This window comes from Citricoccus sp. NR2, assembly GCF_027594385.1.
Taxonomy (GTDB): domain Bacteria; phylum Actinomycetota; class Actinomycetes; order Actinomycetales; family Micrococcaceae; genus CmP2.
In genome coordinates this window covers 856,306-971,648 of the sequence record NZ_CP115154.1, presented here as the reverse complement: position 1 = coordinate 971,648, position 115,343 = coordinate 856,306, and the positions used below count along the sequence as shown (strand labels likewise).

At 64.2% G+C, this 115,343-nt stretch carries 106 protein-coding genes, 3 tRNA genes, 6 pseudogenes, 3 riboswitches and 1 other annotated feature (2 of these 119 only partly in view); of the genes and pseudogenes, 52 read left to right on the top strand and 63 right to left on the bottom strand.

Annotated elements, in window-relative coordinates; genetic code table 11:
• The 3 genes from O1A05_RS04495 to O1A05_RS04485 form a co-directional block, all read left to right on the top strand.
• A protein-coding gene (locus O1A05_RS04495) for a hypothetical protein (RefSeq protein WP_270106866.1) crosses the window boundary here: on the top strand, positions 1-245 show its final stretch. Its footprint begins 310 nt before the window's first position; only the last 245 of its 555 coding nucleotides appear in the window; its start codon lies off the left edge, out of view; its stop codon occupies positions 243-245.
• Complete coding sequence (locus tag O1A05_RS04490; RefSeq protein ID WP_270106865.1) at positions 235-714, top strand: hypothetical protein; 480 nt, start codon at positions 235-237, stop codon at positions 712-714. The genes O1A05_RS04495 and O1A05_RS04490 overlap by 11 nt, the downstream gene beginning before the upstream one ends.
• A gap of 238 nt (positions 715-952) precedes the next feature.
• On the top strand, positions 953-1,549 hold the full coding sequence (locus tag O1A05_RS04485) for a GTP pyrophosphokinase (protein WP_270107502.1): 597 nt from the start codon (positions 953-955) through the stop codon (positions 1,547-1,549).
• A gap of 242 nt (positions 1,550-1,791) precedes the next feature.
• Here O1A05_RS04485 and O1A05_RS04480 read toward each other — a convergent pair whose 3' ends face one another.
• The 3 genes from O1A05_RS04480 to speB are packed head-to-tail and all read right to left on the bottom strand — an operon-like array spanning position 1,792 to position 5,878.
• Positions 1,792-3,186, bottom strand: a complete 1,395-nt coding sequence (locus tag O1A05_RS04480) for a YjiH family protein (RefSeq protein ID WP_270106864.1) — start codon at positions 3,184-3,186, stop codon at positions 1,792-1,794.
• Positions 3,183-4,919 carry a flavin monoamine oxidase family protein gene (locus O1A05_RS04475; RefSeq protein ID WP_270106863.1) on the bottom strand — a complete coding sequence of 579 codons (1,737 nt, stop codon included), beginning with the start codon at positions 4,917-4,919 and terminating at the stop codon, positions 3,183-3,185. Before O1A05_RS04475 ends, O1A05_RS04480 begins: the two co-directional genes overlap by 4 nt.
• Positions 4,916-5,878 carry an agmatinase gene (gene speB / locus O1A05_RS04470; RefSeq protein WP_270106862.1) on the bottom strand — a complete coding sequence of 321 codons (963 nt, stop codon included), beginning with the start codon at positions 5,876-5,878 and terminating at the stop codon, positions 4,916-4,918. Before speB ends, O1A05_RS04475 begins: the two co-directional genes overlap by 4 nt.
• Positions 5,879-6,142: 264 nt before the next feature.
• Here speB and O1A05_RS04465 point away from each other — a divergent pair, with 264 nt between their 5' ends.
• Positions 6,143-6,940, top strand: coding sequence for a nitrilase-related carbon-nitrogen hydrolase (locus tag O1A05_RS04465; RefSeq protein WP_270106861.1), 798 nt, complete (start codon positions 6,143-6,145; stop codon positions 6,938-6,940).
• Positions 6,937-7,836 carry an Lrp/AsnC family transcriptional regulator gene (locus tag O1A05_RS04460; RefSeq protein WP_270106860.1) on the top strand — a complete coding sequence of 300 codons (900 nt, stop codon included), beginning with the start codon at positions 6,937-6,939 and terminating at the stop codon, positions 7,834-7,836. The genes O1A05_RS04465 and O1A05_RS04460 overlap by 4 nt, the downstream gene beginning before the upstream one ends.
• 31 nt (positions 7,837-7,867) lie before the next feature.
• On the opposite strand, the gene O1A05_RS04455 is transcribed toward O1A05_RS04460, so the two are convergent.
• Genes O1A05_RS04455 through O1A05_RS04430 form a run of 6 tightly spaced genes read right to left on the bottom strand, consistent with a single transcriptional unit; the run spans position 7,868 to position 14,350 of the window.
• Positions 7,868-8,677: a pyrimidine reductase family protein gene (locus O1A05_RS04455; RefSeq protein ID WP_270106859.1), complete on the bottom strand. Its 810-nt coding sequence runs from the start codon at positions 8,675-8,677 to the stop codon at positions 7,868-7,870.
• A 27-nt stretch (positions 8,678-8,704) separates the two neighbouring features.
• Positions 8,705-9,610, bottom strand: coding sequence for a dihydropteroate synthase (folP, locus tag O1A05_RS04450; protein WP_270106858.1), 906 nt, complete (start codon positions 9,608-9,610; stop codon positions 8,705-8,707).
• Positions 9,607-10,668: a pyridoxal-phosphate dependent enzyme gene (locus O1A05_RS04445; protein WP_270106857.1), complete on the bottom strand. Its 1,062-nt coding sequence runs from the start codon at positions 10,666-10,668 to the stop codon at positions 9,607-9,609. The genes folP and O1A05_RS04445 overlap by 4 nt, the downstream gene beginning before the upstream one ends.
• Before the next feature lie 44 nt (positions 10,669-10,712).
• Entirely contained in the window at positions 10,713-11,477 is a 765-nt protein-coding gene (locus tag O1A05_RS04440; RefSeq protein ID WP_270106856.1) for an SDR family NAD(P)-dependent oxidoreductase, read from the bottom strand.
• A gap of 43 nt (positions 11,478-11,520) precedes the next feature.
• Positions 11,521-13,164: an amidohydrolase gene (locus O1A05_RS04435; protein WP_270106855.1), complete on the bottom strand. Its 1,644-nt coding sequence runs from the start codon at positions 13,162-13,164 to the stop codon at positions 11,521-11,523.
• Entirely contained in the window at positions 13,154-14,350 is a 1,197-nt protein-coding gene (locus O1A05_RS04430; RefSeq protein WP_270106854.1) for an aromatic amino acid transaminase, read from the bottom strand. Before O1A05_RS04430 ends, O1A05_RS04435 begins: the two co-directional genes overlap by 11 nt.
• A 214-nt stretch (positions 14,351-14,564) precedes the next feature.
• Between O1A05_RS04430 and O1A05_RS04425 the strand changes: the two genes are divergently transcribed.
• Complete coding sequence (locus tag O1A05_RS04425; RefSeq protein WP_270106853.1) at positions 14,565-15,866, top strand: aminotransferase family protein; 1,302 nt, start codon at positions 14,565-14,567, stop codon at positions 15,864-15,866.
• Here O1A05_RS04425 and O1A05_RS04420 read toward each other — a convergent pair.
• Entirely contained in the window at positions 15,844-16,584 is a 741-nt protein-coding gene (locus O1A05_RS04420; RefSeq protein WP_270106852.1) for a M50 family metallopeptidase, read from the bottom strand. The two genes, O1A05_RS04425 and O1A05_RS04420, sit on opposite strands and share 23 nt — an antisense overlap.
• Before the next feature lie 91 nt (positions 16,585-16,675).
• On the opposite strand from O1A05_RS04420, the gene O1A05_RS04415 reads away from it, so the two are divergent.
• From O1A05_RS04415 to O1A05_RS04385, 7 genes are all read left to right on the top strand, one after another.
• Positions 16,676-17,032 carry a PadR family transcriptional regulator gene (locus tag O1A05_RS04415; RefSeq protein ID WP_270106851.1) on the top strand — a complete coding sequence of 119 codons (357 nt, stop codon included), beginning with the start codon at positions 16,676-16,678 and terminating at the stop codon, positions 17,030-17,032.
• Entirely contained in the window at positions 17,029-18,003 is a 975-nt protein-coding gene (locus O1A05_RS04410; RefSeq protein ID WP_270106850.1) for a permease prefix domain 1-containing protein, read from the top strand. The genes O1A05_RS04415 and O1A05_RS04410 overlap by 4 nt, the downstream gene beginning before the upstream one ends.
• A 111-nt stretch (positions 18,004-18,114) precedes the next feature.
• Entirely contained in the window at positions 18,115-19,569 is a 1,455-nt protein-coding gene (locus O1A05_RS04405) for a type I restriction-modification system subunit M (protein WP_270106849.1), read from the top strand.
• Positions 19,566-20,708 (top strand): restriction endonuclease subunit S, encoded by a 1,143-nt coding sequence (locus O1A05_RS04400; protein ID WP_270106848.1) that lies wholly within the window; start codon positions 19,566-19,568, stop codon positions 20,706-20,708. The genes O1A05_RS04405 and O1A05_RS04400 overlap by 4 nt, the downstream gene beginning before the upstream one ends.
• Before the next feature lie 61 nt (positions 20,709-20,769).
• A complete protein-coding gene (locus O1A05_RS04395; protein WP_270106847.1) occupies positions 20,770-21,213 on the top strand; it encodes a helix-turn-helix domain-containing protein in 444 nt (147 codons plus the stop codon).
• Positions 21,210-21,563: a HepT-like ribonuclease domain-containing protein gene (locus tag O1A05_RS04390; RefSeq protein WP_270106846.1), complete on the top strand. Its 354-nt coding sequence runs from the start codon at positions 21,210-21,212 to the stop codon at positions 21,561-21,563. Before O1A05_RS04395 ends, O1A05_RS04390 begins: the two co-directional genes overlap by 4 nt.
• Complete coding sequence (locus tag O1A05_RS04385) at positions 21,560-24,910, top strand: DEAD/DEAH box helicase family protein (protein WP_270107501.1); 3,351 nt, start codon at positions 21,560-21,562, stop codon at positions 24,908-24,910. Before O1A05_RS04390 ends, O1A05_RS04385 begins: the two co-directional genes overlap by 4 nt.
• Positions 24,911-24,934: 24 nt before the next feature.
• Here O1A05_RS04385 and dnaB read toward each other — a convergent pair whose 3' ends face one another.
• The 7 genes from dnaB to O1A05_RS04350 form a co-directional block, all read right to left on the bottom strand.
• On the bottom strand, positions 24,935-26,311 hold the full coding sequence (gene dnaB, locus O1A05_RS04380; RefSeq protein WP_270106845.1) for a replicative DNA helicase: 1,377 nt from the start codon (positions 26,309-26,311) through the stop codon (positions 24,935-24,937).
• 522 nt (positions 26,312-26,833) lie between these two features.
• Positions 26,834-27,589, bottom strand: coding sequence for a YggS family pyridoxal phosphate-dependent enzyme (locus O1A05_RS04375; RefSeq protein WP_270106844.1), 756 nt, complete (start codon positions 27,587-27,589; stop codon positions 26,834-26,836).
• A 118-nt stretch (positions 27,590-27,707) separates the two neighbouring features.
• On the bottom strand, positions 27,708-28,169 hold the full coding sequence (rplI, locus tag O1A05_RS04370; RefSeq protein WP_270106843.1) for a 50S ribosomal protein L9: 462 nt from the start codon (positions 28,167-28,169) through the stop codon (positions 27,708-27,710).
• Between the two features lie 30 nt (positions 28,170-28,199).
• Positions 28,200-28,439, bottom strand: coding sequence for a 30S ribosomal protein S18 (gene rpsR, locus O1A05_RS04365; RefSeq protein WP_270106842.1), 240 nt, complete (start codon positions 28,437-28,439; stop codon positions 28,200-28,202).
• Positions 28,440-28,528: 89 nt separating this feature from the next.
• On the bottom strand, positions 28,529-29,122 hold the full coding sequence (locus O1A05_RS04360; RefSeq protein WP_270106841.1) for a single-stranded DNA-binding protein: 594 nt from the start codon (positions 29,120-29,122) through the stop codon (positions 28,529-28,531).
• Between the two features lie 75 nt (positions 29,123-29,197).
• Positions 29,198-29,503, bottom strand: coding sequence for a 30S ribosomal protein S6 (rpsF, locus tag O1A05_RS04355; protein WP_270106840.1), 306 nt, complete (start codon positions 29,501-29,503; stop codon positions 29,198-29,200).
• Between the two features lie 170 nt (positions 29,504-29,673).
• Entirely contained in the window at positions 29,674-30,996 is a 1,323-nt protein-coding gene (locus O1A05_RS04350) for a M18 family aminopeptidase (protein ID WP_270106839.1), read from the bottom strand.
• A gap of 163 nt (positions 30,997-31,159) precedes the next feature.
• On the opposite strand from O1A05_RS04350, the gene O1A05_RS04345 reads away from it, so the two are divergent.
• Positions 31,160-31,594: a response regulator gene (locus tag O1A05_RS04345; RefSeq protein ID WP_270106838.1), complete on the top strand. Its 435-nt coding sequence runs from the start codon at positions 31,160-31,162 to the stop codon at positions 31,592-31,594.
• Here O1A05_RS04345 and O1A05_RS04340 read toward each other — a convergent pair.
• Positions 31,591-33,126, bottom strand: a complete 1,536-nt coding sequence (locus tag O1A05_RS04340; RefSeq protein WP_270106837.1) for a glycosyltransferase family 87 protein — start codon at positions 33,124-33,126, stop codon at positions 31,591-31,593. The genes O1A05_RS04345 and O1A05_RS04340 overlap by 4 nt on opposite strands.
• 160 nt (positions 33,127-33,286) lie before the next feature.
• On the opposite strand from O1A05_RS04340, the gene O1A05_RS04335 reads away from it, so the two are divergent.
• The gene (locus tag O1A05_RS04335; RefSeq protein WP_270106836.1) at positions 33,287-34,372 is read left to right on the top strand and encodes an inositol-3-phosphate synthase; all 1,086 of its coding nucleotides are present in this window, start codon (positions 33,287-33,289) and stop codon (positions 34,370-34,372) included.
• Here O1A05_RS04335 and thiD read toward each other — a convergent pair.
• The 8 genes from thiD to O1A05_RS04295 all read right to left on the bottom strand — a co-directional run bounded on the left by thiD (position 34,347) and on the right by O1A05_RS04295 (position 42,014).
• Complete coding sequence (gene thiD, locus O1A05_RS04330; RefSeq protein ID WP_270106835.1) at positions 34,347-35,234, bottom strand: bifunctional hydroxymethylpyrimidine kinase/phosphomethylpyrimidine kinase; 888 nt, start codon at positions 35,232-35,234, stop codon at positions 34,347-34,349. The two genes, O1A05_RS04335 and thiD, sit on opposite strands and share 26 nt — an antisense overlap.
• Positions 35,213-35,947, bottom strand: a complete 735-nt coding sequence (thiE, locus tag O1A05_RS04325; protein WP_270106834.1) for a thiamine phosphate synthase — start codon at positions 35,945-35,947, stop codon at positions 35,213-35,215. Before thiE ends, thiD begins: the two co-directional genes overlap by 22 nt.
• Positions 35,944-36,753: a hydroxyethylthiazole kinase gene (gene thiM / locus O1A05_RS04320; RefSeq protein WP_270106833.1), complete on the bottom strand. Its 810-nt coding sequence runs from the start codon at positions 36,751-36,753 to the stop codon at positions 35,944-35,946. Before thiM ends, thiE begins: the two co-directional genes overlap by 4 nt.
• Positions 36,753-37,583 carry a 3-oxoacyl-ACP reductase gene (locus O1A05_RS04315; protein ID WP_442867663.1) on the bottom strand — a complete coding sequence of 277 codons (831 nt, stop codon included), beginning with the start codon at positions 37,581-37,583 and terminating at the stop codon, positions 36,753-36,755. Before O1A05_RS04315 ends, thiM begins: the two co-directional genes overlap by 1 nt.
• Positions 37,584-37,634: 51 nt before the next feature.
• Positions 37,635-37,743, bottom strand: a riboswitch (TPP riboswitch).
• An 86-nt stretch (positions 37,744-37,829) separates the two neighbouring features.
• Positions 37,830-39,527 (bottom strand): formate--tetrahydrofolate ligase, encoded by a 1,698-nt coding sequence (locus O1A05_RS04310; protein WP_270106832.1) that lies wholly within the window; start codon positions 39,525-39,527, stop codon positions 37,830-37,832.
• Positions 39,528-39,569: 42 nt separating this feature from the next.
• Entirely contained in the window at positions 39,570-40,097 is a 528-nt protein-coding gene (locus O1A05_RS04305; protein ID WP_270106831.1) for a DedA family protein, read from the bottom strand.
• A gap of 68 nt (positions 40,098-40,165) precedes the next feature.
• Positions 40,166-41,464, bottom strand: a complete 1,299-nt coding sequence (locus O1A05_RS04300; protein ID WP_270106830.1) for an NtaA/DmoA family FMN-dependent monooxygenase — start codon at positions 41,462-41,464, stop codon at positions 40,166-40,168.
• A riboswitch (TPP riboswitch) is annotated at positions 41,457-41,564 on the bottom strand. (Overlaps the previous gene by 8 nt.)
• Before the next feature lie 39 nt (positions 41,565-41,603).
• Positions 41,604-42,014 carry a winged helix-turn-helix transcriptional regulator gene (locus O1A05_RS04295; protein ID WP_270106829.1) on the bottom strand — a complete coding sequence of 137 codons (411 nt, stop codon included), beginning with the start codon at positions 42,012-42,014 and terminating at the stop codon, positions 41,604-41,606.
• Between the two features lie 113 nt (positions 42,015-42,127).
• On the opposite strand from O1A05_RS04295, the gene O1A05_RS04290 reads away from it, so the two are divergent.
• On the top strand, positions 42,128-42,976 hold the full coding sequence (locus O1A05_RS04290) for an SDR family oxidoreductase (protein ID WP_270106828.1): 849 nt from the start codon (positions 42,128-42,130) through the stop codon (positions 42,974-42,976).
• Positions 42,977-43,448: 472 nt separating this feature from the next.
• On the opposite strand, the gene O1A05_RS04285 is transcribed toward O1A05_RS04290, so the two are convergent.
• Positions 43,449-44,948, bottom strand: a complete 1,500-nt coding sequence (locus O1A05_RS04285) for a CCA tRNA nucleotidyltransferase (protein WP_270106827.1) — start codon at positions 44,946-44,948, stop codon at positions 43,449-43,451.
• A 250-nt stretch (positions 44,949-45,198) separates the two neighbouring features.
• On the opposite strand from O1A05_RS04285, the pseudogene O1A05_RS04280 reads away from it, so the two are divergent.
• From O1A05_RS04280 to trxA, 5 genes and pseudogenes are all read left to right on the top strand, one after another.
• Positions 45,199-45,633, top strand: a pseudogene (locus O1A05_RS04280) (NUDIX domain-containing protein); the annotation flags it as partial.
• Between the two features lie 422 nt (positions 45,634-46,055).
• Complete coding sequence (murJ, locus tag O1A05_RS04275) at positions 46,056-47,852, top strand: murein biosynthesis integral membrane protein MurJ (protein WP_270106826.1); 1,797 nt, start codon at positions 46,056-46,058, stop codon at positions 47,850-47,852.
• Positions 47,853-47,983: 131 nt separating this feature from the next.
• Positions 47,984-49,558: a hypothetical protein gene (locus tag O1A05_RS04270; RefSeq protein WP_270106825.1), complete on the top strand. Its 1,575-nt coding sequence runs from the start codon at positions 47,984-47,986 to the stop codon at positions 49,556-49,558.
• Between the two features lie 119 nt (positions 49,559-49,677).
• Positions 49,678-50,640 carry a thioredoxin-disulfide reductase gene (gene trxB, locus O1A05_RS04265; RefSeq protein ID WP_270106824.1) on the top strand — a complete coding sequence of 321 codons (963 nt, stop codon included), beginning with the start codon at positions 49,678-49,680 and terminating at the stop codon, positions 50,638-50,640.
• A 37-nt stretch (positions 50,641-50,677) separates the two neighbouring features.
• Entirely contained in the window at positions 50,678-51,001 is a 324-nt protein-coding gene (trxA, locus tag O1A05_RS04260) for a thioredoxin (RefSeq protein WP_270106823.1), read from the top strand.
• Positions 51,002-51,082: 81 nt separating this feature from the next.
• On the opposite strand, the gene O1A05_RS04255 is transcribed toward trxA, so the two are convergent.
• The 8 genes from O1A05_RS04255 to rpmH form a co-directional block, all read right to left on the bottom strand.
• On the bottom strand, positions 51,083-51,979 hold the full coding sequence (locus O1A05_RS04255; protein ID WP_333482013.1) for a ParB/RepB/Spo0J family partition protein: 897 nt from the start codon (positions 51,977-51,979) through the stop codon (positions 51,083-51,085).
• 1,597 nt (positions 51,980-53,576) lie between these two features.
• Positions 53,577-54,539: a ParA family protein gene (locus tag O1A05_RS04250; RefSeq protein WP_270106822.1), complete on the bottom strand. Its 963-nt coding sequence runs from the start codon at positions 54,537-54,539 to the stop codon at positions 53,577-53,579.
• A gap of 31 nt (positions 54,540-54,570) precedes the next feature.
• Complete coding sequence (gene rsmG / locus O1A05_RS04245; RefSeq protein WP_270106821.1) at positions 54,571-55,239, bottom strand: 16S rRNA (guanine(527)-N(7))-methyltransferase RsmG; 669 nt, start codon at positions 55,237-55,239, stop codon at positions 54,571-54,573.
• A 3-nt stretch (positions 55,240-55,242) separates the two neighbouring features.
• Entirely contained in the window at positions 55,243-55,761 is a 519-nt protein-coding gene (locus O1A05_RS04240) for a Jag family protein (protein ID WP_270106820.1), read from the bottom strand.
• A complete protein-coding gene (gene yidC / locus O1A05_RS04235) occupies positions 55,758-56,738 on the bottom strand; it encodes a membrane protein insertase YidC (RefSeq protein ID WP_270106819.1) in 981 nt (326 codons plus the stop codon). The genes O1A05_RS04240 and yidC overlap by 4 nt, the downstream gene beginning before the upstream one ends.
• Before the next feature lie 18 nt (positions 56,739-56,756).
• A complete protein-coding gene (gene yidD / locus O1A05_RS04230; RefSeq protein WP_333482006.1) occupies positions 56,757-57,119 on the bottom strand; it encodes a membrane protein insertion efficiency factor YidD in 363 nt (120 codons plus the stop codon).
• Positions 57,112-57,510, bottom strand: a complete 399-nt coding sequence (rnpA, locus tag O1A05_RS04225) for a ribonuclease P protein component (RefSeq protein WP_270106818.1) — start codon at positions 57,508-57,510, stop codon at positions 57,112-57,114. Before rnpA ends, yidD begins: the two co-directional genes overlap by 8 nt.
• 41 nt (positions 57,511-57,551) lie before the next feature.
• Positions 57,552-57,689: a 50S ribosomal protein L34 gene (gene rpmH / locus O1A05_RS04220; protein WP_270106817.1), complete on the bottom strand. Its 138-nt coding sequence runs from the start codon at positions 57,687-57,689 to the stop codon at positions 57,552-57,554.
• A 434-nt stretch (positions 57,690-58,123) separates the two neighbouring features.
• On the opposite strand from rpmH, the gene dnaA reads away from it, so the two are divergent.
• The 10 genes from dnaA to O1A05_RS04170 all read left to right on the top strand — a co-directional run bounded on the left by dnaA (position 58,124) and on the right by O1A05_RS04170 (position 69,259).
• Complete coding sequence (gene dnaA, locus O1A05_RS04215; protein WP_270106816.1) at positions 58,124-59,629, top strand: chromosomal replication initiator protein DnaA; 1,506 nt, start codon at positions 58,124-58,126, stop codon at positions 59,627-59,629.
• 632 nt (positions 59,630-60,261) lie between these two features.
• Entirely contained in the window at positions 60,262-61,392 is a 1,131-nt protein-coding gene (gene dnaN, locus O1A05_RS04210; RefSeq protein WP_270106815.1) for a DNA polymerase III subunit beta, read from the top strand.
• 27 nt (positions 61,393-61,419) lie between these two features.
• Positions 61,420-62,583, top strand: coding sequence for a DNA replication/repair protein RecF (gene recF, locus O1A05_RS04205; protein ID WP_270106814.1), 1,164 nt, complete (start codon positions 61,420-61,422; stop codon positions 62,581-62,583).
• Positions 62,576-63,160, top strand: coding sequence for a DUF721 domain-containing protein (locus tag O1A05_RS04200; RefSeq protein ID WP_270106813.1), 585 nt, complete (start codon positions 62,576-62,578; stop codon positions 63,158-63,160). The genes recF and O1A05_RS04200 overlap by 8 nt, the downstream gene beginning before the upstream one ends.
• Before the next feature lie 289 nt (positions 63,161-63,449).
• Positions 63,450-65,504, top strand: coding sequence for a DNA topoisomerase (ATP-hydrolyzing) subunit B (gyrB, locus tag O1A05_RS04195; protein WP_270107497.1), 2,055 nt, complete (start codon positions 63,450-63,452; stop codon positions 65,502-65,504).
• Between the two features lie 134 nt (positions 65,505-65,638).
• Entirely contained in the window at positions 65,639-68,272 is a 2,634-nt protein-coding gene (gene gyrA, locus O1A05_RS04190) for a DNA gyrase subunit A (RefSeq protein WP_442867679.1), read from the top strand.
• On the top strand, positions 68,269-68,841 hold the full coding sequence (locus O1A05_RS04185) for a DUF3566 domain-containing protein (RefSeq protein ID WP_270106811.1): 573 nt from the start codon (positions 68,269-68,271) through the stop codon (positions 68,839-68,841). Before gyrA ends, O1A05_RS04185 begins: the two co-directional genes overlap by 4 nt.
• 75 nt (positions 68,842-68,916) lie before the next feature.
• Positions 68,917-68,990 (top strand) — tRNA-Ile (locus O1A05_RS04180).
• 29 nt (positions 68,991-69,019) lie between these two features.
• Entirely contained in the window at positions 69,020-69,175 is a 156-nt protein-coding gene (locus O1A05_RS04175) for a hypothetical protein (RefSeq protein WP_270106810.1), read from the top strand.
• An 8-nt stretch (positions 69,176-69,183) separates the two neighbouring features.
• Positions 69,184-69,259: transfer RNA gene (locus tag O1A05_RS04170), tRNA-Ala, on the top strand.
• 57 nt (positions 69,260-69,316) lie between these two features.
• Here the strand turns inward: O1A05_RS04170 and O1A05_RS04165 are convergent.
• The 7 genes and pseudogenes from O1A05_RS04165 to O1A05_RS15705 form a co-directional block, all read right to left on the bottom strand.
• Positions 69,317-70,498 (bottom strand): IS481 family transposase, encoded by a 1,182-nt coding sequence (locus O1A05_RS04165; RefSeq protein WP_270106111.1) that lies wholly within the window; start codon positions 70,496-70,498, stop codon positions 69,317-69,319.
• Positions 70,499-70,866: 368 nt separating this feature from the next.
• Positions 70,867-71,076, bottom strand: coding sequence for a hypothetical protein (locus tag O1A05_RS04160; protein ID WP_270106809.1), 210 nt, complete (start codon positions 71,074-71,076; stop codon positions 70,867-70,869).
• Between the two features lie 55 nt (positions 71,077-71,131).
• Positions 71,132-71,608 (bottom strand): annotated as a pseudogene (locus tag O1A05_RS04155) (integrase core domain-containing protein); the annotation flags it as partial.
• Between the two features lie 42 nt (positions 71,609-71,650).
• The gene (locus O1A05_RS04150; protein WP_442867678.1) at positions 71,651-73,087 is read right to left on the bottom strand and encodes an IS30 family transposase; all 1,437 of its coding nucleotides are present in this window, start codon (positions 73,085-73,087) and stop codon (positions 71,651-71,653) included.
• A 36-nt stretch (positions 73,088-73,123) separates the two neighbouring features.
• Positions 73,124-73,210: pseudogene (locus O1A05_RS15710) on the bottom strand (hypothetical protein); the annotation flags it as partial.
• Positions 73,211-73,260: 50 nt separating this feature from the next.
• Positions 73,261-73,796 (bottom strand): annotated as a pseudogene (locus O1A05_RS04140) (IS3 family transposase); the annotation flags it as partial.
• Positions 73,627-73,728: a sequence feature (AL1L pseudoknot), on the bottom strand. (Overlaps the previous pseudogene by 102 nt.)
• 30 nt (positions 73,797-73,826) lie before the next feature.
• A pseudogene (locus O1A05_RS15705) lies at positions 73,827-73,964 on the bottom strand (hypothetical protein); the annotation flags it as partial.
• 108 nt (positions 73,965-74,072) lie between these two features.
• Between O1A05_RS15705 and O1A05_RS04130 the strand changes: the two are divergent.
• On the top strand, positions 74,073-75,215 hold the full coding sequence (locus tag O1A05_RS04130; RefSeq protein ID WP_270106806.1) for a calcium/sodium antiporter: 1,143 nt from the start codon (positions 74,073-74,075) through the stop codon (positions 75,213-75,215).
• A gap of 111 nt (positions 75,216-75,326) precedes the next feature.
• On the opposite strand, the gene O1A05_RS04125 is transcribed toward O1A05_RS04130, so the two are convergent.
• Positions 75,327-76,242, bottom strand: a protein-coding gene (locus O1A05_RS04125; protein ID WP_270106805.1) for an IS5 family transposase whose coding sequence is annotated in 2 segments (ribosomal slippage) — positions 75,327-75,857 and positions 75,859-76,242 — 915 coding nt in all. Because the reading frame shifts where the segments join, the coding sequence is not laid out codon by codon here.
• A 213-nt stretch (positions 76,243-76,455) separates the two neighbouring features.
• Between O1A05_RS04125 and O1A05_RS04120 the strand changes: the two genes are divergently transcribed.
• From O1A05_RS04120 to O1A05_RS04110, 3 genes are all read left to right on the top strand, one after another.
• Positions 76,456-76,932, top strand: coding sequence for a DUF6153 family protein (locus O1A05_RS04120; RefSeq protein WP_270106804.1), 477 nt, complete (start codon positions 76,456-76,458; stop codon positions 76,930-76,932).
• Positions 76,933-77,045: 113 nt separating this feature from the next.
• On the top strand, positions 77,046-77,633 hold the full coding sequence (locus tag O1A05_RS04115; RefSeq protein ID WP_270106803.1) for a DUF305 domain-containing protein: 588 nt from the start codon (positions 77,046-77,048) through the stop codon (positions 77,631-77,633).
• A gap of 77 nt (positions 77,634-77,710) precedes the next feature.
• Positions 77,711-78,331, top strand: coding sequence for a CueP family metal-binding protein (locus tag O1A05_RS04110; RefSeq protein ID WP_270106802.1), 621 nt, complete (start codon positions 77,711-77,713; stop codon positions 78,329-78,331).
• A gap of 461 nt (positions 78,332-78,792) precedes the next feature.
• Here the strand turns inward: O1A05_RS04110 and O1A05_RS04105 are convergent, their stop codons facing one another.
• Positions 78,793-79,488 carry a response regulator transcription factor gene (locus tag O1A05_RS04105; RefSeq protein WP_270106801.1) on the bottom strand — a complete coding sequence of 232 codons (696 nt, stop codon included), beginning with the start codon at positions 79,486-79,488 and terminating at the stop codon, positions 78,793-78,795.
• Positions 79,479-80,738: a sensor histidine kinase gene (locus O1A05_RS04100; RefSeq protein WP_270106800.1), complete on the bottom strand. Its 1,260-nt coding sequence runs from the start codon at positions 80,736-80,738 to the stop codon at positions 79,479-79,481. Before O1A05_RS04100 ends, O1A05_RS04105 begins: the two co-directional genes overlap by 10 nt.
• Positions 80,739-80,855: 117 nt before the next feature.
• Here O1A05_RS04100 and O1A05_RS04095 point away from each other — a divergent pair, with 117 nt between their 5' ends.
• The 5 genes from O1A05_RS04095 (at position 80,856) to ligM (ending at position 86,901) form a co-directional block, all read left to right on the top strand.
• A complete protein-coding gene (locus O1A05_RS04095; RefSeq protein WP_270106799.1) occupies positions 80,856-81,848 on the top strand; it encodes a CPBP family intramembrane glutamic endopeptidase in 993 nt (330 codons plus the stop codon).
• A gap of 128 nt (positions 81,849-81,976) precedes the next feature.
• Positions 81,977-83,353, top strand: coding sequence for an MFS transporter (locus O1A05_RS04090; protein ID WP_270106798.1), 1,377 nt, complete (start codon positions 81,977-81,979; stop codon positions 83,351-83,353).
• Between the two features lie 66 nt (positions 83,354-83,419).
• Positions 83,420-84,682, top strand: a complete 1,263-nt coding sequence (locus O1A05_RS04085) for a GAF domain-containing sensor histidine kinase (RefSeq protein ID WP_270106797.1) — start codon at positions 83,420-83,422, stop codon at positions 84,680-84,682.
• Positions 84,679-85,359, top strand: coding sequence for a response regulator (locus O1A05_RS04080; protein ID WP_270106796.1), 681 nt, complete (start codon positions 84,679-84,681; stop codon positions 85,357-85,359). Before O1A05_RS04085 ends, O1A05_RS04080 begins: the two co-directional genes overlap by 4 nt.
• Positions 85,360-85,503: 144 nt before the next feature.
• The gene (gene ligM / locus O1A05_RS04075) at positions 85,504-86,901 is read left to right on the top strand and encodes a vanillate/3-O-methylgallate O-demethylase (protein WP_270106795.1); all 1,398 of its coding nucleotides are present in this window, start codon (positions 85,504-85,506) and stop codon (positions 86,899-86,901) included.
• A gap of 66 nt (positions 86,902-86,967) precedes the next feature.
• Here the strand turns inward: ligM and O1A05_RS04070 are convergent, their stop codons facing one another.
• From O1A05_RS04070 to O1A05_RS04050, 5 genes are all read right to left on the bottom strand, one after another.
• Positions 86,968-87,453, bottom strand: a complete 486-nt coding sequence (locus O1A05_RS04070; protein ID WP_270106794.1) for a Fic family protein — start codon at positions 87,451-87,453, stop codon at positions 86,968-86,970.
• Positions 87,454-87,466: 13 nt separating this feature from the next.
• Positions 87,467-87,721, bottom strand: a complete 255-nt coding sequence (locus O1A05_RS04065; RefSeq protein ID WP_270106793.1) for a hypothetical protein — start codon at positions 87,719-87,721, stop codon at positions 87,467-87,469.
• 48 nt (positions 87,722-87,769) lie between these two features.
• Positions 87,770-88,483, bottom strand: a complete 714-nt coding sequence (locus tag O1A05_RS04060; protein WP_270106792.1) for an SDR family NAD(P)-dependent oxidoreductase — start codon at positions 88,481-88,483, stop codon at positions 87,770-87,772.
• Positions 88,484-88,556: 73 nt separating this feature from the next.
• Positions 88,557-90,041 (bottom strand): NtaA/DmoA family FMN-dependent monooxygenase, encoded by a 1,485-nt coding sequence (locus O1A05_RS04055; RefSeq protein ID WP_270106791.1) that lies wholly within the window; start codon positions 90,039-90,041, stop codon positions 88,557-88,559.
• Positions 90,042-90,053: 12 nt separating this feature from the next.
• A riboswitch (SAM riboswitch) is annotated at positions 90,054-90,163 on the bottom strand.
• 147 nt (positions 90,164-90,310) lie between these two features.
• Positions 90,311-91,033: a hypothetical protein gene (locus O1A05_RS04050; RefSeq protein WP_270106790.1), complete on the bottom strand. Its 723-nt coding sequence runs from the start codon at positions 91,031-91,033 to the stop codon at positions 90,311-90,313.
• Positions 91,034-91,204: 171 nt separating this feature from the next.
• Here O1A05_RS04050 and O1A05_RS04045 point away from each other — a divergent pair, with 171 nt between their 5' ends.
• Together O1A05_RS04045 and O1A05_RS04040 are read left to right on the top strand one after the other, a co-directional pair.
• On the top strand, positions 91,205-91,753 hold the full coding sequence (locus O1A05_RS04045) for a peptidylprolyl isomerase (RefSeq protein ID WP_270106789.1): 549 nt from the start codon (positions 91,205-91,207) through the stop codon (positions 91,751-91,753).
• A 158-nt stretch (positions 91,754-91,911) separates the two neighbouring features.
• A complete protein-coding gene (locus O1A05_RS04040) occupies positions 91,912-92,820 on the top strand; it encodes a rhomboid family intramembrane serine protease (RefSeq protein WP_270106788.1) in 909 nt (302 codons plus the stop codon).
• 287 nt (positions 92,821-93,107) lie between these two features.
• Here O1A05_RS04040 and O1A05_RS04035 read toward each other — a convergent pair whose 3' ends face one another.
• Positions 93,108-93,389, bottom strand: coding sequence for a cell division protein CrgA (locus tag O1A05_RS04035; RefSeq protein ID WP_270106787.1), 282 nt, complete (start codon positions 93,387-93,389; stop codon positions 93,108-93,110).
• A 125-nt stretch (positions 93,390-93,514) separates the two neighbouring features.
• On the opposite strand from O1A05_RS04035, the gene O1A05_RS04030 reads away from it, so the two are divergent.
• From O1A05_RS04030 to O1A05_RS04020, 3 genes are all read left to right on the top strand, one after another.
• Positions 93,515-94,243, top strand: coding sequence for a class E sortase (locus O1A05_RS04030; RefSeq protein WP_270106786.1), 729 nt, complete (start codon positions 93,515-93,517; stop codon positions 94,241-94,243).
• Positions 94,240-94,404 carry a hypothetical protein gene (locus O1A05_RS04025; RefSeq protein WP_270106785.1) on the top strand — a complete coding sequence of 55 codons (165 nt, stop codon included), beginning with the start codon at positions 94,240-94,242 and terminating at the stop codon, positions 94,402-94,404. The genes O1A05_RS04030 and O1A05_RS04025 overlap by 4 nt, the downstream gene beginning before the upstream one ends.
• A gap of 64 nt (positions 94,405-94,468) precedes the next feature.
• Positions 94,469-95,176: an anthranilate synthase component II gene (locus O1A05_RS04020; protein ID WP_270106784.1), complete on the top strand. Its 708-nt coding sequence runs from the start codon at positions 94,469-94,471 to the stop codon at positions 95,174-95,176.
• Positions 95,177-95,199: 23 nt separating this feature from the next.
• Here O1A05_RS04020 and pknB read toward each other — a convergent pair whose 3' ends face one another.
• From pknB to O1A05_RS03985, 7 genes are read right to left on the bottom strand one after another with little or no spacing between them, the layout of a single operon-like run.
• Positions 95,200-97,203: a Stk1 family PASTA domain-containing Ser/Thr kinase gene (gene pknB, locus O1A05_RS04015; protein WP_270106783.1), complete on the bottom strand. Its 2,004-nt coding sequence runs from the start codon at positions 97,201-97,203 to the stop codon at positions 95,200-95,202.
• Positions 97,204-97,212: 9 nt separating this feature from the next.
• On the bottom strand, positions 97,213-98,940 hold the full coding sequence (locus O1A05_RS04010) for a protein kinase domain-containing protein (RefSeq protein WP_270106782.1): 1,728 nt from the start codon (positions 98,938-98,940) through the stop codon (positions 97,213-97,215).
• Positions 98,937-100,400 carry a penicillin-binding transpeptidase domain-containing protein gene (locus tag O1A05_RS04005; RefSeq protein ID WP_270106781.1) on the bottom strand — a complete coding sequence of 488 codons (1,464 nt, stop codon included), beginning with the start codon at positions 100,398-100,400 and terminating at the stop codon, positions 98,937-98,939. The genes O1A05_RS04010 and O1A05_RS04005 overlap by 4 nt, the downstream gene beginning before the upstream one ends.
• Positions 100,397-101,797, bottom strand: coding sequence for an FtsW/RodA/SpoVE family cell cycle protein (locus tag O1A05_RS04000; RefSeq protein WP_270106780.1), 1,401 nt, complete (start codon positions 101,795-101,797; stop codon positions 100,397-100,399). Before O1A05_RS04000 ends, O1A05_RS04005 begins: the two co-directional genes overlap by 4 nt.
• A complete protein-coding gene (locus tag O1A05_RS03995; protein WP_270106779.1) occupies positions 101,797-103,413 on the bottom strand; it encodes a protein phosphatase 2C domain-containing protein in 1,617 nt (538 codons plus the stop codon). The genes O1A05_RS04000 and O1A05_RS03995 overlap by 1 nt, the downstream gene beginning before the upstream one ends.
• A gap of 4 nt (positions 103,414-103,417) precedes the next feature.
• Entirely contained in the window at positions 103,418-103,942 is a 525-nt protein-coding gene (locus O1A05_RS03990) for an FHA domain-containing protein FhaB/FipA (protein WP_270106778.1), read from the bottom strand.
• The gene (locus tag O1A05_RS03985) at positions 103,939-104,706 is read right to left on the bottom strand and encodes an FhaA domain-containing protein (protein WP_270106777.1); all 768 of its coding nucleotides are present in this window, start codon (positions 104,704-104,706) and stop codon (positions 103,939-103,941) included. Before O1A05_RS03985 ends, O1A05_RS03990 begins: the two co-directional genes overlap by 4 nt.
• Before the next feature lie 279 nt (positions 104,707-104,985).
• Between O1A05_RS03985 and O1A05_RS03980 the strand changes: the two genes are divergently transcribed.
• Positions 104,986-105,069, top strand: a tRNA-Leu gene (locus O1A05_RS03980).
• Positions 105,070-105,148: 79 nt separating this feature from the next.
• On the opposite strand, the gene O1A05_RS03975 is transcribed toward O1A05_RS03980, so the two are convergent.
• From O1A05_RS03975 to O1A05_RS03965, 3 genes are read right to left on the bottom strand one after another with little or no spacing between them, the layout of a single operon-like run.
• The gene (locus O1A05_RS03975; RefSeq protein WP_270106776.1) at positions 105,149-105,592 is read right to left on the bottom strand and encodes a tyrosine-type recombinase/integrase; all 444 of its coding nucleotides are present in this window, start codon (positions 105,590-105,592) and stop codon (positions 105,149-105,151) included.
• On the bottom strand, positions 105,589-106,275 hold the full coding sequence (locus O1A05_RS03970) for a hypothetical protein (protein WP_270106775.1): 687 nt from the start codon (positions 106,273-106,275) through the stop codon (positions 105,589-105,591). The genes O1A05_RS03975 and O1A05_RS03970 overlap by 4 nt, the downstream gene beginning before the upstream one ends.
• A gap of 31 nt (positions 106,276-106,306) precedes the next feature.
• Positions 106,307-106,867 carry a helix-turn-helix domain-containing protein gene (locus O1A05_RS03965; protein ID WP_069600596.1) on the bottom strand — a complete coding sequence of 187 codons (561 nt, stop codon included), beginning with the start codon at positions 106,865-106,867 and terminating at the stop codon, positions 106,307-106,309.
• 110 nt (positions 106,868-106,977) lie between these two features.
• Here O1A05_RS03965 and O1A05_RS03960 point away from each other — a divergent pair, with 110 nt between their 5' ends.
• The 3 genes and pseudogenes from O1A05_RS03960 to O1A05_RS15700 form a co-directional block, all read left to right on the top strand.
• Entirely contained in the window at positions 106,978-107,202 is a 225-nt protein-coding gene (locus tag O1A05_RS03960; protein WP_270106774.1) for a hypothetical protein, read from the top strand.
• Between the two features lie 109 nt (positions 107,203-107,311).
• On the top strand, positions 107,312-107,518 hold the full coding sequence (locus O1A05_RS03955; RefSeq protein ID WP_096145902.1) for a hypothetical protein: 207 nt from the start codon (positions 107,312-107,314) through the stop codon (positions 107,516-107,518).
• Between the two features lie 16 nt (positions 107,519-107,534).
• A pseudogene (locus tag O1A05_RS15700) lies at positions 107,535-107,921 on the top strand (Fic/DOC family protein); the annotation flags it as partial.
• A 146-nt stretch (positions 107,922-108,067) separates the two neighbouring features.
• Here O1A05_RS15700 and O1A05_RS03945 read toward each other — a convergent pair.
• Both O1A05_RS03945 and mobF read right to left on the bottom strand, forming a co-directional pair.
• Positions 108,068-109,264: a hypothetical protein gene (locus O1A05_RS03945; RefSeq protein WP_270106772.1), complete on the bottom strand. Its 1,197-nt coding sequence runs from the start codon at positions 109,262-109,264 to the stop codon at positions 108,068-108,070.
• On the bottom strand, positions 109,201-111,639 hold the full coding sequence (gene mobF / locus O1A05_RS03940) for a MobF family relaxase (RefSeq protein ID WP_270106771.1): 2,439 nt from the start codon (positions 111,637-111,639) through the stop codon (positions 109,201-109,203). The genes O1A05_RS03945 and mobF overlap by 64 nt, the downstream gene beginning before the upstream one ends.
• 229 nt (positions 111,640-111,868) lie before the next feature.
• Between mobF and O1A05_RS03935 the strand changes: the two genes are divergently transcribed.
• The 3 genes from O1A05_RS03935 to O1A05_RS03925 form a co-directional block, all read left to right on the top strand.
• A complete protein-coding gene (locus O1A05_RS03935) occupies positions 111,869-112,801 on the top strand; it encodes a chromate transporter (RefSeq protein WP_270106770.1) in 933 nt (310 codons plus the stop codon).
• A 72-nt stretch (positions 112,802-112,873) separates the two neighbouring features.
• Positions 112,874-114,832, top strand: coding sequence for a heavy metal translocating P-type ATPase (locus O1A05_RS03930; protein WP_270106769.1), 1,959 nt, complete (start codon positions 112,874-112,876; stop codon positions 114,830-114,832).
• A gap of 5 nt (positions 114,833-114,837) precedes the next feature.
• Positions 114,838-115,343 carry the 5' portion of a VIT1/CCC1 transporter family protein gene (locus O1A05_RS03925; protein WP_270106768.1) on the top strand. The gene runs 223 nt beyond the window's last position, so only the first 506 of its 729 coding nucleotides appear in the window; its start codon is at positions 114,838-114,840; its stop codon lies off the right edge, out of view.

Here is a 115,343-nt window from a genome sequence, read left to right as displayed (position 1 = left end):
GCCGCGTGGTGGACAGCTATACCGGTGTGCTCGCGCGCCGCTCACGCATTCACGTGGACGAGAACCCCGAGGGCGGACGCACCCGGATGAGCATCCGCGTCAGCCTCGTCGTCGACCCCCGCATCTGGCGCAGCGGCTACGACGAGCAGCTGCGCTCCGCTCTCATCCACACCTTCGCCTCCGAGCTGGGCGTGGAGCTGACTTCCGTCGACCTCGTGCTGGAGGACCTGCACTATGATGCCTGATTCCACTCCCGAACCGCTGGATTCCGGTACCGGTTCCGGTTCTCGACCCACCGACACCGAGCACGCCCTGCGGGAGCTGCTGGCCCACACCATCGATGGCGTCGCCGGGGTGTTGCGCCGCGAACCCACGGTCACTGATGTGCTCTCCGCCCTCACCGACGGGTTGAGCCGGGCCGCGAGCCGGTTGCGCCCGCGCCGTCGGGCACCGCTCACCGACACCGAGGCTTACGGCTGGACCCAGCGCGACGCCGACCCCAGCCGCACCGACGGTGTGCGGGTCACCCTCGACGACGGACGCGTGTCGGTGCAGGTGGAGGTCTCCGCCCAGCGGGACCACCAGACACTGACGGTCGCCGCCGATGTGCATGACGCTGTCGTCACCCGCCTGCAGGAGCGCCAGCACAGGGTCGGCAGCGTCAAGGTCACCATCGTGGAGGTCCGCGACGCACAGGTCCGCCCCCGGACTTAGCGGACACATCCCAGGAACCGTGGAGCCGAGCCTCCTAGACTTCCTGAAGAACGACCGACACCGAATCGGAGCAGCAGTGAGCCTAACCCCCTTCCCCTCTTCTGACGCCGCATCGCGCCCCTTCCAGCGGCTGACCCGATCTGCAACGTCGAAGGAGACCTTCATCGTGCAGTCCGGGGCGGGGTCGATCACCTTCACCGGTCAAGAACTGGAGACACTGCGCCACTCGCTGCAAGGCATGCTGCTGGAGTACAAGTTCGCCACCCGGGAGGTCGAGACGAAGCTGGCCGTGCTGCGCGACGAGTTCAAGCAGCTGCACGACTACAACCCGATCGAGCACATCTCCACCCGCGTGAAGACCATTGATTCGCTGCTGAACAAAGCCGAGCGCAAGGGAGTCGGCCTGGATCTGCCGCGGATTCGCCGGGAAATCACCGACATTGCCGGGGCGCGGGTGACCTGCAGCTTCGTCACCGACGTCTACCGTATTTTCGACCTACTCGCCGCCCAGGACGACATCACCCTGCTCGAGGTGAAGGACTACATCACCCACCCCAAGCCCAATGGGTACAAGTCGCTGCACGCCATCATCACCCTGCCGATCTATTTGTCGTCCGGCCGGCGCGACGTGACCCTCGAGATCCAACTGCGCACCATCGCCATGGACTTCTGGGCGTCCCTGGAGCACAAGATCCACTACAAGTACGACGGCGACGTCCCCTCCGGCATGCTCGCCGAGCTGAAGGACGCCGCCGACACCGCCGCCGAACTGGACCAGCGCATGGAGCGCCTGCACCGCGAGCTGCACGGCGGCCCCGGCACCATCACCGCCTGAGCCCCGCCCGAGCACGCTGAAACATACCGTGCAGAATTCCACCACGTGCGAGGGTAGACGCGGTCCAACCATGCCGGTTTCCCCTGAATCCCCCACTCAGCCCCAGGACGAGTCTGTCGGCGACGTCGTCGTAGCCAACGGGTGGCCCACTACGACGACGCCGGACAGGCGCGCTGGGCGAACAACGCCGGGGTGAAGGTGTTGCGCGGGCACGGCCGGTTGATCGGCGAGCGCCAGAGTGATCAGTAGAACAGGTGGGCCATCACCACGATGACCGGGAGGGTGATCACGGTGCGCAGCAAGAAGATCGCCACCAGGTGGTGGAAGCGCACCGGAATCCGCGAAGCCAGCAACATGCCGCCCACCTCCGACATGAAGATCAGCTGGGTGATCGACAGGGCACCGACGATGAACCGGGTCATCTCGGCGTCAATGGAGGCAGCGAACGCCGCGGGCAGCAACATGTCGGCGAACCCAATAAGCATGGTGGCCGAGGCAGCTTCCGCCTCGGGCACCTGCATCAGCTCCAGCACCGGGATGAACGGGGCGCCCAGCCAGGTGAACAGCGGGGTGTGCTCGGCCAGCATCACGGACACCGTGCCGATCGCCAAGATACTGGGCACCACCACGACCCACATCTCCAACACATTGGAGAACCCGTGGCGGATCACCGTACCCAGGCGCACCTCCGCTCCCCGGTCCAGGCCGTTGCTCCACGCCCGACGCAGCATCCCGCGCCGCGGCGGAGCCTCGTCCTCCGGCTGCGGCGTCACGCCCTCGGCGTACTCGTCGGGTATTCGGGAGAGCGGCGGAATCCGCACCATCACGACCCCGGCAATCAACCCGGCCACCACGATGGTGAGGTAGAACGGCAGGAACATGTGCTGCAACCCCAGGTATCCCAGGATCACCACCGTGAAGGTGACGGAGACGATGTTGAACGTCGTGCCCAGCACCGCGGCCTCGCGCTTGGTGTAGTACCCCTGCACATACTGCTGATTCGCCATCAGCACGCCAATCGAGCCGTCGCCGAGCCAGGAGCTCAGTCCCACCACGGAGGACCGTCCGGGCAGGCGGAACAGCGGGCGCATCAACCGAGTCATCAGCGCGCCCACGAAGTCCAGCAGCCCGAAGCTCAGCAGCAGCGGCAGTAATAGCCCGGCCAGGAAGAAGACCGTGGCCAGGACGGTGGCAAGATCCAGGATCACCGCACCGGTGTTTTCGCCCCACACCTGCTCCGGACCCACCTGCAGAATGATCAGCAGCGCGAACACCAGCCCGGCCACGCGCACCGCCAGCCACATCCAGCCGACGTCGAAGAGGGTACGGCCCAGATGGTTGTCCAAGAATCCCGGACGCACGGTCCACCACAGCAGCGTGCCCACCACGGACACCGCCACCAGGGTGACAATGATCCACGGGACGACGACGCCGAGCCCGGTGGTCAGGGTGTCCGAGAGGAACGCGATGGGGATGGTCACGGAGCCGGCACCGTCGGGCACCGGGACCATGAAGATCAGCACCCCGATCAGCGACGGGAGCAGGAACCACCAGGCGCTGGACGCCCGAGACCGGCTCGGCGGTGTGGCCACCTCGGGGTACGTGTGTGCCGACGTCGACGATGTGCTCTCCTTCATCGGATGCCCCCTGTCACGGTACCGGATCCGTGGCTGGTCCCGTCCAGTCGCACCGGTGCTAGCTCATCCCACTGGTCCCCGGGGCCCGGGTTCTCGGGGGCGCTGCTGCCGCCCAGGTGCCGGACCACGCCCCACACTGCGTTCAATGCGGTGGTCACCGCGCCCTCAGCCCAGCCGGCGGTGAAGGAAATATCGTCGCCGGCCAGGAAGATTCCGCGCTGGTGCGTCTCCAGTTCGTCCTGCATGAAGTGGCCGAACAGCCGCTGTTGGTACCGGTAGTGACCGGGCAGATTGTTCTTGAAGGCACCCATGAAGTTCGGGTCGGCCTCCCAGGACACCGTGATCGGTTCGCCCACGATATGCGAGCCGATGTCCAGCCCCGGGTAGATCTTGTGCAGCGAGTGCAGCATCAACCGGGTGCGCTCGGTGGCGTCCAGGGCCAGCCACTTGAGGGCGTCGTCGTTCCAGGTGTAGGACAACAGCATCGCCGCTGGCTGGTCCGGCCCTTCGTCCAACAGATAGGTGGCACGCGGAAGCCGGTCGGTCAGCGTCATCGACATCACCGGGCGTCCCGTCTCCGGATCGAGATCCCGCCAGAAGGACCGGTCCACCATCACGAAGGTCTTGGAGGAGAGCATGTAGTGACTCTTCTCGATCGCCGTCCACATTCCCGCCGGGAACAAGGATTCATCCGTGTCGATCCGGCTCGAGAGCAGCCACGACTGGCAGGTCACGACGGCGGAGGCGAACTCGCGGGTGCGCCCCCATTTTTCGGTGATCCGGATCCCGCCACCAGGCAGCTTTGAGTTCTCCCCGCGGTGGATCCCGGTGACCGCGCCCCGCGGGGTGCCGCCGTGCAGGGAGGCCAGCGAGGTGCCGGCCGGCCAGTGCACCATCTGCGTGGGCACGTGCTCCCACAGTTCCAACGGGAGCCGCTGCGCCCCGCCCACGATGCCGCGGTGCTGGTCGTCGGCGTCGGTGAACACCACGCGCAACACCTCCAGAATCGAGTTGGTGAAGTCGGTGTCCCAGCCGCCCGACCCGAATCCGACCTGGCCGAAAGTCTCCAGGTGCTCGAAGCTGAGCTCACCGAACGCGCGCGACGACGCCAGGAACCCGTAGAACGATTCGTCGTCGAATTTCACCACGAGCTCGTTCCACAGCCGTTTCAGCGTGGCGGTGTCGCGGGCACGAATCGCGGTCTGCACGGCTTCGAGTTCGGCGTCTTCCACCAGGGCCCGCTTCCAGGCCTCGGCCACCTCGCGGTAAAAGTCCGGCAGATCTTCGGCACTTTCGGCGTAGACGGTCTCGTTCTTCAGCTCCACCACCGTGGAGGGGGTGACGTCGGCCAGCGGGTTCGGGAACTCGCGGGTTTCCAACCCCAGCTGGTCCACATAGTGATAGAAAGCCCGGCCTGAGGTGGGGAAACGCATCCCGCCTAGGTCGACGACGACGTCGGAGTTGCCCTCGAACGACTGTGACTTGAGGCGTCCTCCGATCGCCCCGGCCTCGTAGACCACCGGCTTGAGCCCCATTTTCATCAGTTCGTAAGCGGTGACCACCCCGGCCAGTCCGGCGCCCACCACGGCCACCTCGGTGCCGTAGGCCGATGCGGGCACGGAGCCCAGACCTGCGGGGTGGGAGAGGTAATGGTCGTAGCTGAACGGGAAGTCCGGGCCGAGCATGGTCAGCGGTCCGGTCTCGGGTGTCGGCCCGGTCTGTGGTGCGCTCATCGCTGTCCTCCGCTCATGGCTGAAACGAGTTCGTACACCAGGTGGCTGGCGGCGATCCCGGTGAGCTGGGCGTGATCATACGCCGGGGCCACCTCGACGACGTCAGCGCCCACAATGTTCAGGTCGGATAGCTCCCGAATCACCCGCAGCATTTCCCGGCTAGTCATCCCACCGGCCTCGGGGGTTCCGGTGCCCGGGGCGTGGGCCGGGTCCATCACGTCGACATCGATGGAGATGTACACGGGGGCATCCCCCAGGCGGTTCCGCAGCCGGTCAATAGCAGCGGCGATACCGTGCTCCTCGATGTCCACGCTGCCGGTGATCTGGAAGCCGAGTGCGGCATCGTCGTCGAGGTCCTGCTTGCCGTACAGGGGGCCGCGCGTGCCCAGGTGGGCGCTGGCGGTCAGGTCGATAAACCCCTCCTCGGAAGCGCGGCGGAACGGGGTGCCGTGGGTGACCGGGGCGCCGAAGTAGGTGTCCCAGGTGTCCAGGTGCGCATCGGCGTGCAGCACCGCCACCGGGCCGTGCTTCTCGGCCATGACCTTCAGCAACGGGTAAGCGATCGTGTGGTCGCCGCCAATGCATACCAGGCGGTCAGCGCGTTCCAGCAGCGCGCGGGCACCGTCGGCCACCTGGGCCACCGCCTCGTCCAGGTTGAACGGGTTGGCCACGATGTCTCCGGCGTCGGCGACTTGAGCGACGGCGAACGGGGAGATGTCCTGTGCCGGATTGTAGGGGCGCAGCAGCCGGGAGGATTCGCGCACGTGGTTGGGGCCGAAGCGCGCGCCGGGGCGGTAGCTCACCCCGGAATCGAAGGGCACCCCGGCCACCGCAATGTCGGCGTGGCCGACCTCGTCCAAGGTGGGCAGCAGGGCGAAGGTGGCGGGCCCGGCATAGCGCGGGGTCTGCGCTGAATCCCGGGGGCCGATCGGGGCAGTGGTATCCGAGTGCGGTGTCATGCAACTCTCCTCAGAAGGTGATCTACAGCACGGTCTTGTGGGTAACCTACGCGCAGAATCCGTAGGCGGCAATCACCGGAACCGCCCCGGAAACCCTCCGAAACCGCGTTTGTGTCGCCACCATCTCACCATCGCACGGCAGGACCGCCAACGATTCTCCATTGTGCCGCGATACTGCTCACTGCGCACATCATCTGCGCCGAATTCGCCGCGGAGTGTGTCCCAGCCCTCACTACGGTAGCGGTCTGCGGGCATACTGGGACCATGAAAATCGCCGTGTTCCAGGAAACCGCCGAACCATTGCGGATCGAGCACAATCTGGGTCTGATCAACGACGCCGCCGCTGCCGCTGCCCAGCAGGGGGCCACGCTGATGCTGACCCCGGAGCTTTTCCCGGTCGGCTACGCGCCCGCGCGCGTGCGCGCCGAGGTGAGTGACGACGACGTCGCCGCCGCGCACCGCGCCCTGGAGGAGATCGCCCGTCGTCACGCCATCGCCCTGGTGTACAGCCTGCCCGACGACGGCGCCCCCGAGCACCGCGGCATCACGGCCACGCTGGTGGACGCGACGGGTCAGCGCCTGGCCCACTATCAGAAGGTGCACCTGTTCGGACCCGAGGAGCGTGCCGCCTTCACCGCCGGCGATACCCCGCCACCGGTGGTGCACTACGGCGGCCGCGCTCTGAGCCTGGCGGTCTGCTACGACATCGAGTTCCCAGAAATCGCCCGGGCCGCGGCCACCGCGGGTGCGGAACTGTTGCTGGTGCCCACCGCCCTGGCCGGGGATGCCCCCGAGATTCCGCGGCTGCTCGTGCCGGCCCGCGCCCTGGAGAACCGGATGACGGTGGCCTACGCCAATCACACCGGGGTGGAGGACGGGCTCGATTTCGACGGGCGCAGCGTGGTGGCCGGTCCCGATGGCGCGGTGCTGGGCTCGCTCGACGGCGCCCCCGGGCTGCTCGTCGTCGACGTGGGCCCCCGCCCCACCCCCGGACCGGAGGGACCCTGGTATCTGGAGGACCTACGGCCCGAAGTACACCGGACCTGGCTGGATGCCAGATGACGCGCGACGTCGACGAAGCCCTCATCCAGGCGCTGCGCGAGGACGGCCGCGCCACCTACCGCGAGCTCGCCGCCCGGCTCGGGGTGCAGCGCTCCCTGGTCTCCACCCGGGTGCGCGCCCTGCTGGATTCGGGCCAGATCCGCATCGTCGCCGCGGCCGACCCGGCGTTTCTCGGCGACCGCGCCCTCGCCCACGTCTCCATCACCGGTCACGGGGACCTGTCCGCGCTCATCGAGGGGCTGTGCGCCCGCCCGGAGATCCCTCTGGTGTCGACGACGTCGGGTCCGGTGGATGTGGTGGCCGAGGTGCACGCCGCCGATGAGGCCGCCCTGCGGGAAACGCTGCGTTGGATTCGCGGGTTACCCGGCGCGGAAACCGTGCGGGTGAACCTCTACACCGACGTCGTGCGCGGTACTTTCGCCTCGCATTTCACCGGAACCGGCACCGTGGACGTCATTGACACCGCCCTCATCGAGCAGCTGCGTCACGATGGTCGCACCAGCTACCGCGACCTCGCCAAGCAGGTCCGGCTCTCCCAGACGGCGGTGCGGGCCCGGGTGCACCGGATGCTCGACGCCCGGATCCTGAAGATCAGTGCGGTGGTGCGCCAGGATGCCGCTTCCGACCGGGTGAAGGTCGGCGTCGGGCTGAACCTGGGCGGGGACGAGCGGTCCGTGTTGGCCGCGCTGGCCGAGAGCCCGGAGGTCGAGTTCACCGCACTCACCCTCGGCGGGTTCGACCTGATTGCCACGGTGGCCGGGGCCTCCCCGCGCGAACTCTTCGCCCGCTTGGACCGGCTCAAAGCGCTCGACGCCGTGCACCGGCTCACCAGCTGGCTGCACCTGCGCACCGTGAAGGAAGACTACTCCCGCGCCGTCTCCGCCGCGCGCGCGTAGCCGTCAGTCTTTCGCGCCCGCGCGCGTGAACCTATGCCCGCCGCGTCCGGTATCGCAGCAGCAGCTCGTTCCCGCAGCGCAGCACCCCGTTCAGTTTCATCTCGGTGGGCACGGCGGACGTCCCGCGGGTAATCCGCCCCGCCAGCCCGGACTCGACGGTGGGGGCGGCGGTCAGGCACAGTTCGTCCACCGCCCCGGCCGCCAGCAGCGCGGCAAACAGGGTAGGGCCGCCCTCGCAGTGCACCCGGTGCAGCCTGCGAGCGCGCAGATCCGCCCGCAGTAACCCCACCTCAAGCCCCGTTTCACCCACGACGACGACGTCAGCCACCTCGCTCAGCGCGGCCCGCCGCTCGGCGTGCAATCCGCCCCCGTCGGCCCCGGCTCCGCTGGTTCCACCGCGATGCGTGTACACCACCGGTCGCACCGGCGCCTCGGTGAAGATCGGCGAGTCCGGGTCCAGATCGAGCCGCCCGGACACCAGGGCGAACACCGGCTGCTCAGGCATCCCGCGGTCCCGGCGCCACGCGACGGCGTCGTCGTCGAGCACCATGGCCCCGTAGCCCTCTTTCCGCGCGGTGCCGGCCCCGAGCATCACCACATCGGCCTGGCGGCGCAGCAACTCGAACACCGCCTCGTCCCCGGCGGTGCCCAGCGGACCGGACACCCCGCCCCGGGTCACCGCGCCGTCGAGACTCGTCACGAAATTCACCCGCAACCAGTCGTGCGCCTCCCCCTGACGCTCAGGAAACGCGTAGTGCTCCAACAGCTGCGCCGGGCTCAGGTCCTCGGCCGGGTCCGGCCACAGCCGGTCGATCCGCACGTTCTCGTCCTTCGTCCCCATCAGTCCCGCCTCTTCCAGTCAGTACCCTCACACATTGTGGGTGGGGTGCGTGTTGTGTTCCAGGCGCACCGGGGTCCTCCACCCCAGAATCGCCTCGGTCATCCGGGCGGCATCCACCGCGGCGACGACGTCGTGCATCCGCACAATCCGAGCCCCGGCCAGCACGCACGCCACCATCGCTGCCACAGACCCGGCCCCGCGCTCCTGTTTCGGCCGGTCCAGCACCTCGCCGATGAAGTCTTTGTTCGACACCGCCGCCAACACCGGCGCCCCCAGCCCGACCATCTCGTCCAGCCTGCGGGTCAGCTCCAGGGAGTGCAGCGTGTTCTTGTCCAGGTCATGCCCCGGATCGAGGATGATCCGCTCGGCCGGCACCCCGGCGTCGATGGCGCGCCGCATCCGCACCTCCAGAAAGTCCCGCACCTCGGTCACGACGTCGTCGAACCGCGCCGCCGGTTTCTCCTCCCGCGGCGGCCCCACACTGTGGGTGATCACCACGTGCGCGCCCGATGCCGCCACCACCTGGGCCATCTCCGGGTCGCCCAGTCCGGAGGTGTCATTCACGACGGCGGCCCCGGCCTGCACCGCCGCCCGAGCCACCTCGGCGCGGTAGGTATCCACGGAGATCACGACGTCGGACTCGGCCGCGACCGCTTCGACCACCGGGACCACTCGGTCGATCTCCTCGTGCACCGATACTGCTGGCCCGCGCCCGAACGGCACGCCGCCGATGTCGATCCAGTCCGCCCCCTGCTCGGCGGCCCGCAGCCCTGCCGTCACCGCCCGATCCAGTTCGTACGTGACTCCGGCGTCGTAGAACGAATCGGGGGTGCGGTTGATCACCGCCATCACCGCTATCTGGCGGGAGAAGTCGAAGGTGCGCCGCCCGATTCTGCGCACCTGTTGCTCAGGCCCTGGAGTCGTCCGGCTCATGGGCGCACCAGCTCGGCGAACCGGTCCAGGTCGATGTTGCCGCCAGAGAGCACGACGCCGATGCGCAGCGGACCCTCTCCGGCAGACCCAGCAGCGCCCGCAGACCCAGCAGCCAACCACGCCTGGGCTCCAGCCAGGCCCAGGCATCCGGTCGGCTCGACCACCGTTTTCAGGTAGGTGGCCATGAACCGCATCTGACCCACCAGTTCGGCATCCGAAACGGTGAGGATCCCGGCAGCGTGGGCTTGCACCACCGGGAACGTCACGGCCCCCACCTGGGCGGTCTGCGCGCCGTCGGCGATGGTCTGCGGCACCGGAATCGTCACCCGTTCGCCGCGCTCCAGCGACTGCTTCACGTCGTCGCCGGCCTCGGGCTCCACCCCGTACACCGCGCACTCCGGCGCCACCGCAGCCGCCGCCAGCAGCGACCCCGCCAGCAGTCCGGCCCCGCCGCAGGGCACCAACAGCGCGTCCAGCGTGGCCCGGTCAGCACCGGACACCTGCGCGACGTCCTCGAACAGCTCCAGGGCGGCCGTGCCCTGACCCGCGGCGATGTGCGGGTGATCAAACGGCGGGATGATGTGCCCCCCGGTGCCGGCGGCGAGCTGTTCCGCCATCGCCACCCGATCCTCGGTGTAGCGGTCGTAGAGGACCACCTCCGCACCGTAGCCGAGCGTGGCCTCCAGCTTGGCCGCCGGGGAGTCCTCGGGCATCACGATGGTGGCGGTGCGCCCCTGCAGGCGGGCAGCCAACGCCACCGCCTGCGCGTGGTTGCCAGAGGAGTAGGCCACCACCGGGTCCCCGGCGGGTAGTCGGTGCAGGGCGTTATAGGCGCCGCGGAACTTGAACGCGCCGATCCGCTGCAGGTTCTCCGCCTTCAAAAACACCTGCACCTCGCGCCCGGCCGTCTCGCTCCACGCCCGATTCAGTCGCGTCGAGGTGAGCACGGGGGTGCGGTGGGCGACGCCGTCGAGCACGTCCGCGGCGGAACGGACGTCGTCGACAGTGGGCACGGCCGGGACGGCAACAGAATCAGCGGGAACAGCAGAATCAGACATAGCCTTCAGCCTAGACGCGCGACGCCCACCCATCGAAGAGGCCGTCACTGCGCGGTGTATCCGCCGTCCACGGGAATCGACACCCCGGTGAGGTAGCTCGCTTCTTCCGACGCCAGATACGCCACGGCCGCCGCGGTGTCAGCGGTGGTGCCCAGCCGACCCAGCGGAATCTGGGAGACCACCGCCGCCAACGCGCCCTCAGGGTCGTCCTGGTCGGAGAGCCAATCCTCGATCAGCGGCGTCTTGGTCATGCCGGGGGCCACCGCGTTGACCCGGATCCCGTGCGGGGCCAGCTCCACCGCCGCACCGCGCGTGTAGGCCAGCAGCGCACCCTTCGAGGCGGTGTAGGTGGTCAGGGTGGCCACGCCCACGCTCGCCAGGCGGGAAAGCACGTTGATGACGGCACCGCCCCGTACCGAGAGCGGCTCGACCGCGGCGGAGGTCATCGCCATCGCCGCGAACGTGTTGATGGCGAACACCTCAGAAATCTCGGACACCGGAGTATCGGCGATCAGACCCGCGTGCCGACGCCCCGCGTTATTGACCAGCACGTCGAGCCGACCGAACCGCTCCAGCACCTCGCCCACCACCCGCGCCGGTTCGCCGGGCGCGGTCAGGTCGGCGGCGATCGGGAGCACCGGTTCAGACTCCGGCTGCCCCAATCCCTCGTCGTGTCCCGAACCAGCCGTGCGGCTGGTCACCACCACCTGGAACCCGTCGGCCGCGAGCCGCTGGGCGATGGTCAGCCCGATCCCGGAGGATCCGCCGGTCACCAGCACCACGCGCCTCTCATCCGATCCTGTGCTCATCGTGCCTCCCTTTGCTCGAGTCCTGGTCGCTCCCGGATACTCTTCACACCTCCGGGCTGCGGTGCGTGAATCGGCCGCCCACCATGGTCGCGTCCACCGGAATCGCGTGAATCTCGCTGACGTCGACGTCGACCGGATGCTCCCGCAGCACCACCACATCCGCGAGCTGGCCAGGCACTAGCCGGCCCTTGTGACGCTGCCCGGTGACCTGCGCCGACCCTACCGTCGCTGCGGCAAGGGCCTCCTGAACCGTGATCCGCTGCCGGTGCCCGTACTCCCGACCGGCTTCAGTGAGACGCTCGACGAACGACTGGATGCCTCGCAACGGCGCCCCGGCGGTGACCGGCCGATCTGAACTGAGCGCCAGCGGCATGCCCGATTCGAGCACGCTGCGCGCCGGTTGCGCCCATTCGGTGCGTTCCGGGCCCACCGCGGCGCGGATGCCCTCTCCGAACGTGCTGATGAAACTGGACTGCATGACGCAGGCGACGTCGAGCCGCGCCATCCGATCAATCTGGTCGGGCCGCACCACAATCCCGTGCTCCACCCGGTTCGGCACACTCCGCGCCCCATCACGACGGCGCGCCTCCTCGATGATGTCCAGCGCCAGATCCAGAGCGGCATCCCCGACGGCGTGCAGGGCTACAGACCAGCCGGCGGCGTAGGCGGCAAGCACGCGGGCCCGCATCACCTCCGGATCCTCCTGCAGGTAGCCGTGTTGACCGGGGCAGGCGTCATAGTGTTCGGTCACCTGCGCCGTGCGCCCAAGAATCGACCCGTCGGTGAACACTTTGACCGGTCCCAACTGCAGTGCATCGTCACCCCAGCCGGTGCGCAGCCCGCCGCTGAGCCCCCGCCGCTCCGGTTCGTCGTCGTGCCCGCTCAGGCTCTGCAGCACATCGATGACCGGCATCACCTGCATCCGGGTGCGCAGGGTGCCGGCTTCACGCGCCGCCTGATAGCCGGCGAGCTCACCGGGTGCGTGGCCGATCCACCCGCCGGCCACCCCGGCGTCGGTCACGCTGGTCAGCCCCTCACGCGCGTACTGGGCGGTGGCCAGGTCCAGGGCGCGAGCGATGGTGTCGATCGAACTGGGCAACAGCAGGTCCTGGATGAGTTTCATGGCGCGCTCTTCCAGCACCCCCGTGGCACGCCCGGTCTCATCCACCACGATCCTCCCGCCGTCGATCTCCCGGCCCAGGTGCGCCCCCACCCCGGCTCGCTGCATGCCAAGCCCGCTGAGCTGGCAGGAGTGTCCGGAGGCGTGCTTGATCCACACCGGCCGCCCGTCTGAGGCCTTGTCCAAGGCGTCGGCATCGGGCACGGCCCCGCCGATCAGGACCGGGTTGAACCCCGAGGCGATCACCCAGTCCCCGGGCTCCGTCTCTGCCGCCCGCGAGCGCACCACCCGGTACACGTCCTCGAGGCTGCGCACCGCCGATAGGTCCGCCTCGATCAGGGTCATCCCGTACCAGACCGAGTGCGCGTGCGCGTCGTTGAACCCCGGCAACACCGTGCGTCCGCCCAGCGACACCACCTCGCGCGCGGTCAGCCCTGCGGCGTCGTCGCCGATCGCCACCACGCGCCCGTTCAGCACCGCCATACGGTCCACCTCTGCGGGCGAATCAGTGCCCGGACCAGCACCCGTAACCACCCGGGCATCGCGCAGGATCACATCAACCAGCATCGCGCACCCGATCATGCACCTCGAGGATCGCGTTCGCCAGCCGGTCCACCGCCGCGGTGGGCACCCCCGCCAGGTTGATCCGCCCAGAAGGCACGCCATACACCGCGTGGTCGATGCGCAGCCGGGCCATCTGCTCCGGGCTCAGCGGCAACCGCAAAAACATCCCCCGCTGATCCGCCAGCGCCGGCCATTCTGGCGCGTCCGAGGCCGCCGTCAACCCCCGCACCAGCCCTTCGCGCAATCCTGTGATCCGCTCCCGCATCTGGTCCAGCTCGGCACGCCACTGCGCGCGCAACCCGTCGTCGCCGAGCACCTCCGCCACCACCCGGGCACCGTGCGAAGGTGCCTGCGAGTACGCCGCCCGAGCGATCACCTCGAGCACCCCGTGCACGTACGTACCGCGCTCCGGGTTCGACATCACGGCGACGGCGCAGCCGGTGCGTTCGCTATACAGCCCCCACACCTTCGACGCGCTCACCGCCACGAGTCCCTCCGGCACGATCTCCAGCATCCGCCGCATCCCGGCCAGGTCCTCCTCCAGTCCGTCGCCCAGCCCGAAATAGGCGTGGTCGATCAGCGGGATCACCCCGGCCCGGTTCATCTCGTGTCCCAACTGCTCCCACACCGACACGGGCATGGTCAGCCCGGTCGGATTGTGGCAGGCACCCTGCAACAGCAACACGTCCCCGGCCCGCGCGCCCCGCACCGCCTCGACGACGGCGTCGACGTTCAGATACCCCTGATTCTCGATGGCGTACTCCTGGATCCGCAGCCCGGCCGCCTGCAGCACCGGCACATGGTTCACGTACGCGGGAACCCCCAGGTGCACCGTGCGCTCCGGGCCGGTGATCGCCAACAGCTCGGCCAACAGCCGCAGCGCCCCCGTCCCGCCGACCGCCTGCAGCGAGCGCGCCCGCTGGGTCAGGTCGCTGTCGCCCAGTACCAGGTCGGTGATCCCGGCATTGAACTCGATATTGCCCGACGGGCTCGTGTACTCCTTGGTCGCGGCGATCGAGGCCAGCCGCAGCTCCGCCTCCTGCACCGCCTGCGGCACGGGGCACACCCCGTGCTCATCCCGGTACACGCCGATCACCAGGTTCAGCCGGTTCAAACGCAGGTCGGCGGCACATTCGGCCGTCAGCGCCCACAGCGGATCGAGTTGGAGGTCGGGTTGCGTCAGGAGCATGAGATCGCCTCGGCTTCCGGGTCGCGCCGTCGAGCTTTGCGGTCAGCCTAGTATGCAACCACCCTCGACGAAAAGATGCACCGCCCGATGTTCACCCGCGTGTTCCCCGCCACTTTCTTTAACCGGTGCTAGCTCCTAGCCTGGAAACAATGGCACTCAGATCCGTGCGTTTCTGAAGAAGCGTCGTCATCCACGTCGAAGAGAGGTCCAGCAGATGAGCAACACCGACCTGCACCCCCCGACCACCGCCACCGCCCCCCTCGTCGACGGACCCGCCCTCTGGCCGGCCCAGGCGCATACCCCCAGCGTGCTGGGACGTCAGCTCGTCATCGAGCGCGGCGAGGGTTCCTACATTCACACCACCGACGGGCGCCGTCTTTTCGACGGAACCGCCGGGCTCTGGCACGCCAATGTGGGGCATTCCCATCCGGAGTTGGCCCAGGCTGCATACTCCCAGATGCAACGGCTGGAGACTTATCACACCTTCGCCCGCTTCACGAACGATCAGGCCCAGGCCCTGGGTGAGCGCCTGGCCAGCATCTCGCCCATCGAGCGCTCCAAGGTGATCCTGAATTCCGGAGGGTCCGACGCCATCGACGTCGCCTGCAAGCTGGCGCGCCGGCATTGGCAGCGCGAGGGTCGACCCAGCAAGCAGCTCATTCTCAGCCGCGAATTCGCCTATCACGGCCTGCACGCCTATGGCACCTCGATCGCGGGCCTGGAGTTCAACCGTGAAGGCTACGGCACCGAGTCGCTCGTCCCGGAAACCGCGCGGGTTCCCGTGCACGACGCCGACGCCCTGGAGCGCATCATCCACGAGATCGGCGCCGACACCATCGCCGCCATCGTCACCGAGCCCGTCCAGGGCACCGGCGGGGTGAATCCTCCCGCGCCGGGTTACCTCGACAAACTGCAACGGCTGGCCCGTGAGAACGACATCCTGATCATCCTGGACGAGGTGATCACCGGGTTCGGCCGCACCGGCACCATGTTCGCGGCCGAGCGCTACCAGGTCGACCCCGACATCGTGACGTTCGCCAAGGGGGTCACTTCCGGCTACGCGCCCCTGGGCGGCATTCTGATCAGCCCCCGGCTGTGGGAGCCCTTCTACCGGGACTCACCGGACACCCCGGTCTTCCGGCATGGCTCCACCTACGGCGGTCACGCCACCGCCGCTGCCGTCGCCCTGGCGCACCTGGACCTGCTGGAGCGCGAGCAGCTGATCCCGCGCGTCCGCGAACTAGAAACGGTGCTCGACCAACAGCTCTCCGCCCTGGCCGAGCGAAACTCCGCGGTACAGGACGTGCGTGTGGCGGGCCTGCTCGGCGGCGTCACCCTGAATGAAAACCTCTCCGCAGAACGAGTGGCGGACGAGATCATCGAGCTCGGGTTCATCTCCCGGCCGCTGCGCGGCAACACCCTGCAGATTAGCCCGCCATTCATCATCAGCAACGACGAGCTCATCGCTTTCATGAACGCCATCGACGAGGCCATCACCACGGAAATGACCCGGTAGCCGCATCGAGCATCAGCCACCCACCAGCCACGAGGCACCCAGCACAGACCAACCAAAACACCGCAACCCACGCGACGGCGGGGATCCGGGTGAGGGCGGCCAGCTGGTCGGCGTCCGTGGCGCCGCGCGCGCTACCCCGCCCCGACACGACACGACGTCGCGCCCGCTGCAGGTCCACCACGGCTCGGGGCGCGATCAACAGCAGCGACCACACCAACAGGTACGCCATCCCGGTCAACACCGGCCCAGGGGCCAGCCACGACACCGCCGCAACCGCCACCCCGGTGGCCAGCACCACCCACAGCCCGTACAGGTTCCGGATCAGCACCAGCATGACCGCACACAGCAGCACCAGCAGCCACAGCCAGCCGGCGGCGTAACCGAGACTCACCAACCACGCGCCACCCAGGCCCAGTAGCGCCGGCGCCGGATAGCCCGCCAGCAGGGTCGCCACCATGCCGGGCCCACTCCGTCGCCCCCGACTCACCGTCACCCCGGAGGTGTCGGAATTCAACCGGATCCCGCTGAGTCGGCGTCCCACCAGCACCGCGACCAGGGCGTGCCCGGCCTCGTGGATCAGTGTGCCCACCTGCCGCACCATCCGGTATCCCAGCGGCGTCCACGTCACTACCAGCGCACCCACGCCGAGTGCCAGCACCAGTAACCAGCTCAGCGGCGGTTGCGCACTCGTCGCCCGCTCCCAAATCTCGATCACCACATCCCTAGGTATAGCAGTCCCGCCTGATCCCACCCTCCACGAGATACTGCACGATTGACGATAGTGTGTGCCGCACAGTATCGTGTCAGTCATGAGCGAAGAGTTCGATCCTCATCTGCAGGAGTTGCGCCGCGGCACCATCGTGCTGGCCTGCCTGCAACTGTTGCGCACCCCCGGCTACGGCTACGGCCTGCTGCAGCAACTCGAACACCACGGCTTCACCACGGATGCGAACACGCTCTACCCTCTGCTGCGCCGCCTCGAGAAACAAGGGCACCTCACTAGCGAGTGGAACACCGAAGAATCCCGACCCCGCAAGTTCTACCGCACCTCCGAAAAGGGCCTCCGCCTGGCCGACACCCTGCACAGCGACTGGCTCGCACTCACCACATCCCTCACCTCACTCACCCCCGAGGGCTCCCCTGAAACATCTGGAGCATCGTCATGAGCGCCACCCTGACCGACCGCTACATCGCGGCCACCGTGAAATCACTGCCCGCCTCAGTCCAGGAGGACGTCCGCACCGAGCTGGAAGCCTCCATTCTCGACGACGTCGACGCCCGTATTGAGGCCGGAGAAACCCCGGAAGAAGCCGAGCGCGCCGTCCTCGCTGCCCTGGGTGACCCGGCCGTCCTCGCCGCCGGGTACTCCAATCAGCCTCTGCACCTCATTGGCCCCCGCTATTTCATCGCGTGGCGCCGACTGCTGAAACTGTTGCTCATCATCGTCCCGATCTGTGCCTTCGGCGGGGTCGCCTTCGCCCAAGTACTGGCCAACTCCTCCCCCGGTGAGGTGATCGGCCAGGCACTGGGCGTGGGGCTGGCTTCTGTGGTGCACGTGTGCTTCTGGGTCACCCTGGTGTTCGTGATCCTCGAACGTACCGGCGCCGATGCGGGCACCACCTGGGACGTTGACCAGCTGCCGGATTGGCAGGAGACCGGCACCGGCCGGTCCGATCTGATCGCCACACTGGTCTTCCTCGGGCTCGCCCTGGGCGCGGTGGCCTGGGATCAGCTGCGTGGCTTCATCCACGTAGACGGGGAATCGGTTCCGATTCTCGCCCCGCAGTTGTGGCCGTGGTGGATGATCGGCCTGCTCGGACTGCTGGTGTTTGAAGCGGTGTTCGCCATCGTGCTGTATCGACGACGTCGCTGGAGCACCGCTCTCGCCATCGCCAATACCGCCCTGGCCATTCTGTTCCTCAGCTGGGCGATGACGCTGTTGGGGCGCGGAGACCTGTTCAGCACCGAGCTGATCGAGCTGGCGCTGAGCAACGGGGTCAGCCAGGACACACTGCACATCCTCGCCGTCATCTTCGGATTCGGCGTCGTGGGCACCAGCTGCTGGGACATCGCCGATGGCTGGTGGAAGACCCACCGCATGGCCCAGCAGATGGAGAAAGTTCCGCTGATAACCTGATGAAAATGCGCTCCCCACGCGCGTCACCCGTTTCAGCAGCACCCCAAAGGACCCACCGATGAGCTCTCTCCCGACACGATTCGCTCTCCTCTTGTCGGATGGAGCTACACAGTGATCACCGGGGAACTGAAATCCAAGATCGACCGCGTGTGGGATGCCTTCTGGTCGGGAGGCATCAGCAATCCGCTGGAAGTCATCGAGCAGATCACCTACCTGCTGTTCATCCGCCGACTGGACGAGATCCAGACCCTCGCCGAGAATAAGGCACGGGTCACCGGCAAGCCGATCGAGAATCCAGTGTTTTTGGCAGGCCAGACGGATCTTCGGTGGAGCCACTTCAAGAACACCTCCCCCGAGGTGATGTTCAAGATCATCGGTGACGAGGTCTTTCCGTTCCTGCGTGGAATGGGCGATGGCACCACCTACAGCCAGCACATGAAAGATGCTCGCTTCACCATCCCCACCCCGTCCTTGCTGTCGAAGGTCGTCGACATGCTCGACGGCATCCCGATGACCGACCGCGACACTAACGGCGACCTTTACGAATATCTGCTGTCGAAAATCGCCTCGGCTGGCGTGAACGGACAGTTCCGCACCCCGCGCCACATCATCGACCTCATGGTCCAGATGACCGCGCCGACAGCGGTCGATGAGATCTGCGACCCCGCCTGCGGCACCGCTGGATTCCTTGTCTCGGCGAGCGAGTACGTCCGCGAGACTCACAATGATGCGCTGCTGGATGCCACACAACGGCGCCATTTCCACCATTCGATGTTCCACGGCTATGACTTCGACTCGACCATGCTCCGCATCGGCAGCATGAACATGCTCATGCACGGTATCGAAGCCCCGGATATTCGCTACCGTGACTCACTTTCTGAGGGTGCCGCTGGCGATACCGAGAAGTACACGCTCATCCTCGCCAATCCGCCTTTCGCTGGGTCTCTGGACTACGAGTCAACCGCGAAGGATTTGCAGAATACGGTCAAAACGAAGAAGACCGAGCTGCTGTTCCTTGCCTTGTTCTTGAAACTCCTCAAGACTGGCGGTCGCGCTGCGGTCATCGTTCCCGATGGAGTACTGTTCGGCTTGAGCTCAGCTCACAAGAAGCTGCGCAAGACGCTCGTTGAAGACCAAAAGCTGGATGCCGTCGTCAAGCTTCCCTCTGGCGTCTTCCGCCCCTACGCCGGTGTCTCGACCGCCATCCTCTTTTTCACCAAAACGAACGATGGCGGCACGGATAACGTCTGGTTCTACGATGTGCGTGCCGATGGGTTCTCTCTGGACGACAAACGCAGCCCCGTTGAAGCAAACGATCTGCCGGATGTGCTGGCTCGCTGGCAAGCGCGAGATGCAGAAAAGGATCGCGCCCGCACCGACCAGTCGTTCTTCGTGCCCAAGACGGACATCGTCGCGCAGGGGTATGACCTCACTATCAACAGGTACAAAGAAGTCGTCTACGAAGAAGTCGAACATCCCGCCCCGCTCGACATCATCGCCGACATCGAGAAGTTGGATGCCGAAATCGCTGCCCACCTCGACGAGCTGAAGGCGATGCTCTCGTGAAAACAGTTGTCCTCGGCGATCTAATTCGTCCGGCGGGACGAAAGGCGGGCGCCGACACCAACTTCCCCGTTTACTCAGTGACCAAGCACTCGGGATTCGTACCGAGTTTGGAGTACTTCAAGAAGCAGGTATTCAGTCGCGAAGTCACCGGATACAAGCTTGTCGAGCCCGGGGACTTTGCTTATGCCACCATCCATCTCGACGAAGGATCCATCGGCATTGCACCCGAACGTGGACTCATAAGTCCGATGTATACGGTGTTCAGCGCTGACGGATCTCGCGTGGACTCTAACTACCTGATCCGGTTCCTCAAGAGCCCCCGGGCACTCGCGCATTACCCTCAGCTAGGCAAAGGCGCTATCCACCGGCGCAAATCGATTTCACTAAGCGCGCTCGGAAATCTCCCCATTCCCCTCCCCTCGATCCCCGAGCAGCAACGGATCGCGGCGCTCCTTGACCGAGCCGACGCGATCCGCACCAAGCGCCGCCAGGTTCTCGCCCACCTCGACTCGCTCACCCAGTCGATCTTCCACGACATGTTCGGTCACCCTTTTTCAAACGAACGCCATTTCCCGAAGGAGTCGATCGGCTCGCTCGCGACTGTGGAGACTGGCAACTCACCATCCCGCGCTTCCGCCGAGAATTTCGGCAATGCGATCGAATGGATTAAGTCTGACAATCTCGGCAATGTCATCGCGACGCGTGCAATCGAAGGGCTCTCCGAGACCGGAATGAGACGCGCTCGAATCGCCCCGGCTGGCTCCATCCTCGTCACCTGTATTGCAGGCAGTGCTTTAAGTATCGGTAAGGCCTCCATTGTCGATCGCCCTGTCGCTTTTAATCAGCAGATCAATGCGATACTCCCTTCTGATTCCATCGACGCCATGTTCCTGCTCGGTCAGCTAAAAACATTCCCTGAGCTAGTCCGTGGTAGGTCGACCGGAGGGATGAAAGGTCTCGTCAACAAATCAGCATTCGCCTCGATAGAAGTCCTTGTGCCACCCCGAAAAACCCAACGCATTTACGCTCAACGCATGCAAGTACTTATAGGTTTACGACAGGCCACCCTTCATGCACTCACCGCCGACGATGACCTCTTCGCCTCACTTCAGTCCCGGGCATTTCGGGGAGATCTCTAAACCAAGCCATTCAGGTAGCCACTTATATCGCCCGCGATAACCCTTGCACTACAGTAGAGATATGGATATTCGGGCTGAGCGACTTGCGGCAGGCATGAGCCAGTCGCAGCTGGCACGCGCCGCAAAGGTTTCGCAACCGAATATATCCGCCTACGAGAACGGCCGCCGCGAGCCCAGCCCCGAGGTGCTAGAACGACTGCGCCACGCTCTCAACGCGCCACCAATGCACCGAATTGACCAGCACCGCGCCGACATCCACCGCCTCGTTTCCGAGCACCGTGCCGCCGCGCCCCGCATCTTCGGATCAGTGGCACGCGGTGACAATACCGCAGGCTCCGACCTCGACCTACTCGTCGACTTCACGCCGGATGCCAGCCTGCTCGACATCATCGGACTCCGGCTCGACCTGGTTGATCTACTGCACATCGACGTCGATGTGGTGGACGTCGATTCACTTCGTGGGGAGATGCGCGAGCGGATACTCAAGGAAGCCGTCGCCATATGACCTCGGAGGCGGCGAAAACGCAGGATGCGGCAACACGCGTGGTTGCAGTGTGCGACGTGATTAGCGACATCGTCTCCGCAGGCGAGGAGAAATTCCTTGCGAACGTCCAAACTCAGTGGGCCGCCCAGATGGGGCTCATCCGCATCGGCGAAGCCGTATCGAAGATCCCTCTTCCCGTGCGTGAGCGCTTCCCCGCCCAGCCATGGCGAGCAATCATCGACATGCGCAACTTTGCCGCCCACCAATACGACGACCTCAACCAACACCGCGTATGGCGCACGATCGTGAGCGACGTGCCCGCGCTGCGCACATATCTCATCGACACCGTCATCCCTGGGGTGGATACATGAGCAACTTCGCCTTCCTGCGAGAGACGATCCCACAGCTGTTCACCGACGCTGCCCGGGCGGAGTCCTATCTCGCGTCCGATCCGCGCTCGGCGTGCTTCTACAGTCGCCGCGCTGTCGAGCTCCTAGTCGACTACCTCTACGACGTGCTGTCGCTACGGGAGCCGTACCGAAGTGACCTTGCCGCGAAGATCAGTGACGCCTCGTTCAAAACACACGTGCCACCAGCCATCGGACAAAAGCTCACGGCAATCAGGCGCATGGCAAACACGGCCGTCCACGACACTCGGCAGATCAGCCAAGAAACGTCACTTGCAGTGTTGCGAGAGCTGTTCAACGTCATCGTCTGGGCGTCCTACCACTACTCTCCTCGACCTGATGTGGTGCCCCTCCAGGCGCGGTTCGACCCAGCTCTAGCCGCCCGTTCAGCCCCGCTCTCACGCGAGGAGATTTCCCAACTTGCGGAAAAATTCCGCGAGCAAGATGAGGAGCACGCCCGTGTGCTCGCCAAGAGGGATGAGCGGCTCGCGGCACACGAGGCCGAAATCGCCGAACTTCAGGCGAAAATCGCTAAGGCCCAGGCGTCCGTCGCGCCAGACACCCGGGACTACGACGAAGCCGCCGCGCGCGATCAGTTCATCGACGTTCTCCTGCGCGAGGCCGGCTGGCCCTTGGACCAAGACCGCGATCGCGAATACGAAGTCCAAGGTATGCCCACCGCTGAGGGGCGTGGCTTTGTCGACTATGTGTTGTGGGGTGCCGATGGTCTGCCGCTTGCGGTGATCGAAGCGAAGCGCACGGCAATGTCGCCGGACGTCGGGCAGCAACAGGCGAAGCTCTATGCCGACTGCCTGGAGCGCGAGTTCGGACGCCGACCAGTGATCTTCTACACCAACGGCTACGTCCACCGCATCTGGGACGACGCGGGGGGCTACCCGCCGCGCGAGGTTCAAGGCTTCTACACACGTGACGAGTTGGAATTACTCATCCAACGCCGACGCACAAAGCAACCGCTGTCGCCCCAGCCTGTGAACACTGATATCGCAGGGCGTCCGTACCAGGTGCGGGCGATCAAAGCCGTTAGCGATGCCTTCGATCGTCATCAGCGCGAAGCACTCCTGGTGATGGCCACAGGCTCCGGGAAGACCCGCACCACGATCGCTCTGGTCGATCTGTTGCAGAAAGCCAACTGGGTCAAACGAGTGCTGTTTCTTGCCGACCGTACCGCGCTCGTGAAACAGGCTGCGAACGCCTTCAAAGCCCACTTACCTGGGTCGACTACCGTCAACCTTGTCACCGAGAAGGCCGTCGACGGGCGCGTCTACGTCTCGACCTATCCGACCATGATGAATCTCATCAACGAGGTCGACAACAAACTGCGGCGCTTCGGACCAGGATACTTCGACCTCATCGTGATTGATGAGGCGCATCGCTCCATCTACGCCAAGTACGGCGCAATTTTCGACTACTTTGACGCCATGCTGGTCGGCCTGACTGCCACCCCGAAGGACGAAGTCGACCACAATACCTATCGACTGTTTCACCTTGAGGATGGTGTCCCCACCGACAATTACTCGCTCGATGAAGCCGTGGACGAGGGGTATCTCGTGCCTCCGCGTGGCGTGAGCTTTGACGGTGGCTTCTTGCGCGCAGGAATTCAGTATGCCGACCTGAGTGAGGAAGAGAAGGAACAATGGGATTCCCTTGACTGGGGAGATAACGGCCCGCCCGACGAGGTCGGGGCCGAAGAGATCAATCGATTCCTATTCAACGAAGACACCGTCGATAAGGTCCTCGAGACGCTGATGGTACGCGGCTACAAGGTGGCCGGCAGCGACCGTTTGGGTAAGACCATCATCTTCGCGAAAAATCAGAAGCATGCCGAATTCATCCAGCGTCGCTTCGACCTCGCCTATCCGGAGTATGCGGGCCATTTCGCCCGTGTCATCACGCACGGCACCCCGTACGCGCAAAGTCTCATCGACGACTTCTCGGTTCCGGACAAGGCGCCGCATATTGCGATCAGCGTCGATATGCTCGACACCGGAATTGATGTGCCCGAGGTTGTGAACCTCGTGTTCTTCAAGATGGTGCGATCCAAGTCGAAATTCTGGCAGATGATCGGCCGCGGCACACGATTGAGACCCGACCTCTTTGGACCAGGAGAAGATAAACAAGACTTTCTCGTCTTCGATTTCTGCGGCAATCTCGAGTACTTCGGCCAAGACCTTCCCGGCTCGCAAGGCCAGATCCAAAAATCGCTCTCACAGCGATTGTTTGAGGCCCGTCTCGGGCTCGTGACCGCACTGGGCGACGCTGAGCCAGAGTTACGCACCTCGACCGCAGCTACGCTACATTCAATCGTCGAGGGGATGAACCTCGACAATTTCGTCGTACGTCCCCACCGTGCGGCAGTCGAGGAATTCGCCGAGAAGGATGCGTGGAAGCAACTCACGCCCGCAAAAGCCGAGCGGCTGCTGCCCATCGCCGGGCTACCCACCTCAGTCCGCGATGACGACGAGGACGCCAAACGATTCGACTTGCTGATTCTTCGTCGACAGCTGGCACAACTCGATGGGGACGCGATACTCGCCGAACGGATCCGAGAAACCGTCCAGCATATTGCGACATCCTTGCTCAGCAAGCTAGCAATCCCGTCTGTGGCGGAGCAGAGCGTTCTGCTGGAATCAATAGCTGGCGATGAGTGGTGGTTCGACGTGACACTACCGATGCTCGAACTTACACGACAGCGGGTTCGTGCCTTGGTGCGCTTTATCGAGAAGACCCAGCGGAGTCCCGTATACACAGATTTCGAAGACCTCTTGGGGGACGGTGTAGAAGTCGATTTCCCGCGCATCACCCCAGGCACTGACTTCGTACGCTTCCAGTCCAAGGCAGAAGCGTATCTTCGCCAGCACTTGGAACATCTTGCGCTGCAGCGGCTCCGCAGAAATAAGCAACTCACTCCGGACGATCTCTCGGAGCTCGAAGGCATGCTCGTCGAAGCCGGTGCCGGACCTATCGACATCGTTTGGGCGAATGAGCAAGGCGGGGGCCTCGGGATCTTCATCCGCGGTCTCGTCGGACTCGACCGGGCCGCTGCCGCTGAAGCATTCAAGGACTATCTGGATGAGACCAGGTTTACCGTCGATCAGGTCCGTTTCGTCAATCTCATCGTTGACGAGCTGACGCGCAACGGTGTGATGGACCCAGAGCGCCTGTTCGAGCCTCCATATACCGACCATGCACCAATAGGACCGGATATGGTTTTCCCTCAATCTGACGTGGAGGTCATCATCGATACCTTGCACGACATACGCAACACCGCCGTGCCACCAGAGGTGGCGTAGCTCCCCTCAGAAGGCGTGCTCGGCTTAGAAACCGCCGGAGTCGGTGGCCATGTTGGAGAAGCGCGAGTAGTGGCCCTGGAATCCGACCACAATGGTCTTGGTGGGGCCGTTACGGTGCTTGGCCACGATCAGGTCCGCTTCACCGGCACGCGGTGATTCCTTGTCATAGATGTCTTCACGGTGGAGCAGGATGACCATGTCGGCGTCCTGCTCAATCGAGCCGGATTCACGCAGATCAGAGACCTGAGGCTTCTTGTCGGTGCGCTGCTCAGAACCACGGTTCAGCTGGGACAGCGCGATCACCGGCACCTCGAGCTCTTTGGCCAGCAGCTTCAGTGCACGCGAAAATTCGGCAACTTCCTGCTGACGGGATTCCACGCGCTTGCCCGAGCTCATCAGCTGCAGGTAGTCGAGAATCACCAGCTTCAGGTCGTGCTTCTGCTTGAGTCGACGGCATTTGGCGCGGATCTCCATCATGGACATGTTTGGGGAGTCATCGACGAAGAACGGGGACTCGTTGAGCCGACCGACAGTCGCGGCGATCTGGGTCCACTGCTCATTGCGGATGGTGCCCTTGCGCAAATCCTGCAACGCGATCGTGGCCTCGGCCGACAACAGACGCATGGCGATCTCGTTCTTGCCCATTTCGAGGGAGAAGAACACGGTGGCCATGTTGTTCTTGATGGCCGCTGAGCGGGCGAAGTCCAGGGCCAGAGTGGATTTACCCACTGCGGGGCGGGCAGCGATCACGATCATCTGACCGCCATGTAGGCCCTGGGTCAGCTCGTCGAATTCATAGAAGCCGGTGGGCACACCAGACATGCCGTCCCCGTGGGATCCGGCCGCTTCGATCTCATCCACGGTGTGCTCGAGAATGTCCGCCAGGGCGACGTAGTCCTCAGACTGACGCCCCTCGGCCACCTTGTAGACCTCGGCCTGGGCCTCGTTGACGATTTCCTCGACTTCGCCGTCCTGGACGTAGCCCATCTGCGCGATCTTGGTACCCGCGCCCACCAGGCGTCGCAGCACCGCCTTCTCACGCACGATTTCAGCATAGAAACCGGCGTTGGCCGCGGTGGGCACCGACTGCACCAGTTCGTGCAGCGTTGCCGCGCCACCGACGCGCTGGAGCTCCTGGCGCCGGTTCAGCAATGCGGTCACGGTGATGGCGTCGGCGGGCTCCCCGCGGCCATACAAGTCGATGATGGCTTCGTAGACTAGCTCATGACCAGGAGAGTAGAAGTCGCGTCCGCGGATGATTTCCACGACGTCGGCAATCGCATCCTTGGAGAGCATCATCCCACCCAGTACCGAGCGTTCAGCATCGAGGTCCTGCGGAGGGGTGCGGTCATCGCGTGGGGCGCCGGAGCTTTGGGCGGAATCAAACCGCGTAGACGTCACTGTTGCTTGATTCCCTTCCCCGAAACCCTCGCTCCGGCACCCTCACGCTTGGACCCCAAGAGCAGGAGGATGCACGCCGGAATACTGGTGCCAGCAGGCCGGCCAATATCCACTCGCTCAGGGGGAATACCACGTGACACTACTCGGCTTAGACATATCACTCAACCGCGTGTCGACCCCAGACTGTGGATAACTTGTGAATTAAGTACCCACATGTGTGAAGTGTTTGGGGATAACTCGTGGAGAACCCGTGTCACTCCGTGCACAACATCCCTCTGACTTGGGATTTTGCAGAACCTGGTGTGTGGACTCAGAGAATTTTTGCCCCAGTTTTTCCGCCTTGCACTAGGGGATTTTGTGTGGCAGTGGGAGTGGAACCAGGGCGAACTCCACAACGTAGTACGTTTATCCACAGCCTATCCACACCTGTTAATCCCGGAATAAAGCCAATGCTGAACACAAGGTGTCTGAACTTCGAACACCTGATGGAAACAGATGACTCCAGTTGGGCCCGAATGGAACTTACTCTTGCATAGCCGGAGCGGGACGTGCGCCGAAAATCGATTGGCCCACACGCACCACATTGGCCCCTTCAGCAATGGCCAATTCGAAGTCGCCGGACATCCCCATCGAGAGATCACCGGGACCGATCAGCTCCGGTGTGGCTTCCCTCGCGTTGTCGCGCAGCTGACGCAGTAACTGGAAACAACCACGCACCTGCTCGACGTCTTCGGAGTGCACTGCAAGCGTCATCAGACCGCGCACCCGCAAACGAGAGAACTGCGGCAAGGTTGCCAAAAATTCTGGCAGCTCATCCGGGTTCAGCCCCGACTTTGCTTCTTCGGCCGAGGTGTTGACCTGGACGTAGACGTCCAGGGTGCGGTCCTCGGCCTCCAGGCGGCGTTCTAAGGCTTCAGCGACCTTGATCCTGTCCAAGGCCTGGAACTCGTGCGCGTAGCGCGCCACGTCGCGAGCCTTGTTGGTCTGCAGAGGTCCGATGACGGCCCAGTGGAGGTCCAGATCGGAGAGCTCTTGAGCCTTGCGGGAGACTTCTTGGACATTGTTCTCTCCAAGTTCGGTCATGCCCGCTTCGATAGCGAGACGTAGCCGTTCCGATGGCACAGTTTTCGAAACGGGCAGCAGCCGGATTTCCGAGGCATCCCGGCCAGCCCGCTGTGCAGCAGCGTCGATGCGTGCACGCACCGCATCGAGGTTCTCCCGAAATTCGGCAACTGATTCCGGAGTGGGGTGTGGAGCTGGAGTGGCAGAGGTCGACATGGCCATGACCTTAACACACCAGAAACAGAACCAGGGCAGGAACCCGAATCGGGTTCCTGCCCTGGTGCTTAGCGTGAAACGCCGCGGCGCCTCAGCAAGTGGTCTGAGCTACGTCAGTTCACTTTTTCTTCTTGATCGCGACAACCTGCAGGCTGATCACGGCGAGAACGTCGTCGTGCAGACGCACCTGTGCCTGGTAGTTCCCGGTGGCCTTGATGGGCTTGGGGATGGTCACCTTGCGCTTGTCGATCTGGCCGAGACCAGCGTTCTCGACAGCGGCGGCGATGTCAGCGGGCTTCACGGCGCCGAAGAGGCGGCCGGATTCACCAGCGGTCACGTCGAGACGCACTGCAGTGGACTGCAGCTTCTCGGCCAGAGCCTGAGCATCTTCGAGGTTCGCGATCGCACGGGTCTTGCGAGCCTCGCGGATCGCCTCGACCTGCTTCTCCCCACCCTTGGTCCACGCGGTAGCGAAACCGCGGGGCACCAGGTAGTTGCGAGCGTAGCCGTTCTTGACCTCTACGACGTCACCGGCAGAGCCGAGACCGGATACTTCCTGAGTCAGAATGAGCTTAGCCATCTGTATCTATTTCCTTCCTCGACGTCTCGATCAGCCGCGGCCTGCGCCGGAGTAAGGAAGCAGGGCAACCTCACGGGCGTTCTTGATGGCCTGGGCGATCTTGCGCTGCTCCTGCACGGACACGCCAGTGACGCGACGTGCGCGGATCTTGCCGCGGTCGGAAATGAACTTGCGCAGCAGGGCGACATCTTTGTAGTCAATGACCTCGATGTCGGCCGCCTTCAGCGGGTTGGACTTTGGTTTGGGCTTACGAATTTCAGCCTTTGCCATCGTGGTGCTCCTTTGAGTTGGGGAGCCCGCAGATCAGTCTGCGGGATGGGTGAATATTGGGTGTAACTAAGGGGAATGAGCTGTTCGGATTAGAACGGGGGCTCGTCGTTGCGCGGGGTATCCCACGAACCAGCCGAGGGGGCGCCACCCCATGGGTCGGCCTGGCCACCACCGGAGTTGCCTCCCTGGTTGCCACCGCCCCAGCCGCCGTTGCCGCCGGAAGACTGGTTGCCGCCACCCCAGCCGCCGCCGTCATTCCCACCGAAGCCGCCTCCGGCGTTGCCGCCCGAGTTGCCTCCGAAGCCTCCGCCGCCGGAGCGGGGAGTGCGGGTCACTTTGGCGGTGGCGTAGCGCAGGGACGGTCCGACCTCGTCGACGTCGAGTTCCCAGTTGGTGCGCTGTTCGCCGTCGCGGGTTTCGAAACTACGGGCGCGCAGGCGGCCCTGGACCACCACGCGCATACCCTTGGTCAGCGATTCCGCGACGTTCTCAGCGGCTTCACGCCAGACGGAGGCACGCACGAAAAGCGTCTCGCCGTCCTTCCATTCGTTGGATTGACGGTCGAACGTCCGGGGAGTTGAGGCCACCGTGAAGTTCGCGACAGCCTGCCCCGATGCGGTGAACCGCAATTCGGGATCGGCAGTCAGGTTACCCACGAGGGTGATCACTGGTTCTCCGGCCATAATGTCCGCTCCTTTGGTGCTTCCGTGTCTCTGGCGTGTATCAGCTCAGTGTCTTGACGCAGTCACAGCGTCGAGTCACTTGGCGGAGATCTTCTGCTCTTCCGGGCGGATGATCTTCGTGCGCAGGATGGTTTCGTTCAGGCCGAGCTGACGATCCAGTTCCTTCGAGGTCTCCGGAGTGGAGGAGAAGTTGACGACCACGTAGATGGCCTCTTCCTTCTTCTGGATCTCGTAGGCCAGGCGACGACGGCCCCAAACGTCCACGTTCTCCACGGATCCGCCATCTTTGGTGACGACGTCGAGGTACTTGCGAATGGTCGGTTCAACGGTGCGCTCGTCGACCTCAGGGTCGATCAGCACCATCAGTTCATATGCACGCATGCGAACCCACCTCCTTCGGGCTTTGCGGTCACGGTCTTTCCGTAACAGGAGGTTCTAGTTAGTGCAGTGGTCTGCGCAGTCCCCGGCATCAGCCGGTTTCAGAGCGCAGAAAACCTTGATCATCTTACCCGAGATCACACCCGGCAGGAAACCGAGAATTCAGTTAAGGATCAGGCCCCGGAGAAGAACGCCGTGGTGACCACACCGAGGCTACGCGGATCCTCGGCCCCGCACATTTCACGGGCGGAGTGCATGGAGAGCAGCCCGATGCCGACGTCGACGGTACGGATTCCCAGCCGGGTGGCGGAGATGGGGCCGATGGTGGAGCCGCAAGGCACCGTGTTGTTGGAGACGAACTCCTGGAACGGCACCTTCGCGGCGGCACACCACCGACTAAAAGCAGCGGCGCCGACGCCGTCGGTGGCATAGCGCTGGTTGGCGTTGATCTTCAACAGGACTCCGGCGTTGGCACGCGGGTGATTGGCCAGGTCGTGGCGCTCCGAATAGTTGGGGTGCACCAGGTGCCCGCAGTCGGCGGAGAGCAACCAGGAGTCTCCGAGTACCCGAGAGCGTTCGGAGACCGTGGTGATGCCCAGCGCTTCCAGGATGCGGCCCAGAATTTCTTCCAGCAGGGGCCCGCCTGCGCCGGTGCGGCTGGCGGATCCGACCTCTTCGTGGTCGAACGCGGCGAGCATCGGGATGACCGGGGCATCGTCGCCGTAGTCCGGCAGTTGGGCGTTGAAGCCGCTCAGGGCGGTGACTCCGGCGTGGACGGAGGCTAGATTGTCGAGCCGGCCGGAGGCGAAGAACTCGTCGCGGGCACCGAAGCGTGCCGGCCGCTGGCTGTCGATCAGCACGATGTCGGCCCCGGTGACCTCCTCGGCGGTGAGGCCCACGTGGCGGGCCAGCACGGTCATCACATCGGATGCCTGTTCACCGGCCGAGAAGATGGGGTGCAGATGACGCTGACGGTCCAGGATCAGGCCATTGTTGACCTCGCGGTCCAGGTGGATCGCCAGCTGCGGGATCCGGGCCATGGGGTCGGTATGCACCAGGTGCGTTTCGCCATCGTCGCTGATCAGACGCCCGGCGAAGCAGAGGTCGCGGTCCAGCCAGGAATTGGCCAGCGGGCCTCCATAGACCTCGACTCCGGCCTGATTCCAGCCGTCCGTGGAAGTGGAGGGGTTGGGCTTGAGTTTGAAGGTGGGCGAATCGGTGTGGGCGCCGAGAATGCGGAAGGCCGGCAGCTGTTGGGTGCCGAGCTCACCGCCGGGCAGAGACCAGGCGACGACCGCGCCGTCGCGGACCACCACGTAGCCTCCGGCTTCGGAGGGGAAGGGCTCGGATTCGTTGAGCCGGCGGTAGCCGGCCGCTTCGAGACGGCGGGCTGTTTCTTCCGCTGCGTGATAGCTGGAGGGGCTGGCGGTGATGAAGTCTGAGAGATCGTCGAGATAGGAATCGGTGGAGTGCTCAGTGGGGCTCGTCACGCTCATGGTTCTACCGTAGCCGGTGGACTCCTCCACACGTAGATACCGGGCGCGGGTCGTCCACACCAACAGCGGTGGCGACCTTCCCGCCCATTGTCGCGTCGGTAGATTCCTGGACCATTCCGAGAACCCACTGGTCTCCGACCCAGAGACTGGGCAGAATGGAGGTATGTACCTGTCGGTGGAAGTGTTGACGGTGGTGATCTCCGCGGTCGCCGTGGTGGTGACCATTGTTGCCTCGACCTTCTCTGGTTTCGCGTGGTTCATCAAGCGCATGGACCAAAAGTTCGAGCAAGCGGACTCCAGATTTAAGCAGGTGGACGCCCGTTTCGATCAGATGGACGCAAAGTTCACGCAACGCATCGACTCCCTCGAGTCGAGAATGGACGCCCGATTCGACCAGATGGACGCGAAGTTCACACACCGCGACGACGCGCTCGACTCCAAGTTCGCGCAACGCGTTGCCTCGCTCGAGTCGAAAATGGACAGTCGGTTCGACAAGCTGGATCAGCGTCTCGACGGACTCCAGGGTGAGCTCACCGAAGTGAAAATCGCCGTCGCCCGCCTCGAGGGACCGCCACGTCGGATCGAGATCGCCCGCTAAATTCGGGTGTCAACGTCGGCCGTCGTCGACCGAATCAGCCAGGGCGCCCGATCGGCTGCCCCATCATAGGGGCCGCCCTGAGGATCATCAATGGACTGAGCCGCCAGATCGCCCGGGTCCCAATGCGTCGCGTTGAGCTTCCGGGTCCCCACCGGCACCGTCGTGGGACGCTCGGACTGGGCAGGGAGACTCCGGCGCACCGGGTCGTCTTCTGGGCGCAGGATCTGCTGCACCACACGCACCATCAGATAAACGGTGGCAGCCACATGAGCCAGCACAGCCATCACGTAGATCGACGAGTCCAACTGATGCACGTTCTCATGTCCCGAGACCTGCGAAGACAGATGCGCCCAGATGGCAAAAAAATGCAGAACTTCGGCCAACTGCCAGATCAGGAAATCCCGCCAATTCGGCAGAGCCAACGCCACGAGCGGCACCAGCCACAACACGAACTGAGGCGAATAGACCTTGTTGCACAGGATGAACGCGGCCACGATCAGCAGTGCCAACTGAGCGAAACGAGGCCGGTGGGGAGCCAACACGCCGAGCAGGAAAATTCCGCCACAGCACAGCACGAAAGACACCACCGACAACGTGCCCAGACTCGCTCCCGTCACCGCCAGCGCGCTACCATCGGGAAGCACCTCGTTGTAGATCTGCCAGATAGAGGACCACCCCGGCGGGCGCTCGGAGGAGAAGGTGTAGAACAGCGACCAGGCCTCGGGGTTGGCGATCATCAGCGGCAGATTCACCACCAGCCACGCGACGACGGCGCCCAGCACCGTCCAGGCCAGCGGGGCGAAGCGTAGACTCCGCACGGCCAAGATCAGCAGCGCCCCCAACAGCAACATCGGGAAAACTTTCATCGCCGCACCCAGACCCAGCATCACACCGGCCCAGCCGGGTTTGCCTCCGCCAAACAACCACATCCCGAGCATCATCAGGGCCACCGCCCACATGTCCCAGTTGATACTGCCGGCCAGGATGATTCCGGGCGCCACCGCTACCATGGCCGCGTCCCAATACCGGCGCCCGGCGGACCGGGCCGTGACTATCACCGTGACCACCCACAAGGCGAACACGAACAAGAAATTCACATCGAAGTAGATCAGCGAGGCGGACGCCCCGAAACTGGGCAGCGTCTGGGCGATCATTGCCGTCATGGAGGCCACGAGCGCGGCCAGCACGGGGTATTCGAAGGTGGAGCCGTCAGCGAAAGGGGCCAAAGCATTCTCCGCCAGGCCGCGCCCGGCGTAGAGGGCAGTCCAGTCGGAATAACAGCCGGCGAAGTACACATCGGGCTGGCCCCAGCCGTTGATCCGGCAGAACGATTTCTGCAACACGGCGACGACGGCGGCCAGGGTGGTCAGCAGAATCAGCACCCGAAAAGGCGTGAAAAAGCGGGCCGCGCTCCGGCCCGGAACCGTGTGCGCACCCACGGGTCCGCCGATGCCACGGCGCAGCGCGGCAAGCAGACTGTCGTCCTGGGTGGGTGACACCGCGGGCAGGCGCCGGGGAGGTGACTCGGGCATGCCGCCAGTCTAGACACCGGCGGTCGATCTCATCCTGAACGTGTCATCACTCACGCGGCGCGCGCTTAACTACACCAGAAGGCGTACAGTAAGAAAGGTTTGTTTCCACGTTTCGTCTACATCAATCAACGGCAACGTCGCCGTCGCCAAAGGAGTACCGGTGTCGAAGAACCCCATTCGCGTTGCGATCGCAGGCCTGGGCAACTGCGCCACGTCCCTCATCCAGGGTGTGGAGTACTACCGCGAGACCTCTAGCGAGGAGAGCGTTCCCGGCCTGATGCACGTACAGTTCGGCGACTACCACGTCTCGGATCTCGAGTTCGTGGCTGCGTTCGACGTCGACGCGAAGAAGGTCGGACTCGACATCGCGGACGCGCTGGGCGCCTCCGAGAACAACACCATCAAGATCGCTGACGTGCCTGCGACCGGCGTGAGTGTGCAGCGCGGCCCGACCCTGGACGGCCTGGGCAAGTACTACCGCGAGACCATCGAGGAGTCCGACGCCGAGCCCGTCGACGTCGCCGAGGTGCTGCGTGAGCGCCAGGTGGACGTGTTGGTCTGCTACCTGCCCGTGGGTTCAGAGCAGGCCGCTAAGCACTACGCACAGGCTGCTATTGATGCGAAGGTCGCCTTCGTCAACGCTCTGCCCGTGTTCATTGCCGGCACCCCGGAGTGGGCGCAGAAGTTCACCGACGCTGGCGTGCCGATCGTAGGCGACGACATCAAGTCCCAGATCGGCGCCACCATTACCCACCGCACCATGGCTGCGCTGTTCGAGTCCCGCGGCGTGACCGTGGACCGCACCTACCAGCTCAACGTAGGCGGCAACATGGACTTCAAGAACATGCTCGAGCGCGAGCGCCTGGAGTCCAAGAAGATCTCCAAGACCCAGGCTGTCACCTCGAATGTGCGCGCCGAACTGGCCGACGACGACGTCCACATCGGCCCGTCCGACTACGTGGCCTGGCTGGACGACCGCAAGTGGGCGTTCGTGCGCCTGGAGGGCCGGAACTTCGGCGACGCCCCCGTCTCGCTGGAATACAAGCTCGAGGTGTGGGACTCCCCGAATTCGGCCGGCGTGATTATCGACGCCGTGCGCGCCGCGAAGATCGCCGCCGACCGTGGCGTCGGCGGTCCGATCCTCTCGGCGTCGTCCTACTTCATGAAGTCCCCGCCCGTGCAGCACCACGACCAGGAAGCGCACGAGCTGGTGGAAGCCTTCATTCGCGGGGAGATCGAGCGCTGATCGCGTGCAGGTGGTTCACCGGGCCGTGACCGGTCTCCGGAGCCACCGGCAGTTGCCAGTCCGCGGCGGCCACCAGCGCCTCGTGCAGGTAGTCGCGTCCGGCGCGCACCGCGTCCACCCATTCCGGCACCTCGAGTCGGCCCCCGGTATGGCAGGCGCGCCCGGCGTGGGCGGCGATCGCTGACGACAGGGTGCAGCCGGTGCCGTGCGTGTTGCGGGTGGTAACTCGCGGGCTACTCAGTTCGGTGACGCCGTCGCGGTGCACCACCACGTCGGTGACCTCCGATGAGCCGGCGTCGTCGTGAAGAGCCGCGGCAAGGTGCCCGCCCTTCATCACCACCACCGGCACACCCAGCTCGTGCAGCGCCCGACCCTGTTCCACCATCTGTGCCCGGTTCACGGCGGGCTCGGTGCCCAGCAACCGGGCGGCTTCGGGTAGATTCGGCGTCAGCACATCCGCCAGCGGCAGCAGTAATTCGCGCAGGGTATGGGCGGCATCGTCCGACGTCAGCGCATCACCAGACGTCGCCACCAGCACCGGGTCAACCACCAGGGTGCCCAGATCCTGACGCCGACGGGCTATCAGTTCGGCCAACGCGGCAACCACCTCCGGGCTGCCCAGCATGCCGATCTTCGTGGCATCGATCGGCACATCATCCACCACCGAGGTGAGTTGAGCGACGACGTCGGCCGGGGCCACCGGGATGACCTGCTGCACGCCCTGGGTGTTCTGCGCGGTGAGCGCGGTGAGCACCGAGGCACCGTACACGCGCAGGGCCGTGAAGGTTTTCAGATCGGCTTGAATGCCCGCACCCCCGGAGGAATCCGAGCCGGCAATGGTCAAGGCTGTGGGCGGGCGCATGCCACCTCCTCGCGCAGTCGAGCAGCGGCAACACGCGGGCTCGGCGCGGAAGCAATCGCGGACACCACGCAGATCCCGTCGACTCCGGTGGCCGCGACCGAGCGGGCGCGCTCTCGGTCAATGCCGCCAATGGCGACCGCGGGCAGTGCGGGCGCCTCGGGGTGCTGGGAACAGGCTGCGTCGCGAACCCGGAGCCGATCTCGCAGGCCATCGATCCCTAAAGGCTCGGCGGCGTCGGGCTTAGTGGCGGTGACCCAGACGGGGCCAATGCCAATCACATCCGGGCGGGCATCGCCCTCGGCCCGGGCAGCAGAGTCCACCTCAGCTGCCGAAGAAGTGGACAGCCCAATCAGCACTTTCTCGCCGAGGACGCCACGGGCTCGGGCGACGGAATCGTCGGACTGGCCCACGTGCAGGTGGCAGCCGGTGACGCGGGCCACCTCCAGCCGGTCGTTGACGAAGAGGGGGACCTGTTCGAAACGGGCCACCCCCACCTCCTCCACGATGCGGACCCGGCAGGCGCGCACCAGCTGGATCAGGGCGTCGTCGTCGAGGGTTTTGTCGCGTACCTGGATGACGGTCGCACCCCCAGCCACCGCCGCGGCCGCCACCTCGGGCACTCGGGCCGGGCCGCCGGAGTACCCGGTGTCGGTGACGTGGTAGAGCGACCAGTCGATGGCGGCGGCGCGCTCGGCCCGCTCGCGGGGGCTCATGCGCGCTCCTCCACCGTGACCAGCTCGCCGACCCGTTCCGGAGTGAGCTCGTGGAGGGCATCCATCCAGGCCACGCTGAAGCTACCGGGGCGCACAGTGGTCTCGGCCGCCAGGGTGCCCGCCGCGGAGAGCAGGGCGTGGGCGGCGAGCACGGCGTCGTGATCGGAGTGAACCTCCACTCCGAAACGCACGGCCCCCAGGGCCGCCGCCGTCACCGCGCCCAAGGAACATCCGGTGCCGATCACCTGCTGCATCACCGGGTGCCCGCCGGTCACCTGGCTCACCCGCCCCGGCGAGACGATGGCGTCACTCGGTCCGGACACCGCTACCACGGCCCCGGTGCGCTCGGCCAGGGCCCGGGCGGAGTCCAGCACGGTATCGACGGCGTCGGTGGCATCCACCCCGCGGCCCCCGGAACCGGCCCCGGCCAGCGCCAGGATCTCCGAGGCGTTGCCGCGGATCGCGCTCGGCCGCCCCTCCACCAGCTCGTGAGCCAGCCGGGTGCGCACGCTGAGTCCACCCACCGCCACCGGGTCCAACACCCAGGGAGTCTCGGTCTCGCCGGCGGCAGCCACCGCGGCACGCATCGCGTCGGCTGTCGCATCGGAGATGGTGCCGAGGTTGACCAGCACCCCGTCGGCCACCCGCGCGAATTCGGGGGCCTCTACCGGGTGCGCCACCATCGCCGGGGCCGCACCCACGGCCAGCAACACGTTGGCGGTGATCTGTTGGACCACCGTATTGGTCAGGCACTGGACCAACGGCGCCCGTTCGCGGAGCAGATCCAGTTCGGGAAACGTCGTCATCAGTTCATCACCAGCCCGCCGTCAACCACCAGGTTCTGCCCGGTGACCGCCCGGGATCCCTCACTGGCGAAGAACAGCACCGCGTCGGCGAACTGGGCGGGGGTGGTGACCTCGCGCAGCGGCGTGGCGGCGGCAATCGCGTCGAACACCTCGTCCGGAGTGGCCGACGACGCATCCGTGCTGCGCAGCAGTCCGCCGGAAACCATGTTCACCCGCACCCCGCGCGGACCCAACTCGGCGGCAAACGTCCTGGTCAGCGCCAACAATCCCGCCTTCGCCGCAGTGTAGTCGTGGTATGGCACCACCGGATTCTGCACCAGATTCGTACCCACATTGATCACCCGCGCCTCCCCGGCCTCCTCAAAGTCCGGCAGCGCCGCTTGGATCAGGTGCAGTGCACCCTCCACCGCGCCCTCGTACTGGCGGGCAAAATCCGCGCCGGTGATCTGCTCGACGCTGGGCCGCGCGTCCCCGTTGAAGGAGAAGTTCACCAGGGCATTGTTGACGACGACGTTCACCGGCACCCCGAACCGCTCACGCCCGGCACTCACCAGGGCCTGCACCTCGTCACGGTGGCGCACATCAGCCCGGACGGCCACGGTTCGATCCGGGTGCCGCGCCACTAGTTCCTCGGCGGCGTCTCGGCTGGAAAGGTACCCGATCACCACCCGCGCTCCGGCTTCGAGAAACGCCTCAGTGAGGTGGCGGCCCAGGCCGCGAGCGCCTCCGGTGACGACGACGATGCGGTCACTCAGGTCAGGGGCGGCAGAAACCGGTCGGGACGCAGTGCCCGGGGTGGTGGGAGGAGAGGCGACGGTAGCTGAGGTCACGGTGGGCCTTTCTGACGGTGGCCAAGAGAGACCACCGGGATGCGCAAACCGACACCTCGCTGTGGACGTCCCTTCGCCAGTACGAACTGGATCAGGTTCAACGGGTGTTATCTCAGCCGCCCGGATCCCACAAGGATCGGCGGCACCCCGCGTCACTTCCCACCACTGTAGGCCACCAGGCCCAGTGCGCGGAAGGGCGCCGGCCAGGTTACTGCTGCGGCGCAAACACCGAGCCGCAGCTGCGGGTCAGCTCAGCCCCGAGATCTGACCGTCGACGACGCTCATCCCGTCGGCGGCGGGACGGCGCGGCAGCCCGGGCATGGTAAGGATCTGCCCGGTCAGCGCCACCAGGAATCCCGCACCCGGTCGCCGTCGCAGTTCCCGGATGCTCACGGTGAAGCCCTCGGGCGCCCCCATCCGTGCAGGGTCATCGGAGAACGAGTAAGGGGTTTTCGCCATGCACACCGGCACCCGGTCCTCACCCGCAGCTTCCAGGTCAGCCAGCTGCCGCGCCGCGAGCGCAGAGTATTCCACGCCGGCCCCACCGTAGATCTCGGTGACGATCCGCTCGATCCTCTCCCGCGCCCCGGTCTCGGGCGTGAACAGCCCCTCGGCGGTGCGCCCCTGCTCCAGGGCGGCGCGCACGTGCCCGGCGAGCTCCTCGGCCCCCGCCCCGCCGTGTGCCCACACCTCGGTTACCGCACAGGCCACCCCCTGGTCCCGACACCAGTCCTGCAGCCAAGCCAGTTCGGCGTCGTCGTCCTGGGTGAAGCGGTTGATGGCCACCACCACCGGCGCCCCGAAGCGTTGCATGTTTTCCACGTGGCGGCCGAGATTGACGACTCCGGCCTCCAGTGCGGCCAGGTGTTCCTCAAGGCCGGCCGTGCCCGGATCGTTCAGCGTGGCCAATCCCATGCCCCCGTTGAATTTCAGCGCGCGCACGGTGGCCACCACCACGACGGCGTTGGGCATTGCGCCCGCGGTCGGCCCGGTGATCTGCATAAACTTCTCCGCGCCCAGATCCGCCCCGAACCCCGCTTCGGTGACGACGACGTCGGCGAGCCGGCGGGCGGTGTTCAGCGCGATGATGCTATTCGCTCCATGCGCAATATTGGCAAACGGTCCGCCGTGCACCACCGCCGGGGTGGCCTCCAGGGTCTGCACCAGGTTCGGCAGCACCGCGTCTTTCAGCACCACCGCCATAGCCCCCTGGGCGCCCTGCTCTCCCAGGTCGGCCACGGTGCGCTCCTCGCCGTCGTGGGTCCGCCCGATGATGATCCGACCCAGTCGCTCCGTGAGGTCCTCCAGGTCGGCGGCGAGGCAAAACGCCGCCATCGTTTCGGTGGCTACCGTGATTTCGAAACCGGTCTCGCGCGGCACTCCCGAGGCCCGACCGCCCAGCCCGTTCACCACCTGGCGCAGGGAGCGGTCGTTCACGTCCAGGGCGCGGCGCAGGGTGATGGTGCGCGGATCCAGGTCGAGCTCGTTGCCGTGGTGGAGGTGATTGTCGATCAGCGCGCACAGCAGGTTGTGGGCGGAGGTGATGGCGTGAAAGTCCCCGGTGAAGTGCAGGTTGATCGCGTCCATCGGGGCCACCTGCGCGCGCCCGCCACCGGTGGCCCCGCCCTTCATCCCGAACACCGGGCCCATCGAGGGTTCGCGCAGCGCCACCATGGCGTTGCTGCCGGTGCGGCGCAGCCCGTCAGCCAGGCCGATCGTCACGGTGGTCTTGCCCTCGCCCGCCGGGGTGGGACTGATAGCGGTCAACAGCACCACGGAGGCCTCCGGCTTATCCGCCGCATCCAGCTCCCCCAGGCGCGCGACGTCGATCTTCGCGGCATGCCGACCATAGGGGATCAGGGCGTCCTGCGGAATTCCCGCCCGCTCGGCGATCTCCGCCATGGATCGCAGGGTCACGGATGCCGCCATCTCTGCGTCACTCATGACGCCAGTCTAACGGTCAGGCACCTGCGGATGTGTCCGATCTCACGTGGGTGACTCGACGGCGTCGGACACCTCCGCACCGGCACGTTCCAGCGACCCCACCGGACGGCGCAACCGGCGCACGGTCACCAGCAGCACCAGGGCCACCAGCACCGCCACCCCGAACACCACGGTGCCCACCGGCCAGCGCGCATAGGCCCGGGAGACCGCCTCGAACCCCACGAATCCGATGGTGGAGTAGATGGTCGCCCACGCCGCGCCGCCGACCACCAGTGCGGGTAGGTATCGCCAGGCCGACATCCGAGTGGCGCCCGCGCTGAGGTTTGCCAGGGTCTGGAACCCGATCGTCAGGAAACTCACCGCCACCACCGGGGCGCCCCAGCGATTAATCCGGGCTTCGGCCGTGAGGTACGACGGCGAAGCGAGCAACTTCTCGGCGCGCTCAAACCGCGCGGCACCGCGGCGCACCAGCCGGCCCACCACGTAGGTCGCCCCGGCCCGGGCGAAAACAATGCAGAACAGCGCCAGCCATACCCAGACCAGCGGCATGTTCCAATTCAAGGGGTTCACCTCTCCAGGGTATCCGGCGACAGGCCTATGTGCCGAAATGAGCCGAGCCTGCCCTCACTCGGCCCGCCTCACTCCCGACTCCACCGCTCACGCAACGTGGTCTCCCGGTATTCGCGCCGGAACCGACCCCGGCGCTGCAGTTCCGGCACCAGCTGCTCCACCACGTCCTCCAGCGACCCCGGCAGGGTGGGCGGCATCAGGTTGAACCCATCCGCCGCCCCGGAATCCACCCAGTTCAGCATCGTCTCAGCCACCTGTTCCGGGGTGCCTATCAGCGTGGCGTGCCCACCCCCGGCCGCCAGCAACCCCAACAACTCGCGCACCGTGGGCTGCCGGGTCTCGATCATCCGCAGCACCGTGGCATAGCGGCCCACCGGCCCCGTGAATTCCTCCACGGGCGGCAGCTCCGGCACGGGCGCATCCAGCTCCCAGTCGGAGGCATCCTGACCCACAAAGAACGACAGCTGACGCAACGATTCCGCCACCGGCAGCAGCGCATCCAGTTCGGCCCGCCGCGCCCTGGCCTCCCGTTCGGTGGAGGCTACCTCGGTCACCAGGCCCGGCATCACGACGACGTCGTCCGGGTTCCGGCCTGCCGCGGCCACACGACGTCGCAGATCCGCCCGATACCGTCGGCCCGCCTGCGCATCCCACGCCACCGCGTAGATCCCCTCCGAGTAGCGTGCCGCCAGCGCGCGCCCCGGCTCCGAGGCCCCGGCCTGCAGCACCACCGGCCGCCCCTGCGGTGAACGCGGCACCGTCAGCGGCCCGGCCACCTCGAAGTAGCGTCCCCGGTGGTCCACCGGGTGAATTCGCGCGGCATCCAGGTAGGCTCCGTCCCGGTCCGCCCGCACCGCGCCGTCCTCCCAGGAGTCCCACAATCCCTGCATGGCCACGATAAACTCCTCGGCCCGGGCGTACCGCTGTTCGCGCCCCGGCAGGCGGTCCATCCCGTGATTCCGGGCTTCGGCGTCCGTCATCGACGTCACCACATTCACCCCCGCGCGCCCACCCGAGAGGTGGTCGAGGCTAGCGAGCATCCGCGCTGCCGGGAACGGCGTCCAGAAGGTGGAGGAGATCGTTGCCACCAGCCCGATCCGCTCCGTCGCCCGGGCCACCGCCGCCAGCGTGGTCAGCGGATCGAAGTACCGCACCGGCGCACTGCCCGGCCCCAGCGCCTGCCCGTCGGCCAGAAAGAACGCGTCGAGGCAGCCGCGCTCGGCCAGCTGGGCCAGTTGCTCCCAATACTCGATGGCCCCGATCCGCTCGACAGCAGAATCGGGAGCACGCCAGGCCGCCGCATGATGCCCGCATGCGGTAGCAAACAGGTTGAGGTGGATCTCGGAACGGGTGTGGACATGCGTCATTAATCGACAATCCCTTCGCCAGCATGATCTGGATCAGGTTCAACGGGTCTGTTCTCAGCCGCCGATTCGTTACGAACCAGGGGCACCCCGTGTCACGTTGTATAGGTGTTGACGACTTTACGTCAGCTCCGCCGCCGCGTCACCTCTGCGGGGCAGTAGCGTCATACTCCTGCTGCGCGGCGATCACCTGGGGCAATTCGGCCTCGACGACGGCGGTGAGCTCCGCCAGCGGCACCGCAACTTTCACGCCCAGCGGCGTCAGACCGTAGTCCACGTTCGGGGGAATGGTGCTGTGCACGGTGCGGACCACCATCCCGTCGCGTTCCAACTGACCGAGGGTCTGAGAGAGCATTCGTTCGCTGACACCATCGATCCGGCGCCGAATCTCCCCGAACCGCATGGGTTCGCCGCTGAGCTTCAGCGCCACCATGATCAGCGATCCCCAGCGACCGGTGAGGTGCTGCAAGGCGGTGCGGGAAGTGCAGGCACTCGAGAAGACATCGGGCGCGAAGTCTTCCGCTTCTGCTTCGGCATCTGGATCGAACGTCATGCCTTCCAGTATACGCTTATGGTTAGTGCTGACTTTTCAGTTGCACTTACTTTAGGTAAGCGCTACAGTGATTCCATCGCCGCCAACAGGCACCGACCGAAAGAAGGAACATCATGCGCATTGCCGTCACCGGAGCCACCGGCCACCTGGGTGGTCTCATCATCGAATCACTGCTGCAGCGCGGTGTGGCCGCGAGCGACCTGGTCGCCGTCGTCCGCTCTGCTGAGAAAGCGCAGCCCCTCTCTGATCAGGGGATTGCTCTTGGCGTAGCTTCCTACGAAGACGAAGCAGCCCTCACCGCCGCCCTGTCCGGCGTGGATCGCCTCGTCTTGGTGTCAGGCAGCGAGGTGGGTCAGCGCGTAGCTCAGCACACCAACATCATCAACGCTGCGAAGGCTGCTCACGTTTCCTTCATTGCCTACACGAGCCTGCTCAACCTGGACACCTCGGAGCTCGGCCTGGCGCCGGAGCACGCCGCCACCGAACAGCTGCTGGCCGACAGCGGCATCGACCACACGCGGCTGCGCAACGGCTGGTACTGGGAGAACTACGCCTCCGCTCTGGCTTCGGGCGAGGCTACCGGTAAGTTCTTCGGCGCCGCCGGCTCGGCGAAGGTGTCCGGGGCCGCGCGCCGCGACTATGCCGAGGCGGCTGCCGTCGTCGTCACCGGTGAAAATCACGCCGGCAAGGTCTACGAGCTGGCCGGTGCGCCCGCGCTCACCTACCCGGAAATCGCCGCTGCTGTGGGCGACGTTCTGGGCAAGGAAGTGACCTACGAAAACCAGACCGTCGCCGAGTACCAGGCCACCCTGGAAGGCTTCGGCCTGCCGTCCGAGGTCGCTGCCATGTTTGCGAGCATGGACCCGATCATCGAGCAGGGGGCGCTGTACTCCGAGAGCACGGATCTGCAGGACCTCATCGGTCGGCCCTCGACCTCTGCCGCCGAGGCGCTAAAGGCCTGAAGAACTGAGGCTTTGACCAGCTGAAGCCCTGATCTCGAGGGGCCGGCGTTGCGGTTATCCACAGATGACCGCAGCGCTGGCCCCTTTCTCTTTCTCCTCGGCCATGCTTGAACGCATGCCGTTGCCGCCCGAACCGCCGTCCGCCCTCGCATCGGCGCTGCATCATGCCCGGACGACTGGTACCCCGCGGCCACCTGGGAAAAACAGCGCATCGCCGCGGTGTCCTTTTCGTTGAGTCGCAACAAGCCCGTGATTCCGGCTCCCACTTCGCTTCTGGCCCGGGCTTCGTCAGTAGGGCGAGCCCACAACGAATTCCCGATAGGTCGCGTCGATTTCTGGTGGCCAGAGGCAAGGATCGCGGGTGAGTGCGATGGACATGGTCGGACCTCAACGATCCAGCGAAATTTGCTCGGATTCTCGCTCACCATGGAGTGCCGCGGGCCACAAGACCACCTCAACAAGCCGGGACAGGTCAGTCATCCGAGTCGGCCGACTTGGAAGCACTGGGATGCTCGGGCTGTTCGGCCCACCACCGCAGCACCTCGGCCTTCGCGGTCTCTTCATCATGCGGGCCATCGTCGAGCCGCCACTCCAACAGGTGCTTGTATGCTCGCCCGACCAAGGGTCCCGGCGAGATGCCGAGCAGCTCCATGACCTGCTTGCCGTCGAGGTCCGGCCGAATCGCATCCAACTCTTCGCGCTCGAGCAGCTCGGCAATCCGCTGTTCCAGGTCGTCGTAAGCATGGGCCAGTCGCTCCGCTTTACGCCGATTCCGGGTGGTCACGTCAGAGCGGGTCAGGGCGTGTAGCCGCTGCAGCTGGTCGCCAGCATCGGTCACGTAGCGACGCACCGCCGAATCCGACCAACCGGCGTCGCCATACCCGTAGAACCGCATGTGCAGTTCCACCAGGGTGGCCACCGCCTTGATGGTGTCGTTGTCGAACTTCAGCACCCGCATTCGCTTCCGCACGAGCTTGGCTCCCACGACGTCGTGGTGCCGGAAACTCACCGCGCCCGAACGCTCGAAGCGTCGCGTCGCCGGCTTGCCCACGTCATGCATCAACGCTGCAAAACGCAACACGAAATCCGGGGCCTCCACATAGTCGGCCTCATGGTCCAATGCCTGCTCGAGCACCGTCAGTGAGTGGTTGTACACGTCTTTGTGTCGGTGGTGCTCGTCGGTTTCCAACTGCAGCGCCGGCACCTCGGGTAGCACCTGATCAGCCAGTCCAGTGCGCACCAGCAGGTCGATTCCCGCCCGCGGCTGATCCGCCAGGATCAACTTCACCAGCTCCTCGCGCACCCGCTCCGCCGAAATAATGTCGATCCGCTGAGCCATCGCGATCATCGCCTGAACCACCGTGTCGTTCACGGCGAATCCGAGCTGGGCAGCGAAGCGTGCCGCCCGCATCATCCGCAGCGGGTCATCGGAAAAGGAATCCTCCGGCGCCCCTGGCGTGCGCAACATCCCAGCGGCAAGGTCGCGCATCCCGCCGAACGGATCCACCAGCTCCAGGTCGGGCAACCGCAGCGCCATCGCGTTCACGGTGAAGTCACGCCGGAACAGGTCATCGTTCAGTTCGGTACCGAAAGCCACCACGGGTTTCCGCGATTCCGGATCGTACTGCTCCGCACGATAGGTGGTGACCTCCAGCTGCCACTCGCCCTTCTTGAACCCGATGGTCCCAAACCGGGCCCCGATGTCCCACACCGCATCGGCCCATTCGGCCACCACGGTCTGGGTCTGCTCCGGTAGCGCATTAGTGGTGAAGTCTAAATCCACCACGCCCCGACCCAAGAAAAGATCGCGCACCGGCCCGCCCACCAGCGACAGCTCGTAGCCGGCTTCGGCAAAAAGCCCGCCCAGTTCTAGGGCAACGTCAGGTAGCACGGCATCATCAGGGAAACCGGTCGGCAGGCTCGCCGAGGGGGCGCGTTCGGGCGCGACGGAGTCAGCATGGGGTTCAGTCATGATGTGTTAAAGGGTGCCATACCCGAGACCCCTGACCGTGCGATGAGATGCGATCCGCGTCTGTCCCGATAGAGTGGAAGGTATGTCCCAGGACCGACACGACGATCGAGTGAGGCCGCTGACCCCGTCAGCGGCCCGCCGTTCTGCGCGTGATCGCGGTTCCCGGGGCACCGAGTCTGACTCGGGTTACCGCCCGCGTTACACCTCCGCATCATCACGCCGCATCAATGCGGTGGAATCCGGTGGATCCATGGCGCTACCCACCGTCGAGGAAGTCTCCGCCGGCGGCATGGTGGTCCGTGAGGTTGAAGGCCGCCACCAGGTCGCCATCATCGCCCGCTACAACCGGGGCGGACGCCTCGAATGGGTGCTGCCCAAGGGTCACCCCGAAGGCGAAGAGGAACACCACGAAGCCGCCGTACGCGAAGTGGAAGAAGAGACCGGTATCGCCGGCACCGTGCTCACCACCCTGGGCAGCATCGACTACTGGTTCACCGTGCCCTCACACCGCGTCCACAAAACCGTCCATCACTATTTGCTGCGCGCCACCGGCGGCGAGCTCACCATCGAGAACGACCCCGACCAAGAAGCGGTCGACGTCGCCTGGGTGGAGCTAGACCGTCTGGCCTCCCGCCTGACTTTCCTCAACGAGCGCCGCATCGTGGAGGCCGCCCGCGAGCTGATGCACGAGTTTTTCAACACCCCCCGGCTGACCGTGCGCCGCGGCTACACGACCCGACGGATCACCGGCCTCGCCCAGCAGATCGCCCCCGGCGAGCGCCCGGTCCCCACCGTGTTGCGCACCGTGCGCCGCGTCCCCAAGCCCTCGGACCTCTCCGCCACCAGCTCCTCCACCACGAGCGCTAGCCCCGCAGCCGCGCCCGCCCCGAAACGCGCCCCCAGCCCAGCCGACCTCGCGCGCTTGGCACAGCGTGGCAAATCACCCCGGCCCATCGAGTCCACCGAATCGGGCACCACGTCTGATTCCCCGCAAGGACCCTCGACGACGAACGGTGACGGCGCCCCGCAACGTCCCGCCGCCGAACCCGCCCCCCGGCCCAAGCCGGGACCGCCCAAACCGGGACCTCATCTGGGGAGACGCACTCCGTGAGCACCACCCCACCCACCGGCGACGCCGCGGGCGCAACCCAGGGCGCCCACGACCCGCTCGACACCACCGGCGCCCCCGAAACTGACTCCCCGGAACCTCCCGAAGACGCCTCACGCAATCCGCAGGCCGCCGCCCGCGCCTCCGCCATCATGGCCGCCGGAACCCTCGTCTCCCGCGTGCTTGGTTTCATCCGCACCTCGCTGCTGGCCATCGCCATCGGCTCCACCGCTCTCGTTGCCGACGTCTTCGAATCCGCCAACACCATCCCGAACATCATCTACATGCTGCTCGCCGGCGGCGTATTCAACGTGGTGCTGGTCCCGCAGCTCATCAAGGCCGCTCGCGCCCCAGACCGCGGCGCCGACTACACGTCCCGGCTGATCACCCTCGCGATCATCATCATGGCGGCCTTCACCCTCGCCATCACCGCATGTGCCTACCCGATCATGTCCGCGCTGACGCTGAACTGGTCCGAGCCGAAACTTGCCCTGGCCACCGCGTTCGCACTCTGGACCCTGCCCCAGATCTTCTTCTACGGCCTTTACGCCATCATCGGCCAGGTCCTCAACGCCCACGGCCGCTTCGGCGCCTACATGTGGGCCCCGGTCGCCAACAACGCGGTCGCCATCATCGTCATCGGCGTCTACCTGCTGATGTTCGGCCACTACACCGGGATCGACGACTCCCAACAGCTCGCAGAATGGACGACGACGCACACCCTGGTCCTCGCGGGCGGACACACCCTAGGCATCGTGGTTCAGGCGCTCGTGCTGTTCTGGCCCCTCAAACGACTCGGGCTCGGGCTGCGGCTGAAGTTCGGCTGGAAGGGCATGGGACTGCGTACCACCGGGCGCCTCGCCGCCTTCACCCTGATCACCATGGTCGTCGGCAACCTCGGCAACCTCATCGGCGCCCGCCTCGTCACCGGCGCCACCGAGGCCCGTTCCCTCGTCGGTGAATCGGCAGAGGCCAGCGCCGCCGTACCGGGCCTCTACGCCCTCAATGTCACCCAGCTCATTACGGTGTTGCCGCACTCGGTGTTCGTCCTCTCCATCGCCACCGTGCTGTTCAACCAGTTGGCCCGCTCCATGCACGCCCAGCGCATCGAGGAGGCCCGCGAGACCACCGGCCGCGGGCTGCGTATCTTCGCGGTGCCCATGATGTTCGCCATGGTCGTGATGATCGTGCTCGCCGGACCCCTGGGCCGCATCTTCGCGGGCTCCTCGGAGACGGCAGCCATCTCCGCGGCCGCCATTGGCCAGTTGCTGGTCCTGCTCGCCCTGGGGATGCCCTTCCGCTCCGCGCACTTCTATCTGCTGCGCGTCTTCTACGCCGCCGAGAACGCGTTCATCCCCATGCTCGTTCAGGTCTCGGCCGCCGTCGTCACCATCGCTCTGGCCTACGGGATCGCCCCGTTCATCCCGAACACCTCCATGGCATACTTGCTGGCGCTCACCTACACAGTGGTGCACGTGCTGCAATTCCTGGTCTGCCACCTGCTGGTCCGCCGCACCTATGGTGACTACGGCTCCGCCGAGGTGTTCAGCACCTACCTGCGTACCGGCTACGCGGCCGTGCTTTCGGGCGTTGCTGGCGCCGGCGTGCTGTGGCTGCTCGGCGGTTTCTCCACCGGATTCGCCTGGCAGTCCATCATCACCGCGCTCATCAGCTGCGCCATCGTCGGCGTCGTCATGCTGGGCGTATATCTCATCGCCTGCCGCTGGCTGCGCATCCGCGAGGTCGACCAGTTCCTGGCCCCGCTGCTCTCCCGACTCACGGGCCGCCGAGGCTGATCGGGCCCGACCACCACAAAACATCCACCGCGCCCGGTGATTCTTGCCGCCGCGCGCGTGTTCCCGTCTAGGATGAAACAGACTGTACTCAGGGGACGTGTCACCGCGGACCCGCATCCGGGAGGATCACCGTGCCACAATCCATGGAAGAAGGAACCGTACTGGGGGGACGCTACCTCGTCACCTCGCATGTACTGACCTCAGCCGAGCAAGACATCGTGCTCAACGGCCGTGACCAGGTGCTCAACCGCGAGATCACCATCCTGGTGGCGTCCGCGCAGCACGCTAGCCAGGTCGCCACCTCAGCGCGCCAGCTGGCTACCGGCGAACGTTCCTCCAGTGTGCAGGTCCTCGACCTGGGCCTCTCGGATGACCGCACCTATCTGATCGCGGCCGGCGATACCGACGTCGAAGACCTCCTCGCCCTCGTCACCGCCCACCAGGTCTACGTCGAGCCCTTCGAAACCGACACCCTGGGTTCCGAGCTGTTCGGCCAATCCCGCCAGCATGCACCCGAAACCTATGACGACGACGACGAGTACTACTCCGAACTCGACCAGAACCTCGCCGCGGAGCAGTCCCAGCCCCCGCGCAAGTCGAAGTTCCTCAACCGAGTTTCCGACAGCCTGAACTCTCGCCTCGGTTCCGCCGGTGCCGCAGGTGCAGCCAGTGCAGCCGGTGCCACTAGCGCTGGAGCCGCCGCACACTCCGGCTCCGACCAGAACACCGAGGCCCAGCCCGCCGTCGAGGTCTACGACGACGAGCCCACCGGCCCCGTCGAGACCGCCGAACCCGCCCCCACCGCGCCGAACCGCTCCCTGCAGAACCGCGTCGCCTCCGCCATGGGTTCCGACGCCCAGCACGACCAGGCCGACCAGCAGGGCGAGTACGACGATCACTACGACGACGGCGGCGTCCAGCACGGTGCTGCCGGCTACACCGCTGCCGGTCTCGCCGGTTCCCCATACGACGATCAGTACGATGACGGCGACTATGACGACGACTATGAGTACGAGTACGACGACGAGGAAGAGCGCTCCGGTGCCGGCAAATGGATCGGCGCCCTGCTGCTGGTCGCCGTCCTGGTCGCCGCCGTCGTCGTCGCATTCAACATGCTCGGCTCCAATGATCCCAGCGAGCCCGCCGATGAAAACACCGTCGCTGAGGAACCCTCCGAGGGCACCGAAGGCTCCGGGGACCCCTCGCCCACCGAAGGCGGCGAAGGAGACGAGTCCACCGCGGCCGAGCCCGTTATTGCCGGCATCCAGCGCGTGGTCCCCGACAACCAGGGGCTGAACTCCGAGAATGACGGCGACCTGCCGTTGGCCGTCGACGGCGACCCCGCCACCGCCTGGCACTCCCTCTCCTTCGCTCAGGCCCCCATGGGCGGCTTCGCGTCCTCCATGGCTCTGGTGGTCGAATTGGAGGAGGAGAGCGCGATCTCCGAGATCAACGTGACCCAGAACAACGGCTCCGGCGGTAGCTTCCAGGTCATCGTCTCCGATTCCGCCGACCCGGCCGAGGGCACCTCGATCGCCGAGGGATCCTTCACCGGACCCACCTACTCGGTGCCCGTCCCCGAGTCCGAGGGCAGCGCCACCACCGGTCAGTACGTGATCATCAACTTCACCGAACTGCCCACCCTCTCCAACAACTCATCCAACCTGCCCTACGGTCTGCGCATCGCGGAGATCGAGGTCAACTGAGACCCGCCTCACTGGCACTGAGCCTCGCCGCGTCGTCGTCGGAATAGTCCACGACGGCGCGGCGTTATGGCCCATGAACGCACCCGCACCACCCCTCCACAAGCCCGAAGGATCCCCTGTTGACTGAAACCGCTCCCGCGTCCGAGAACATCCACGACGTCGTCATCATCGGCTCCGGGCCTGCCGGCTACACCGCCGCCATCTATACCGCCCGCGCCTCGCTGAACCCTGTGGTGTTCACGGGCTCAGTCACCGCCGGCGGCGAGCTGATGAACACGACCGACGTCGAGAACTTCCCGGGCTTCCCGGAGGGGATCCTCGGCCCCGAGCTGATGGGTCATCTCGAGGCGCAGGCCCGGCGTTTTGGTGCCGACATCCAGTACGAGGACGTCGTCGAAGCCGACCTGCAGGTGCAGCCCAAGAAGCTGACCCTCGGCAACGGTGACGTTCACTACGCCCGGTCCGTCATCCTCGCCACCGGATCCGCCTACCGCGAGCTGGGACTCGACGGCGAAAAGCGTTTCTCCGGCCACGGCGTCAGCTGGTGCGCTACCTGCGACGGCTTCTTCTTCCGGGATCAGAACGTCGCGGTCGTCGGCGGTGGCGACTCCGCCATGGAGGAAGCCCTGTTCCTCACCAAGTTCGCTGATAAGGTCACCGTGATCCACCGTCGCGACGAGCTGCGAGCCTCCCAGATCATGGCCGATCGCGCCCTGCAGCACCCGAAAATCGAGTTCCTCTGGAACACCGGCGTCGAAGACCTCACCGGCGAGGACAAGCTGCAGACCGCACACCTGCGCAACCTGAAGACCGGGGAAGCCTCCACTCTGGATATCACCGGCCTCTTCGTCGCCATTGGCCAGGATCCCCGCACCGAATTGGTCAAGGGCCAGCTCGACCTCCATGACGACGGCACCATTGCAGTACAGGGTCGTACCTCCAAGACCTCTCTCGCAGGCGTCTTTGCTGCAGGCGACGTCATCGACGGAACCTACCGACAGGCCATCACCGCTGCTGGCTCCGGCTGTGTCGCTGCCCAGGACGTCGAGCACTACCTTGCCGACCTCAACGACGCCCACTGAGCGCAATCAACCTTAACCCCACTACCAAGGAGACCCCATGAGCACCATCGACGTCACCGATCAGGACTTCCAGCAGAAGGTTCTCGAGTCCGACAAGCCAGTGCTGGTCGACTTCTGGGCTGAGTGGTGCGGTCCCTGCCGCATGCTGACGCCCGTCCTAGAAAAGATGGCTGAGCAGTACGCCGACAAGATCACCGTTGCCAAGGTGAACGTCGACGAAAACCCCGGCATCGCATCGCAGTATGGAATCACCAGCATTCCGGCCGTGTTCGCATTCAAGGATGGCGAAAAAGTGGCCACCTCGATCGGCGCCAAGCCGCAGCAGGCACTCGAAGCAGAGTTCGCCGATCTCCTGCAGTAATTCTGCTGCAGTGAGCGCAAGACAAACAGGCGGGCTCCCCACCGATCTGGTGGGGAGCCCGCCTCTTTGTTGTACTCAGCCTCAGGAATCGCTGGCTCTCTTGGAAGGCTGAATGATATCCATGATGCGGTTCAGATCCTCGACGGACGCAAAATCAATGGCAATTCTGCCCTTCTTGGCGCCGAGGCTGATCTTGACCGTCGTATCCAGCTCATCGGTCAGGGTATTAGCTAGATACTCGAACCGCTCATTCTGAGCGGGCGTCACGCGCGTAGCGCGACGTCGAATACCAGTACCATTCACCGTCAGGGCGACGAGTTCTTCCGTTGCGCGAACCGATAGACCTTCATTCATGACGCGCTGTGCGACGCGCTCCATGGTGGCCTCGTCTTGCAGTCCGAGCAGTGCACGCGCATGCCCGGCAGACAAAACACCCGATGCAACACGTCGCTGGACCAACGGTGGCAACTTCATCAGTCGCAAGGTATTGGAGATCTGCGGTCTTGACCGACCGATACGTTCCGAAAGCTCATCTTGAGTGCAGTTGAAGTCACGCAGCAACTGCTCGTAGGCAGCAGCTTCTTCCAAAGGGTTCAACTCACTACGATGTATGTTCTCAAGAAGAGCGTCCCTGAGGAGATCCTCATCGGCCGTATGGCGGATAATCACCGGGATTTCCATCAGGCCGGCAGCCCGGGAGGCACGCCAGCGACGTTCGCCCATCACCAGTTCATAGTGGTCACTATTAGTTGGTCTTACAACTATTGGCTGCAGAACGCCGACTTCACGGATGGACGCGATGAGCTCGTCCATGTCTTCTTCGTTGAAAACGTCACGAGGCTGACGCGGGTTCGGCACGATAGTGTCAATGGGGAGAGATCGCAGTTCTGGCCCAGGCTGTTCTGGCTCGGCAGAGTTCACCGGGGGCTCGACATCCCGGTTGCGCCTGGAAGTAGCGGCACTGAGCGGATTAGGCATCTCACGACGTACTGGCCCTCGCTCCTGCGTCGTCTTTCGACGGGCCGGAGTAGGTGCCTCAGGGAAGAAGATGTCTACAGGCCTCCGTGTTTCACGTGAAACAGGAGCACTGGGCTCATCAATCCCCTCATTCGCAAGATACCGCTCTGCTACGGACGTAGGGGAACTAGGTGCCTCTACCTCAAGTCCGGACTTCTCATTATCTGATGATTCGGTAGTAGCCGGGCTTCCAGTATCATCACTCTGCTCATCAAAGTTTGCCGATGTATCCTGGATGAGCGCACTCAATCCACGGCCGAGGCCGCGACGGGATTTCTTCTGTGACATCATTTACCTCCAGTCTCCAATTCTAGTGGTGTTCCACGTGAAACACGACCATCACCCACGAACCAGGAAGATGATCATGAATACAGAACCACCTCATGTGATCAGTAGGTTGACTAGATGCATCGGTAGTCGCTCATCAATGAGGCTATTTGTGAATCCATAATCTCGACTCCCGCTAGTATGGGAGCACCATAGTGTTCCACGTGAAACGACAAATGTGTTTACCCGTACGCGGCTTCAGTGAGATACAAACGACTGCACGAATGGTCTATCTACAAACTCCATAGCAGACTCCAAGCTGTCGGAACCTGCGGTCAATTAGCTGTTGAACTGCACCAACAGATCGGCATGGAGTGCCAAAGAAAGTTTCACGTGGAACGCTTTCCACGGATGAGACGTGATGACGTATAGCAGACCGATAAAGATGAAACGAGACGATCGAACCTTCTATACAAAGACAAGTCCATCGTTCGATAGAGAGTAGAGAAGCACTAACGCGTAAACGCAGCCGAAGAATCTCGCTCCCATCCGAGCCACTCTGATTGCTATAGGACATAGATCCAACTCGATGCATCAGGAGTGAATCGAACTAGGAGAGCATACGGCCATTGGTGCCTCAAGTTCAAAGTTGTCACACACTACGGGTATTCATCGAGGGTGGTTTCACGTGCAACTGTAGAGCAGGTCAGTCATAAATGGGATATGACGGTCAAAAGTGAGTCAATGCCGACGTCCACGAACAAGTGCAGCCATGGTTTCACGTGGAACATGGTACTGCCTTACGTTGAGTAAGAATCGCCTCAGCGCTCGTAGAGCGTACCCAACGGCGTGTTTACGTGAATACAGACCAATACCCGGAATAGCTGCGAATCAGGACTCCGCTCATTATCTGCAGTATGTCTATAGCGCAAATATGAAGACCGCGTTGGAGGGGTTTCACGTGGAACGATGACGCGCCGACCTCAAGTTGCACAACCAGTTGGGTCAAACACCGAATGTGGTACGGACACAGAACAACTTCTAAAGTCGCGATTCATTGGAAACAAGCACCACAGGGCACACCAACCAGGGCCAGGAATCTAGCCTCCACGCCGGCGTGAGCCTTCTACATTAACCAGTCATCGAGTCGGCCAACCGTATCAACCGTTTACCTCGTGAATACGGCCACAAGTGGTTGAGTATGGGTTCAGGAGTTAATGCCTGCCTACAAGAAGGGACTTGTAGGCACAGGGGTGAGAACATCATGAACAACTAGATGTTCCACGTGAAACTAGGCTGGTGCACCACGCTCTGCAATTTCCGCGGCCGCCTCTCGATAACTTAACGCACCGCTCGATTGCGGATCGTAAGTCAAGACGCTCTGCTGGAAGCTCGGAGCCTCAGAAATGCGTACGTTACGGGGGATCAGAGTACTAAGCACTTCAGTTGGGAAATACTCGCGCACTTCATCTGCAACCTGAGTAGCAAGACGAGTTCGTCCGTCATACATAGTGAGCAGGATAGTGGAAACCTTCAGATCAGCATTTAGATGCTTCTGAATCATGTTGATGTTTTTCACCAGCTGAGAAAGACCCTCCAGCGCGTAATACTCAGTCTGGATCGGAATAAGCACCTCTGTCGCTGCCACGAAGGCGTTCACGGTCAGCAGGCCAAGGCTCGGCGGGCAATCAATGAAAATGTAGTCGAGACGGGGAAGTCCCTGTTCCTCACGATATTTAAAGTACGCCGCAAGTGCGCGCGACAAACGCTGCTCACGAGCCACGAGAGAAACGAGTTCAATCTCCGCACCAGCGAGCTCGATGGTTGCCGGCGCCACCTGGAGTCCATCGACGTCGGGGCAGTTCTGTACAACGTCCTGAATTTCCAGGTCGTCAAGAAGCACATCATAGATCGAGTTGTCATCGGACCCGTGAGGTATGTTCAGAGCGGTAGACGCGTTTCCCTGAGGATCGATGTCCACCACCAACACATGCATACCGGCGCGAGCCATCGCGGCGGAGAGATTCACTGTCGTGGTGGTCTTGCCCACTCCACCTTTCTGATTAGAGATGGTGAAGATACGGGTAGCATCTGGCTTCGGTAGACGCTTGCCTTTGAGCTTCTGACGTCTCAAATTCTCGGCCGCAAGTTCACGTGCCAGGGGAGTTAGCGAATCGAGGTTGGTATCGGTCTCGCGTTGCGATTCACGTGAAACACTCGGATTGTCGCTCAATTGCGCCTCCTGGTCACTCATCTGATCCACCCAGAGTCTAGTCGATTACGATCTAGCCAACGGGGACACGGACAATAGTTGTAGCTTCGACTAAAACATCGGCGCCGGCTTGCAAAACCTCCGGCTGCCCACAGCCGTATTTTTTGAGCGCCTTCTGTGCTGAGACAATTTCATCCGGAGCACTACGACCCTTTATCGCCAGCAGTTCGCCCGAACCGGATAGAAGGGGAATCGTCAACGGCAACAAGGACTTTAGCGCAGACACTGCCCGAGCGGTCACGATATCCACATCCAAATTCCCAGCCACTTGCTCAGACCGTGCACGAACCACATCGACGTTGGTCAGGCCGAGATCCTCGACGACCATATCTAGCCATGCAACGCGTCGTTCCAGCGGCTCGATAAGGATGAACTGGGAGTCTGGACGCGCTATGGCCAGTGCAAGCCCAGGCAACCCAGCCCCAGAACCGACGTCGGCCACCAGGGCTCCCTGTGGAATGAGTTCTTCGACTACCGCACAGTTAAGCACATGCCGTTCCCAGAGACGGGGCACTTCACGCGGACCTAGAAGACCCCACTCAATGCCCGTCGTGGACAAGTGATGGACATACTGGTCAGCCAATTCCGCGGCGTCACCAAAGACAGCATCCACTGCAAGTTTCGTCTCAGGGGATGCTGATGTCAGCGAGACATCAAGAAATTCGTCATTGGCTTCTGTCATGAACTACGCCTCTGCAGAAACTACGACGTGCCGACGTGAGGACTCGCCCTCGGATTCGCTCACGAGCCCGGCGTCAGCAATAACGTCGTGAACGATCTTGCGTTCGTAGGCACTCATCGGCTTCAGGTGAACAGCCTCTTCTTCGCCACTCTTGACACGCTCGATGGCTTCTTCAGCGAGAGCCGTCAATTCTTTGGCTCGCTCAACGCGATACCCAGCAATGTCGAGAATCAGCCGTGACCGGTTGCCGGTAGAAGATAGCACAGCAAGACGCACAAGCTCCTGAAGGGCTTCAAGACCCTTGCCCTTGTGTCCGATCAGATCCTGCAGACGCTCGTTCTGCTGGTCCGCGAGCACCGAAAGATAGATGCGACCGTTACGGATCTCAATGTCGATATCACCATCGATATCGGCAATATCGAGTAGTTCTTCAACGTAGTCCGCGGCGAGATCGCTTTCTTCGTCGACTGAGCTGGGAGCTGTCGTCTCGTCGTCCTCCGTGGTCATCGTCTCTTCGCTCATCGCTTTCTCCTGTTCTTGCGGGCAGGCTGCTGGCGCTGCCCCTTCGGTTTGGTCTCTTCCACCTTGGCGCGTTCTTCGGCTTCCTGAGCCTCTTTGGCGGCCTTGCCAACTGGTGGTAGTCCCTTGGCTTCGCGGCGCTCGTTCAATTCACGCTCGGCCTGTGAACCAGGGGTGGGGTTGCGACGAATAATGTAGAACTGCTGGCCAACGGCCCAGAAGTTCGTGGCGGTCCAGTAAATAAGGACACCGATCGGGAAGTTGATACCACCGATAGCAAACACCAGCGGCAAGATGTAAAGCATCATCTTCTGCGACTGGGCGAAGGGGCCGGTCATGGCAGCCTGCGACATGTTCTTCGACATGAGCATCTTCTGCATGTAGAACATCGACCCGGTCATCAACAGGATCATCACGACGCTGACGAAAAGAACATTGAAGTTCGTCCCGCCGGTTGCGTTGATGGCACCCATGAAGGTCTCGGACATCCCCGCGCCGAAAACAGTCGAAGCAGCGAAGGAATGGACCTGGTCGGGCGTCAGCGCACCAATATTCTCGGTGGAACCGGCTTCAGAACGCGCGACACCGATCAGTACCTGGTACAGGGCGAAGAAGAACGGCATCTGTACGAGCATGGGAAGGCATGCGGAGAAGGGGCTGGTCCCATGTTCCTTAAACAGAGCCTGCTGTTCCATCGCCATCGCCTGACGCGAGAGCTGGTCCTTCTTGCCTTTGTACTTGTCCTGCAGCTTCTTGATTTCAGGCTGCAGCTCCTGCATGGCCCGCTGGGCCTTGATCTGCTTAACGAAGACCGGAATCAACAGGGTACGGATCAAAATCACCAGCAAGATGATGGACAAAGTCCAGTTCCAGCCGGATGACTCGGGCATGCCGATCATCGTCAGCAAAGAGTGGAACATGCCAATAACCCACGAAACCACCCACTTGAAGGGGAATAGAATCAGTTCGAAGAAGCCCATAATCTCCTTTTATCCTCTTCAGTCCTCGTCCGACGGATCTGGCGGTACGACGGGGTGGTTCAGTTCAATGATCCTGGGTAGATGACCATTCGGCCAAATTCTGCGTCCAGGAGGGACAGGATCGATTCCTCCCGATTGCCATGGGTGGCATCGACATAGTCGCCGAGCGCCCAATAGGCTGCCTTTGACGGCACCATGCACTGTGACTGCCTCTAAAGCGTAGGCGGAACAGCTGGGAAAAAACTTGCAGACAGGCCCGTACAACGGCGAGATGACTAACCGATAGGCCTTCAATAGTGTTGCCAGCAATGTGGAGGGAATCGCCCTGACGAAACCCCACTCGCGTGGGTTTGGTTGTGTGAGGAACGGAGACTCAACCACGGCGTTCTGCCTTCTTCAATGCGGACTCCAGACCATCATTCACATCGGCCTTCAGCTCTGACCATGACGCCGAGGCAGAGGCCGGAAGAGCGCGAATAACGATCGCAGTGTTTGAATCCGAGAGCAGATGCCCGGAAGCTACGCTCAGTTCAGCTGCTGCAATAGCACGCAGCCGCCGCTTCACTCGGTTTCGTACCACGGCATTGCCGACTGCTTTGGAAACAATGAAACCAACACGGTTTGGCCCAGACTCCACAGGTGCAGCGCCATCATTGGTAGAGGTCGGACTGAAGGCGGACACGACAACGTTCCGGCGCCCACTTCGGGAGCCGGAACGTAGTGTCTGAGAAAAATCCGCTGGGGTGCGTACCCGATGTCTCTTGGGTAGCACTCAACCACTGATCCGCACGTCTGAGGCGGCCGAAGCCAACCTCAGGCAGACAGCTGTGCGCGGCCCTTGCTACGGCGCGCAGTCAGCACGGCGCGGCCGGCGCGGGTACGCATGCGTGCACGGAAACCGTGCTTCTTCGCACGACGGCGGTTATTCGGCTGAAAAGTCCGCTTGCTCACTTTGAAACTCCACACGTTGTGTTTGCGCCCGGATCCGTTATTCGGAAGACCGTAGGTCTGGGGAAGAACCGGTGACGCACTGTCAGGACAATCTGCAACGTTTCCACGCCCCGTTTTCAGGCAGGCGTCACTCTGTCACAGACCAATCAAGTCTAGGAAGAGCGACACGCATCGTCAAATCCCGTGCTGGTGTCGTGAGTCAAGCTAATGAGGATGGCTCCAGACCATCTTTCTCCACAATTTACACACCCCATGTGTATAAGCATGTGCAAAACATGCTGAAACCCCGCTAAGCGGCTACTGTTAAGGTCTGCGCAGAGTCCCACGATGCTGTACTTCTCATTCGCCGTCATCCACAGGGGTCGAGACGCCACGGACATTGAGGGTTCTCCGAATTACTTGCACTCGAATCGTCTGAAAGGACAGCTCGGCCGATGAGCACCGATGAATCAATCAGCAGCTCCTGGCGTCACGTCGTCCAGACGATGAAGGACTCACAGCAGATCAGCCCACGTCAGAGTGGGTTTATTGATTTGGTTCAGCCCCAAGGGCTGATCGGAAACACGCTGCTTCTCGCCGTCCCGAATGAGTTCACACGCCAGGTTCTGGAGAATCAACTCGACGAGGTTCTCGCACAGGCCTTGCAGACGGTCTTCCAACAAGACATCCGGTGCGCGTTCTCGATCGATTCCTCGCTGCAGCCGGCAGCATCCCCACAGCGAACTGATCCACAGATTCCACAGGACGAGCCACAACCTGTGGATAACTCTGAGTCAATTCCCGCTGCCGTGTACTCGCAACGGGAACGGCCTATTGATGGGCAGCTGAGTTCACAGTCGAATCCTGCGCCGACGTTAGCCGATCCACAGCAGGCCTCTTCGATTGCCAACGCCGCCGAGGAACAATCTCGGCTGAATCCTCGGTACCACTTTGAGACTTTCGTGACCGGTTCTTCCAACAGGTTTGCCCACGCCGCGGCGAACGCCGTGGCTGAAGCACCGGCCAAGGCGTACAACCCTTTGTTTATCTACGGTGAGTCCGGCCTGGGCAAAACACACCTATTGCACGCAATCGGTCATTACGCGCGGGAGCTCTACCCCGGACTTCGGGTTCGCTATGTGAACTCCGAAGAGTTCACCAATGACTTCATTAACTCGATTCGTCACGACGAAGGTGCCAGTTTCAAACAGATCTACCGCAATGTAGACATCCTGCTGATCGATGACATCCAGTTCATGGCGAACAAAGAAGCCACCGTGGAAGAGTTCTTCCACACCTTCAACGCCCTGTACAACAACAACAAGCAGGTCGTCATCACCTCGGACTTGCCCCCGAAGCAGCTTTCCGGTTTCGAAGAACGACTGCGCTCCCGCTTCGAGTGGGGCCTCACCACCGATATTCAGCCGCCAGACCTCGAGACGCGTATCGCCATTCTGCGCAAGAAGGCGGAAGCCGAAGGTCTCACGGCCCCTCCGGAAGCGCTCGAATACATCGCTTCGCGTATCACCACAAACATTCGCGAGCTCGAAGGTGCCTTGATCCGTGTCACCGCTTACGCATCATTGAACAAGCAATCCGTCGATATTCCACTGGCGGAGCACGTGTTGAAGGACCTCATCACCGACGATGACGCCCAAGAGATCACTGCTGCCTCGATTCTGAACGAAACGGCGAAGTACTTTGACTTCACCATCGAAGAACTGATGAGCAAGTCTCGGACGCGAACTCTCGTCACGGCGCGACAGATCGCCATGTACCTGCTGCGCGAGCTCACCGAAATGTCCTTGCCGAAGATCGGAAATGAACTCGGAGGACGCGATCACACCACGGTGATGCACGCAGACCGTAAGATCCGCGACTTGATGGCAGAACGCCGGATGATCTACAACCAGGTCACCGAACTGACCAACCGGATCAAACAACAGCAGCGGACGAACTGACGGATAGCCGGAGGAACCTCACCGGCGCCGTCGACTTCATCTCAAGTTAAGCTTGAGGGTCGGTCCACAGGCCAGATTCCCAGGATCACAACGATTCTTGTCATTCGATTTCCACACTCTCCACAACTATCCACAGGTTTCCACAAGCTTTTCTGGCCGCATCCTTCAAGTAGAACTCACAGCTGTGGAAAACGTTGTGGATCATTAAGTGGACCACGCCGGTTAGCTTCGGGATAACCCTGGGGTTCGTTGTGAATCCGGGCGAATCACAAGAATGCGTTATCCCGGATCTCTACACAGCCACCACGAGAGAACTCCACGTCTTGCTCCACATGCAGATCGGGACAAATGGCCGCACCAGGGCGGTTATCCACAGAATCCACAAGAGTTATTAACACTACTGAACCTGTTAAACCTCTCCTGAAGAACAATCTCCGTTCAATGCCCAACGCACTCGAAGTTCACTTCCGAACCTTCACATCGACGATGCATGCCCTTTCCACATCCCGAAATCACAAGAACTCTGCATTCGCGATAAGCTGTCCATGGATTTTTGTGCTTCCCGCGTGATCTCGTGAAAACGTCGGAAGTCTCGAAGGACTGTGTACCCGTAGCGAGAGGCAGATACACCCGTGAAGTTCACTGTTGAACGCGACATCCTGACGGACGCTGTCTCCTGGGCTGCCCGCTCGCTCTCGCCTCGTCCTCCTGTGCCTGTGCTCTCTGGTCTGTTGATCACGGCAAAGGACGGGCTCGTGTCCATCGCGAGCTTTGACTACGAAACCTCTGCGCGGCTTGAAGTCGAAGCCGATATTGAGACCGAAGGCACCATCTTGGTGTCCGGTCGTTTGCTGAACGACATCGTCAAGTCACTTCCTGCTGCACCGGTCACCGTGGAAACCGAGGGTTCCAAGGTAGTTCTCACCTGCCGCAGCTCCCGTTTCGCGCTGGCCACCATGCCCGTAGACGAATACCCAACGCTGCCCTCACTGCCGGAGGTCTCCGGCACCATTGACGGCGCAGCATTCGCTCATGCCGTCAGCCAGGTCACGGTTGCTGCATCGAAGGACGACACTCTTCCGATCCTCACCGCCATCAAGGTCGAGATCGAAGGTGACACCATCACCTTCCTTGCCACGGACCGCTACCGACTCTCGATGAAGGAAATCACCTGGACTCCGAGCGATCCGTCGATTTCCACCTCGGTGTTGGTCAAGTCCCGCACTCTGACGGAAGTTGCCCGATCCTTGGCAGGTGGCGGTGAACTGCAGCTGCGCTTGAGCAACGACGGCACCGGACAAGAACTGATTGGTTTCTCCTCCGGTGGACGCCGCACCACCAGCCTGTTGGTGGATGGCGAATACCCGAAGATTCGGGCGCTGTTCCCGGAGTCCAGCCCGATCCACGCCGTCGTCGAGACGTCGCAGTTGGTGGAAGCGGTCCGTCGTGTGGCCCTGGTGGCTGAGCGCAACACTCCGCTGCGCATGGCATTTACCGATGGACAGGTTTCTCTGGATGCCGGAGCTGGAGATGACGCCTCGGCCAATGAGTCGATGCCATGCCAGCTCGATGGCGAAGAAATCACCGTAGCGTTCAACCCCGGGTACTTGAGCGAGGGCCTCAACGTTATCGGATCCGAGTACGTGCGGTTCGCATTCACCTCCGCTCCCAAACCCGCTCTGCTGACCGGACAGAGCGAACAGGACAACGGTGAAGTGGATGACTACCGCTACCTGGTCATGCCGATCAGGATCACCAGCTGAGCCGGCGGGCTCACCTCACTGGATCACGTGCGGATATCCCATCTCTCACTGACGAACTACCGGTCATACACGCAGCTCGATCTCGAACTGCAGCCCGGCACCAACGTGCTGGTGGGCCGCAATGGCGTCGGCAAAACCAATGTTGCTGAGGCCATCGGCTATGTCAGTACGCATCAATCGCACCGGGTGAGTAATGATGCTCCGCTGGTGCATTTCGGGGCTGATCAAGCTCGGATTCGGACGCGGGTTCACCGGGGTGAGCGCGCCGTCGCCGTCGACTTGGAGATCAACCCGGGGAAATCGAACCGGGTAGCCATCAACCGGGGTGCACCGCAGCGGGCTCGTGAAGGACTCGGACTGCTACGGTCGGTGCTTTTCGCCCCGGAGGATCTACAGTTGGTGAACGGGGATCCCGGAGTGCGACGCCGGTTTCTGGACGATCTCATTGTGCAGATGCGTCCGGCCCTGGGTGGGGCGCGCTCGGAATACGATCGAGTGCTGCGCCAGCGCAATGCCCTGCTGAAGTCAGCGCGCACTTCCGGAAAATGGACCGACGAACACGATGCCACCCTGGCGGTGTGGGATGAGCACTTGGCTGTGACCGGTGCCCGGTTGTTGAATGGGCGGCTGCATGTGTTGCAATTGCTCGCCGAACCGCTCGCTGCAGCCTATGCCCATCTTGCGGATGCCAACAAAACTGCTAGTTATCGGTACGACTCCACGGTTGCTCTGGCGGCTGGACAGCACCAAGACATTCCGTCGGAGACGGAGCTGGCCGCGGCGATGCGCGAGGCATTGCAGGGGCAGCATCGGCTTGAGCGCGATCGCGGGGTCACCCTGGTGGGGCCCCACCGCGACGACGTCGTCTTGAATTTGGGTGCGGCCCCGGCGAAGGGTTTCGCCTCGCACGGAGAGACGTGGTCGTTATCGCTGGCACTGCGACTGGCCAGCTATGACGTGTTGGTGGCGGATGATGCGGATGAGCATGCACGGCCACTGTTGATTCTCGACGACGTGTTTGCCGAATTGGATGCCACGCGCCGGTTACGCTTGGCGGCCTTGGCGGACCGCGCCGAACAAGTTCTGGTGACGGCGGCCGTCGCCGAGGATTTGCCGGACGAGCTGGAGGGCCCGCGGTTTTTCGTGCAGATGGACGAGGGTGTGAGCAGCATCGGTGAGTCCGGTGGCTGACCCCGAATCAACCTGGGATCTGCCGGCGGATGAAGCCCCGGCGCCCACCGATGTGGATGCCCCGGCGGTGGCCCTCAACCGGGCCCGCCAGGCGGCACAGGCTGCCGGATTCACGGCGGCGTCGGCAAGCCGCCGCACCCGGAAGTTCACCGGTGACGGCCGGGAAGAGAAACCGGCCTCGCGACGCCGTCGTCGTTCCACCCTTGATGCATCACAACAGGGCAAGGATTCTCGGTTGATTGGCGCCGTTTTTGACCGACTCGTGGCCGAACGCGGCTGGGATGAGCCGGTGGCGGTGGGATCGGTGCTGTCTCGGTGGCCCGAACTGGTGGGACCGGATATTGCCGCGCATGCGCAGGTGGAGGAGTTCGACCATGCGCAGGTGGTGATCCGGTGTGATTCCACGGCCTGGGCCACCCAATTGCGGCTGATGACGCCGACGCTACTCGGCCAGCTCGAAGACAAGCTTGGTCCGGGGGTGGTCCGCGAAATCGTGGTGAAGGGACCCTCGGCACCGAGTTGGAAAAAAGGTCCGCGTTCGGTGCGAGGCCGCGGTCCGCGCGACACCTACGGGTGACCGGCTCAGTGGCCCTGTGGCGCTGTGCGAGGCTGACTCCTGCACAGGGATCCATATGGGCGCGTCTCAGCGCGGGAAAATGGCTGCTACGGGCCCAGTGAGGCATGTTTATTCACCGAGGACCCCAGAAATTCGGGCCAAACCAGACTCGATCGCGTAGAATAGACGAGTCCCAGTGCCACGAATGAGGAGTCGTTGAACCGACGTGTCCGAAGAACAGTCTGATCAGGCATCGCCGTCCGAAATACCCGTTGACCAGGATGCGGTTCCGACCCAGCAGGAATCGGCGCTGAGCAAAGTCGAGCATGCCTACGATGCCGGCGATATCACCGTGCTTGAGGGTCTTGAGGCCGTGCGCAAGCGTCCCGGTATGTACATCGGCTCCACCTCCGCCCGCGGCCTGCACCACCTGGTGTACGAAGTGGTCGATAACTCGGTAGATGAGGCGCTGGCCGGCTACTGCGACACCATCGACGTCACGATTCTTGCCGACGGCGGGTTGCGAGTGTCCGATAACGGGCGCGGTATCCCGGTGGATATGCACCCGACCGAGGGCAGGCCGACGGTGGAAGTCGTCATGACCATCCTGCACGCCGGCGGTAAGTTCGGTGGCGGCGGCTACGCGGTCTCCGGCGGTCTGCACGGCGTGGGTATCTCCGTGGTGAACGCGCTGTCGTCGCGCGTGGACACCGAGATTCACCGTCAGGGCAGCGTGTGGCGGATGAGCTTCGCCCACGGTGGCGTCCCTCAGGGTGAACTCGTGAAGGGTGAGGACACCGATCGCACCGGCACCACCCAAACTTTCTACCCGGATGCCAGCATCTTCGAAACCGTCGAGTTCGACTTCGAGACGCTGCGCGCCCGGTTCCAGCAGATGGCGTTCCTCAACAAGGGACTGCGCATCACCCTCACCGATGAGCGCGAGCTGGAATCCAACGACGTCGCCTCCGATGAGATCGCCGGAGCCAGCAGCGCCGATCAGCCCGATGAGGCCGGGATTGCCGAGGGCGGCGCTGCGGAAGGAACCGCTGAGCGTACCCTGCGCCGGGTCGACTACCTCTACGAGGACGGTCTGCTCGACTACGTCAAGCACCTGAACTCCTCCAAGCGAGCCGAACTCGTCCACGACGACGTCATCGCCTTCGAATCGGAGGACACCGACCAGAAGATCGCCGTCGAGGTGGCGATGCAGTGGACCACCGCCTATTCGGAGTCGGTGCACACCTACGCCAATACGATCAACACCCACGAGGGCGGCACCCACGAAGAGGGCTTCCGGGCGGCGATGACCTCGCTGATCAACCGCTACGCTCGCAACAAGGAACTGCTCAAGGCCAAGGATGAGAACCTCTCCGGTGAGGACATCCGCGAAGGCCTGACCGCAGTGATCTCCGTGAAGCTCTCGGAGCCGCAGTTCGAGGGCCAGACCAAGACGAAGCTCGGTAACTCCGAAGCGCGCGGATTCGTGCAGAAAGTGGTTACCGAGGAACTCGGCGACTGGCTGGAGCGCAATCCGAACCTGGCGCGTGACATCGTGCGCAAGGCCCAGCTGGCCTCGCAGGCACGACTGGCCGCCCGCAAGGCGCGCGACAATGCCCGTCGTAAGTCTCCGCTGGAATCTTTCGGCATGCCCGGCAAGCTGGCGGACTGCTCCTCGAAGAATCCGAACGAGTGTGAGGTCTACATCGTGGAGGGGGACTCCGCGGGTGGTTCTGCCAAGCGCGGGCGCAATCCCGCCACCCAGGCGATTCTGCCCCTGCGCGGCAAGATCCTCAACGTAGAGCGGGCCCGATTGGACCGCGCGCTCGGCAACGCCGAGGTGCAGTCGATGATCACCGCTTTCGGAACGGGCATTGGCGAAGAATTCGATATCACCAAGCTGCGGTATCACAAGATCGTGCTGATGGCCGATGCCGACGTCGATGGTCAGCACATCACCACCCTGCTACTCACCGTGCTGTTCCGGTACATGCGCCCGCTGATCGAGCAGGGCTACGTGTTCCTGGCGCAGCCGCCGCTGTACCGCATCAAGTGGTCCAACGCCCCGCACGACTACGTGTTCACCGACGCTGAACGCGATGCCGCCCTCGAGGCCGGTACTGCCCGCGGCTGGCGCTACCCCAAGGAGAACGGCATCCAGCGCTACAAGGGCCTGGGTGAGATGGACTACAAGGAACTGTGGGACACCACCATGGATCCGGAGCACCGCACCCTGCTGCAGGTCACCATGGATGACGCTGCCGCCGCCGATGAGATCTTCTCCATGTTGATGGGCGAAGACGTCGAATCGCGACGCAACTTCATCCAGCAGAACGCCAAGGACGTGCGCTTCCTCGACATCTGATCGAGCAACCGAAGCCCCACCTCCCCCACGACGAGCATCAAGGACTTTCACGCGTGAGCGACGAACAGACCCCGGACACCCCCGAGGAACCGAACCAGAACCCCCAGCAGCCCGATGACGAGGGCGGCAGCGAGATCGTGGTAGGTTCCCCGATCGACGCCGGAGACAAGGTCGAACAGGTCGACCTGAACACCGAAATGAAGCGGTCCTACCTGGACTACGCCATGGCGGTGATTGTCGGCCGTGCCCTGCCGGACGTGCGCGATGGCCTCAAGCCCGTGCACCGCCGCGTGCTCTACGGCATGTTCGACGGCGGCTACCGCCCCGACCGGTCCTTCAACAAGTCGGCCCGCGTGGTCGGCGAGGTGATGGGCAACTACCACCCGCACGGTGACTCGGCTATTTACGATGCGCTCGTGCGCCTGGTTCAGGATTGGGTGATGCGCTACCCGCTGGCGCTGGGTCAGGGTAACTTCGGTTCCCCCGGTAACGACGGCGCGGCCGCTCAGCGTTACACCGAGACCAAGATGGCCCAGCTGGCCATGGAGATGGTCCGCGACATCGACGAAGACACTGTCGACTTCCAGGACAACTACGACGGCAAGCAGCAGGAGCCCACCGTGCTGCCAGCCCGGTTCCCGAACCTGCTGGTCAACGGTTCCTCCGGCATCGCCGTCGGTATGGCCACCAATATTCCGCCGCACAACCTGCGCGAAGTCGCCTCCGGTGTGCAGTGGTATCTGGAGAACCCCGAAGCGAGCCGAGAAGAGCTGCTGGAAGCCCTCTTGCAGCGGGTCAAGGGTCCCGATTTCCCTACGGGCGCCCAGATCCTGGGACACAAGGGGATCGAAGAGGCCTATCGTACGGGTCGTGGTTCCATCACGATGCGCGCCGTCGTGAATGTGGAAGAGCTCCAGAACCGCACCTGCCTGGTGGTCTCCGAGCTGCCTTACATGGCCAACCCGGACAACCTCGCCAGCCGCATCGCGGAGATGGTGCGCGACGGCAAGCTCACCGGCATTGCGGATCTGCGTGATGAATCCTCAGGCCGTACCGGTCAGCGCCTGGTCATCGTGCTCAAGCGCGACGCCGTGCCAAAGGTAGTGCTGAACAACCTCTACAAGCACACCCAGTTGCAGGAGAACTTCTCTGCAAACATGCTGGCGCTGGTGGACGGCGTGCCGCGTACCCTGTCGCTGGATGGGTTCATCCACTACTGGGTGAAGCACCAGATCGAGGTCATCGTCCGCCGTACCGCTTACCGCAAGCGCAAGGCAGAGGCTCGTGCCCACATCCTGCTGGGTCTGCTCAAGGCCCTCGACATGCTCGACGAGGTCATCGCGACCATCCGCCGTTCGGCCTCGGCCGATGTGGCCCGTGAGTCGCTGAAGACCCTGCTGGAGATCGACGACGACCAGGCTAAAGCGATTCTGCTTATGCAACTGCGTCAGCTCGCCGCCCTGGAGCGCCAGTCGATTCAAGACGAGTACGACGAGCTGCAGGCTCGTATTGCCGAGTACATCGCGATCCTGGAATCCCCCGAGCGTCAGCGCGAGCTGATCTCCGAGGAGCTGCGTGAAATCGTCGACAAGCACGGCGATGATCGTCGCACCGAGATCATGTGGGGCTACGACGGTGATATGTCCATTGAGGATCTGATCCCCGAAGAGGACATGGTCGTCAACATCACCCGCGGTGGCTATCTGAAGCGCACCCGCATTGACAATTACCGCGCCCAGAACCGCGGTGGCAAGGGTGTGCGCGGGGCAACCCTGCGCGGCGAGGACGTCGTCGAGCACTTCTTCACGACCTCCACCCACAACTGGATCCTGTTCTTCACGAACTTTGGTCGGGTATACCGGATCAAGACGTATGAGCTGCAGGAAGCCGGCCGGGATGCGAAGGGCCAGCACGTGGCCAATGTCATGGCGTTCCAGCCAGACGAGCACATCGCCCAAGTGTTGACGCTGCGCACCTACCAGGATGCGCCGTACCTGGTGCTGGCCACGCGCAAGGGTCTGGTCAAGAAGACGCGCCTAGAAGATTACGACACCCCGCGTACCGCCGGGGTCATCGCGATCAACCTGCGCGACGACGACGAAGTGGTCTCCGCTCAGCTGGTCTCCGAAGAGGATGACGTCATCCTCATCTCCCGTAAGGGCCAGTCGTTGCGCTTCACCGCCACCGATGAAGCGCTGCGTCCGATGGGCCGTGCGACCTCCGGTGTGACGGGTATGAAGTTCCGTGACGGGGATGATCTGCTCACCATGGGCGTCATCCAGGACGATTCCTACATCTTCACCGTGACCGACGGCGGCTACGCCAAGCGGACCCAGGCCGATGAGTACCGGGTGCAGAACCGCGGCGGCCTCGGCATCAAGGTGGGCAAGTTTGTCGAAGACCGCGGCGAGCTGGCCGGCGGACTCGTTGCCCAAGAGGATCAGGAGGTCCTCGTGGTGATGCAGTCCGGCAACGTGGTGCGTTCGGCCGTCGAACAGGTTCCGGTGCGCGGTCGCGACACGATGGGTGTCATCTTCGCCAAGCCGGGCAAGAAGGACCGCATCGTCGCCGTCACTCTCAACAACGAGACCGAGCTTGAGCACCCCGAGGAAGAGAACGTCGAAACGGCGGCCACCCAGGAGAACCCCGAGGACGCTCCGGTCACCCCGACGCCCGCATCTGGGGACCAGGCTGGTGCAGATGTGACAGATGGTTCCGGTGCAGTACCCTTGGAAGCTGACACGGACTCTGACGGAGGACAGCAGTGAGCAATACATCCGGCAATTCCAAGCCGTCGCAAGGACAGGCCCCCAAGCGTCCCAGCGCTGCGCGCCCGGGCACGCAGCAGGGCCAGAAGCGACCAGCGGGCGCCCAGGGGAACCGACCTCAGGGTGGTCAGAACCGTCCCAACGGGCAGAAGCCGGGCTCCAAGCCAGGTCAAAAGGGACTGGTGCGTCCGGCCCCGAAGGCCAAGGTTCGTAAGGCACGCCTGCTCGTCGCCCGCGTTGACCCGTGGTCAGTACTGAAGATGTCGTTCCTGCTCTCCGTGGCACTCGGTATCGTCACCGTGGTGGCCGGTGTCGTGCTGTGGATGGTGTTGGATCTCACCGGAATCTTTGACGATGTCAACGCTCTGCTGGGCCAGATCCTGGGTACCGAGGGCGGCGGGCAGACCATCCAGGAGCTGGTGACTCTGGGTCAGGTGGCCTCGATGTCCACGATCATCGCGGTGATCAACGTCGTAGTGCTGACCCTGCTGTCCATGCTGGCAGCGGTGCTATACAACATCTCGGCATCGCTCGTGGGCGGCGTCGGAGTCACCCTCACGGATGACTGATCCGACTCGATTTTGACCAACGGAATTTCTACGGTAATGTTGGTTCTCGTCTTGAGCTGAGAAGTTCAAGGTGGAGGGCGTATAGCTCAGGCGGTTAGAGCGCATCGCTGATAACGATGAGGTCCCAAGTTCAAGTCTTGGTACGCCCACTCACTCCACACGACACCAGGAGGTAGCGGTGAAGAAATCACTGATCGCCGCCGCGGTGAGTGCGGGAGTGGGGGTCGGCATCGGGTTCTTCCTCTGGAAGGACAACGAGCGGACCAAGGGAGTCTGGTCAGACGCCACGGATTCCCTCGACACCGGCAACACGTCGGAGTTGACACACAACTGAATACCCACGGGGGCATGGCGCAATTGGTAGCGCATCTGCTTTGCAAGCAGAGGGTTAGGGGTTCGAGTCCCCTTGCCTCCACCACTGTAATGTCCTGGGACATCGTGCAAACGATGTCCCAGGACATTAGTGTTTTTGGGGTCACTTACTCAGGCGTTTGGTGGGTTTCTGATAGTTCTTTGAGACGTTTATTTCGAAGTATCTGAGGATCTCGCCAGTTTTTCGGTGAATGACGGTGATCTCGCGGTCATCGACCATCATTCGTACCGGGATGCCTGAGTAAGTGGCCCCCATTCCTAAGTGACGGAGCTTTCCGTCGTAGCGGATAGTGAGCTTGCCGAACTTGTCCACGGTGTCGTTTCTGATTCGGTAGTCCTCTTGAGGTTGTCGCACCGGTGTTGCTTTCGGCAGAGCCGAATAGACGCTGGCCGGAGTTTTTCGCTTGATCGCTCGATGCGGTCTGTCATGGTTGTAGATCTGCTGAAACTGAGTGAGTTGTTTGTTGAGTGTTTGTACCGATCTGGCCCTGGGTTGAGCTCGTAGCCACTGCTTGAGGGTCCGGTGGAAGCGTTCGATCTTTCCCTGCGTTTGCGGGTGGTTCGGGGACCCATTGATCTGCTGAACGTCCCACCGATGGAGGAGCTTTTCGAATTGGTTCTTTGCGGGGTCTTCGTTGCCAGCGCGTCCTGCGAACCGAGTTGTGAAGACCAAGCCGTTGTCGGTGAGTGATTTCTGAGGGCGTCCGTGTTCTTCGCAAGCAGCGCTGAATTGCTCGACGACGTTGCGCACTGTCACGCGGCGGTAAGCGCGCAGGCTGATGAGGAATCGTGAGTGATCGTCGATGAAGTCCAGTACCTCGGTGTCTGTTCCATCGGCGAGTGTCCAATGGGTGAAATCGGCTTGCCACATCTCGTTGGGTAGAACGGCGACAAACCGATTCAATGAGGAATTAGGACGTTTCTGCGGTTGATCGATCACAGCGTTGGCTTGGCGCAGAATTCGATGCACGGTCGATCGTGACGGCACCAGAATGCCTTCGTTTTCTAAGTAGGCGCGAATGGAATCTGCGCCAGCGTCTAAGCCAGTGCTGACGAGATCGCTCCGTAGCTGCAGGATACGGTCCCGGGTCTCGGGAGGGGTTTGGTTTGGTGATGTCAGCGGTCGCTTTGACCGAGATGCGAAAGCGTTGTCTCCTTCTTGGAGGTAGCGGCGGACCAGAGTTTGTACCCATCGTTCAGTCACATTGAAGTGCGCTGCGGTTGCCTTGGTGGACATGGACCCTTGCGTGACGGCCAGGATGATGGCCTTATTTTTTACTTTCACGCGTTTCAGCCTGAACGATGTCTCAAGACATCTGATGAGGGCCTGGGTGTCGAACGATGTCTGAGGACATTAGGTGAAGGATCTCTGCCTAGTTACGGGTGCCTGGCCCGGTGGTCTTGGAAAGCGAAGGATGTCTCAGGACATGGGTGAACGATGTGTTGAGATCACACACCCTTGCCTCCACCACCGGAAGTCCCGGATCATCGGCAACGATGATCCGGGACATTCGTTTTTTCTGGCTACCTTCTCTTTGGTGCCGCGCATTTTCTGGGGATACAGAAATGGCGACTGCGGGGTGCTTTCAAGGGGACGCCTCGGAGTACTCAGATGTGGGTTATGTGCCAAAACGTGTGCTTTTTTGCGGCGTGTCATCGTCGTGAACGACCGGCCCAGCCCTGCTGAATCCCGTTGCCGTCCTCAGCGCTGAACGCAATGTCGTACAAAGCCGGCGCCCCACGATCCTCACTAGTAGCCTCGGCAGGCTTCACCGCTGGTTGGTAGTGCTCTTTCCTCACGAGCTCCCACGGGTCTTTCGGGTGTTCGGTGAGGAAGTAGAAATACCAGCCCAGGATCTTCATCGCGTACTCCGGGCTCGTCCCACGGTGTTGAAGCGCCCTGGGTTTCGTTCCGTGGTTAGACAACAGCGGACGCGGCCGTCAGGTGTTGAGTGTAGGTGGCCTCGACTTCTGCCGGGGTCCGGTAGCCGAGGTTCTCGTGCAGACGTCGGGTATTCCACCACTGCACCCAGTCCATCGTGGCCATCTCGACGGCGGTGACCGAGGGCCAGACGCGACGTGAGTGGATGATTTCCGCCTTGTAGAGGCCGTTCACGGCTTCAGCCAGGGCGTTGTCATACGAATCCCCGACGGACCCGACTGACGCGGTGACACCGTAGGCGGCCAGCGTCTCAGTGTAGGACAGACTGACGTACTGAACGCCTCGGTCCGAGTGATGGACCAGCCGTCCGGCCCGCAGGCGGGCCTCGGTGCTCAGCAGCGCGTGTTCCAGTGCTTGCAGCGGCAGGGATTGCGTGTGCAGGGTGCCTGCCACGGCCCAGCCGACGATCTTTCGGGTGCAGACATCGGTGATGAACGCGACATAGCAGAACCCGGTCAGGAGGCGGATTCCAGCGGTCGTCGCAACAGTGAACGCTTATGCAGGTTCCAGTAAAGCAGCTATCCGTTCCGCGGGCGTGTCCCAGCCAAGCGATTTTCGGGGGCGCCCGTTCAGCTCCTCAGCAATCATGGCAAGCTGCTCCGATGTGTACTGGCGAAGATCAGCACCTTTGGGAAGATACTGACGCAACAGCCCGTTCGTGTTCTCGTTCGTGCCTCTCTGCCAAGGAGAACCCGGATCGCAGAAATACACATCCATATCAGTGGCGACAGTGAACGCTTTATGCTCAGCCATCTCCGCGCCTTGATCCCACGTCAACGTGCGACGTAACTGCTCAGGCAATGGGCGAAGAGCACGCACGAGGCTCTCTCGCACAAAGTCAGCCCCATGATCGCCTGGCAAGTGGCCCAGTACGACGTATCTCGTGCTCCGCTCCACGAGCGTGGCGACTGCGGAACGGTTTTGCGTCCCCGCGATCAGGTCCCCCTCCCAATGCCCCGGGAGCACACGATCGTCGACATCGTTTGGTCGTTCGGATATGGGCACCATCTCGTCCACGAACCTCGGGGTGCGTTGCTCGGCAGTCTTGCGAGGCTTGCGTCGCTTGCGACCGCGTCGAAGCGACGCGGTCAGTTCACGTTTCAGTTCGCCTTTGGCGTGCACATAGATTGCTTGGTAGATCGTTTCAGCACACACTCGCATCTCCATCTCATCCGGGTGGTCTTTCCGAAGACGATGGGCAATCTGCTCGGGCGACCACCGCTTCTCAAGTTTCGCAGTAACATAGTCCCGCAATGCTCCAGGGGTCGCGAGCTTCACTGTTTTCGGCCGGAACCTACGTTTCACAGAAAGCCGATGCGCGGTATGTGGAAGATAGTGCCCTCGCTCGGTTGTGTTGCGTTTCAGCTCTCTACTGATCGTTGACGGGGCCCGCCCGAGCTGTGAAGCAATCTTCCGAATCGATAGCCCCTGCGCGGAGAGGTCTTTGAGGTGTTCTCGTTCCCGCAGACTCAAATAGCGGGCGTCAATGACCTGTTCTACCCGGTCTAACCGGATGTGCTCGCCTTGTGCCCACGTGGTTCTTGGTCGTCTCACATTGGCAAGTATCTCGTCTTGCTTATAGATCACGACCTTGCCGTCTGGGTAGATTCGGCCCTTTGCGAATGATCTGATCCCGCGGTCCCAGTCCATCGCCTGGTGCTGTTCAATGCCGAGTTGCCGGGCCGCGTCAGCGCGAGGGACTCCGTCTGCGCGAAGACCGAGGAACTTGGTTTTCCGTTCGTTCGCGTCGTCACTGGTGAAGATTCCGGCGCGATGCGCCCACGCGTATCCGGTCACCCGATTAATGCCAAGCTCGCGTGACACCTTCGACACGTTCCGCACCTGGGCAACCCGTGCCACGAAGCGGGCTTTCTCTTCATCTGAATACTTCCTCGGCGAGCTGCGCGAGGTCGATAATCCTGCCTGCTTCACCCACCGATAGCCGGTATGGGGTGACACCCCGACAGCTATTGCGGCAGCGCGAACTGTCGATCCGCGATCGACAGCCGCGAGGACTGCGTGTTTCTGCTCGTGACTGTACTTCTGTTCCGCCATACCCACTCCTGAATCCTGAGTGTTGCGACGACCGCTGGAATCCGCCGGATCCGCACGTAGGTAATGTCCGCGACCCAGAGCCGGTTGGGGCCTTGCGCGACGAACTGGCGCTTCACCAGGTCCGGACGATGATCCGGCTCGACGGAGGGCCTCGTGGTGACCGGTTTGCGGCCTCGTCGTACGCCGGTCAGACCGGCGGCCTTCATCAGGCGTGCGACTTGGTCTCGGTCTATCTCCCAGCCGGCGCGGCGCATGGCATGCCACATCTTGCGATACCCATAAACGCCGTAGTTCTCAGCGTGGATCCGCCGCAGTTCCTCGCCCAGGACCACATCGCGCAGGCTCCGCGCCGAGACCGGACGGGTCTTCGCCGCGCGGTAGCCGCGGGAGGTGATGAACCCACACTCCGTCGCACCCAGGGTGCGGCAGATGGCCTCGACCCCGAAACGATCCTTGTGCTCGTCGATGAACCGGATCATCTCGTCGTGGGGCGGTCGAGCTCCGCTGCGAAAAAAGCCGAGGCCTTCTTGAGGATCTCGTTGGCACGGCGGGTCTCGGCCAGCTCGCGGCGCAGCTGCCGGTTCTCCTCCTCCAGATCCGTCTCGCCGCTCAGGGCCACCACTGCAGGGCCGGACGACTCCGCCCTGCGGCACCAGTTCCGCAGGGTCTCCGGGCCACAGCCCAGGGACTGCGCCACGACGCGGATCGAGGCGGCTCTGGGCCCACCTTCCGCGACTTGTCGGTCAAGGACCATTCGCACCGCTCGGTCGCGGAACTCAGGGGTGAACTTCTTGGGCATGTACCGATTCTCCTTAGTGAGACTCGGAACGAAACCCAGGGCGCTTCACGTAGACTCCTACTTATGGACCTTCTAGACCTGGGGCGGATCATTGTCGGGTTGGTGCTGCTGGTGCTGGGCGGGGAGGTACTGGTGCGAGCGGCCTCCGCCCTGGCTCGTCGAGCGGGGGTCTCCTCCCTGGTGGTCGGGCTCACCGTGGTCTCGGCGGCCACGTCGGCGCCCGAGCTTTCGGTGAGTATCGGTGCGGTCCTGCGCGACGAACCCGGACTGGCGGTGGGCAATGTGGTCGGCAGCAACATTGCTAACGTCTTGCTCATTCTCGGCCTCTCCGCTCTAGTTCTGCCGCTGGCCGCGACACAAAGGTTGGTGCGCTTTGATCTCCCCCTGATGCTTTCTCTGTCCGCGGCGCTGCTGCTGGTCTGCCTCGACGGGGTGATCAGCGCGGTAGACGGGCTAATCCTGTTCGGTGCCGTGGTCGCTCACACCGTGCTGAGCGTCACCATCGGCCGCAGAAGGACACAGTCCAAGGCCCCTGTTATGCAGCTGACTGAGGGTTCCCCGGGTATCGGCACCTCCGCCCAGGCCCAGAAACTGCCTGTGGCATCGAGCGGAAAGTCGATTCTGCTCGTGGTGTTCGGAGTTGCTCTCCTGGTAACCGGGGCCACGCTCCTCGTCGAGGGCGCGGTGAACACCGCCACCACGCTCGGGGTGAGCAGCCTAGTGGTCGGTTTAACCGTCGTGGCCATCGGCACATCTCTGCCTGAGCTGGCGACTTCCCTCATCGCCGTGCGCCGTGGCGAACGTGACTTGGCGATTGGCAACGTGGTCGGCAGCAACATCGTCAACATCGGAGTCGTGCTCGGGTTGCCAGCCATGATCTCCCTCGAGGGCATTCCCGTATCCAGCGCCGCCCTGGCCTTCGATATCCCGGTAATGTTGGCGGCCGCGATCGCCTTGCTGCCCGTAGCCTTCACCGGCTTCACGGTGGCGCGATGGGAAGGCGCCCTGTTCGTAGCCCTGTATCTGGTTTACCTTGGGTATCTCATCCTGGCTGCCACCGCACACGACGCACTGGAAGGATTTACCGCCGTGATGGCATGGTTTGTCCTCCCCTTGATCACAGTGACGCTGATCGCCTTCACCGCATACGAAATCGGGCTGCGTAAGGGCCGACAAGGCAGCGGCACAACCCCCCGTCCGTCCTGACCACGAGCCGCTGACTAGATCAACCCGGGCCTGTCAATACCGCGCGCCACCCAGGCACCAGATAGTCGCCCCCCGATCAGCGCCAGACCCAGTGTCTAGGGCGTGTCTCCCTTATGCGCGTAGCCAGGTGAGAATGGCGCAAACGGTGACGGCGGCGCGGTAGGTGATGGCGAGCTTGTCGTAGCGAGTAGCCAAGCCGCGCCATTGCTTGGCCAGGGCGAAGTACCGTTCCACGACGTTGCGCCTGCGGTAGGCCTGCCCGTCGACGGCCGGGGGTCGCCCGCCGCGACTACCCCGCCGTTGGCGGGCGGCGATCTGGTCCTTCTTGTCCGGGATGACCGCCCGGATCCGGCGCCGACGCAGTTCGGTGCGGATCACCCCGGTGGCGTAGGCCCGGTCCGCGATCACCGCCTCCGGTCGGGTCCGCGCCGCCCCGGGGCCGGGCCGGGGAACGTGGATCTCGGCCAGTACTTGTGCCAGCACGGCCCCGTCGTTGCGCTGACCACCGGTGACGATCGTGGCCAGCGGCCGGCCCCGGCCATCGACGGCGTGGTGGATCTTGGTGGTCAGTCCACCGCGGGAGCGTCCGATGCCGTGACCAGGCGGTTCAACCTCGGTCACCGGCAGTTTCTTGTGATTCGCCCCGACCCCCTGTGTCCTGGTCCGGGCGGGTCGTGTTCGTTGCGTGCTGATGGGCTCGGGCGATGGTGGCATCGACCGAGACGGCCCAGTCGATCATCCCGGCCGCATCGGCCTCGGCCAGCACCTGGGTCAGGACCCGGTCCCAGGTGCCGTCCGCGGCGTAGCGGCGGTGGCGTTTCCACACCGTCTGCCACGGCCCGAACTGCTCCCGTGGCAGGTCCCGCCACGGGATCCCGGTCCGGTACCGGTAGGCGATGCCCTCGACCACCCGCCGGTGGTCACCGAACGGGTGCCCGCGCCGGCCCTGATTCGAGGGCAACAACGGCTCGATCCGCGCCCACTGCTCGTCCGTGAACACCCGATATCGCGATCCCGTTGATCTCACCCGACCAGCCTGCCGCGAGCCTCATCACCGATAAGGGAAACACGCCCTAGAGCCCTCCCAAGAGCAGGTAACCCCTGAAATCCGATACCCCCTGGGGTAGTTTCAGAAGGAGGGTGCAATCGGAACGCGATGGCCCTGACAGGGTGGGTGGGAGCTGGTAATTCAGCGTCTCGCGCTCAAGCAGCCACCGGCCGAACCCGTATACTGGGGCCTATGGCATCCGTCGCCGCAACGCGTTCTCGGAGAGGTCTTCCCGACTTCCTGCGATTCGTGCTGTTCGGCGGGCTGCTGGTGGTGGCGATCATCCCCGGGCTGCTCGCCATGCACACACTGAACCTGCATGGCACCCCCTCCGCGCACGCGCCTGCCGCCATGTCCGTCACCGTCGCCGACTCCAGCGAGCCACACCAGGGTGTGGCGCATCACGGCTCGACGGGCTCACCCGGGTTGACCAGCGGCACGGCTCACGATCGCGGCGGTTCCTGCGCGGACTGCGGGGGTGGCGATCATCTGGGCATGGCAATGGCATGCGTGCTCGCACTGCTACTCGCCCTCCTCGTCCTGGTGCCGCCGCGGCTTCTACCCGAATGGATGCACACCGCACCCCGGCCGTTCCTCGTGAAGCGCTTCATCGACAGGCTGCTGTCTCGGGCGCCGTCACTTCAGGTTCTCTGCATCAGTCGCACCTGAGGGAGCAACGAACCCGGCGCACACCCGCGCCGACGGTTCCCCTTCTCTCACTCACGCGGCGCCCATGTGGGGTTCCGCGTCACTCAAGCGACTGTTGATATTGGAGAACGCTCATGAAGTTTCGTACCGCGGCGACCGCCGCACTCGCCCTCACACTGACCCTGGCTGGATGCTCGGCCGGAAGCGAGGACGAAGACATAATGCCGGGCATGGACCACGGCTCGTCCGAGCAGGCAGCCGGTGCCAACGACGCGGACGTGATGTTCGCTTCGATGATGATCGTCCACCATGAGCAGGCCATCGAGATGAGCGACATCGTCCTCGCCAAGGACGACGTCCACCCCGAGGTGGTCGAGCTGGCCGAGGCGATCAAGACCGCCCAGGGGCCGGAGATCGAACAGCTTCAGGGCTGGCTGGACGACTGGGGCGTCGACCCCGACGAAGGCCAGATGGACGGCATGGACCACGGCGACGGCATGATGACCGAGGACGACCTGGCCGCCCTCGAATCCGCCGACGGCGCCGAGGCATCGCGACTGTTCTTGGAGCAGATGATCGTCCATCACCAGGGAGCCGTCGAGATGGCCCAGACGCAGGTCGATGACGGCAGCAACCCCGATGCCGTCGAGCTCGCGCAGACGATCATCGACGCGCAGACCGCTGAGATCCAGGAGATGCAAGACCTCCTGGCCACCCTCTGATTGACCACCAGGGTCGGTCGGTGCCGTGGCGAGAGTGCCCGGCACCGACCCGCCCAACTCTCTTGAAGGACCACGCCATGAACCACCCCACCGTGCCGCGGCGCCGAAATCTGAACGTCGCTGCCACCGCTACCTTTGCCGCCGCCCTCGTTCTCACCGGATGCACCACCACGTCGCCCGAGCCCGAATCCACCTCCATCGGCAGTCAAGCCGTCGACACTGACTTCCTGGCAGACCACAACCTGGACGGACTCGACGCCACGCAGGTCATCGAGCGGCTCGACACGATGCCCGTCGCCGACCGCCCCACCGATCTGATTGCATCTGTGCAACCCGACGCGCTCATTCTCACCGACGATCAAGACCGCGAGACACGACTGCCGATGCCCGAAGACGAGGTGTACATCTCGGTCGCCCCATATCGTGAGCAAACGCACGATTGCTACTTCCACAGCCTGACCACCTGCCTCGGAGAACTCACTAACAGCGAAGTCCAGGTTACGCTCACCGGCGAGGACGGCGATGTGCTCGTCAACGAGGTGCAACAGACCTACGACAACGGGTTTGTCGGCGTCTGGGTGCCCCACGGCATCGAGGCAACGCTCACGATCGAGCACGAAGGTCAGACGGGATCCGCGATCATCTCCACGATGAACGACGACGACCCGACGTGCATCACCACATTGCAACTGACCTGACCTGAGGACATTAGCTCGCCGCGCTCGGGGACATCGTTCGATTGGACATGGATACAACTCCGAGAGCGTTGGCGTCTGGCCGATCACCAGCGCAGAGAGGGCTGTGTTCTGCTGGTTTGCCGTCAGCTCGTGCGCTGGATCGGTGACCCCGCTGGCAGACAAGCCCATAAGCCATTCCACGCACGCCGGCGATGGTCTCGGTCCGCGGTCTTCATTCAGGATCGACGGTGCCGGGGCCTTTCGTCGGTGACATGTTCCCATCGGCCGATGGCGTGGGCGTCACCTTCCCAGCGGCGAAGATGGTCTCGATCAGGCTCCATAGTGTCTCGGATTCGTTCTGCCTGGCGGGTGAGCGATGCGGCCCGTGCCGGGCGAGGTCGATGACCTAATGGCTCAGCGCGATCATTCCCGGGTCATCGGAAACGATGATCCGGGATTTTTTCGTTCCCACTATGCTCCGGTCAGCCCTGCCGTTGCTGGTGCTCCAGGACGTAGATCGCCAGCTGCACGCGATTGGTGACGTGCAGTTTCGCAAACAGGCTGGCCAGGTGGGTCTTCACGGTGGTTGCGCTGAGGTGCAGGGTTGCAGCGATGTCGGCATTGGTGAGGCCCTGGGCGACGAACTGGCCCACCTCCCATTCGCGCACGGTAACCATGGCTGGCGGTGAGACGGGTCGGCTCGAGAAGGTCTCGGTTCGAGATGCCACGGAGTCGCGGCCACGTTCGGCAAGCTCGACCAAGGTGGCGAGAGCGGTCGCCGAGACCTGAGGGTGGCCGGCAGCGGCCTCCGTGACAGCCTGGACAACCCGCTGTGGAGCGGAGTCTTTCAGCAGGAAGGACACGGCACCGCCGCGCAGCGCGTCGAGGAGAAAGTCATCGGTGTCGAATGCGGTGAGTACGACCACGCGGGCGCGTGCCCCCTTGCGGGTGAGTTCTCGGGTGGCTTCGATGCCGTTCATCCGCGGCATGCGGATATCCATCAACACGACGTCGGGGTCGAGATCCCGGACCGCGGCGACGGCGTCGATTCCGTCGGCGGCTTCCCCGACCACCTCGATACCCTGAACGCCGTCGATCATCAGCCGGATGCCGGCCCGCATGAGCGTCTCGTCGTCGACAACAAGAACCCGGATGCGAGCGGTTGATGTCAGGTCCACGGCAGTTCCACCTCCACGCTGAAATGATCATCGGCGGTGGGCCCAGAGCGGGCCTTCCCGCCCAGCAACATTGCCTGCTCCTCAATTCCGAGAAGCCCGTTCCCGGTGCCCAGCACCGTCTCGTCAACGTCGTCGGGGAGACGATTGCGCACCCGCAGCAGAACGGCCGCGTCGAGGCGCTGCAGGTCGAGGTGAACCGGTTCTCTGGGGGCGTGCTTGCCGGCGTTCACGAGCGCCTCGTCCAGCATTCTCAGCAGCGAGGCTGTTCGAGCGGGATTCCGCTCCCACTCCGCGGTCGAGAGCTCCTGTCGTACCACCACGATGTTCGTGCCTCGCGACGCCGCAGAGTCCAGAACCGAGCGCAGTGTGCGCAGTGTCTGCAGGTGCTGCTGCCCCGCATTCTCAGCATCCACGGGTTCACGCAGCGCGGTGAGAATGTCGGCCAGCATGCTGCCGGCGTCTCGAGCTGCTTGATGGATGACGTGTGATGCCTCCCGGATCTGCGCGGGAGCGAGATCGTCGCGGGAGGCCAGGGCCCCGGCGTGCATGGCAATAATAGAGAGCTGATGGGAGACGCCGTCGTGCATGTCACGGGCGACCGAACGACGTTCGTCGAATCGCGCCTGGCGCTTTTCCGCCTCTCGGGTACGCGCCTGCTCCGCCCGGGCCAGTTCAGCGGTTCGGGCTTGCTCGCGCAACGAGGCGATGAGCGCGGCTCGGGTGCCCCGAACCCGTCCCCACAGCAGCCCGCAGCCGGTAATCAACCCGGCCACGGCCGCGGTGACGATCGAAGGGAGCGGCACCTCGGACTGGTAGGGCGCACTCACCGAATCCTGCCAGGCGTACATGCCCCAGACCCCGAGCATCATCGCAGCGACCACGGCCAGATCCAGGGCGAGCATCCGGCGTTCGCCGAGTCGTTTCGTGGCCACCAGCCAGGCGGGCAGCGCGAAGCTGCTGACCATACCGCAGCAGATGATCAGCACGTTGCCCCAGAGGGAGCGACGCAGGGGGCCGACCGCGATACAGGCGGCGACTCCGAGAACGAGGTCCGCGAGCAAGAAACCGGTCAGCGCGTTGAGACCCGCCTCGCCCACGTCGTCGAGCGTTAATCCGAATCCCACGAGATAGATGGGCGCCCCGAGGCCCAGGCACAGCAACGAGGTGAGCGTGGGGCGGAGAAGACCGCCGACGGAGACACGGGGATCTCGGTGTCGACGTGGAGTCGTCTCGGTGCGCTGGGCTGCCATGGTCTTCATCATAGGTTCGGCGATGCGGTGTCTGGATCCTCCGAAAGAACGAGACTGAGTTCGAAGTCCGACCGAAGGGAGGATCCGCCGCCGGCACATTCCCGCGACGCTGGAGGCATGACGATCACCGACACCACCCTCACCGCCCCTCTCACCACCTCCGCTGGCCCCTCGACTGCCCGGCAGGCCGACTTGCCGTACCACCGGCTCATGCGGCACTCCCCGCGGAGCAGAAAATGGTGGCGCCCGCTCCTGGCGACACTGACCACCGCGGGTCTGTATGTGGCGTTCGTTCTTCCGCTGTTCGTCTTCTGGTTCATCGCGGAGGAGGGGGCGTTCGGGGAGTCCTGGCGCCCTACGGCTGAACTCACCGACCCGTCGAACCCGATGGACCTGTTGCTGTTGCTTGGACTCATCGTGATGATGCTGCCCGCGGTGCTCCTCGGGATGCGGTGGGGCGGACGCGCGCCGGGGATCCTGCACTCCGTGCGGGGACGGGTGCGCTGGGGAATGATCCTGCGAGCCGCCGCGATCACGCTGCCCCTCTATGCCGTCGTCCTGGTGGGGCTGTACGTTCTCTTCCCGCCGAACGATGTCGCCTGGCCCGAGGCCACGAGCCGCACGCTGTGGCTCTACGTCATCATCGTCCTGCTCACCCCACTGCAGTGCGCGGCGGAGGAGTACGTTTTTCGCGGCCTGGCGATGCAGGTGCTGGGAACCTGGCTGCGCTCACCGCTCTGGGGCATCCTCATCCCGGTGCCGCTGTTCATGCTCGGACACGGCTATGACTGGGTCGGACAGATTGATATCGCCGTGTTCGCCCTCTGCATGGGTGCACTGGTGTGGAAGAGCGGTGGTCTCGAACTCGCCATCGTCATGCACACCGCCAACAACCTCGTGCTCTTCCTGCTGGCCCCGTTCAGCGCCACTTCCCTCGAGCAGGGTGCTGTTGATCCGATGTCACTGCTGGTGAGTCTGCCGATGACGATCGGTGTGACCGCTCTGCTGTGGGTGTGGGTCTCCCGTCGACACGGCCTGCGGGTTCTCGAGCCGCTGACGAACGGCCACGGGGCTGAATGTGCGAGCGGGGAAGTGCGACAAACGACGTAGTCGGACTAGGTCGAGGCGCTCGTGTTCTGGGATCGGGGCAACTCTAGACTTCAGCAGTGAGACAGCTCACAGTGGCGCTGCCGCAGCGAGGTTCGCGCGACGTGAGCATTGAGAGAGGACCCGTCACGATGAACGAGCTCCATTCACCCCACACATCGAGTATCGATACCTCCGCATCCCCGGACGAATCCGGACCGGGGCGCGGATTGCCCTCCGCCCGGGAGCGCAGCAAGGTTCTGAGCGCGTCACTGGTGGGGACCGCCATCGAGTGGTACGACTTCTTCATCTACGGTTCCGCGGCCGCGCTGATTTTTGGACCGCAGTTCTTCCCCGCGGATGACAACCCGGTGGTGGGCACCCTGGCGGCGTTCGCGACCTTCGCGGTGGGATTCCTGGCTCGTCCCCTGGGCGGGCTGCTCATGGGGCACTACGGGGACCGGATCGGACGCAAGGCGATGCTGATGGTGTCGATGCTGCTCATGGGTGTGGCCACGGTGGCCATCGGGCTGCTACCAACTTACGCGACGATCGGGGTGTGGGCGCCGATTCTGTTGGTGACCTTCCGGATTCTCCAGGGGGTCGGCGTCGGCGGCGAATGGGGCGGGGCGGTGCTGATGGCGGTGGAGTACTCACCGCGGAACCGGCGCGCCCTCTATGGGGCGTTCCCGCAGATGGGGCTGCCGTTGGGGATCATCGGCGCCAACCTGGTCTTCGTCGTCGTCTCGAATATTCTGGCACCCGAGGCGTTTCAGGCGTGGGGCTGGCGAGTTCCCTTCCTGTTCAGTGCGGTGCTGGTGCTCATCGCGCTGTGGATCCGGCTGCAGGTGGAAGACTCCCCGGCCTTCAAGACGATGAAGAAGGAGAAGACGGTAGCCAAGGCGCCGATGCTGGATCTGTTCCGGCGGCACACCGGCACCGTGCTGCTGGCGGGCGTGGTCTCGATCGCCCCGCCCGCCATCGGTTACCTGTATTCGGTGTGGATGCTCTCGCACCGGGGCAACCTAGGGGAGGATGGGGTCTCGCAGAACACGATGCTGGCGCTGATCATCTTCGGGGCGGTCTGCCACCTGGTGACGGTGGCCCTGGGCGCGCTGTTGGCCGATCGGTTCACCCAGAAAAAGGTGTTCCTGTGGGGTGCGGCGATGCTGACCCTGTGGGCGTTCCCGTTCTTCTGGCTCGCGGATACCGGCCAGTGGTACAACATCGCGATTGCGTTTGCCGTCGTGCTGTTGGCGCAGTCACTGATGGCTGGCCCGCAGGCTGCGCTGATTGCGGAGCTGTTCCCCGCCGAGGTGCGGTACTCCGGGGCGTCGGTGGCCTACCAAATTGGGTCGATCCTGGGTGGCGGGTTCATGCCGCTGATCGGTACGGGCTTGTATGCGGCCTTCGGCACCTCGACACCGATTGCGCTGTATCTGATGCTGATGGGACTGATCAGCTTCGGTGCCATGGCGGTGCTGACGGTGGGCCGCTACCAGGCGTCGGCCGATGCGGTACAGCGGTGACCCCCTGACCGGGACGAGACGGAGTATTCTGTGCACAGACGTGCCGTGAAGGAGGGCTGAGCCGCGATGACCATCCACCCCGACACGACGACCATGGCGGAACTGGAGGCCGTGCGACGTCGTGAACGGCACGCTGCCGCCGTGGCACGCACCGCCGCCCGGGTGGCTTCGGAGAGGTCGTTGCCGGCCACGCTGCGGGCGCTGGCCGAGGAGATCCTGCAGGCGGATGGGTTGGCCGGGGTACAGGTGCTCACGAATGAACACTCCGGCGACCAGCTGCACATGCTCGGAGTGGCGGGCTTTCCGGCCTCGGGCCAGCGTGCGTTCTTCTCGCGATTGCTGGAGTGTCAGCGACGGGGTGCACGGCTGCGGATGCTGGAGGTGATGGAGACCGGGGAGCCGGTGATCATGCCGCACCGCTACGCCACGGTGATGGAGGATCCGGCCTGGGAGCCGCTGCGCGAGTACCACCGTAGTCCGGAGTGGGACGCTTTCGCTTCGCTACCGATCACGGTGCGAACGCGCACCATCGGAATCCTGAACGTGTTCTTCACCCCGGGTACTCATATCGACGACGACGGCTTCGAGTTTCTCGCGGCGATGGCGGAGCAAGCGGGGCTGGCCATCGACTATGCCTCGCTGCTGGAGCAGGAGCGCCATACGGTGCAGCGGGAGGAACGGCAGCGCCTGGCCCGGGACCTGCACGATTCGGTGGTGCAGCAGGTGTTCTCGATGGGCATGATGACCCAGGCGCTGAAGGTGCTGAGCGAGGGTAACCGGCCGGAGAGGATGACCCGGATTCGGGAGATATCCACCGACCTGGAGGAGATCACTGCCTCGGTGTTGCAGGACCTGCGCGGCCTGGTCGCGCAGTTGCGGCCGAGTCCGCTGACGGGGGGCGGATTGGCGGACGCCGTTGCGAAGCTCGCCGCGACGACCCACCGGCAGACCGGGATCGACGTGGACGTCCACCTCGATGACGTTGCGGCGTCTCTGGATGCCCCCATGGCTGAAGACCTCTACTACGTGGCGGCGGAGGCGGTGCACAATGCGATCAAGCACGCGGCCCCCGACGTCATCACGATTCGCCTGGAACGCGGCGAGCCGGGCACGCTGGAGCTGCTGATTCGGGATCACGGTACCGACCCGCATCCAGTACACCCGGAGGCAGGAACCGATTCGGGCGAGGGCCACGGACTGGAGTTCATGCGCGAGCGAGTGGAACGCTGGCACGGTGAATTGACGGTGGCGCCCAGCTACAACGGTGCAGGAACCGACGTGTTAGCGGTGGTTCCACACCACATCGTGACTCTCGAGGAGGACGCGTGACCACGGAACAGCACTCGAGCCACGCCGCCATCACGGTGTTGATCGTGGACGATCACGCGGTGGCCCGGCGTGGAATATCGGCGTACTTCGATGTGCTCGATGACCTCGAATCGGTCGGCGAGGCGGTGGACGGTCAGGATGCCCTAGAGCAGCTGGCCGAGCTCGACACCTACGGACGGTTGCCCGATGTCGTGCTACTGGATCTCGTGATGCCGCGTATGGACGGGATCGCCGCGCTGAAGGAGATTCGCCAGCGTTACCCCGGGGTGAAGGTCGTGGTGCTCACCAGTTTCGGGGAGACGGAGCGGCTGAACACCACCATGCAGCTCGGGGCGGCGGGTTACCTGCTCAAGGACGCCGGTCCGCTGGAAGTGGCCTCGGCCGTGCAAGCGGCGGTGCGCGACGAGGTCTTCATTGATACCGCGATGGCGCGCAAGCTCACCCAGATGTTTGGCTCCCCGGCGGGTGGGATCGCCTCGCTCACCCAGCGTGAGCGGGCGGTGCTGATGCTGGTGGGTGAAGGATGCTCGAACCGAGACATCGCTCGCCAACTACACATTTCCGAACGCACCGCGCGCACCCACGTCTCCAACATGCTGGGCAAGCTCAACGTGTCGTCCCGCACCCAGGCGGCACTGCTGGCGGTCAACGCTGGCTTGATCTCACCCGACGCCTAATCGCTCGGGCGAGAATCGCGACAAACGTCCCGGTCGAATCGGTGCCGATGGCCTGCCTGAGGTCTCCCGAACCTTCCTACAGTGGTGTGAAACGGGTCACGCTACCCACGGCGGTGGCCCTCCGCTGAGGAGAGGAACGGAACCATGTCAGAGAAGTCCCTGCAGGACGTGCTAGATGCCTCCGGTGACGTCGTCGAGCATCTGCGCAATGTCCGGGTCGGCGCGTACGTGTATCCGGTGGTGGCCGCAGAATTCACGAACTGGCGCAATGAGGTAGAAGCCTGGCGCGAGACCGCCGTGCTCTTTGACCAGACCCACCACATGGATAACCTCTATCTCTCCGGCCCCGATGCGCTGCGGCTGATCTCCGACACCGCGATCAACTCGGTGGAGAACTTCCCCGTCAACAAGGCGAAGCAGTATGTTCCGGTGACCCCGTACGGCCACGTGATCGGCGACGGCATCCTGTTCCGCATCGCCGAGGAGGAGTTCGTCTACGTCGGACGCAGCCCGGCGGCGAACTGGCTGAGCTTCCACGCGGAGACCGGCGGCTACAACGTGGAGGTCACGGTGGACCGGCGCTCGCCGTCGCGGCCGATGGGCAAAGCGGTGTCGCGGCAGGAATGGCGCTTCCAGATCCAGGGGCCCCGCGCCTGGGAGGTCATCGAGAAGGTCAACGGCGGCCCGCTGGAACAGCTCAAGTTCTTCACCATGTCGACCATGAACGTGGCCGGGCGCCAGGTGCGCACGCTACGCCACGGCATGGCCGGTGCCCCGGGTCTGGAGCTGTGGGGGCCGTATGAGGACTACGACGTGGTGCGTGAGGCGATTCTCGACGCCGGTGCCGAGTTCGGGCTGGAGCCGGCCGGAGCACGCGCCTACTCGTGCAATACCCTGGAATCCGGCTGGATCCCCTCCCCGCTGCCGGGCATCTACTCCGGGGACAAGCTTGCCGACTACCGGCGCTGGCTGGGCGCGGATAGCTATGAGGCGAACTCGGCGATCGCCGGGTCATACGTTCCCGATTCGATTGAGGGCTACTACACGACCCCGTGGGAGCTGGGCTATGGCTCGTTCATCAAGCACGACCACGACTTTATTGGTGCCGATGCGCTGAAGCAGTTCGATCCGGCCGCCCAGCGCAAGAAAGTGACCTTGGCCTGGGACGGGGACGACGTCGCCACCATTCACGCGTCGATGTACCAGAAGGACCAGCTGCCCTATAAGTTCTTCGACCTGCCGAACGCCAACTACGGTGCTTCCAACTTCGACTCGGTGGTGGATGATTCCGGTGCGGTGGTAGGTCTGTCCATGTTCACCGGGTACAGCTGGAACGAGAAGCGACCCCTGTCCTTGGCGATCGTGAACCCCGAGGTGGAGATCGGTGACCATCTTAAGGTGATCTGGGGCGAGCCCGACGGCGGTACGCGCAAGTCCTCGGCGCAGCCGCATCGGCAGTACCCCGTGGGCGTCGACGTCAGCCCGGTGCCCTTCTCCGAGGTGGTGCGCCGGACCTACACCGACGGCGGCTGGCGCAAATAAGCGCGCCAGACGGGTACCTTCCATAGTCATTCTTTCATTGAGCGACAGCGTCCTTCACCAGGGAACTCAACGGCGGGTAGACATTGGGTTGCTGTGCTCCGAGTTCAGAGGCTGCGAGCTCACTGGTGAGGACTGGTCGACGAGCGAGCGCATCGAGAAGTTTCCGCGCATTGGAGCTTTTCTGGCTGTGAGCCGCTCATTCCATCCGGCGCGTAGCTGTTCGATGTCGTTCGCCAGTGCACGGGCGTTGTGAACGGCGCGGAGGGAGGCATCGGCGAAGGCGCGAACAATCGAGTCCACATCACCTGTGCGGTACGCAGTCAGCGCTGAGTGGTAGCCCCCGACGTCCGCCAGTAACCCAGCGGAGACGGAAACCGCGACATGGCGGGTGACGCCGCGATGCTTCGGCATGGCCTGAACCCATGCCCTGCCCGTTCGACCATTGCCGTCAGTGAAGGGGTGAATCGTTTTGAACTGAGCATGACTTACTGTTGCCGAGACGAGCGTAGGAATCATGGGGTCATTGATGAAGGCAACCAGATCATGGGTCAAATCGGGTACGTGCTCATAGTGGGGCGCGACGAATGTGGCGTCGATGCGGCTCCATGAGCACGGCATGGAGCCGCAGCATGGCCTCGACGGAGAGATCTTCGGCCAGCTCGAGATCCACACGCATGGTGCGTGTGTTCGCGGCGATTTCTCCCGCGTTTCGACTTCGTCCTACGCCGAGCTCGGCGTCGAATCGTGTCAGCTCACGCTCGGCCTCCTCGGCGGTAGCACGAACGTGTGGACTGGGGGTGGCATCCGACCGGCGATGCATGGCACACCTGCGGAAGTCATAGGAGTCGTCCCGAGAATGATGAGTTCTTCAGCGGAGCTCGACGCGGGGGCGGACGTGGATGTCGGTGAGCTGGGTGTCGTCGCTGGCGAGGATCGCCCCGACCACCGCGCGGGCGACGGTGGCGGGCTGGATCATCACGGAGCGGTCCTTCGGCTCGGCGAGCATCGGGGTATCCGTGGGTCCCGGGTACACCGAGGTGACGCGGACGCCGTCGTGTTCCACATCAGCGCGCAGCCCGTTGGCGAAACCACGCAGGGCGTGCTTGGTGGCCCCGTAGACGGTGTTCTTCGGCCGATCGAACACACCGGCCCCGGAGTTCAGAAACACGATGGTGCCCTGGGAACGGCGCAACGCAGGCAGGCCAGCGCGGGCCAAGCGCATGGCCGCGGTGACGTTGACGGCGAAGACCTCATCCCATTCGGCATCGGTGATCTCCTCGATGGAGGCGGTGGGCAGCAGTCCGGCCGCATGCACCACGGCATCGACGCGCTCGGGCATCACGGTGCTGAGATCATCGGCGGTGAGGTCCAGGGCCACGGAGGTGATCTGCGGGTGGGCGGCCAGCTCATCCAGACGCTGGCGGCTGCGTCCCAGGGCAATGACCTGCCAACCGTGCTCGGTGAGCTGGTCAACGACGGCGCGGCCGATGCCGCTGGTGGCTCCGCTGACGACGGCGCATGGTCGGTCGGGAGCAGGGATGCTGGGGGTGCTGGCCGCGGAGTCGGGGGTGGAATCACTCATGCCCCCGACGATAACGGATCCGGCCGTGCCCCGTCCGGGGTTCGCCGCCCGGGACAACGAATGACGCCGCCGGTTACCGCGGAGCGGTGCTGCTTAACTGAGCCTCCCCACCGAGCACCTCGTCCCGGCTGCGCTCGGTGGCCGCTGCCGAGTACTCGGCGAACGCGCCCCGATACCGGGCGGCTGGGTGCGAATCCGGCAGTCGATCCTGGCCGGTCACTGCACCGCGCAGCGTGGCACCGGATTCGCCCAGCTGCTGGATCTCCTCGAGGCTGCGGGCCAGTCCGCGCTCACGCAGCACCGGCAGGACCTGCGCGATGAACTCGTGGTACGACCCCGGGATGGACGAGTTGATCAGATTCACCCCGTCGATGCCGGCGTCCTGCCAGGCGGCCAGCTCATCAGCAATCTGTTCTGGGGTGCCCACCACGCGGGTGGATTGGGCCCGGAAATGCGCCAGATCCCGCAGCGTCATCGTGCCGTCTTTGGTCATCTTCCGGATCTCGGCCAGATGCCCCTGCGCGCCCTCGGTCTCGATGTCGTTGATGGGGGTGTCCAGTGGCAGGTAGCCCAGGTCGAGGCCCAGGGAGCCACCGGTGTGGGCGATCAGCGCCTCGACGTCGATAGCGTCATCGAGCTCGCGCGCCTTCTGTTGTGCCTCCGCTTCCGTGGAGCCGACCACGAAGGAGAGCCCCTGGATGAACTTCACGTCCTGGGGATCGCGTCCGAATTCCACGGCACGACGGCGCACCTCGGCCGCGTGGGCGGCGGCGATGTCGCGGCGCGGGGCCATCGAGAAGGTGGCCTCGGCGTGCCGGGCGGCCACTTCCTGACCGCGGGGCGAGGAGCCGGCCTGGAACAGGAACGGGGTGCGCTGCGGTGAGGGCGAGCTCAGGTGCGGGCCCTCGATCCGGTAGTTCTCGGAGGCGTGATGGATTTTCGCCACCTTGGCCGGATCGGCGTGGAGCCCCCGGCCGCGCTCATGCTCGACCGTCTTGTCCTGCAGCAGCGCGCCGTCGTCCCAGGAGCCTTCCCACAGCTTGTAGGCGACGTCGAGGTACTCTTCGGCCAGGTTGTACCGGTCGCCGTGGCTGGTCAGCTCGGCGCCGCCGAAATTGCGGTGCGAGTTCTCCAGGGCGGAGGTGACCACGTTCCAGCCCACGCGTCCGCCGGAGAGGTGATCCAGGGTGGAGAGCTGCCGGGCGAAGGTAAAGGGGTGGGCCTGGATGACCGAGGAGGTCATGGCCAGGCCGATGCGCCGGGTGGTCGCCGCCAGCGCGGAGATGAGCACCAGCGGGTCATTCGAGGGAATCTGCAGGCCCTTGCGCAGGTGCGAGGCCCAGCCGCCTTCATAGTCGCCGTAGAGTCCGACCACATCGGCGAAGAACGCGATGTCGAAACCGGCGTCCTCCAGATCTCGCACCAGATCCACCCACAGGCCAAGCTCATTGAACCGGTGCTGCTGGGATTCCTCCCGACGCCATGCGCCGCCGATGATGTGGCTGGTGGTGTTCATCAGGAAGGCGGACAGGATGAGTGGACGGCGCTGTGCGGCCATGGAGACTCCTCAATTCCATCGGTTCTGGCGGTAGCACCGTGTCCAGACCGCGGGGACACCCCGGGATGGGACGGTTGCTGCGACGTCAACGAGCCAGATCTCTCGGTCGCTCTGGATGGTTTCTGCTTTCACCGTACGCCGGGGACGCATTCTGGGACAAACGACGACGAACAATCCGAGTCACGTTCTGTCACGCACACCGCGCCCATCACACAGCACAGCCCGCCGACCCTGGCGGATCGGCGGGCTGTTTGGTGTAGCTGTGGTGATCAGCTGGCGGGCTTCGGTGCAGGTGCGTCGACCTGCTCCTCAGCGCCACCCTCGGTGTCGTCGGTAATGATCGCCTCGGTCGTCGCCGCTGGCTGGGAAGCCTGCGGGGTGGCGGGGGTGTTGGTCTTCAGCGGCTGCGGGGTGGGGTTCTTCCACGGATCCTCCACCGGCTTGGTCAGCTGGTAGACGGCGTAGGCGGCACCACCGGCAGCCACGACGACGCCGACCACGAGCCACTTCTTGCCGCCGCCGGACTGAGCCTGCTTCTTCAGCGACTTCTCGGCCGACTTGGCGTACTTCTCGGCAGCCTTCTGCAACTTCTTGGCGGCCTTCTTGTCGCCGGTGACCTTGGTCAGCAACTCGGAGACCGGCTTCGGGACGTCGGCGTCGTGCAGCGCCTTCGACGTCTTCGAGGCGGCACCGGCGAGCTGGCCGGCTGCGGTGGGGACGTACTCGTCCTGCACCTTGTGGCGTGCTGAGTCCAGGGCGTCGGTGAGGTTCGCCAGGGCGCTCTTGGCCTTCGGTCCGGCCTTGTCCACCGCGGAGTAAGCGACCTTCTCGGCGCGGTCGAGGCTATCGCCCAGGTGCTCTTCGGTCCACGCCAGCGCGGACTCCACCTTGGGGGCAGCCCATGACTTGGCCTGCTCCACAGACGCGTTCAGCTTCTTTTCTGCAGCCTTGGCCTGCTTCTTGGCGATTTTCTCAGCCTTGCGCTTTCCCATCTGATTACCTCCGGGGATCGACGTGCGTTTCTCCCACAGTACGCCAGAGTCACGTGGCGATTCCACGGCTGAGCGCCAGTGTGGGGTATCAAGATTCGGCTCAGCGCGAATTGTCCACGCCCCGCCGATCGACGGAAGCGAGGATTGCGGCTCTAATGCGAGAATACGTCTATGACTATCGCAACGCATCAGGCAACCGTCCATACCAACCAGGGCGACATCGTCGTGGACCTGTTCGGCAACCACGCGCCGAAGACCGTCCAGAACTTCATCGGCCTGGCCACGGGTGAGCAGGCCTGGGTCGACCCGGAGACCGGCGAAGAGCGCACCGGCACCCCGCTGTACAACGGCACCATCTTCCACCGGATTATCCGCGACTTCATGATCCAGGGCGGCGACCCGCTGGGCCAGGGCTTCGGAGGACCGGGCTACCAGTTCGACGACGAGATCCACCCGGACCTCAACTTCAACGAGCCCTACAAGCTGGCCATGGCCAACGCTGGCATCCGCAACGGCCGCGGCACCAACGGGTCGCAGTTCTTCATCACCTCCGTGCCCACCACGTGGCTGCAGGGCAAGCACACCATCTTCGGTGAGGTGAACGACGAGGCTTCGCAGCAGATCGTGGATGCCCTCAACGGCGTGGCCACCGGCGCTAACGACAAGCCGGTCGAGGACGTCGTCATCGAGTCCATCGAGATCACCGAGCTCGCCGGCTGATCCACGGTGATTCACCTGAGGCGGGCCCTCGCGCCCGAGAGCGCGCAGGCACGTCGATGACACCCGGTCAGGATTTCGGAGCGACTCATCCACAGGACCCGCACGGCGGAAATGGTGAGTCCGGGCAGCATCCTGTCTGCCCCCGACACCCTGACCGGGTGTCCTATGTCCGTTGTCAGCGCTGCGACCGGCCCGCCTGCCCGCAGTGCCAGCGTTCGGCCGAGGTCGGCGTCCAGTGTGTGGACTGCGTGGCCTCGGCGCAGCGCAACCTCCCCGCCGAGCATCGTCCACCGCGTTTCGCAGACAAGCACGGCCAGCCGATTCCTGTGGTCACCTATGTTTTGATTGCCCTGTGCGGGCTGGCCTATGTAGCGCAGTGGGCCACCAATGGTCTGTCCACCGGAGTGACCGAGTCCCTCTGGTACGCCGGTTTCTATACCTCCGCCGCCAGCCTCGACTCCCAGTTCGCCGCCCTTAGCGGCATCGGATTCGAACCCTGGCGCATGCTCACCTCGGCCTTCCTGCATTCCATGTCCTCGCCCATGCATCTGCTGCTGAACATGGTCGTGCTGTGGATGATGGGCCGCACCCTGGAGCCGGCCCTGGGTTGGGCGCGCTTTCTCGCGATCTATCTCATCAGCGCCTTCGGCGGTTCGGTAGCCGTGCTGCTGCTGGCCAACCCGTTGGCACCCGTGGTGGGAGCCTCCGGTGCTGTGTATGGACTGTTCGCCGCCCTGTTCTTGATGATTCGCCGCATTGGCGGTTCCGTGGTGTCTATCGGAGCCCTCATTGCCGTGAACCTGGTGATTTCCGTGGTCTGGTCCGGGATCTCCTGGCAGGCCCACGTGGGTGGCCTGGTGGTCGGCGCGGCCTGTGCGGCCGTGCTGTTGTTCCAGCCGAAGAGCGATCAGACGCTCGTCGGTGCCGAAGAAGCAGCGCAGCGACGGCGGCGGATGCGCCGCCGCCAATGGTGGGGACTGGCCGGAGTGGTTGTGATCCTGATGGTGATCACCGCGATCGGCGCCATGCAGATCACCCCCGAGTCACTACTGGCTGCTCGCGGCTGATTCGGCGCCAGGTGGCCGAGAAAACCTCGTCGTCCACGCCCTGTCCCCAGGTTGCCCCCACGTTATCCACATGTGTGTCCACAGATGTGGAATGAATGCCACGCGTGTAATTCCACAGGTGTTATCCACAGGTAATATCCACATTGTGGAGGAATTACACCCTTGTAGTTCCCTGCGTCAGCGCCAGCACGGAAGGCTTGTGCATGGTGGGTCGGCACGATCATCTAGGGATTCCCGGCGCTGGGCGCGCTCATGTCCCTGCCGATCAGGAGAAGGCGGTCTTTTTCTTAGCGCCAGCGGGTGGTCATCAGGAAGCCAATGATGGCGATGCCGAAGCCGACCACGATGTTCCAACCACCCAGAGGCTGCACTGGTAGCGCGCCCTGGCTGATGTAGTACAGGCAGATCCACAGCAGACCGACGATCATCAGACCGAACATGATGGCTTTGTACCAGGTGGGTAGCGGCTCGGCTTCCGCTTCGGCATCGTAGCCGAGCTGGGCGCTACGCTCGCCGCGGGCGGCGTCGGAGCGATTCTTGGCGGATTTCCGGGATCTCGACTCTGGCACGGTGTTCCTGTTCGACGGGGACTGCAAGGGACAAGTAGGACGAGTCACGGCGCCGGTGGCACCGCGGTGTTATCCTGCCAAGGCAGGGCTTGTCGCCCAGTCTACTGGAGCCTCTGGGAGAGAAGATGTCAAAACGGCCCACCGTGGTGAGTGTGCTCGGCGAGCTGCTGATCACCGTCGGCGTGTTTTTGCTGCTGTTCGTGGCCTGGGAGCTGTGGTGGACGGATATTGCCGCCGGACGTGAGCAGGAATCGGCGCGCAACGAGGTGGTCCAGCAATGGGAGCCCGATACCGACTACGAGGGTGAGGGTGCGGACCCCGCCGTCGTGGATGGATCCGGCGCCTGGGGTTTCCTCTACGTGCCGCGACTGGGTGCGGAGTGGTCGGTGCCGGTGGCCGACGGCGTGGGATCCGACGTCATCGACCGGGGCTTGATGGGCCGATACGACGTGGCGTCGCTACCCGGCGAGGAGGGCAACCTCTCGCTGGCCGGGCACCGGCAGACGCACGGCTCAATTTTGTGGGACCTGGACCAGGTGGTCGAAGGCGACCTGATGTACGTGCAGACGGCGAATGGCTGGTGGGTGTACCGCACGGTGCAGAACCATATTGTGGCCCCGACCCAGACCGAGGTGCTGGATCCCAATCCGCTGGACCCGGGTGGTCCGGCGTCGGGGCGCTGGCTGACCCTGACCACATGCCACCCGTTGTTCAGCACGCGGGAGCGGATGGTGACGCACGCCGAGTACGTCTCGTTCATTCCGACGTCGCAGGGGCCCCCGGAAGCGATCGCCGATGCCGTCGCGCAAAACGGCACCCCTGAATTGGAACCGCAAGCCGCGGGGAGGACATGAGAATGTACGCCTACCTGTTTTCCCTGTTGCCTGGGCCGACCTGGGTGAAATGGATTTTCACCCTGGTGATTCTGGCCCTGGTGGTGGTGCTGTTGATGGAGGTCGTGTTCCCGGCGCTGGCACCGTATAGCCCGTTCTCGGATTCGACCATCGATGAGTGACGCGCGAAAACTGAGACAACCGACTGAGACAACTCTGACGAGCGATGATGAGTGAGGACCCCGCATGACCACCCCAGGACAGCTACTGCCGACCACCCTGAGCGAGGACGAGCGGACCGGGGAACCGGTACGGATTCTCGTGGTGGATAACTACGACAGCTTCGTGTTCACCCTGGTGGGCTACCTGCGCGAACTGGGCGCGGACACCGTGGTGGTGCGCAATGACGAGGTGACCCCGGATCAGGTGCGTGAACTGGCTGCGGAGTCGGCCGGGGTGCTGCTGTCTCCCGGGCCCGGAGCGCCGGCGGAGGCCGGGGTGAGCATGGGTCTGGTGGATTGGGCGATCGAGGCGGACAAGCCGCTGTACGGGGTGTGCCTGGGACATCAGGCGATCGCGGAGGCGCAGGGTTCGGTGGTGACCCATGCCGAGGAGCTGATGCACGGCAAGACCTCGCAGCTACAGCACTCCGGTCACCCGATGTTCGCCGGGGTGCCCGCCGAGTTCACGGCGACCCGGTATCACTCTCTCGCCGTGGTGCGCGACACTCTGGATGAGTCGGTGCTGGAGATTACCGCGGAGACCCCGGGGGGTGTGGTGATGGCGGTAGCCCACCGCAGCGCGCCGGTGTGGGGTGTGCAGTTCCACCCGGAGTCGGTGCTGACCCAAGGTGGCTACCAGATGCTAGGCAACTGGTTGGAGACCGTGGGTGTGACCGGTGCGAGTGCCCGCGCCGCGGAGAAAACCCCGCTGCTGGACCGCTCCGGGGCGTGAAACCGGGGCGGTCCGAGCGGCGGTTAGTTGTCCTCGGACTCGTCCGGGCTCGGTGATTCCTCGTCGTCCTCGGATGCGCTGGGACTGGGCGAGTCGGAGGACTCGGTGGGGGTTGGTTCCTCGGTGGGCTCCGGTTCGGGCGCCTCGGTGGTGATGGTCACCCTGATGGTGGTGCCCTGATCGACGGGTGCGCCGGCGGAGTGCGACTGGTCGGTGACGGTGTTGAAGCCGGAGCCGGGCGCGGATTCTGCCTCGGTTTCGGTGACCAGGATCCTCAGGCCTACCTCGTTGAGCGCGGCTTCGGCCTCGGAGGCGGTCATGCCCATCAGCGAGGGCACTTCGATCTGACCGGAGGACATCTGCAGTGACACCGATGATCCGTAGGCCACGGTGGATCCCAGGGCCGGGTTGGTGCTGACGAGACGATCGCGCTCGATGGAGGCGGAGTTGACGTAGTCGACGGAGGAGATGTTGACGCCGAGCTCTTCCAGGGTGTCGCGCACGGTGGCTTCCGAAGCACCCTGCAGGTCTTCGGGCAGAACCACCTGGTCGGGGCCGAGCGAGATGTTCAGGGTGATCTCTTCGTCGCGCTGCATGATCTCGCCGGCCTCGGGGTCGGTGCCGACGGCGTTGCCGCGCGCGATCTCGTCGTCGTGTACTTCTGCCACGATGGGGCGCAGCCCGGCCCGTGTGATCTCGTTCTGGGCGTCGTTCTGGGACAGGTCGGCGACGTCCGGAACGGTGACCTGGTTGGCTTCGATGTTGCGTTGGTTGATCTCGTTCATCACCCACCAGCCGCCGGCGACGGCACCCAGGGCGAGCAGGATCATCACGATGGCGATGATGATGCGCTTGTTTGACTTGCGTTCGCGCTGATCAATATCGCGGGCGTTCTGCGAGGTCATCACGGAGGAAACGGCGTCGTCATGATCGTCGTGGTGGTCTGGGTCGGCGCCGGGCTCGCGGTGGGCGGCCAGCTGGTGGCCGTGCAGGGTGTCGTCGCGGCCAGCGCGCGGGGAGCCCGAGGAGCTGTGGACCGCCGTGAGCGCCTGGGTGCGGGTGGCGTCGGAGTCTCCGGACTCGACCGCACCGGCAGCGAGCACGGTGGTGGCGGCATCGCCGGAGTGGTCTTCGTTCTCCGAAGTGTTCCCTGCGCCCGCTGCGGCCACCGTGGTGCCGTGCTGGTGAGCGGCGGCCAGGGCGGCGCGGAATTCTTCACCGGACTGGAATCGGGCGTCGACGTCCTTCGCGAGGGCCTTGGCGAGCACCGAATCGAGGGCAGGGGTGATCTCTGGGTTGATGGCGGAGGCCACGGGCGGATCTTCACGTACGTGCTGGTAGGCCACCGAGACGGGGGAGTCTCCGACGAAGGGCGGGCGGCCGGTGAGGAGCTCGAAGAGCAGGCAGCCCACCGAGTAGAGGTCGGAGCGGGAGTCGACCTGTTCGCCGCGGGCCTGCTCCGGGGAGAGGTACTGGGCGGTGCCGACCACGGCCTGGGTTTGGGTCATGGTGGCCGAGGAGTCGGAGAGGGCACGGGCGATGCCGAAGTCCATCACCTTGACCTGGCCGGCGTCGGTGACCATCACGTTAGCGGGCTTGATGTCGCGGTGCACAATGCCGTGATCGTGCGAATAGGCGACGGCGGAGAGCACCCCGGAGGTCCAGGTGACGGATTGGTCGATGCTGACGTCGCCGGCACGCAGCAGGGCACGCAGGGTGGAGCCGGAGACGTATTCCATCACCAGGAACGGGCAGGCCACCTCGTGCTGGTGCTGGTCGGTGAGCTCCTCCTCGCCGGTGTCGAAAACGGCGACGATGTTGGGGTGGTTGAGCGAGGCGGAGGACTGGGCCTCCCTGCGGAACCGGGACTGGAACTGCGGGTCGCGCGCCAGGTCAGGTCGCATCATCTTCACGGCCACGCGGCGGCCGAGGCGCTGGTCGCGCCCCTGGTAGACGTCGGCCATGCCGCCGCGTCCGATCAGCTCGCCGAGTTCGTATCGGCCGTTGAGAATCCGTTGGTCAGCCACGGAAGGTCCTTATTCCTCGTTCGTTCCGACGTCGGTCGGGGTCGGCTCCAGGGTGGGCTCCGGCTCTTCAGTGGGAGTCGACTCCTGGGTGGGAGTCTGGGTAAGCGTCGGCGTCGGAGTTGGCGTCGGTGTGGGAGTCGGAGTTGGGGTGGGCGTCGGCGTGGGCGTCGGCGAGGGCTCCGGAGAAGGAGTCGGGCTAGGCGTCGGGGTCGGGGTCTCCTCTTCCACCAGGGCGGCGTTGGAGTAGATCACCTCGATGGCGGAGCCTTCGTCGAGCTGACCGGTGGGGTTGAGTGAGAGCACGGTGCCGGCCACGGCCTCGTCGTCGCGCTCGGTGGCGGTGACCTCGAAGCCCAGTTCCTCGAGTTCGGCTCGGACTTCTTCGACGTCGCGGCCCACGTAGTCGTTGGCGTTGACGGTGACGGCGGCGGGAGTTTCACTCTCGCTGACGGTCGGGGTGGGCTCCGGCTCCGGCTCGGAATTGCGGTTGTTGAACCACATGCCGAACACGGTGAACAGCACCAGAATCAGCAGGCCGACCAGCGGCCAGGTCCAGGGGCTGCGCTTCTTGGTGCTGCGCTCATCGTCGGGGTCCACCCGGAACGGGTCATCGTCCTCGGCGCCTGCGGCGGAGGCGGTGTCGCCCGGATGTAGGGGAGCCGCGCCGGCCACGCGGGTGCGCTCGGCTGCAGTCTCATCGGCTCCGGGCAGCGGGGCCACGGGCATGGCGGCGGTGCCGGAAGCGGTGCCTGAGGCGCCGTCGTTGATGACCTGGGTGGCGTGGGTGTCGGTCATCCCGGAATAGTCGTTGGCCTGCGTGGGGATCGCCTGAGTGGCGTCGTCGTCTGGGGCATCACCAGACGGCGCGACGGCGAGGAACGCGGCCATCCCGGGCACTGCCTTGACGGCGGCGGCCGTGTCCTGACGACGCAACGATTCCGCGGCGGTGGCGAGCTGGTTGGCGTCGGCGGGCCGGTCGGAGGGGTCCTTGGCTAGCATGGACATGATCAGCGCGCGCACCGGCTCAGGGATGGAGTCCGGCAGTGGCGGCGGGGTGTCGTTGACCTGGGCCAGGGCGATGGCGATCTGGGATTCCCCGGTGAACGGACGGCGGCCGACGAGGCACTCGTAGCCGATGACACCGAGCGAGTAGATGTCGGAGGAACCCGTAGCCTGCTGGCCTGTGGCCTGTTCGGGGGCGAGGTACTGGGCGGTGCCCATGACCTGACCGGTGGCGGTGAGCGGCACCTGGTCGGCAAGACGGGCGATGCCGAAGTCGGTGACCTTGACCCGGGTGGACTGATCGAGGATCAGGTTGCCGGGCTTGATGTCGCGGTGCACGAGTCCCTGGGCGTGGGCAGCCGAAAGCGCGCGAGCAGTCTGGGCGATGATGTTCAGCGTGCGGTCGGGGGAGAGCACCTTGTCGCGCTCGAGAATCGCGGAGAGCGGCTGTCCGGGGACCAGCTCCATGACCAGGTAGCCGGAGCCCTCTTCCTCGCCGTAGTCGAACACGTTGGCCACGCCCGGGTGATTGAGCAGGGCGGTATGCTGTGCTTCCGCGCGGAAACGGCGCAGGAAGTTGGGGTCGCCGGTGTACTCCTCTTTGAGGATTTTCACGGCGGTGATGCGCCCCAGGACCTTGTCGCGGGCTTTCCAGACCTCGCCCATGCCACCAATGGCAATGCGATCGGTCAGCTGGTACCGCCCACCCAGCGTGATTCCCGATGTCGGCCTCACTGTGTCACCACCGTTTCCATGATGTCTTTCATATTGCTCACCGTCAGACTGCTGCCCGTGCTGTACGGAACGTTTTCATATACCAGTGTTACCGCGATCTGTGGGTCATCCGCGGGGGCAAACGCGGTGATCCAGGAATTGACCAGCTCTTCGCCGGCGTCATTCTCGACGCCGCGCTGAGCCGTACCGGTTTTGGCCGCCCAGTCCACCGAGGAGGAACCTGCTGTCGACGCCGTGCCCTCTTGGACCACGCGGCGCATCATCTGCGTCATCTCTTCGGCCACATCCTCGCTGGTGGCTTCGCTGAAGACCTCGGGCTCGAACTCCTCGAGCAGGCTCAGGTCCGGACCGCGCACCGACTCGACTAGCTGAGGTTTCATCACCGTGCCACCGTTGGCGATTCCGGCTGCGACCATGTTCATCTGCAGAGCGCTGGCACGCACATCGACTTGGCCGAGTGACGACTGCGCGAGCGTGGCGTCGGCGATGTCCTCCGTGGGGAATGAAGATCCCTGGACGGGAAGGGGCATCTCGAAGCTCTGGTTGAATCCGAAGCGCTCGGCAACGTCGCGGATCGCGTCCTGTCCCAGATCCATCGCCGCGGTGGCGAAGGGAGTGTTGCAGGACTGGGCGAAAATCCAGCCCAGGTCTGCGCTGTTCCGGTTGGCGCAAATGCCGCCGCCAAAGTTGCTGATCGTGTTCTGTGTTTGCGGCAGGTCGATCGAGTTGGGCAGATCGAGGGTGCCGTCCGGGGTGTAGTCGCCGGATTCCAGCATGGCGATGGTGTCGATCAGTTTGAAGGTCGACCCAGGTGCAACGGCGTCTTGAGTTGCACTGTTCCGATACGGGCTGGCACCGCTGGCCTGGATCTGCTCCATATTGGCTTTCGCCTGGGTTCCGGAATGCACCGCCAGCTTGTTGGTGTCGTAACTCGGGCGCGAGACCATGCCGAGAATGCGGCCGGTGGAGGGATCGGTAGCGACCGCCGAGGCCTTGATGCCTTCGGGGAGCTTCGAGTACAGCAGCTCTTGGATGTCCTGGTCGATGGTCAGCTCGACCTGGGCGCCTTCGACCTGCTCACCGGTGAACAGTGCGCGGGCACGATCGACGAACTGGTTGTCGGAGGTGCCGGAGAGCACATCGTTAAGCTTGGACTCCAACCCCGTGGCACCGTAGTTCAGCGAATAGAACCCGGTGATGCCCGAGTAGAGCTCGGGGTTGTTGTACTGACGCTGGTACTCGAAGTTCTCGGAGTTGGTCTGGACCGATTCGGCGATGGGGGTGCCATTCACCAGGATCGGGCCGCGATGGGAGCCGAACTGCTGGTAGATCTGGCGCGAATTGTGCTCGTTTTCGTTGAGGTCCTTGGCACCAATGACCTGAATGTACGAGGCCGCTCCGAGGAGGACTAGGAACAGCACGATGGTGACGGTCCAGGCGTTGCGAATGGCCTGATTCACTGGTTCTCACCTCCACGAGCGGATGTGGCGACGGCGCGATCGGCGGTGCCGGCACCATCGCCGGAGGCGTTGACCATGGGGCCGACGACGACGGGACGGCGGGCGGCGTGGGAGACCACGAGCACCAGGGTGACGATCAGCCAGTTAGCCAGCAGCGAGGTACCACCGGCTGCCATGAACGGGGTGGTCAGGCCGGTCAGCGGGATCACCCGCATCACTCCGCCCATCACCACGAAGCACTGGATGGCCAGGGTGAAGGCCAGCCCGGAGGCCAGCAGCTTCCCGAAGGAGTCGCGGGCGCCCAGGGCGGCGCGCATCATGCGGGTCACCAGCAGCACGAACAGCACAATAATGGCAGCCAGGCCGATGAAGCCCAGTTCCTCGCCCAACGAGGCGACGATCATGTCGGAGTTCGAGTACAGAATGAGATCGGGACGGCCGCCGCCGAGTCCGGTGCCCACCAGCCCGCCGGAGGCCATGCCAAACAGCCCCTGGACGATCTGGAACGACGTCGACTGCACATTCTCGGGGGCGAAGGCGTTGAGCCAGGCGTCGAAACGTCCGGAAACGTGCGGGAAGATCTGTACGGCCGCCACCGCGCCAGCCAGGGCCAGCGCCCCGCCGAGCACAATCCACGACACCCGTGAGGTGGCCAGGTAAATCATCGCCATGAACAGCGAGAAGTAGAGGATGGCGGATCCCAGGTCGCGCTGGAACACGAGCACGCCCATGGACACCGCCCAGGCGATCACCAGTGGTGCCATATCGCGGAACCGCGGGAAGGTCATCGGGCCGATCTTTTTACCCGCCAGCAGGATCAGGTCGCGGTTGGCGGAGAGGTATCCGGCGAAGAAGATGGCCAGGGTGATCTTGGCGATTTCTCCGGGCTGGAAGGAGCCGATGCCGACGTTGATCCAGATCCGGGCGCCGTTGATCTCCATGCCGAGACCGGGAATGAGCGGCAGCAGAAGCAACAGGGCTGAGGCGGCGAGGAACAGGTAGGTCCACTTGCGCAGGATCCGGTGATCGCGCAGGAACCAGAGCAGGGCGATGGCCATGATCATGGCCAGGGCGGTCCACAGCAGCTGTGACGACGCTGCATCGGTGCCATTGGCGATGTCGAGACGGTGGATCATCGCGATGCCGATGCCGTTGAGGGTGACGACGATCGGCAGGATGTAGGGGTCGGCGTACTTGGCGCGCACCCGCAGGAAAATGTGGAAGGTGAACGCGAGGATGGCCAGGGCGCTGGACTGGATCCAGAAGGCGGCGTCGGCGGGCAGGTCCATGCCGACCAGGGCCAGGTAGTTGGCGCCCGTGGAGATGCCCAGCGCGATGATGAGCAGCATCAGCTCGGTGGTGCGGCGCGGACGGGACGGTGAGATCACATCGGTCATCAGCGGTTACCTCCCATCGCTCCGGCGGCGGCGCCACCGATGGATACTTGGGCCGAGGACCCGGGCACCGAGGGGATCGGTGAGGGCAGATCGGTCTCGCTGGGTGAGGGGCTCGCCTCGGATTCCGTGGGTGAGGCGGAGGGGGTGGATTCCGAAGGATCGGCGCTGGTGGAACCGGACTCGCTGGGCTCTGGGGTGGCCACCGGCGGGGCTTCCGGGGTCAGATTGTCGCGCAGATCGGCCACAATATCGCGGGCGTGCTGCTCGTCCTGGGCGGGTAGTCCGGATTCGACGCGCTGCCGGGAGTAGGCGGGGAGCCGATCCAGGGCGATGTCGGTGGATTCTTCGACGCCGGAGAGCCGGATGGGTCCGAGATCCTGGGAGACGCCGCGGTAGATGGCCACGTTGTCACCTTCGGCTCCGACGTAGAACTGGGACTGGGTCCACACGTAGGAGGCGACGACGGCGCCGGCGAAGAACAGGGCGAGCACGGCGGCCAGCGTGATCAGTGGCCAGGAGCGCCAGGGTTTGGGGCGCGGATCGTGGTCGGCTTGGCGCACGTCGGTGCCCGGGCTTGAAGCAGGGGATGGACTTCCCCATGTCGTGGAGGAAGCCGCGGCGGAGGCGGTGAGCGCACCCTCGTTCAGTTCGTCGTCGTTGCCGTGGAGCAAGGTGGCGGCCCGCTTCTGGGTGGAGGCGCGGGTGACAATCGGGATTTGGTCGGTGTTGGTGGCCAGTCGGGCCGCACCCACCAGTTCGTGGGGCCGGGATTCCAGGTCTTCGCGCAGCAGGGCGGCGGAGACGGTTTCTTCGCCGGTGCCGGTGGTGCTCGCGCTGGCGGCGGCGCGGGCATTCTCGGAGATCTGGCCGGCGTCGCCGGAGGCGTCGTCGTCGGCTGATTCGGCGACCTCAAACACCACAATGGTGACGTTGTCGGGGGCGCCCCCGGCCAGGGTGAGGTCCACGAGTTCGTGCACGATCGCGTTCAGATCGGTGCCATGGCGCAGTTTCTGTTCAATCACCTGATCGGGAACCACGGCGTTGAGACCGTCTGAGCACAGCAGCCAGCGTTCACCGACGGCGGCGTCATAAACAGCCAGGTCGAGTTCGGGGGAAGCGTCGACGTCGCCGAGCACCCGCATCAGCACGTTCTTGTGCGGGTGGGTTTCGGCCTCGGAGGGGTCGAGCCGGCCTTCGTCGATGAGGCGCTGTACGAAGGTGTGGTCGCGCGAGATCTGGGAGAATTCGCCGTCCTTGAGCCGGTAGGCGCGGGAATCGCCGATGTGGGCCAGGTGCAGGGTGGAGCCCTCGAGCAACAGCGCGGTGCAGGTGGTGCCCATGCCAGCCAGCTTGGGGTTGGTGTTGACCAGGTCGTTGAGAATCAGGTTCGCGTTCTGAATCTCATCGGCCAACACGGTGGACGGGTCCGCGTGATGGGTGTGGTCCAAGGGTGCCAGGTCGAGCACGGTGGAGGCCGAGGCGACGTCGCCACCTACGTGTCCGCCCATCCCGTCGGCGACCACAGCAAGGTGGCGCCCCACATAGGCCGAGTCGTCGTTCTTCGAGCGGACTCGGCCCACATCGGAGCGGGCGGCGTAGTGGAGGACCAGGGGCATCGGGTCAGGCTCTCAGTTGCAGCACAGTTTTGCCGATGCGGATGGGGGTGCCGGGTTCGACGGCGACGGTGCGGGCGAGCTGGGCGCCGTTGACGTAGGTGCCGTTGGTGGATCCGAGGTCCTCGAGGAACCAGCGGGACCCCTGCGGGAACAGGCGGGCGTGGCGGCCGGACACGTAGTCGTCGTCGAGAATCAGATCTGCTTCGGCGGCGCGGCCGAGCATGAGCGGGGCGCCGTGCAGGTCGATGACGGTGCCCTGGAGCGGACCCTCGGTGACGACGAGTTGGGAGGCCAGCGTGCGCTGCTGGGTCTGGCCGGTGTTCGGTGCGCTCTCGGTAGCGGCCGGGGCGGGTGCTGCCTCGGCTTCTTCCGCGCGGGCGGCGGCGCGCTGAGCTTTCTTGGAGCCGCCGAGCTTATTGCGACGGCCCACCATCAGGTCGCGGCCCTGGGAGGCGACGACGGCGATGATGAGAACCCAGATGACGGCCAGCAGGCCGATGCGAAGTGCGGCAACGGCGAGCTCGCTCAACGGTCACCTCCGGTGCGATCAGGAAGCATACGGAAGATAATGCGCTGTCGGCCGACCGTGATCAAATCGCCGTGGCGCAACGTTGCTGAGCCCTGGACCTTGCGGCCATTGACGAAGAACCCGTTGGTGGAGCCCAAATCCACGGCAGTGATGGTGCTGCCACGGGTGGTGACCTCCAGGTGGCGGCGGGAAACGCCGGGGTCATTCAGAGTGATGTCGGCGTCCGCTGCGCGGCCGAGCACCACGGAGTCTGCGTTCAACGCGTACTTGGTGCCGGCGACGTCGAGCACGGGCTTCAGCCGGGTGGCCGGCTGGCTGGGTGCGGGAGCCGGGGCGGGCGCGGGCTGAGCCGGGGCAGCGGGAGCCGGTGCTGACGAGGGCACGGGCGCCTCATCGCGCTCCGTCGTCGTCTCGACCTTGATTTTGCCCGAGCGCACGGATTCGTCTTCGATGAAGGTGACGCGCACCCCACCGGAGAGGGTGTAGCCCTGCTCGTTGGCGTGACGGATCGCGTCGTCGCAGAGCTCTTCGGCCAGGGCGGTGCCCCAGTGCCGGATTTGCTCGAAGTTGTCTGTGCTGAACGAGATCGTGAAGACGTTGGGCGCGAGCGTGCGGCCCTCGGAGACGACGATCGAGTCGTTGTCCATCGCCAGGCGCAACGCATTGGCGATCTCCACCGGCTTGACTGATCGCGAGCCACCGGCGGAGAACGCTGATCGCACAGCCCGCTCGAGGCCGCGTTCCAGGTTATCCAGAAGTCCCACCGGGGCACTCCTTTCCGCAGTTTCTTTCACGATACTAGTGTGCAAGGTGTGATCCCCGCAGGTTGGGGGAGCCTGGGCAAGCGTACTAGACGCGGATGACAAGACTCTGAGACCGCGCAAAGAGCCAGATTCTGTGGGTTTTTGCCGGTTTCGCGCAGCGGGGAGCTCCAGGTGCAACGTCGATTAGACGAATCAGGCTTCCTCTGGTTAGGATAGATCTCGCTGTTCAGCACGATCCGCATGTCTGCATCACGGATCGAACCTGTGTGAACGGACCGCGCGCGAGTGGCGGAATTGGCAGACGCGCTGGCTTCAGGTGCCAGTGTCCTTACGGACGTGGGGGTTCAAGTCCCCCCTCGCGCACGAACAGAAAATGGCCTCTGACCTGGGGTTTAGATCACCGGGTTGGGGGTCATTTTCGTGCCATGTGCTGAGATATGTGCTAAGCCCCACCGAGATGGGCCGCGAAGCGGTCTGCTGCGGCTTTCTGCATCGTCGGGGTGACATGGCTGTAGATGTTCATCGTGGTTGTGATGGTGGAGTGCCCCAGGCGCTCCTGTACTACCTTGGGATGCTCGCCAAGCTCCAGCAGGAGTGTGGCGTGCGTGTGGCGCAGCCCCTTGATCGTCACGCGGGGCAGCGTCGGGTGTGCCTTGGCGAGCCAGTTCATGCGGCGATCCCAGCGGCTCGTCATGGCGTCGGGTGAGCGCAGCTTGCCCTCGTCGTCACCGAACACATACGCATCGGCTTTCGCCAAATCGAACGACACTTCGGCGCGGGCGACCTTGTAGGAGGCGAGCACTTTGAGGGTCGCGGCGTCCACGTCGATCACGCGGGCGGTGCCCGTTTTCGTGGTCTTGGTGGTCGTCCAGTCCTCGGTGTTCACCGCTCGCCCGTCCAGGTCACGATTTCCGGTTTCTGCGCTCGAACCTGTGACGACTTCGGGGCGTTCACGGTGCGCTTCTTCTTTGCCGGGTTGACTTGGATCAGCCCATCGTCGATTGCGGCGTCGAGGATCGCGCCGAGGACGACGTGCACCTTGTGGATGCTGTTGGCCGAGAGTGGTTTGCCTTTGCCGTACTCGTCCTTGCGCCCGCTCTTTTCCAACTCCCGGTAGTGGGAGCCGATGCGGGTGGCGGTGAGCTTGTCGATCCTGATGCGACCCAGGTCGGGGGTGATGTGGTTACGGATGATCTTCCGATACCCCTTGATCGTGGAATCGGCCAGCCGCAAGCTCGACATCCAATGCTCGGCGTACACACCGACCGTGGGGGTCTTGCCCTGGAACTTCTCGTTCCTCGCTTTCTTTCGTAGCGCCTCGGTGAGCGCGGCCTGTGCTTCTTCGAGGTCGGTGAACCCGCCACGGGTGAGCCGCTTCTCGCCCAGCTCGGGCTTCTCCGGGTCGTTCAGCACATAGATTTGGAACTTCCACCGTCGCCCCTTGCGGGTCTGGTAGTCGCCCAGCGATCCCTGATGCCGCGACCGGGAACGTCGCTGCTGCTTCTGCTTCACCCCCTCAACGCTGCTCGGTGCCGCCTCGTCCGGCGGCGGGTGACTGGCTGGTGCCATAGACCTTGCTCCTTTCTCTCGTGGTGGTTCGTTACTCGAACGCGAGTGAGGCGTTCGGGTCGAGTTGCAACAGCCTGCCGGTGGCGTGTTCCTCGCGGGCGGTCTGCACATCGTAGCGTTCCTGGTACACCTCGCGCGGAGTGATACCAACCTGGCCGCGGTCGTACTTGGCGAGTATTTCCTCGGCCCAGTGCGCCGAGTTGATCGCTTGGAAGCGTTGCTCTTTCCAGTAGCGCACCAAGTCCTCGGTGGTGAGCTTCACGGCGCCTGCGACCCATGCCTGTATCTCTTCGGGTAGGAACGACTCGGGCACCCCGGTCAGCGTGACCGCCTCAGCAAGCGGGGTAAGAAGAGCTGCGGGTGTGGTGCGGAGGATGTAGGCGAGGGCGGTGAGGTCGTCCACGTCCACGCGCCGGTCGCCGTTCTCGATCTTGCTGATCCCCGACGGGGCGAGCTTTCGGCCCGCCTCGGTCATCAGCCGGGCGGCGGTGCGCACGTCCATGCCGATGGCCTGGCGTGCGGTGCGGAGGTTCTGGGCGACGTGCTCGTGCGTGATCCCGGCGGGGTTTCCCCGCACTCGTTCTGTTTCCATACTAGGAACGTACATGCCCGCTCTTGACTCGTCAAGCACCATACTGTACTTTATTGGGAACTCAGGACTCTTGATTAGGGACGGCAGGCAGGGCGATGAGAGACATATCGGTGACATTGGACGACTTACGGGCCTCCCGTAACGCGGTCATTACACGGGCGGAGGCTCCGGCGGCGCTCGGGGTCGATCCCCGCACGATCACGGCGAGCATCGAGATCGGGTCGATCCCGTCCGTGAAGCTCGGCAGGCGGGTCGTGATTCCACGAGAGAAGTTCCTGCGCATCTTCGACGGCGACGACGCACACTCCACGGTTCCCGGCACCCCCGCGCGGTGAACAGGGCTGGTGGTGCCGATTCGGCACTCCCGTGCTGGTCGTCCGGCGCTTTGTCGGACGTGCCGCGTAGACTGAACTCACGAAGCCGACCACAAGGAGGCACCCCATTATGGCGACGAAGACTCGCGTATCCGAGGCGCACGTTCAGCGCGTGCTCACTGAGGTGCAGGCCGGGCAGCAGACCGCCGGTGAGCAGATGACCCCCGAGGGGCTGGAGCTTCTGGCCCGCCAGGTGCGCGGCGAGATCACCGTGGACGAGGCTGTCGAAGTGATCGCCGCCCGTACCCGCGCACGCCTGGCCGCTCGCACCGCCTGAACCGCTCGGCGTCGCGATGCCTGATCGGTACACCTATCCGGGCAGCGATGTTCTGGTCAACACGTTCGGCATCACCGACTACGACGACTGGAAAGATGCTGAGGCCGACTTCATCGGTGCCCGCATGGGTGCGCTACGCGAGCACCCCATCGCTGGTGGCTACGATCTGCCGCACTTGCAAGCGATCCACGCCTACCTGACGCAAGATATGTACTCCTGGGGTGGCGAGATTCGCGCCACCGACACCCATCCCGGCGGCACCGGCATTGCGCATTGCCGCCCGCAGTTCATCGTTCCCGAGACGGAGCGCGTGTTTGGTGCGCTCGCCCAGCGCGACTACCTGCGCGACCTGGACGTGGATGCGTTCTCGGATGGGCTGGCGTGGGTGTGGGGTGAGACGACGGCGATCCATCCGTTCCGTGACGTGAACACGCGCAGTCAGCATGTCTTCTTCAACCAGCTCGCCCGCGATGCCGGGTGGGTGATCGACTGGTCGCAGATCCCCGGCGACGTGTTCGCCCATGCCCGCACCCTCGCCATCGTGGAAGATCACTCCGGGCTTGACGCGCTGATCCGCCCGAACCTCGTCACCGTCGAAGACGCCGCACGCTCCGACCGGCTCACGGCGAGCCTGGACGGGCACGCACAGGGCTTCACCACTCGCCGGTCGGTGCGCGACCCGGAGACGTTGGATCGCGCGCTCGACGCCGCCCGGCAGCGCCGCTGGAACCTCCAGCCGCCTGAGGCGTTCGGTGGCGCGTCGCCCTGTGATCCGCGCAGCGGCCGGACCTGCTCTGCCGCTGCACGCTTCACTTCGACCAGTACGGCGGCTTGCTCGGGCGGCAGGGCGCGCAATTCCTCGGCATCGCGCCGCGCCACCGCCGCCTGTGCGTGCACGTTGCGGGCTTCGCGGTCGGGGCGGATGAACCGTGCTCGTATCGGGTCACGACGCACCCGTTCGACCCCCAACTCTCTCGCGAGCAGCGTGAGGCGTTCGCGGTTGTGCTGGTCTTTGAGCGCCGCCCGCCCAGACTGCGCATCCGCGAGGCGGCGGTCAGCGTCGATCACTCGCGGGTCGTTCTCGGCACGCCGCTCGGCAGCGGTGGTGGCCCACTCGGTGAGGCCGTCACCGTGGCGCGGTAGTACACCCCAGGCGTCGCGCACTTGCTCGCGTGCCGTGTGGGTGCGCTCGGTCGCGGCCTGGTACTCCTGTCGCGCTCGGCGTCGTCCGAACCTGCCCGACGTGGCGAGCCGTTCCGATGTGGTGCTCTCGGCGGTGACGGCTGTGAGGTAGGTTTCGCCGTCCTCGACGGCCTGCGGCACCAACTCCGCGACGACCTCGGCGCGGGCTTGGGCTGTGTGAGTCTCGGCGGCGCGGATCATCTCGGCGCTTTGCTCGTCCTCCGCCTGGTGGTTGGCCTGCTGCTGGTCGAGCCGCTCCGCGATCTGCTCCCACTTCTCGGCCGTTCGCTCGGCGTCACGCAGGAGTCGGACAACCTCGTCGTTGACGAGCTTCACCGGGCCGTCAGCGACGAGGCCGCGCACCGCTTCGGCCGCGCGTTCGGTCGCGTCGGCGAGTCCTCGGTCTGCGCGGTCGCGTTCGATCGCCTCGATGAACTGCGCTCGGGCGTCGGCCATGCTTTCCGCGACGACGTGCAGGGTGTTCTCGTTTCGGCCGCGGGTCATGCCAACATAGACGGTCGCGCCGCCCATCTGCTCGGTGAGGACGGTGTGTGAGGCGGGCACGGTAACGCCCTGCACCCCATAGGCGGTCGCGGCATAGGAGAGGTGGGTGTGTTCGCGCACATACTCGGCGGGCAGGCGGATTGAGTGTTCGCGTTTGCGGTCGCTGTGCCCGTCACGCACCCAGAGCGACCATCCTGCTCGACTCGTTGGACGATCCACGGTTGCCGGTTCGCCACGCCCAGGTCGGCGCGGTTCTGCCGGGTCTGGATCAGATCATCGCGCCCGATGCTGAGGCTGTCGCTGCCGGTGGTCGTGGTGGTGTCGTCGACGATGCCCGCGCGGGTGCGTTCGTCTCGGATGCGATCATTCAGCCGGGCCGCCTCGTCATTCGATGCGACGGTGACGGCGTCGCCGTCGTGTCTGCTGGTGGCGAGGTCTTCGCGCAGTTCGTCGGCATCGGTGTGGAGCCGGATCAGCCCGAGCTTGCGCAGCCGGTCGTACACCTCTCCGGGGTTGCGACGGTCGCGCATCTGCACGGTGACCTCGGCGTAGGCGGGGTTGGTGAAGCGGTGTACCTCATCCATGTCGAACGTGCGGCCCCTGAGTTGTGCGGCCATGTCGAGCACGCCGCCCCTGCCGACTGCGGGCAGTTGCGCGCGGTCGCCGACGAGCGCGAGGGTTGCGCCCGTCTCGGCTGTGACGGTGAACAGGGCGAGTGCGGTGTCTTGGTCGAGCATCCCGGCCTCGTCCACGACGATCCGCTCGCCACGGCGCAACTGCGCGTCTCGGGGTGGACCGGTGTAGGTTCCGCCAGTCATCGGATCGGTGTCGCCTGGGGCGAGGCGTGTCCATACGCCGTCCTGGTTCCAGCGCCATCCGTACGCGTAGACGAGGGCGGCGACGCTTTCGGCGGGCACGCCAAGTTCTTGGTGCGCGACCTCGGCGGCACGCTTGGTCGGCGCAACCACCCGCACCCTGCCGCCGCGCTGCTCAGCGGCGCGGATCGCGGTGGCGAGCATCGTGGTCTTGCCCGCGCCTGCGGCGCCCTCCACGATCACCAACGGATCAGTCGAGGCGACCGCTGCGGCCGCGACGAGCTGGCCAGGGTCAAGCTGCTGCCCGAGTGCGGCCGCGTGCTCGCGCACGTCGCCGTGTTTCGGCTCGCGGTCGGGTGTTCGGGCGGTGATGAGGTCGCGCAGTTCCGTCTCTACCTGCACCACCCGCAAACTCGTGAGGTGCGCGACATGCTCCCGGGTAGCGGTGTCAGGCGGCAGGATCGAGAAGCAATCCTCGAGCGCGAGCGTCGTTGCAACGGTCACCAGTTCGCGCAACTCCTGCGGGGTGGCACGCACGCCCGCCTCGGTGATGATGCGGGTGGCGTGTTCCTGCACGGTGTGGCGAGTCCATGCCGACTCTGCTGCGGCGCAACGATCCAGCGCACGCGATGCGATCCGCTGCACCGAGACCTCATCCGGTGATACCGGCACACGCGCCGGCATGCGGGCCAGGTGTTCGGGGTCGTAGCCGACCTCGCGGAGCTCGGTCAGCCAGGCTTCCTCTTCCCGCAAGGTCGTGGGCTTCTTCGCGGGGCGCTCATACGCCCACGCCTGCGCTGTCAGCCGAGATGAGACGACCGGCCCCATCGTCTCGCCCGGATGCGCCGTCTCCCACTCGGCTTCGAGCCGTTCCAGGTTCTTCCGCACCTGCTCGCCGCGCTTCGACATGAGCGCGTTGAACGGTTCGAGTTCGGTGACTTCGCCAGTCACCGGGTCGAGGAGGAGGCCGTGACGGTCGAGCACTTCCGCGAGTTCGGGGCTGGCGGCGATCACGGCAGTACCGAGGGCGCGGATCGCGCCTTGCTGCCGGAACGTCGCCGCCGTGTCGAGCGCCCGCCACTTGCCCGCCGCCCAGACACGGGCGCCGATCTGCATGTGGATATGCCGGTGAGGATCACCGGCCCGGCTCGTCCGGTGCGTGATGCCGACCACCTGCATGTGCTCAATAGGTACGACCTCCTGCTTGCCGCGCGGGCCGACACGAGTCACGGAGTACTGGGCGAGCCACCGCTGAATCTCCGCCAGGGCGTCCTGCTGTGCTGCGTCCAGCGCCTTGGATACCTCGGGATGCAAGGCGGCAGCGACGGACAGGCTCTTGGGGGTGTTGATGACCATTTCCGCGAACCGGGGCGACCCCTGCCGATCCAACCCCGCGAGGCGAGGCCTTCCCATCTGCTCGCCGGTATCGGGATTGATCCAGTCCACCCATCCCGCATACTCGTCAGCGGTCAGCACCCGACTACTCACGGCCTCGCCCGAAGCGTCGAGCACCGCGTACTGAACCCCGGTGCTGTCAGACAGGTAGTAGTCGTCAGCACGCGAGCGGTCGGCCTCGACATAGCGCAGCGCATCAGCCCCGGTGCCCCGGAGCAAGATCACGCCGCCCTGCATCGCTCTCACCACCAATGTTTCTAAACTAGAAACTCTATCTATCTACCACGGTAGCATACGTTCATTCAGAAGTCAGCAGAGCGATCTTAGAATCGCACTGTGCGACACGGAAGGTTCGCGTAAGTCGGTGACGGCTTCTGAGCCGCGAGTGAACACTGCGTGAATGCAGCGCGGCGAGTAGCGCCAGTCACGGGTGGTGCCCCATTCTGAGTAAGAAATGTTATCTGCAGAAGGTGGCCGTCGAACCGACTTTGGCGCGCCATTGCTGGTCCTTCTGGTGTTCTTGAGGTTAGGGTGCACGTCGTTCGGTGGCCCGGTCGCTCATCTTGGATATTTTCGAGCAGAGTTCGTCGAGCGACGCAGATGGCTGGGTGATCGCGCGTATGCGGATCTTGTCGCATTGTGCCAGTTTCTTCCCGGCCCGGCATCAAGCCAGGTCGGCATGGCGATCGGTTTGCAGAGAGCTGGAATACTCGGTCTTGTCGCGGCATGGCTCGGGTTCACACTGCCATCTGCGGTATTGCTGTTCGGGTTCGCGCTCGGCGTATCCACCCTTGGCGACGTATCGCAGGCTGGATGGGTGCTGGGCCTGAAGGCTGCGGCGGTCGCGGTCGTGGGTCATGCTGTGCTCGGGATGGCAAAGTCACTCACGCCTGATGCGCGACGAGCGACGATTGCTGTCGGGGTGCTCACTGTCGTGCTGCTCGTACCCGGCCCGCTGACGATGTTCGGCGCGATGGCCTTGGCCGGGATCGCGGGGTATGGTGCCGCGCAGGCGGTGCCAGGGCCGCTGTTCACCTTCGCCGCGTTTCTCGGAGCGGTCACCACGGGCGGCCCGAGTGGGCTGCTCGGCGCATCCATTGCGCTGCTCGCGATCTTTCTGCCGTCTGCGCTGCTCGTGATGGGGGTGCTGCCCTTCTGGGAGCGGTTGCGTCGTGCGCCGAGAGTGCAGCGTGTGCTGACGGGCGCGAACTCCGGAGTCGTCGGGCTGCTCGCCGCCGCGCTGTACGACCCCGTATTCACCGCGGGTGTCACGAACGCCGCATCACTCGTCGTCGCGGCGCTCGCGTTTGTCGCACTCACGTCCTGGAAAACACCGGCATGGGCGGTAGTGCTCGGGGCCGCAGGAGCCGGGGCATTGCTGCTCTGAACGCGCTACGCGGATACTCAGGCGAAGCTGGCCTACAATGCGAGAAGCGTGCCCGCGTGGGAGGATTGAAGCATGAGCCGTTTTTCATCTCTGGTCAGGGCATATCCACTCGTGATCGCAACACTGTTGGTGGCTATGATCGGGTTGGTTCTTTTAGCGACTCCGGCCATTGAGTCGGCCAGCTGGATTGTGGGTGCGTATGCGCTCGTGATTGCCGGGTGGGAGGCGGTCGGGATGATCCGGCAGCTCATCCGAGGGCACGCCGGGCTCGACATTCTTGCGGTGACGGCCATCACCGCTGCAGTGCTCGTTGGGGAGCCGTGGGCGGCGCTCGTGGTGGTGCTGATGCTCACCGGCGGGGCGGCCCTCGAAGATTACGCTGAGAACCGTTCGAAGCGGGAACTGACCGCGCTGCTGCGTAAGGCACCCCAGCAGGCCACGCGCATCCTCGCCCCAAGCGCACCCGGCGCGGACATGCACGGGCATACTGCCGAGGTCACGACCGAGGACATACCGGTCGAAGAGGTCGAGGTGGGTGATCTGTTGTTGGTGCGGCCGGGTGCACTCGTGCCTGTGGACTCGATCCTCGTCTCCGAGCACGCCGTGTTCGATGAGTCGTCATTGACCGGTGAAAGTCTGCCCGTTGAGCGTGACGCGGGAGAGAAAGTGTCGAGCGGTGCGGTGAATGGACAAGCCGCAGTCACCATGCGGGCTGCGGCTCCGGCCGCCGAGAGCGAGTATCAGCAGATTGTTCGGCTCGTCGAACAAGCCGCGGGGAGCAAAGCCAAAGTCGTGCGGCTCGCAGATCGGTACGCGGTGCCGTTCACAGTGCTCGCGCTCGTGATCGCCGGGATCGCGTGGGCGGTCAGTGGAGAGGCTGTCCGGTTTGCCGAGGTGCTGGTGGTGGCGACCCCATGCCCGCTGCTGATCGCCGCGCCGGTCGCGTTTCTCGGTGGCATGAGCCGTGCCGCGAGGTTCGGGCTGATCGTCAAGGGCGGCGGCACCCTCGAACAGCTTTCACGAGCCCGCTCGGCGGCATTCGATAAGACCGGCACCATCACTACCGGCAAGCCAGTGCTCGAACGCCTTCTGCCCGCCGACTGCGCCAGCGAAGACGAGCTGCTGCGTTTCGCAGCCTCAGCGGAGGTGTACTCTTCTCACGTGCTTGCGGACTCCGTCGTGCAGGCCGCGAAACAGCACGGCTTGTCGCTCGTCGAAGCCGAACATGCCGAGGAGATCGCGACAAACGGAGTCGCGGCTGTGTTCCGCACTCCTGACGCACCTGAGGCAGTGACGGTTCGTGTCGGCAAGCCCTCCTGGGTGCGCCACTCCGCGCCGGACCTCGTGCTGGCAGACCTTGCTCCAGGGGAACTCGCAATCTACGTCTCAGTCGATGGCCGTTTCGCCGGAGCCATCGTCATGCGCGACCAAGTGCGCGAAGAAGCAGCCCAGGCTCTCCGTCAGCTGAGCGCACTCGGTATCGAGCGTACGCTCATGGTCACCGGAGACGTTGCAGCCACCGCCGAACCCATCGCGCGGCGCCTTGGAATCAGCGAGGTGCACGCGGAGTGCCGCCCCGGCGACAAAGTTCGCATTGTCAGTAGCGTGCAGCCCCGCCCGCTCATCATGGTCGGTGACGGCCTCAACGATGCCCCGGTGCTCGCTGCTGCGGATATTGGCTTCGCAATGGGGGCGCGCGGTGCAACCGCAGCATCGGAGTCTGCGGACATCGTGAACCGCTACGACACGCTCTCGGCCCTGCCGCGCGCGGTGAGCATCGGCAAGGACACCGTGCGGATCGCACTGCAAAGCATCTGGCTCGGCATCATCATCAGCGTCGGCCTCATGCTCATCGCCGCCTTCGGGTTCCTCCCAGCACTCCTCGGCGCGTGGCTGCAAGAAGTCGTTGACCTGGTGGCCATCCTCGGCGCACTCCGTGCAGTCGGCCCACGATCTGAGCGAATCACACGATCATCACCAGTCGCATCGACGGAACAACTTCACTTCAGCACGACCCAAGACAGGAAATGAACAATATGGCATCCGACTCAAGCACCACGCCGCATCCCGGCGAAGCCCACCTGCAGAACGTGGGCCAACGTTTGAACTGGCTACGTGCAGGGGTGCTCGGCGCAAACGACGGCATCGTCTCTACCGCGGGTGTCGTCGTCGGTGTCGCTGCCGCTACACCAAACAACGTACTGGCAATCGCGACGGCCGGTATCGCCGCCGTAGTTGCCGGGGCGTTCTCAATGGCTGGCGGAGAGTATGTTTCGGTGAGCACCCAACGCGACACAGAGAAAGCGCTCATCGCAAAAGAACGGTGGGAGCTCGAAACCATGCCCGAGGAGGAGCTTGAAGAACTCACCGAGCTCTATCGACAGCGGGGCCTCTCAGATGACCTCGCACATCAGGTCGCGGTGCAGCTTACCGAGACGGGCGCTCTCGCCGCTCACGCAGAGGTCGAACTCGGAATCGACCATGAAGAGTTCACAAGCCCGTGGGCAGCCGCCGTGTCATCGTTCATTGCGTTCGCCGTTGG

What these genes read in the sequence shown, in the direction of transcription:
- O1A05_RS04480 (WP_270106864.1), bottom strand. Translation starts at nt 3,186, where the DNA reads ATGAAGGAGAGCACATCGTCGACGTCGGCACACACGTACCCCGAGGTG.
- O1A05_RS04485 (WP_270107502.1), top strand. Translation starts at nt 953, where the DNA reads ATGCTGCTGGAGTACAAGTTCGCCACCCGGGAGGTCGAGACGAAGCTG.
- O1A05_RS04100 (WP_270106800.1), bottom strand. Translation starts at nt 80,738, where the DNA reads ATGGCAGCCCAGCGCACCGAGACGACTCCACGTCGACACCGAGATCCC.
- O1A05_RS04425 (WP_270106853.1), top strand. Translation starts at nt 14,565, where the DNA reads ATGAGCAACACCGACCTGCACCCCCCGACCACCGCCACCGCCCCCCTC.
- O1A05_RS04350 (WP_270106839.1), bottom strand. Translation starts at nt 30,996, where the DNA reads ATGAGCGTGACGAGCCCCACTGAGCACTCCACCGATTCCTATCTCGAC.
- O1A05_RS04395 (WP_270106847.1), top strand. Translation starts at nt 20,770, where the DNA reads ATGGATATTCGGGCTGAGCGACTTGCGGCAGGCATGAGCCAGTCGCAG.
- O1A05_RS04120 (WP_270106804.1), top strand. Translation starts at nt 76,456, where the DNA reads ATGGCATCCGTCGCCGCAACGCGTTCTCGGAGAGGTCTTCCCGACTTC.
- O1A05_RS04430 (WP_270106854.1), bottom strand. Translation starts at nt 14,350, where the DNA reads ATGCTCCTGACGCAACCCGACCTCCAACTCGATCCGCTGTGGGCGCTG.
- O1A05_RS04020 (WP_270106784.1), top strand. Translation starts at nt 94,469, where the DNA reads ATGACCACCCCAGGACAGCTACTGCCGACCACCCTGAGCGAGGACGAG.
- O1A05_RS04130 (WP_270106806.1), top strand. Translation starts at nt 74,073, where the DNA reads ATGGACCTTCTAGACCTGGGGCGGATCATTGTCGGGTTGGTGCTGCTG.
- O1A05_RS04110 (WP_270106802.1), top strand. Translation starts at nt 77,711, where the DNA reads ATGAACCACCCCACCGTGCCGCGGCGCCGAAATCTGAACGTCGCTGCC.
- O1A05_RS04410 (WP_270106850.1), top strand. Translation starts at nt 17,029, where the DNA reads ATGAGCGCCACCCTGACCGACCGCTACATCGCGGCCACCGTGAAATCA.
- speB (WP_270106862.1), bottom strand. Translation starts at nt 5,878, where the DNA reads ATGACACCGCACTCGGATACCACTGCCCCGATCGGCCCCCGGGATTCA.
- O1A05_RS04085 (WP_270106797.1), top strand. Translation starts at nt 83,420, where the DNA reads ATGACCATCCACCCCGACACGACGACCATGGCGGAACTGGAGGCCGTG.
- O1A05_RS03995 (WP_270106779.1), bottom strand. Translation starts at nt 103,413, where the DNA reads ATGCCCCTGGTCCTCCACTACGCCGCCCGCTCCGATGTGGGCCGAGTC.
- O1A05_RS04060 (WP_270106792.1), bottom strand. Translation starts at nt 88,483, where the DNA reads ATGAGTGATTCCACCCCCGACTCCGCGGCCAGCACCCCCAGCATCCCT.
- O1A05_RS04295 (WP_270106829.1), bottom strand. Translation starts at nt 42,014, where the DNA reads ATGACGTTCGATCCAGATGCCGAAGCAGAAGCGGAAGACTTCGCGCCC.
- O1A05_RS04460 (WP_270106860.1), top strand. Translation starts at nt 6,937, where the DNA reads ATGACGCGCGACGTCGACGAAGCCCTCATCCAGGCGCTGCGCGAGGAC.
- thiD (WP_270106835.1), bottom strand. Translation starts at nt 35,234, where the DNA reads ATGCGCCCGCCCACAGCCTTGACCATTGCCGGCTCGGATTCCTCCGGG.
- O1A05_RS04345 (WP_270106838.1), top strand. Translation starts at nt 31,160, where the DNA reads ATGTACCTGTCGGTGGAAGTGTTGACGGTGGTGATCTCCGCGGTCGCC.
- O1A05_RS03965 (WP_069600596.1), bottom strand. Translation starts at nt 106,867, where the DNA reads ATGGAAACAGAACGAGTGCGGGGAAACCCCGCCGGGATCACGCACGAG.
- O1A05_RS04250 (WP_270106822.1), bottom strand. Translation starts at nt 54,539, where the DNA reads ATGAGTGACCAGGAGGCGCAATTGAGCGACAATCCGAGTGTTTCACGT.
- O1A05_RS04465 (WP_270106861.1), top strand. Translation starts at nt 6,143, where the DNA reads ATGAAAATCGCCGTGTTCCAGGAAACCGCCGAACCATTGCGGATCGAG.
- O1A05_RS04445 (WP_270106857.1), bottom strand. Translation starts at nt 10,668, where the DNA reads ATGTCTGATTCTGCTGTTCCCGCTGATTCTGTTGCCGTCCCGGCCGTG.
- thiE (WP_270106834.1), bottom strand. Translation starts at nt 35,947, where the DNA reads ATGAGCCCCCGCGAGCGGGCCGAGCGCGCCGCCGCCATCGACTGGTCG.
- trxA (WP_270106823.1), top strand. Translation starts at nt 50,678, where the DNA reads ATGAGCACCATCGACGTCACCGATCAGGACTTCCAGCAGAAGGTTCTC.
- O1A05_RS04390 (WP_270106846.1), top strand. Translation starts at nt 21,210, where the DNA reads ATGACCTCGGAGGCGGCGAAAACGCAGGATGCGGCAACACGCGTGGTT.
- O1A05_RS04055 (WP_270106791.1), bottom strand. Translation starts at nt 90,041, where the DNA reads ATGGCCGCACAGCGCCGTCCACTCATCCTGTCCGCCTTCCTGATGAAC.
- O1A05_RS04095 (WP_270106799.1), top strand. Translation starts at nt 80,856, where the DNA reads ATGACGATCACCGACACCACCCTCACCGCCCCTCTCACCACCTCCGCT.
- O1A05_RS04050 (WP_270106790.1), bottom strand. Translation starts at nt 91,033, where the DNA reads ATGGGAAAGCGCAAGGCTGAGAAAATCGCCAAGAAGCAGGCCAAGGCT.
- O1A05_RS04310 (WP_270106832.1), bottom strand. Translation starts at nt 39,527, where the DNA reads ATGAGTGACGCAGAGATGGCGGCATCCGTGACCCTGCGATCCATGGCG.
- O1A05_RS04385 (WP_270107501.1), top strand. Translation starts at nt 21,560, where the DNA reads ATGAGCAACTTCGCCTTCCTGCGAGAGACGATCCCACAGCTGTTCACC.
- O1A05_RS04375 (WP_270106844.1), bottom strand. Translation starts at nt 27,589, where the DNA reads ATGTCGACCTCTGCCACTCCAGCTCCACACCCCACTCCGGAATCAGTT.
- O1A05_RS04025 (WP_270106785.1), top strand. Translation starts at nt 94,240, where the DNA reads ATGAGAATGTACGCCTACCTGTTTTCCCTGTTGCCTGGGCCGACCTGG.
- ligM (WP_270106795.1), top strand. Translation starts at nt 85,504, where the DNA reads ATGTCAGAGAAGTCCCTGCAGGACGTGCTAGATGCCTCCGGTGACGTC.
- O1A05_RS04000 (WP_270106780.1), bottom strand. Translation starts at nt 101,797, where the DNA reads ATGACCGATGTGATCTCACCGTCCCGTCCGCGCCGCACCACCGAGCTG.
- yidC (WP_270106819.1), bottom strand. Translation starts at nt 56,738, where the DNA reads ATGGGCTTCTTCGAACTGATTCTATTCCCCTTCAAGTGGGTGGTTTCG.
- O1A05_RS03935 (WP_270106770.1), top strand. Translation starts at nt 111,869, where the DNA reads ATGTTATCTGCAGAAGGTGGCCGTCGAACCGACTTTGGCGCGCCATTG.
- O1A05_RS04255 (WP_333482013.1), bottom strand. Translation starts at nt 51,979, where the DNA reads ATGCCTAATCCGCTCAGTGCCGCTACTTCCAGGCGCAACCGGGATGTC.
- O1A05_RS04065 (WP_270106793.1), bottom strand. Translation starts at nt 87,721, where the DNA reads ATGCATCGCCGGTCGGATGCCACCCCCAGTCCACACGTTCGTGCTACC.
- O1A05_RS04340 (WP_270106837.1), bottom strand. Translation starts at nt 33,126, where the DNA reads ATGCCCGAGTCACCTCCCCGGCGCCTGCCCGCGGTGTCACCCACCCAG.
- folP (WP_270106858.1), bottom strand. Translation starts at nt 9,610, where the DNA reads ATGAGCCGGACGACTCCAGGGCCTGAGCAACAGGTGCGCAGAATCGGG.
- dnaA (WP_270106816.1), top strand. Translation starts at nt 58,124, where the DNA reads ATGAGCACCGATGAATCAATCAGCAGCTCCTGGCGTCACGTCGTCCAG.
- O1A05_RS04290 (WP_270106828.1), top strand. Translation starts at nt 42,128, where the DNA reads ATGCGCATTGCCGTCACCGGAGCCACCGGCCACCTGGGTGGTCTCATC.
- O1A05_RS04030 (WP_270106786.1), top strand. Translation starts at nt 93,515, where the DNA reads ATGTCAAAACGGCCCACCGTGGTGAGTGTGCTCGGCGAGCTGCTGATC.
- O1A05_RS04300 (WP_270106830.1), bottom strand. Translation starts at nt 41,464, where the DNA reads ATGACGCATGTCCACACCCGTTCCGAGATCCACCTCAACCTGTTTGCT.
- O1A05_RS04045 (WP_270106789.1), top strand. Translation starts at nt 91,205, where the DNA reads ATGACTATCGCAACGCATCAGGCAACCGTCCATACCAACCAGGGCGAC.
- O1A05_RS03955 (WP_096145902.1), top strand. Translation starts at nt 107,312, where the DNA reads ATGGCGACGAAGACTCGCGTATCCGAGGCGCACGTTCAGCGCGTGCTC.
- O1A05_RS04090 (WP_270106798.1), top strand. Translation starts at nt 81,977, where the DNA reads ATGAACGAGCTCCATTCACCCCACACATCGAGTATCGATACCTCCGCA.
- rpsR (WP_270106842.1), bottom strand. Translation starts at nt 28,439, where the DNA reads ATGGCAAAGGCTGAAATTCGTAAGCCCAAACCAAAGTCCAACCCGCTG.
- O1A05_RS04415 (WP_270106851.1), top strand. Translation starts at nt 16,676, where the DNA reads ATGAGCGAAGAGTTCGATCCTCATCTGCAGGAGTTGCGCCGCGGCACC.
- O1A05_RS04455 (WP_270106859.1), bottom strand. Translation starts at nt 8,677, where the DNA reads ATGGGGACGAAGGACGAGAACGTGCGGATCGACCGGCTGTGGCCGGAC.
- rplI (WP_270106843.1), bottom strand. Translation starts at nt 28,169, where the DNA reads ATGGCTAAGCTCATTCTGACTCAGGAAGTATCCGGTCTCGGCTCTGCC.
- O1A05_RS04435 (WP_270106855.1), bottom strand. Translation starts at nt 13,164, where the DNA reads ATGCTGGTTGATGTGATCCTGCGCGATGCCCGGGTGGTTACGGGTGCT.
- O1A05_RS03930 (WP_270106769.1), top strand. Translation starts at nt 112,874, where the DNA reads ATGAGCCGTTTTTCATCTCTGGTCAGGGCATATCCACTCGTGATCGCA.
- O1A05_RS04475 (WP_270106863.1), bottom strand. Translation starts at nt 4,919, where the DNA reads ATGAGCGCACCACAGACCGGGCCGACACCCGAGACCGGACCGCTGACC.
- O1A05_RS03970 (WP_270106775.1), bottom strand. Translation starts at nt 106,275, where the DNA reads ATGGCACCAGCCAGTCACCCGCCGCCGGACGAGGCGGCACCGAGCAGC.
- O1A05_RS04360 (WP_270106841.1), bottom strand. Translation starts at nt 29,122, where the DNA reads ATGGCCGGAGAACCAGTGATCACCCTCGTGGGTAACCTGACTGCCGAT.
- rpsF (WP_270106840.1), bottom strand. Translation starts at nt 29,503, where the DNA reads ATGCGTGCATATGAACTGATGGTGCTGATCGACCCTGAGGTCGACGAG.
- O1A05_RS04490 (WP_270106865.1), top strand. Translation starts at nt 235, where the DNA reads ATGATGCCTGATTCCACTCCCGAACCGCTGGATTCCGGTACCGGTTCC.
- O1A05_RS04160 (WP_270106809.1), bottom strand. Translation starts at nt 71,076, where the DNA reads ATGAAGATCCTGGGCTGGTATTTCTACTTCCTCACCGAACACCCGAAA.
- O1A05_RS04440 (WP_270106856.1), bottom strand. Translation starts at nt 11,477, where the DNA reads ATGAGCACAGGATCGGATGAGAGGCGCGTGGTGCTGGTGACCGGCGGA.
- O1A05_RS04115 (WP_270106803.1), top strand. Translation starts at nt 77,046, where the DNA reads ATGAAGTTTCGTACCGCGGCGACCGCCGCACTCGCCCTCACACTGACC.
- thiM (WP_270106833.1), bottom strand. Translation starts at nt 36,753, where the DNA reads ATGACGACGTTTCCCGAACTGGATCTGCTCCGCGAACGGGCGCCGTTG.
- rsmG (WP_270106821.1), bottom strand. Translation starts at nt 55,239, where the DNA reads ATGACAGAAGCCAATGACGAATTTCTTGATGTCTCGCTGACATCAGCA.
- O1A05_RS04240 (WP_270106820.1), bottom strand. Translation starts at nt 55,761, where the DNA reads ATGAGCGAAGAGACGATGACCACGGAGGACGACGAGACGACAGCTCCC.
- O1A05_RS04285 (WP_270106827.1), bottom strand. Translation starts at nt 44,948, where the DNA reads ATGACTGAACCCCATGCTGACTCCGTCGCGCCCGAACGCGCCCCCTCG.